Below are 111,019 nucleotides of genomic sequence, written 5' to 3' on the forward strand. Positions count from 1 at the left end.
ACTGCGCGCCGTCGACGGCATCGGCCTGACCGACCTCGAGATGGACGCCGTCGTCACCCTCGTCACCGGCTACGTGCACGGCGCGGTACGCGGCGCCGTCGAGGCCGCCCAGGCCGCCGCACGCACCGGCATGACCGACGAACAGTGGTGGCAGGCCCACGCCCCCTACCTGGACACGGTCCTCGACCCGCGGCGGTTCCCCCTCGCCGCCCGGGTCGGCACCGCCGCCGGGCAGGAGTACCAGGCCGCCACCGACCCCGACCGCGCCTTCGCCTTCGGCCTCGCACGCATCCTCGACGGCGTCGAGGTGCTCCTGCGTGACCGCGACACGACGGGCGGGAACACCCGCAGCGCCTCCGACCGATAGCCTTCCGGCATGACCATGCGCCCCATCCGGATCATCGGCGACCCCGTGCTGCGCACCCCCTGCGAGCCGGTGACCAGCTTCGACGCCGACCTGCGCGCCCTGGTGACGGACCTGATGGACACGCTGCTCGGCGCGCCCGGCCGCGCCGGCGTGGCCGCCCCGCAGATCGGCGTCAACGCCCAGGTGTTCGTCTACGACGCCGACGGCCACCGCGGCCACCTGGTCAACCCGACCCTGGAGCTGTCCGAGGAACTCCAGGACGACGACGAGGGCTGCCTGTCCATCCCCGGCCTGTACTTCCCGACGTCCCGGGCCATGCACGCCACCGCCCACGGCGTCGACCAGCACGGCCAGCCGCTGACCATCTCCGGCAGCGGCTTCCTGGCCCGCGCCCTGCAGCACGAGACCGACCACCTGCACGGGCGCCTCTACGTCGACACGCTGCGCGGCGACACCCGCCGCAAGGCCCTGCGGGAGATCCGCGCCGGCCGGTTCGACTCACCCAGCCGCCACCACTGACCACCTCACCTGGCGGCTGGGCCGGGCACGCCGGGCAGCCGCGCCGGTCACGCACGGAACCGGAGCCCGCACTCCACGAAGCCCTCGACCCGGGTGAAGCCCAACCGCTCGTACAGCCGCACCGCGGCGAGGTTGTCCGCCCGCACGTTCAGGGCGACATGGTCGACGCCGTCGCGCAGCCGGCCGCACAGCGCCGCCACCGCGGCCGAGGCCAGGCCCCGCCCGCGTACCCGGGGATGGGTGGTGACGTTGCCGAGGGCGGCCACCCGCCAGGCGGGGGACCACACGTGCACCCCGGCGACCGCCACCAGCTCCCCGCCGTCGCGGACACCCACGTACTGGCCGGTGTCGAGCATCCGCGGATCGAACCAGTTACCCGGATAGGCGGCCGCGTAGAGCGCCAGCAACGCCGGCAGGTCCGCACGCCCCAGCACCTCGCCCGCCGGCGCGACCGTGGCCAGCCGCGCCGGATCGGTCAACGCCATCCGATGGTGGTCGGCCGCCTCCGTCACCACGAACCGGTCGGTCAGCGCCGCGGACAGGCCGGGGGACAGGTGCGCCCACAACCGCGCCGGCAGCACCGGCGCCAGCTCGGCCAGCAGCGCCGCCAGCTCCGCGCGGTCCGCCGGCCCGCCGAACGCCAGCAGCGTCGGCAGCTCCACCCCGTGATAGAGCAGCGCCACCTGGTCGCCGCGCCGGAACCACGACGTGTACGGCCAGAAGAAGTCGTCCAGGTCACCCAGCTGATAGGCGTGGCGTACCGGATCCCGGGCCAGCAGCGCGGCCAGGACGGTGCGGTCGTGTTCGGCGCGTACCGGCATCGCGGTCAGCAGCCGCCGCGCGGCCCGGCAGCGGGCAGGTTCTCCTGCGCCCAGTGGGCGAGCGCGTCCAACGCCGGCAGCAGCGCCCCGCCCCGCTCGGTCAGCTGGTAGGTGACCCCCAGCGGGGGACCCTCCCGCACCGTACGCGACACCAGCCCCACCCGGCACAGCTCACCGAGCCGGTCGGACAGCACCGACTCGCTGATGCCCGGCAGCGCGCGGGTCAGCTCGGCGAACCCGGCGGGACCGTGGGCCAGGGTGCCCAGCAGGATCCCGTTCCACCGCTTGCCGAGGAACGCGAAGGCCCGGGCGAGACCCGCGTCGCACGCCCGCGGCGTTCCCCCCACTTCCGGCCCGACCGTCATGGCACCAGGATACGGGCCCCACCGACAGCGCAAGCCACTTCTAAAAAGCTAGCTGCTACCGTTCATGGAGCCATCTCTCCCACCCCTGAGGAGCCCCCCATGAACAACCCCATCACCCTGCACCCCGACGCACAGGCACAACTGTTCACCGACGCCCGCACCGCCAACACCTTCACCGACGAACCCGTCACCGACGACCAACTGCGCGCCATCTTCGACCTCGCCAAATACCCACCCACCGCCGCCAACACCCAACCCCTGCGCGTGCTCTACATCCGCGACGGCGAACCCCGCGAACGCCTCCTCACCCACATGTCCGAAGGCAACCGCGCCAAGACCGCCGCCGCCCCCGTCGTCGCCGTCCTCGCCGCCGACACCAACTTCCACGACCACATCCCACACGTCTTCCCGATCCGCCCCCAGATGCGCGACAGCCTCGCCGACGACCCCGCCGGCCGCGAACAGATGGCCCGCTTCAACGCCACCCTGCAGATCGGCTACTGGCTCCTCGCCGTCCGCGCCGCCGGCCTCGCCGCCGGACCCATGGCCGGCTTCGACACCCACGGCGTCGACAAGGACTTCTTCGCCGACAACGGCTGGAAATCCCTCCTCGTGGTCAACCTCGGCAAGCCCGGCCCCGACGCCTGGTACCCCCGACTGCCCCGCCTCGACTACGACGACGTCGTCCGACACGCCTGACCCGGCGACCCACTCAACCGGCCAACCACTGGTCATGACCCAGCTTGGCCACCAACGCCAACACCACCACCAACAACACCACCCGCACGAAGCCGGAGCCGCGCCGCAACGCCATCCGCGCCCCCAGCGCGGCTCCGGCGACGTTGCACACCGCCATCCCCGCACCCAGCAACCACCACACGTGCCCCGTCGCGCCGAACACCACCAACGCACCCAAATTCGTGCCGGCGTTCACCACCTTCGCCATCGCCGACCCGTGCACGAAATCCGCCCCCACCAACCCGGTGAACGCCAACACCAGGAACGTCCCCGTCCCCGGCCCGATCAACCCGTCGTACAGGGCCACACCCAACCCCGCCACCGCCACCGCCACGACCACCCGCCCCCGGGTCCGCCGCGCCGGCTGCGCCACCACCCCCAACCGCGGCCGACACAACACCAACACCGCCACCGCCACCAACACCACCAACACCACCGGCCGGTACGCCCCCGCCGGCACCGCCCCCGCCAACGCCGCACCCAACCCCGCCGTCACCACCGCCAACCCCGCCGACGGCCCCGCCACCACCCAGTCCACCTTCGTCCGCCGCGCATACGTCACCGCCGCCGTCGACGTACCGAAGATCGCCGCCAACTTGTTCGTGCCCAACGCCGTCGCCACCGGCAACCCCGGCGCCGCCACCAACAACGCCGGCAACAACAACAACCCACCACCACCCACCACGGCGTCCACCCAACCCGCCATGGCGGCCGCAGCCAACAGAGTGCCCAGCGACAGAGGATCCACGGGCGGCCATTCTTCCCACCACCCCACCACCCACGAGAACCCCTGTGGCCAGCCTCACCGACCCCGCCGCCGCCGCAACCACACCCCCAACCAACCCACCGCCACGAACACCAGCACCGAACACAGCAACGCCCTCACCATCCAGCAACCCTCCCACGCCGACGTAGGGTGAACAGGTGCGCCTGGCCACCTTCAACCTGCTGCACGGACGATCCCTCACCGACGGACTCGTCAACCCCGACCGGCTCGCCGCCGCCGTCACCGCCCTCGACGCCGACGTCCTCGCCCTCCAGGAAGTCGACCGCGACCAGACCCGCAGCGGCAACCTCGACCTCACCGCCATCGCCGCCCACGCCCTCGACGCCCCCGAACACCGCTTCGCCGCCGCCGTCGTCGGCACCCCCGGCGAACAGTTCCGCCCCCTCACCCACGACGACGACGGCCACGGCGAACCCCTCTACGGCGTCGGCCTCGTCAGCCGCCACCCCGTACGCACCTGGCAGGTCACCCGCCTCCGCCCCGCCCCCGTCCGCTCACCCGTCTACATCCCCGGACCCGACGGCGGACTCATCCTCCTGCGCGACGAACCCCGCGTCGTCCTCGCCGCCGTCCTCGACACCCCACACGGCCCCCTCACCGTCGCCGCCACCCACCTGTCCTTCGTCCCCGGCTGGAACCTCCTCCAACTCCGCCGCGTCGTCCGGGCCCTGCGCACCCTGCCCGCCCCCCGGATCCTCCTCGGCGACCTCAACCTCCCCGCCGCACCCGCCGCGCTGCTCACCCGCTGGCAACCCCTCGGCCGACGCCCCACCTACCCGGCCGGACAACCCCGCGTGCAACTCGACCACATCCTCGCCGACCGCCACGGCCTCGACCGGCTCCCACCCGTCACCGCCGTCGACACCCCACCCTCCACCATCTCCGACCACCGGCCCCTCGTCGTCGACCTCGGCTGAACCACCGACCACCCGCCCCAGCTCAACCGCACAGCTGCCGCAGCCCGACAGGCAGCTCGACGCCCGCCCCGGAGCAGCCCCGGAAGGCACAAGAGCCCCCCAGGGCTGCCCCGAGAACCGGTCACCTCCGCCAGAACAGATGGTGCGTCACCCCGCTCGGACTGGGCACCACCTCCAGGTGAAACCGATCGAGCAACTCATCGGGTGACTCCCACAGACGCACCCCGGACCCGAGCCGCACCGGCGAAACCGCCACATGCAGGGTGTCGACAAGATCGGCGTCGAGGAACTGCCGGATGGTGGTGACCCCACCGCCGAGCCGGACGTCCTTGCCCTGCGCCGCCTCCCGGGCCTGTCCGAGGACCGAGGCAGGATCGCCGCCGACGAAATGGAACGTCGTGTCGGACAGCGTGAACGAAGGGCGCCCGTAGTGGGTCATCACGAACACCGGAGTGCGGAACGGCGGCTCGTCACCCCACCAGCCGCGCCACTCATGGTCCTGCCACGGCCCGCGCTGCGGACCGAACTTGTTGCGGCCCATGATCTCGGCACCGATGTCACGGGCGTAGTCCCGCGTCAGGTAGTCATCGAGACCCCGGCTGCCCCCGGGATCGGTGCGCATGGGCCAACTCGCCGTGGCACCGGCCCAGGCGAACAGCCGCTCGGGCTCCACATGACCGAACGGCCGCTCAAGGGTCTGGTCCTCACCGGCACCGATTCCGTCACTCGAGACATTGAAGTTCTGGACTCTCAACAACTGCACCATATGTTCCTCCTTGACGGTGACAACCGTGGTGAGACGTGGATCGTCACCGTGAGGTCGGAGCCGACCGACCGATCCCGACCCCGCACCGGCAGAATCACCTGATCCGCGCCCGCGCGGCTCCTCCACCAGGGCCCACCCGACGCACCCCGCGGCCACTCACCCCGACCGCTCCACCACCAGACCCGCCAACGCCCGATTCGTGCGGTTGGACGCCACCGCCGCCCGCTGCTGACCCGCCGTCACCTCGATGTACGTCTGCGACGACGCCAACGACGCATGACCCAGCAACCGCATGATCTCCGCCGCACCCGCCCCGTCCTCCGCCAACCGCGTGGCGAACGTGTGCCGCAACGCGTGCAACCGCGCACCACGCGGCACCCGGTCACCGATGCCCGCCCGCCGGTAACACGACTCCACCAGGTACTGCAGACCACCCCGGCGCAGCGGCTCACCCCGCCGATCCACCAGCAACGCCGAATCCGGCCGGACGCTGCGCGACCCGAACCGACGCGCCCGACTGTCCAGATAGTCCCGCACCGCCCGGTCCAGGCCCGCCTCGATCGGCACCACCCGCGGACGACCGCCCTTGCCGGCCACCTCGACCCGCCGCTCGCCCTCCCGCCCGCCCAGCGACGACACCCGCAACGCCAGCAGCTCGGACAGGCGCAGCCCGGCGCAGAGCGCCAGCGCCAGCACCGCCACATCCCGCTCGGGCCACGGGTCGCGCTGCCGACCGTCCTCGCGGGCCACCGCGGCGAGCAGCTGCTCGGGGGTGTCCTCACCGCGCAGCGGCTTCGGGCGGGGGAGTGGCGTACGAGGGCGGCCCACCGCCGGCATCGGATTTCCCGGCACGACCCCCTCGGCGACCAGGAAGGTGAAGAAGCTGTTCCAGGTCGACCAGGCGCGGTGCACGGAGGCTGCGGCGCGGGGAGTGGCGAACGAGGCGAACGCCGACCGCATGACGCGGGGGGAGAGGGCGGTGACCGGCACGGCGTCGAGGGGGAGTGCGCGGTCCTCGGCGACCAGCCGTGCGACGGCGACGAGGTCCCGCCGGTAGGCGGCCAGGGTGTGGGGGGAGGGCTTGCGGGTGGCCCGGGCCGTCAGGAACTCCTCGATCAGCGTTCCGAGCATTTCGCCCGTTTTGTCATGCATAAGGGATATTATGCATGATTTTCGCGTCCGGGCAACGGTGGGGAAGGGGAGCGGCCTACCGTGAGCGGGGTGCGGGTGCAGCGGTACGTCCTGACGGGAGCGCCCGGGGCGGGCAAGACGACCATCCTGGCGCAGTTGCGGCGGCGCGGCCGGCAGGTCGTCGCGGAGGCCGCCACGGACGTGATCGCCGACCGCCAGGCCGCGGGTTGCGACGAGCCGTGGCGACGGGACGACTTCCTGGACCTGGTGGTCGCGGAGCAGGCCCGCCGGCAGCGGGCGCAGCCGCCGGGCAGCCCGCAGGTGTACGACCGTTCGCCGCTGTGCACCCTGGCCCTGGCGCGTCATCAGGGTCGCGCGGTCACGCCGGCGCTCGCCGCCGAGGTGGCGCGGATCCGTCGTGACGGCATCTACCAGCGGCAGGTCTTTCTCGTCCAGCCGTTGGGCTTCGTCACCCGCACGGCGGCCCGGCGGATCGGTGTGGCCGAGGCGCTGGCCTTCGGCCGGCTGCACGAGCAGGTCTACCGGGAGCACGGCCACGAGCTGGTCGTGGTGCCGCCGGGTCCGGTGGGTGAGCGGGTGGACCTGATCGAGGAGCACCTGCGCCGCTGGGCGGCCCCACCCGTCCCGGGAGAGGGCCCCGACCAGGTTCACTTTACATAATGTGCATTATCGAATCTCGGGTTGGATGCTTGATGGGCTGCCGGAACGCGCGATGCGACGGGATCGGTGTCGCTCCCAGGCTTCCTCACAGAGTCAGATCGGGCCGCACCGTTCCGGTGCGGTTTCAGTCCGCGTGGCTCGGCCACTGCACCCCAGTTGGTGGACACAGCCTTCGGTTGACTGGCTGGCCGCGGCGTGCCATTTTCTTGTCGCTGCCGCCGTGGCCGCCGTGGCCGGGCGATCGGTTCCCGTTGGCGCACTGGTGAGCAGCCGGGCCTCTCCCCTGGATCGCGCCTGCCGCATCGACCGGCAGGGATGGCAGGCAGCCGCCGACGGGCCGAGCGGTCCGGTCGGCACAGGCGGTGGCCCGTCAGCCCGCTCGCGGCATCGACCTCGGCGCGGGTGGTCCCCGGCGGGTGCTAGAGGCCGAGGTGGAGCGGCTGGGCCGGCGTGCCCGTGGTGAGCAGCGCGGTCAGCGGTGTGGCGAGGTCGCGGGGCGAGAACAGGTCGGGGCCGCCGTAGTTGACGATCTCCGGGAGGTGCCACCAGCGGAACGCGGCCAGGTTCTCGGCGGCGAGTTGGTCGTCGGTCAGTTCACCGCGGGGCTGGAAGTGGTGCACCCGGATGAGGAAGTAGTCGTTGATGATGCCGTCGAAGCCCGGCGCGTGGTCGGCGGCGATGACTTCCTGGTGCCAGACGTGCGGTGGGTCGGCGGTGGTCGTCAGGCCGGTCTCCTCGCGGAGTTCGCGGCGCAGGGCGGTGAGCGGGTCCTCGCCGGGTTCGATGCCGCCGCCCGGCGCCGCCCACACGCCGGTCGCCTGGCCCGGCACGACGGGGTGCGGGAAGACGAACCGGCACAGCAGGATGCGGTCGTCCTCGTCGAGCAGGATCGCCCGGACCGAGCGACGCAGGTTCGGCGTCACCGCATGTCAGCCGTGGCGGCGGCCGGAACATTGATCGACATGTCCCGAGGCTACCAACCCCCCGGTGCAGAACGAGATCATCGTAACCCTTGGATCTGATGACGCCGGCGCGCATCGGATCGCTCGCCACTGCGAGGAAACCGGCTCCGCAGTGGATACCCGGACTGGCGGATAGCGCAACCATTGGTTGCGCGCTCCCCCTCGGGCCCGCTAGCCTGACCTGCAACCAAACGTTGCGAAAGGTGGCGCCATGGAATTCGGCACGATCGAGCGGGAGATCCACATCGACGCCTCACCCGAGGTCGTCTTCGACGTGGTGAGCAGCCCGGAGCACCTGCGCCAGTGGTGGCCGGACGAGGCGGAGTTCCCGGCGGAGCCGGGTGGTGCGGGCCGGATCGGGTTCGGCGACTGTGCCCACGGTGGCACGTGGGTGCAGTTCACCGTGGTCGACGCGATTCCCCCGCAGCTGTTCTCCTTCCGCTGGACCCATGACGAGGGCGTGGCCGCCGCACCGGGCAACTCGCTGCTGGTGGTCTTCGAGCTGCGGCCGGACGGGGCGGGGACGCTGCTGCGGATGACCGAGAGCGGCTTCCGGGAGCGTGGCTGGGAGGAGGCGAAGGTCGCCGCCGAGTACGCCGAGCACGTCACCGGTTGGGACTACTTCCTCCCCCGGCTGCCGGCGTACGCGGCGACGGTGGCGGCGGGCGCGTCCGCGTGACGGTGGTGGACGACGACCTGTGGGCGGCGGTCGGCGACCCGACCCGGCGGCGGCTGCTCGACCTGCTGCTGAGCGACGGCAGTGGGACGGCGACGAGCCTGAGTGACCGGCTGCCGGTGACCCGTCAGGCGGTGGCGAAGCACCTGGTCGTCCTGGACCGGGTGGGTCTGGTGCACGCGACCACCAGTGGACGGGAGCGGCAGTTCCGCGTCGACGAGGCGCAGCTGGCCCGCGCCGTCGCGCAGCTGGCGGACGTGGGTGCGGCGTGGAACGCCCGGCTGCGGCGGATCCGGCGGATCGCGGAGTCGATCGAGCGGGGCAGGCACGCGGGGACCGAGCAGGATCAGTAGGAGGGGGTTCGGGAGATGGCAGACATCTTGCATCGCATCGGCGTCGCGCGCTCGTCGCCGCAGCGGGTGTACGAGGCGCTCACCACGGTGGACGGTTTGTCGGGTTGGTGGACGGAGAAGACGTCCGGGGTGACCGAGCTGGGCGGTGTGCTGGAGTTCCGGTTCGCGGCGGGCGGGTTCGACATGAAGGTCGTGGAGCTGGTGCCGGGGCGGCGGGTGCGTTGGGAGGTGGTGGACGGGCCGCCGGAGTGGGTCGGCACCGGTGTGCGGTGGGACCTGCGGCAGGACGGTGACTTCACGATCGTGGTGTTCGCGCACGAGGGTTGGCGTGAGCCGGTGGAGTTCATGTACCACTGCAGCACCAAGTGGGCGGTCTTCCTGCTGAGTCTCAAGCGGTTGCTGGAGACCGGGGAGGGTGCTCCGGAGCCGCGGGACGTGCGGATCAGCGACTGGCACTGACTGGCCGTCCTGCGCGTGGTCGGGGTGCTCTCCCCCGCCGGGGTCAGAGGCCGCCGGCGACGCGCAGGACGGCGCCGGTGGTGTAGGAGGCGTCGGGGCCGAGCAGCCAGGTGACGGCGGCGGCGACCTCGTCGGGTTCTCCGGCGCGGCCGAGGGGGATGCGGGCGGCGGCGGTGTCGGCGCGGTCGGGTGTGCCGGAGAGGGTGTGGATGTCGGTGCGGATGATGCCGGGGGCGACGGCGTTGACCCGGATGCCGTGTGGGGCGAGTTCCTTGGCCAGGCCGAGGGTGAGCGTGTCGGTGGCGGCCTTGACGGCGGCGTAGTGGATGTATTCGCCGGGGCTGCCGAGGGTGGCGGCGGCGGAGGAGATGTTGACGATGGCGCCGCCGTGGGTCATCCGGCGGGCGGCTTGTTGGGCGCAGAGGACGTACCCGATGAGGTTGACGTCGACGACCTGGCGCAGGTCGTCGTGGCGCAGGTCGGTGAAGGGTCCGATGGGGCTGGTGATGCCGGCGTTGTTGACCAGGCCGGTGAGGGGGCCGAGGTCGGCGGCGGCGTCGAAGAGGTGGCGGACCTGGTCGGGGTCGCTGGTGTCGGCGGGTACGGCGATGCCGTGGTTGCCGGTGGCGTCCAGGTCGGCGAGGACGGCCTGGGCGGCGGTGTGGTCGTGGCGGTAGCCGATGGCGACGTGGTGGCCGGCGGCGGCGAGCCGGCGGGCGGTGGCGGCGCCGATGCCGCGGCTGCCGCCGGTGACGATGGTGACGTTGGTCAATGTCCTCTCCCCTGCCCTGGTGGTGCGGGTGACGTTACCGTGACCGGCACGGGTGCGATCGTGGGAAGGGTGGCTCGGGGATGACGCGGGCGTTGGTGTTGGGCGGTGGCGGGGTGACCGGGGTGGCCTGGGAGTTGGGGCTGCTGGCGGGTCTGGTGGAGCGGGGGGTGGACCTGGTCGGGGCGGATCTGGTGGTGGGGACGTCGGCGGGTTCGGTGGTGGGTGCGCAGGTGTGTTCGGGGGTGCCGGTGGAGCGGTTGTACGCGGCGCAGTTGCGTCCGGCGGGGGGTGAGGTGGCGGCGCGGTTGGGGGTGGGGGTGCTGGCGCGGTGGGTGTGGGCGGGTGGGCGTGGGCGGGATGCGGTGCGGGCGCGGGCCCGGGTGGGGGCGATGGCGTGTGCGGCGCGGACGCCGTCGGAGGCGTCGCGGCGGGCGGTGATCGAGGGGCGGTTGCCGGTGCGGGAGTGGCCGGCGCGGTTGCGGGTGACGGCGGTGGACGCGGTGTCGGGTGAGTTCGTGGTGTTCGACGCGGGCAGTGGGGTGTCGTTGGTGGATGCGGTGGGGGCGAGTTGCGCGGTGCCGGGGGTGTGGCCGCCGGTGACGATCGCGGGTCGTCGGTTCGTCGACGGTGGGGTGCGGTCGGCGGTGAATGCGGATCTGGCCGAGGGGGCGGAGGCGGTGGTGGTGTTGGCGCCGGTGTCGTCGGCGTTCGGGCCGATGCCGCGGCTGGCGGCGCAGGTGGCCGGGTTGCGGCGGTCGGCGCGGGTGGCGGTGGTGACGCCGGACGGGGCGGCGCGGCGGGCGATCGGTCGTAACGTGTTGGATCCGGCGCGTCGGGCGGGTGCTGCGCGGGCCGGTCGGGCGCAGGCGGCGGTGGTGGCCGACGAGGTGGCGGCGGTGTGGGGTCGGTTGGCCTAGGTCTCGGGGGTCGGGTCGCTTAGGCTCCGCGCGTCGGGTCCGAGTGGTGGAGGTGCGCGGTGGGTGTGGGCGTCGGGGATGTGGTGGCGGATTTCGCGTTGCCGGACGAGACGGGGGCGGTGCGCCGGTTGTCGGAGTTCCTGGCGGCGGGGCCGGTGGTGGTGTTCTTCTATCCGGCGGCGTTGACGCGGGGGTGCACGGCGGAGAGTTGTCATTTCCGGGATCTGGCGGCGGAGTTCGCGGCGGTGGGTGCGCAGCGGGTGGGGATCAGTCGGGATCCGGTGGAGCGGCAGGCGGAGTTCTCGCGGCGGCACGGGTTCGACTATCCGTTGTTGTCGGATGTCGACGGTGCGGTGGCGGAGGCGTTCGGGGTGCGGCGGCGGTTGCCGTTGGGGGCGTTGAGCACGCGGCGGATGACGTTCGTGATCGGCGTGGATCGGCGGGTGTTGGCGGTGGTGCACAGCGAGTTGAGCATGAACGAGCACGCGGACGCGGCGTTGCGCGCGCTGGGTGGTTGATCTTCCGCTTGTCGCAGTTGCCTGGTATCAAGGCTGCAATCAAACACGTGTACGGAAGAGGGCTGTGATGGCGGGCCAGGGTTTGTCCAGTGACGAGGTGCAGGGTATTCGGGAGGCGTTGGCGGCGGGCCGCAAGCCGAGGGTGGTGTTCACGGCGGCGGCTGGTCAGATGGCCGGGCAGGTCGGTCAGGTGGTGGAGTTGACCGATCCGGAGCAGTCCGAGGAGTTCGTGGTGGTGCGGTTCGGTCGGGACGAGTTGCCCTTCTCCCCCGCCGACGTGGCGATCGTGCCGAAGGGGGCGGGGCGGCGCGCGGCGGAGCCGAGGCCGGAGCCGGCGGTGCCTGCGCAGGTGTCGCCGGAGCCGGAGTTCGTGTTGGACACGCCTCGGGTGCCCGAGCCGCGCCGGGAGGAGCCGAAGGTGGAGCAGCAGGTGGAGCCGAGGCCGGCGAAGCGGGCGGTGAAGGCGGCGAAGCCGAAGACCCCGGCGGGGCTGACGGTGACGTTGGCGTACGCGGATGGTGAGTGGACGGTGGCGGCGCAGCAGGGGGCGAAGGCGCTGGCGAAGCCGTATGTGGTGAAGCCGGCGGAGGCGTTGCGGATGGTGGCGCTGGTGGATGTGCCGGGTGTGCAGGAGGCGGTGGAGCAGATCCTGGGTGCGGAGCGGGCGGAGGCGGAGCAGCAGGCGGAGAAGTTGCGGGCGGAGTTGGCGGAGATCGAGGCGCGGTTGGCGGAGTTGCGCGAGGCGCGGTGACGCCGGTGGGGTCCATTGATTCTTGTCGGTGAGTGCTGGCAGGCTGCGGGCATGGTCGAGGGTGGTGTCGGTCCGCGGGACGTGGATGTGCTGTGGCGGCGGTCGGTGGAGTGCGTGGACCGTCTGGATCGGGCCGGGGCGCGGTTGATGCGTCGGGCGATCGAGCTGGAGTTCCCGTCGTCGGTGGGTCTGCGGGTGGATCCGGCGGCCTTCGGTCTGGTGGTGGACGCGTACGGCTATCTGGGGCACCAGGACTTTTCGGTGCAGGTGGCGACGGCGGAGGGGGTGGCCGCGGCGGCGGCGCTCTCCGTGGCCGCGACGCGTTTCCTGTCGGTCGGGTGGGACGGTCAGGAATACCTGACCGATGAGGAGGGGCGGGCCGCGGAGAGCGCCGACACGGAGAGCAGGTTCTACACCCCGAACTTCGTGTCGGCGGTGCAGCCGCATCCGGATGGGCCGTGGTTGTGGCTGGACTGCAAGGACGGCGCGATGCCGTTGATGGCGCGGACGATGATCCGGATTCTGCTGCAGGAGTTGCGTCGGGCCGGGGTGGCCGAGGGGGTGATTCGGCCCGCTCCGCGTGGCTCCGGCCGGTGGGGCGCGTAGCGGGCCGCTCCCCCGGGGTCTAGCCGTGCGTGCGTGGTCCGGGGTCAGTGGTCGGTGCGGCGTCTGCCGGTGATGGCGAGGGTGGTGAGCACTGTGGTGGGGATGGCCAGCAGCAGTGCCCAGCCGAGGGTTCGGCCGCGCAGTTGTTGGCAGGCGGCGGTGGTGCGGACCGCGGAGTCGTGGTCGACGCGGGTGCCGCCGTCGGTGGCGTATTCGTGCCTGTCGTCGGGCCAGGTGTCGGCGCTGCCGTGCGGGGCGGCCAGGACGGGGGCGCAGGTGAGGGTGGGTGCGCCGGGGCGGTCGCCGTCGAGGTCGTAGTAGGGGCGGGTGGTGCCGGTGGCGAGCAGCCAGCCGATGGTGAGCAGGCCGAGGGTGGCGAGGGTGGCGTGGACGAGTGCGGCGCGGTGGTGTCGCATCGGTCGGCTCCCTGGCGCGGGTGGCGGGCGGGCGCGGGTCATCGTGTCACGGGGCCGCCACGGTGGTGGTCGAGCAGGGTGGTGAGCAGCCGGGTCAGGGTGGCGCGGTCGGCGGCGGACAGTGGGGCGAGCAGGGTGTCCTGGACCCGGTCGAGGGTCTCCCCCATCCGGTGCAGTTCGCGGCGGCCGGTGTCGGTGAGGGTGATGACGTTGCGGCGGCGGTCGGCGGGGTCGGGGTCGCGGCGCACGTGGTTCCTGGCGGTGAGGTCGTTGAGGACGGCGACGACGTCGCTGCGGTCGATGCCGCAGCGACGGCCGAGGTCGGCCTGGCTGGCGGGGCCGTGCTCGTCGAGGGCGGCGAGGAGTCGGTAGTGGTAGCCGCGGGCGTCGAGGGCGCTGAGGCCGTCGGCGACGAGGCGGGCGGCGTGGGCGGCGGTCTGGGTGAGCAGCCAGCTGGGGGTGGTGCGGAGGCGGGTGGGGGTGCCGGGTTCCATGGTGGCACCCTACCAGGATTCGTTGGTCGGACCCACGATTCCTGCTATGTTGGTCCGGCCAACATTGGTTGCGCCAACACAGGAGGACTCCATGTCGACCACGCTGTCCGGCCAGGTCATCGGCCAGGCCCACCACGCGACCCGGGCGCTCCTCGAACGCGAACTGACCGGCATCGGGCTGACCTTCGCCCAGAGCCTCGCGCTCAACGCCGTCGCCGCCGAGGGCGGGGCCGCCGTCCGGTCCGCGCTCGTACGGCGACTGACCGGCGTCCTGAAGGTCGACGAGTCGACGGTCGCCACGACCCTCGCCGAGCTGATCGACGCCGGCCTGCTGCGAGCGCTGCCCGCCGACGGGCCGGGTCTGGCCTTCACCGACCTCGGGCGGGAGCGGCACCGCCTGATCGCCGACGCGACCGGCGCCATCGTCGCCCGGCTCTATGCGGACATCCCCGCCGAGGACGCGGCGGCCACGGCCCGGGTGCTGACCCTGCTCACCCGGCGCGCCGACGCCGAGCTGGCGCAGGGCTGAACACCCCGCGGGGCCGGTGCGACCCCCTCGCACCGGCCCCGCGTTTCCCGCGCCCGCAGGCTCATCAGTGTTGCGGGATGTTCAATACCCCGATCCGCTTGCGGAACACCCAGTACGTCCAACCTTGATAGGCGAGCACGATCGGGGTGAACACCACCGCCACCCAGGTCATGATCTTCAGGGTGTAGGGGGTGGAGGCGGCGTTCGTCGCGGTGAGCGTGCCGGCGGCGTCGAGGGTGGACGGCATGACGTTCGGGAAGAGCGCGGCGAACAGGGTCGCCACGGCCAGGGCGATGGCCACCGCGGTGCCGGTGAACGCCCAGCCCTCCCGGCGTACCCGGGCGGCGGCCAGGCCACCGACCAGGGCGAGGGCCGCGCCGACCGCGAGCACGACGGCGGCCGTGCTGGAGCGGATGGTCAGCGTCCAGGCCAGGAACGCCACCGCCACCACGGCGGTGCCGACACCGAGGCGCACGGCGAGGGCGCCGGCCCGTTCCCTGATGTCGCCGGTGGTCTTGAGGGCGATGAACACCGCGCCGTGGGTGAGGAAGAGCGCGGCCGTGGTCACGCCACCGAGCAGGGCGTACGGGTGGAGCAGGTCGGCGAGGCCGCCGGCGTACTCGTGGTCGGCCGTCAGCGGCACGCCGCGCAGGATGTTGGCGAAGGCGACGCCCCAGAGGATGGCCGGCAGCAGCGAGCCGACGAAGATCGCCGTGTCCCAGCGGCGCTTCCAGGACGCCTCGGGGCGCTTGTGCCGGTATTCGAAGGCGACGCCGCGGGCGATGAGCGCGAGCAGGATCAGCAGCAGCGGCAGGTAGAAGCCGGAGAAGAGGGTGGCGTACCACTCGGGGAAGGCGGCGAACATCGCACCGCCGGCGGTGATGAGCCAGACCTCGTTGCCGTCCCAGACCGGGCCGATGGTGTTGATCAGGACGCGGCGTTCCCGGTCGTCGCGGCCGAGCACGGGCAGCAGCATGCCGACGCCGAAGTCGAAGCCTTCGAGGATGAAGTAGCCGGTGAAGAGCACGGCGACGAGGAGAAACCAGACGGTGGTCAGTTCCACGATGGGCTCCGGGGATCAGTAGGCGAAGGCGAGCGGGCGGTCGGCGTCGTCGCGGTCGTCGTCGGTGGGCGCGGGGTCGACGTCGGGGACGCCGGCGCGGGCGTAGCGGACCAGCAGTTTGAACTCGACGACGGCGAGGGCGGCGTAGATCAGGGTGAAGGCGGTGAAGGAGGTGAGCACCTCGGTCAGCGACACCGAGCGGGACACGCCGTTGCGGGTGAGCATCTCGCCGAAGACGATCCACGGTTGGCGGCCCATCTCGGTGAAGATCCAGCCGAAGGAGTTCGCGAGCAGCGGCAGGGCCGGCAGGACCAGGCCGGCGCGCAGCAGCCACCTGCTGGTGGGGGTGCGGCCCTTGCGCTGGGTCCAGAGCACCAGCAGGGCGATCGCGGCGGCGGCCAACCCGAAGCCGATCATGAAGCGGAAGCTCCAGTAGGTGACCGGGATGATCGGGGTGTAGCTGCCGGCGCCGTACTGGCTGGCGTACTGGGCCTGCAGGTCGTTGATGCCCTGCACGGTGCCGTTCGGGTCGCCGGTGCCGAGGAACGACAGCAGGTACGGGATCTTGAGGGCGAAGACCTCGCGGCTGCCGTCGAGGCTGCCGACGGTGAGCACGGAGAACGAGGCGGGGCTCTCGGTGGTGTAGAGGCCCTCGGCGGCGGCCATCTTCATCGGCTGCACCTCGGTCATGATCTTGCCTTGGATGTCGCCGGTTAGCAGCACCAGCGCCGAGGAGACCAGCACCACCCAGGAGCCGAACTTCGTGGCGAAGCGGTAGGCGTCGGTGTCGGCGCTGTCGCGGTTGCGGATGACGTGCCACAGGCCGACGGCGACGATCAGCGAGCCGGCGACGAGGAACGCGCCGGCGAGGGTGTGCGGGAAGGTGACCAGGGCGACCTTGTTGGTGAGCACGGCCGGGAAGTCGGTGAGTTCGGCGCGCCCGCTGTCGGGGTTGATCCGGTAGCCGACGGGGTTCTGCATGAACGAGTTCGCGGCGAGGATGAAGTACGCGGACAGGTTGGTGCCGATGGCGGCGGCCCAGATGCTGGCCAGGTGGGCCCGCTTGGGCAGCCGGTCCCAGCCGAAGATCCACAGGCCGATGAAGGTGGATTCGAGGAAGAACGCGACCAGGGCCTCGATGGCCAGGGGGGCGCCGAAGATGTCGCCGACGAAGCGGGAGTAGTCGCTCCAGTTCATGCCGAACTGGAACTCCTGCACGATGCCGGTGACCACGCCCATCGCGAAGTTGATCAGGAAGAGCTTGCCGTAGAACTTGGTGAGTTTCAGGTAGCGCTCGTTGCCGGTGCGGTGCCACATCGTCTGGAGGATGGCCACCAGGATCGACAGGCCGATCGTCAGCGGCACGAAGAGAAAGTGGTAGACGGTGGTGACACCGAACTGCCAGCGGGCGACGTCCAACGCGTCCACCTGTGAACCCCCAGCCATGCGTACTACGAGACGTAGTAAATACTACTGCTCGTCGTAGAGAAATCGGCAGGGCCGCAGGGCCCGACCCGACCCGGGACCAATGACCCTGATCACCTCGGCCACCCGACCCGGGATCGGGTCACCGGGCCGCGCGCCCGCGTGCGACCATCCAGCACTGATGGACACCACCGGATGGCGGGCGCCGCTGCTGTGGCGCGCCGCGCAACTGCTGGCCCGGGCCGCCGTCGGCGCGCTCGGCCACCTCGAGGTCACCGGCGACGTGCCGGCCGAGCTGCGCCGCGGCCCGCTCGTGCTGGCGGCCAACCACATCAGCCTGTTCGACCCGGTGGTGCTCGCCGCCGCCTGCCGGGCCCGCGGGATCGCCCCCAGGATCATGGCCACCGGCGGCCTGTTCCGGACCCCGGTGCTCGGCGCACTGATGCGCCGGGCCGGGCACATCCGCGTCGACCGGGGCACCACGTCGGTGCACCAGGCCCTCGACACCGCCGCCGCGGCCGTCGCCCGCGGCTCGGTGGTCCTGGTCTACCCGGAGGGGCGCATCGGCCTCGCCCCGGGCATGTGGCCCGAACGCGGCAAGACCGGCGCCGCCCGGCTCGCCTTCGCCAGCGGCGCCCCGGTCGTCCCCGTCGCCCAGTGGGGCTCCCACGAGGTGCTCCCCTACCGGGCACCCCAGGGCATGCTGCGCGGCATCGCCCACGCGGTGCGGCGACGCCCGGTGATCCGGGTGCACTTCGGCGCCCCGGTCGCCCTGGCCGACGTGCCACCCGGCTCCCCCGGCGCGGCCCGACGGGCCACCGACCGGATCATCGACGCGATCACCGACTGCCTGGTGCCGCTGCGCCCTGACGAGCCGGACGGCCCCCGCCACGTCGACCCGGGCCGCCCGGTGGACGTCAGCCGGATCCACCGCCGACACCTGGCCGGCTGACCCGATTTGCCTTCGCGTGCGCTCGAAGGATGAGACTCTGCGAGTCATCCGGCGACGAGAGCGGGAAACACCATGAGCGCACCGACCGTACTGATCACCGGCACGTCCACCGGCATCGGCCTGGAGACCGCCGTGGGCGCGGCCCGCGCCGGCTGGCGGACTGTGGCCACCATGCGCGACGTGTCGCGCGCCGACGCGCTAGCGCCGCGCCGCCGACGCCGCCGGGCCGCCGACCTGCTGGAGGTACGCCGGCTCGACGTCACCGACCAGGCGTCGGTCACCGCCTGCGTGGCCGACGTGGTCGACGCGCACGGCCGGCTCGACGCGGTGGTCAACAACGCCGGCGACCGGGCACGTCGGCACCCTGGAACAGGAGACCATCGACGACGTACGGGCCGTCATGGAGGTCAACTTCTTCGGGGTGCTGCACGTCAGCCGGGCCGCGCTGCCGCACCTGCGGGCCGCCCGGGGCCGGTTGGTCACCGTCTCCAGCGTCGGCGGCGTGGTCGGGCAGCCGTTCAACGAGGCGGTACTGCGCGGCGAAGTTCGCCGTCGAGGGGTTCATGGAGTCCCTCGCGCCCCTGGCCGCCACCGTCGGGGTCACCGTCACCGTGGTCGAGCCGGGCGCGGTGGCCAGCGAGTTCGTCACCAACGTCGGCGTCGACCGGGACGCCGCCGTCGACGCCGCCGGGTACGGGCCGGCGCTGCGGGCGTACCTGCAGCGCAGCGCCGGGGCGTTCGCGGCGGCGCAGTCCCCGGCGGACGCCGCCGCGGCGGTGGTCGCCACCCTGACCGACCTGGACCCGGCGCCTGGTGCAGACCTCGACCACCGCCCGGCAGTTCGTCGGCATGAAGCTCGCCGACCTCGACGGCCGGACGGTCACCGCGACCACCGCCGGGTGGCTGGCCTGACCGCTCAGCGGGTGCCGGCCGCGCCCGCCGGCCGGCCGGCGCGCAGCCGGGCGTCGAGGGCGTCGAGGTCCGGCACGAACCAAACGTGGTCGGCGCGGTTCGACTCGTGCACCAGGGCGCGCAGGGCCGCGCTCTCCGCCAGGTGCCCGGAGATGTCACCGACCACGACCAGCCGCAACCGGTAGTTGACGAACTTCTGCATGACGTCCCCCGCGAACCGGGTGCCGAGGGCGAAGAAGTCCGGACCCAGCCGGCTCGCCGGCACGGCCACCACCTCCGCGCCGGCGAACGCCGCGCCGATCAGGTCGAGGGCGTCGGCCTCGGTGACCAGCGGCGGGCCGGCCGGGTCGCACACCAGCACCGGCACGCCGGCCCGGTCCTGCACCAGGTCAGGCATCGTCGGCCTCCCCGGCGAACAGGGCGTTGTCGCCGGTCAGCACGCCGTCGAGCAGGTGCAGCAGCGCGGCGGTGGCGGCCGCGCCGCCCAGGACCACGATCTTCATGCGGTGCCTCTCGTCGTCGTACACGGTCTGGATGCGCAGCGGGGCCTGGTCACGGCCGGTGTTCGCGGCGGCCAGGACGAGGGTGGCGAGCCGGTCCGCGGCGACCCGGTCGACCCCGTCGACGCCGACGATGCTCGACACCTCCACGGCCGGGCCGGTGGGCCGGGCCGGTGCCGGGCGGCCGGTGAACGCGTCGAGGTCGGCGCGGGCGATCCGGTACTGCTTGCCGATCCGCACCGCCGGCAGGCGGCCGGCGCGGATGTAGCCGCGCACCGTGCGCGGATGCAGACTCAACAGCTCCGCCACTTGCTCCACGGAATACACATCGTTACTCATCGTGCGCCATCATAGGCATGAAAAGGAGCGATAGGGAATGCCATGCGATGGCGTGGTCGCCAGCCGGTCACCCGAACGACACCCGGGGCGGGCATACTGCCGGGCGTGCAGCCCCGCTTCGGCTACCTCGACGCCCCCGCGCCCCTCGCGTTCGCCCACCGCGGCGGCGCCGCCGACGGCGACGAGAACACCGCCGCCGCGTTCGCCCGCGCCATCGCGCTGGGCTACCGGTACGTCGAGACCGACGTGCACGCCACCGCCGACGGCGTCGCCGTGATCTTCCACGACCCCACCCTGGGCCGGGTCACCGGCGAACCCGGGCGCATCGCCGACCTGCGCTGGGCCGACCTGGCCTCGGTACGCGTCGGCGGCGCCGCCGTCGTCCCCCGCCTCGACGAGGTCCTCGGCGCCTGGCCCGAGGTCCGGTTCAACATCGACGTCAAGGCCGACAGCGGCGTCGTACCCACCGTCGACACCGTCACCCGGGTCGGCGCCGCCGAACGGGTGCTGCTCGCCTCCTTCAGCGACGCCCGGCTGACCCGGCTGCGCGCCCTGGCCGGGCCGAAGGTCGCCAGCAGCCTCGGCATGCGCGGCGTCGCCCGACTGCGGATGGCCTCCCTGCACGGCCGGCCGCTGCGGCTGCCGCCGTCCGTGGTCGCCGCCCAGGTCCCCGTCCGCTACGGGCGCATCCCCGTGGTCGACCGGCGGTTCCTGGCGTACTGCCACCGGATCGGGTTGCAGGTGCACGTGTGGACGATCGACGAACCTGCCGACATGCACGACTTACTTGATCTCGGTGTGGATGGCATCATGACCGATCACGTCGGCGTGCTGCGCGACGTCTACCGCAGCCGCGGCCACTGGGCCGCCTGAACCCCGAGGACCGCGATGGCCGAGACGGTCACCCCCGCCGTTGCCGACACCCCGCAACCGGCGAGCACTCGCCGCGAGCGGCGCGGCTGGTACCTGTACGACTGGGCGAACTCGGCGTTCCAGACCACCGTCATCACGGTCTTCCTCGGCCCGTTCCTCACCACCGTCACCGAACTGGCCGCCGGGTGCACGCTCGGCGCGGACAGCTGCGACGGGTACGTGCACCCGCTGGGCATCCGGGTCGCCGCCGGCTCCTACTACCCGTACCTAATCTCGCTGTCGGTGTTCCTGACCGTGTTCGTGCTGCCCGTGGTCGGCGCGGTCGCCGACCGGTCGACGCACAAGAAGCGGCTGCTCGCCGCCGCCGCGTTCACCGGCGCCGGCGCCACCGTCGCGTTCGCCTTCGTCACCGGCGAGCGCTACCTGCTCGGCGGGGCGCTGTTCCTGGTCGCGAACATCTCCTTCGGTGCGGCCGTGGTGGTCTACAACTCGTTCCTGCCGCAGCTCGCCGGCCCCGACGAACGCGACGCGGTCTCCAGCCGCGGCTGGGCCATCGGCTACCTCGGCGGCGGGCTGCTGCTGGCGCTCAACCTGGTCGCGGTCACCATGCTCAGCGAGGAGGGCAACCCGCAGCGCACCCTGGACCTGGCCCGCTGGTCGATCGTCTCGGCCGGGGTGTGGTGGGCGGCGTTCACCCTGCTGCCGCTGCGCTGGCTGCGCGAACACCCCACCGCCGAGGCGCAGCACGGCGGCGGGAACGTGCTCACCGACGGGTTCCGGCAACTCGGCCGCACCCTGCGGGAGGTCAAGGCGTACCCGCTGACGCTGTTCTTCCTGCTCGCCTTCCTGGTCTACAACGACGGCATCCAGACCGTCATCACCCTGGCCAGTCAGTACGGCACCGAGGAGCTGCGGCTGCCGCAGAGCACCCTGATCGTGACGATCCTGCTGGTGCAGTTCCTCGCCTTCGGCGGCGCCCTCGCGCTCGGCGCCCTGGCCCGGCGCATCGGCGCGTGGAAGACGGTGCTGCTGTCCCTGGTGCTGTGGACCGGTGTGATCATCGCCGCGTTCCGGCTGCCCGCCGAGGCGCCGGTGCCGTTCATGATCCTCGGCGGGGCGATCGGCCTGGTCCTGGGCGGCAGCCAGGCGCTGAGCCGATCGCTGTTCAGCCAGCTCATCCCCGCCGGCAGGGAGGGCGAGTACTACGGCTTCTACGAGATCAGCGACAAGGGCACCAGCTGGCTGGGGCCGCTCGCCTTCGGCCTGGTGTTCCAGCTCACCGCCTCCTACCGGGTGGGCCTGGTCTCCCTGCTGATCTTCTTCGTGGTCGGGTTCGCGCTGCTGGCCGCCGTGCCGATGCGGCGGGCCATCCTCGCCGCCGGCAACACCCCACCCCGGGTGCTCTAGCGGCGGACCCGCACGGGCCGGATCCAGCGGGGTCGATCGGCTAGGCTGCCCCGACGTGACCGACGACGCCGCTGCCGCCCCGATCTGTCTGGCCCGGCCCCTGCTGCCCGGCCCGGACGACACCCGCACCGGCTGCGCCGCCGCCCGTGGCCTCGACGGCCGGCCGCTGCACGCCGCCGCGCTGAAGTTCTTCTGGGGGCCGATGGACTGCGGCAAGTCCACGATGGCCCTGCAGATGAACCACAACCACGCCCGGCAGGGCCGCCGCGGGCTGGTCACCACCCGCATCGACCGGTCGCTGGGCCCGCAGGTCACCACCCGCATCGGCCTGGCCCACGCCGCGATCGAGGTCACCGACGGCCTGGATCTGCGCGACCTGGTCCGCGACGCGTGGGCCGACGGGGTACGCGTCGACTACCTCATCTGCGACGAGGCCTCCTTCTACGAGCTGGAACACGTCGAGCAGATGGCCGAGCTCGTCGACCACTACGACGTCGACGTGTACGCGTTCGGCCTGGCCACCGACTTCCGCTCCAGCCTCTTCCCGGCCGCCCGGCGGCTGTTCGAACTCGCCGACTCGGTGGCCCGCATCCAGGTCGAGGTGCTCTGCTGGTGCGGCCGGGAAGGGCTGCTCAACGCCCGGGTCGTCGACGGGCACGTCGTCCGCGAGGGCGCGCAGGTCGTCATCGGCGACACCGCCGACAGCACCGACGTGCGCTACCAGGTGCTGTGCCGCCGGCACTACCGCGCCGGCGACCTCGGCCCCCGCGACTGAACGGCGGCGACACTCACCCGCCCGCGGTGAAACGGGCCGCCGCGCCGCCGGTGAGGCGGCCCGGCGGCAGCCGGCGTCCACACACCACGAGCAGCAGGTCCTGGGCGAGCCCCGTCAGCGGCGTGCCGTCGCCCAGGCTCCAGTCGACGTCCGTGGCCCGCAGCCGCACCCCGGTGAGATCCACCCCGAAGTAGGCGATGTTGCGGGGCCGCATCCCGGTCAGCACCAGCGCCAACCGCTCCGGCGGCACCCGGCGGTCCACACCGAGACCGACGGTGATGTCGAGCCCGTGGATGACGTCGTGGGCCAACGCCCCGGCCACCCCGCCGCCCGGCGGCGTCCACGGATGGGTGGCCGTGTCGCGCCGCACCGCGACCAGCTGCTCCGGCGACATCCGGGCCGCGTCGCGGCGCGCGCACCGGTCCGCCATCCGGTCGAACCGGCCACCCGAGCGCACCAGTTCCGCCACGGTCCGCGGCAGGGACATCCGGAACGGCATGGTCACGTGGGCCACCACCTCGCGTACCCGCCACCCGACGCAGAGCGTCGGCGCGTCCCACTGCTCGCGGTCGAGCGTCGCCAGCAGCTCCGCCTGCTCCCGACGCTCCGCGACCACCGCCGCCCGCACCGGATCGTTCCCGTCCACCACGTCGTACCGCCCCTCGTCACCGCGCACGCCCGCCGCACGCTCCGACCGGGATACGGATCGGGGACGCGAAACTCATCGGTGGCTGCGTATGGTGGTGCGGTGCCGCAGACGCCGACCGACGGTGCTGCCCGGCTCGAGGCGTACCGCAGCGAGCTGACCGGCTACTGCTACCGGATGCTGGGCTCCGGTTTCGAGGCCGAGGACGCGGTCCAGGAGACGCTGACCCGGGCCTGGCGGTCCCTCGACCGCTACGACCAGCGGCGCGGATCCCTGCGCACGTGGCTCTACACCATCGCCACCAACATCTGCCTCGACATGCTGCGCAGCGCGCAACGGCGGGCGCTGGCCGTCGACCTCGGGCCGGCCGGGGGCGGCATCGGCGCGACCGAACCCGAACACACCTGGATCCTGCCGGCCCCCGACAGCCGGCTCCTGCCGGCCGACGCGTCCCCGGAACACCTGGTGGTGCAGCGGGAGACCCTGCGGCTGGCGTTCGTCGCCGCCCTGCAGCACCTGCCGCCCCGACAACGCGCCGTGCTGATCCTGCGCGACGTGCTGTGCTGGCGCGCGGAGGAGGTGGCGGGACTGCTGGACAGCAGCGTCGCCTCGGTGACCAGCGCCCTGCAACGGGCGAGGTCGACGCTGCGGACGGTCGCGCCGACACCCGGGGAGCCGCTGCGACCGCTGGACGACACCCAGCGCACCCTGCTCACCCGCTACTGCGACGCGTTCGAGCGGCACGACATCGACACCCTCGTCACCCTGCTGCACGAGGACGCCACGATGTCGATGCCGCCGCTGCGGTGGTGGCTGCACGGCCGCGAGCACATCCGCGTGGCGCTGCTCGACCCCGCCGGCTCCTGCGCCGGCGCCCGCCTCGTGCCCACCGCCGCGAACGGCACCCCGGCGTACTGGCAGACCCGGCCGGGCCCCGACGGCACCCACCTGCCGTTCGCGCTGGTCCTGCTCGACGTGGTCCGCGACCGGGTCACCGGCATCACCACGTACCTCGACGTCGACCGGCTGCTGCCGCTGTTCGGGCCGCCCGCCGCCGTAAGCCGGTGAGCGGGCTCAGAACGGGTCGCCGCAGACCCGCCACTGGCCGTTCTCCTGCACCACCGGCACCGGACGGGTCTCGGCGGCGCCCCCGTCGCGGACCACCCGCACCGTCACCGTGGCGCGCGGCCGACCACCCCGGGTCTGGATCGACACGTCGGTGATGTCATAGCCGCTGACCAGCGGCGGGGTACGCAGCCAACTGTCGAAGCCGACCGCGCTCCAGCGGCGGCGGGTGTCGGCGCAGAGCCGCTCGTACGCCTTGTCGACCTCGCCGACGGAGACCTCCCGGAAGAACCCGTCGGCGGTGTCCCGTACCGGGCCGCTGGCCTGCATCACCACCTGCACGTTCCACAACGCCAGGCCGGCGACCCCGACCAGGCACACGCCCATGCCGAGGCCACCGAAGAGCAGGCCGGTCCGCACCGGCCGGCCCCGCCGGGCGGGTCTGCGCCAGGACTGACCGCTGCCCATCACCACCGACGGTAGAGAACCGGGACGCCCCCGCGCAGGAACTTCCGGCCCTGTCGCCGTCGGGGTCCGATCGTCTACGGTCGGCGGCAGACCCGCGAAGGAGCAACGGATGACCCGTTACGTGCAGCCGGTGCCCGGCCCCGACGACCCGTACACCGGTGACCCGCTGCTGCGGTCGTGGCTGGAGCGGCAGCTCGGACCGGCCGGCCACGCCGCGGCGAAGGGCCGCCTGGCCGACCTGGCCGCCGACGTGGTCGGCCGCTGCGGGCCGCGCACGCCGACGCCGAGGCGCACCCGCCCACCCTGGTCCGCTACGACCCTGGGGCGCCCGCGTCGACCGGGTCGCCACCTCCGCCGGCTGGCAGGCCCAACGGCCGCCGCCGCCCGGCACGCCGTGGTCGCGCTGCCCTGGCTGGACGCCGCCCGCGGCACCTGGGGGCCGGCGCCGGGTCGTCCAGCACGCCCTGCTGCACCTGTACGCCCCCGAGTCGGCGACGTTCTCCTGCCCGGTGGCGATGGCCGACGGCGCCGCCGCGCTGCTCAGCCTCCCCGACGTCGACCCGGGAATCCGGGACGCCTGGCTGCCCCGCCTGATCTCCACCGACCCGGACACCGCGATCGTCAGCGGGCAGTGGATGACCGAGTCGCAGGGCGGCTCCGACCTGTCCCGCTCCAGCACCATCGGCCGGCCCGCCGCCGACGGCTCGTGGCGGCTCACCGGCGAGAAGTGGTTCTGCTCCGCCGCCGACGCACCGATGGCCGTCGCCCTCGCCCGACCCGACGGCGCCGGCCGGGGCAGCCGGGTGCTCGCGCCGTTCCTGGTGCCCCGGTACGCCGCCGACTCGCCGCTGACCGGGGTGAGCGTCGCACCGGACGCCCCCGCCCCCGGGGTGACCGTGCACCGGCTCAAGGACAAGCTCGGCACCTGGGCGCTGCCCACCGCCGAGATCGGGCTGCACGACGCGTACGCGCTGCCGCTCGGCGACCCGGCCGTGCCGGGGCTGGGCCGGGCGATGACCCTGGTCGTGGTGACCCGGGTGCACAACGCCTCCGCCGCGGCGTCCGGGATGCGCCGGGGACTGGCCCACGCGCTGGCGTACGCCCAGGCCCGGCAGGTCGCCGGGGGCCGGCTCGCCGAGTCGCCGCTGCACCGGGGCACCCTCGGCGGCCTGGCGGTCGACGCGGCCGGCGCGTTCGTCCTCGCCGGGCACGCGTTCGCCCTGCTCGGCCGGGTGGAGGTGGACGCCGACCCGGCCGCGGCGGCCGAGCTGCGGGTGGTCGCGCCGCTGGCGAAGCTCGCCACCGGCCGGCTCGCCGTGGCCTCCGCGAGTGAGTACGTGGAGGCGTTCGGCGGCGCCGGCTACGTCGAGGACACCGGCGTGCCCTGGCTGCTGCGCGACGCCCAGGTGCTGCCGATCTGGGAGGGCACCACGAACGTGCTGGCCTTGGACGTGCTGCGGGCGGTCACCCGCGAGGACGCCGGCGCGCCGCTGCTGCACCGGCTGGCCGCCGCCGTGGACCTGGCCCGCCCGCTGTCGGCCGCGCTCGCCGACACCCTCGCCGAGGTCACCGCCGAGCTGCGCGCCACCCTCACCACGGTGACGGCCGACCCGACCGGCGTCGACGTGGTGGCGGGCGCCCGGGGACTCGCCCTGCGGCTGGCGTACGCGCTGACCACCGCGCTGCTGGTGGAACACGCCGCGTGGGGCGACGAGCAGGCCGAGGTGGCCGCCCGGCTCTGGGCGCGCCGCCGGCTGCGGCACGAGGACGTGGCCGCCGAGGCACACCGGCACCTGGAGCTGCTCTGCTGAACAGTTTCCCGCGTACCTGCCAGAAGGTGTCAGGATCTGCCGACAGGATGACCGGCATGACAGTCACCGCCGACCTCGCGATGGTCAACCTCGACAGCTCCGACCCGGTCGCCCACGCCGGTTTCTATGCCCGTGTCCTCGGTTGGGAGATCACCCACAGCCAGGCCGAGTACGCCATGATCAGCAAGGATGGGACCTCGATCGGGTTCGGTCTGGTCCCCGGATACGCGCCGCCGGCCTGGCCGGACGAGACCGCCGGCAAGCGCTACCACCTCGACCTCTACGTCGACGACCTCGGCGTGGCCGAGAAGGAGTTCGTGGCGGCCGGGGCCACCCGGCCCGAGGCGCAGCCCGGCGGCGAGCGGTGGGTGGTGCTGATCGACCCGATCGGCCAGCCGTTCTGCATCTGCCCCCGCCCGCAGGGCTGACGACGCACCCGGCGCGTCGGGCGGGATCCACCCGCCCGACGCGCCGATGTTCTCAGCGCAGCGGGCCCCGGGCGACCGCCGCCCGCATCTCCTCCGGGTCGCCGGCCTTGACGAACTCCAACCACCAGGTCGCCCCCGCCGCCGCCAACTCGCCCACGTACGCCCGCTCGGCGCGCTCGTCCGCCCGGCGTCGCCGGCCCCCGATCGCCACGTCGAACGGCTCGCCGTCGGCCCGCGTCGCCGGTAGCGCCGCCACCAGTTCGTGCACCTCGTCCGGGGTGAAGTCCGACCACCCGTCGGTGTCGGTCAGCTTGTAGGGCACGATCCCGTCGGCGCGGGCGGCGCGCCGCCGCACCGCCCCGGCCTGGGTGCTGCCGCCCACCCAGACCGGCACCCGAGGGGTCTGCACCGGCGCCGGCCGCAGGGTGACCCCGTCGGCCCGGTAGTGGACACCCTCGTGCGCGACCCGGACGCCGCCGAGCAGCCCGACCAGCAGGTCCAGGCCCTCGTCCAGCATGGCCGCCCGGGTCTTCAGGTCGGTCTGCTCACCGAACGCCGCGACGCCCCGGTCGCCCGGGTCACCGACGCCGACCGCCACGGTGGCCCGACCGGCGGAGAGGTGGTCCAGGGTGAGGACCTCCCGCGCGAGCTTCGCCGGCCGTCGACGCGGAAGTGACGTCACCGTCGTGCCCAACCGGATGTGCCCGGTGTGCCCGGCGATCGCGGCGAGCAGCAGCCACGGGTCGTAGGTGGGCGGATCATCGCCGTCGTAGTGGATCAGGTAGTCCTCGAGGAACACGCCGTCCCAGCCGGCCCGCTCGGCCAGCTCCCCCAACTCGACCAGCAGGGACGCCGTCACCGCCGGCCCACCGCAGCAGATCTCCAGTCCGTGTCGCATCCCGCGACCGTAGGACCGGGGTCGGACACTCGCGCGGGCGGGACGACGTCGTCGGGTCGTCGGAAGCCCGACGATCTTCCCCGTCGTGCTCGGTAGACGCGGTGCTCAGGGCGCGGGGCGCACCTCGGGGTAGCGGGGATCCGGCCGAGGCTCGGGCTGACCGCGCAGCACATGGTCCACGAACGCGTGGACACAGGCGGACACGACGGCCAGGGCTCTGCTCCCGTTCAGCTCGCCGAGCTGCACCAGTCCGTGCAGTGGTGCGGGGATGTAATAGGCGCCGTAGTCGGTGAAGTTGAAGTGTTTCGCCCCGACGATCTCGTACCGGAGCACGGGGCCGGTACTGGCCGCGCGCACACTCCGGCTGGCGGCGTCGATGTCGTCCTCGACGGCGTCCCTGGGGTGACAGGCCCCGGCGACGCAGTCACCGGGCGTGCCGAGCAGCATCACGGGCACGGCCAGCCCCTGGTGCACCACCGTGCCGTAGGGGGTGCCGTCCAGGTCGACCGCGCCCGCACAGCGCGGGTCGTCGTGGCAGGCCTGCAAAGACGCGGCGCCGCCGAAGGAGTGCCCGACGTACGCGACTCGCGAGGCGTCGACATGGTCGGTCAGCGGGCCACCGGCAGCGGCCGTCCGACCGGCCACGAAGCGGGCGTCGGCGGCCCAGACCGGCACCAGCCGATCCCCGCCGGCACGATCGAAGTCCTGCGGGTTGCCCGCCGGCGTACGTCCCACCGCGTGTCCCTCCAGGACGGTGACGTTGGCGCTGTAGGTCGGGGTGAGGCCGGCGACCACGTAGCCGTGGCTGGCCAGGTCCTCGGCCAACGCAGCGAACTGCGGCGCGGCCAGCCCCATCCCGGGTTCGAACACGACCAGGGGGAACCGGCCGGCGGCCACCGGCGATTCGGCGACCGCATGGGTGCGTACGGCGTCGAGGCGGTTGGCCAGGATCCCGAAGCGCAGCATCCGCGCCCAGTGACCGGGCGCATACGGTGCCGGCCGTCCGGAGATGCCGGCCGGCGCGGGGTACCACACCCACACCGACAGCTCACGGTGCTGCCCGGGTTCGGGTGCGAGCGGATCGATGCGGTCGGTGTCGGTCCAGTCGAAGGCGGTCCGGCCCACCCGGTACGGCCCCGTCGGCGCCGGTAGGCTCCGCGGCAGCACGTGTCGTACGCCCAGGTAGCCCACCGTGCCGACGAGGGCCAGCACGAGCGCCAGCGGCACCGCGACCAAGGCCCTGGTCAGCCGGCGTCGACGCCGTCGGACCGCCTGCACCAGCAGGGTGATCAGCCCCGCGAGTGCCGCGAATGCCACGATTACGCCGGCCAGCCGCCCCCAACTGGTGACCGGAAAGTCGACCAGCGCGCCGATGCCGTCCCGGAACGCCACGGCGACCGGCACACTCGCGACCGCCGCGTAGCCGGCGCGCACCAGGCCGGGACGCCGCGCCGGGGCCGGGTCGGCCGGTCGTAACACGCCCAGGTAGGCGTTGAGCGGGATCAACGCCGTGACCAGGCAGGCGGTACCGATGATCAGCCGCATCGCCGCCGCCTCGACCGGGTGCGGCCCGAGGCCGTCACCGAGCGCCTCGGCCACAGTGAACCCCACGGACACGACGACGCCGGCCAGCACCACGGCGGCCAGCCGGTGCCGGCGCAACCCGTACCGACCATCGACGAGTACCCGCCGCACCCGGTCGAGCGCTTCCACCCCGGCGCGGCCGGTCCTGCCGTGTCGTCCGACCAGAGCACCCACGCCGGACACCACGTCGTCGACCCAGTCCCGATCGGGCCGGATCTGGGCGGGCTCACCGCTCCGCCGAGTGGTCCACCACATCGTTGCGGCGACCGTCAACGTGACCAGGCTGACCAGGGCCAGCGCCGCGATCAGCAGGCGGCCCGTGCCGCCCCACCCCTCCTCGTGTACGCCCAGGCCGACCGCGGCCCAGTCGGCTGCCGCGGTCGCCGTGACCATGCCCAGCAACGCCCGGCCGCCGCGCTGCAGATCCCTCGGCGCGGCGGCGGGACGCGGGAGGGCGAGCCGTATCGCCAACGCGACCGCCAGCACCGGTACCAGCAGCTGGGTGCAGGACACCACCAGGTCGTACGGGTCGTCCCGCCAGGGACTGTGCGCGCGCAGTGCCCGCACCTGCGTCGTGGCAACCGCGAACCCGGTGAACAACACCGCGCAACCCACGCACCACCAGGACACGCGGCGCACCATCGCCGGTGGGTGGTCCTCGCCCATGTCCGCTCGCCCCCGCCCGCTCGTACGTGAGACGATACTACGTGAGACGATAGTCGGGTCAATGCTGGCGCGTCATCCACAGCGCCGGGATCGTCCGCCGGGTGCTGGACAACGCGCCGGCAGCGGCGACCACCGCGATCACCGCGGCGCCGAACGCCCAGGGGTCGTCGTGACCGGCCAGCAGCACCGCCGCCGCCTGCACGACCGCGAGCACGGTCAGCGCGACCGTCACACCGGTCGCCAGGACGGCGGGCAGCCGCATGACCCCGACCGGCGGTGCGGCCCGGCGCAGAGCGACCGGCGGACCGGCCGCACTGACCGCCGCGAGGGCGACCAGCCCCGCCAGCCACCCCAGCACCGCCGCCAGGAACGCGGTGGACGGGTGCAGCCACACCGCCGGATGTCCTCGCCGCAGCAGCCACAGGCCACCGGTGACCGCCGACTCCAGCACCAGCAGCACGGCGGCGGGCATCAGCGGTCGCCACACCCGGCTGCGGCCCGACCGCAGCGCCGGCAGCAGCACGCGGCGGACCAGCGGCACCGCGCCGCCGGCCGCGAGGACACCGCCGGCCAGCAACACCAGCCAGGTGCATTCCACCAGCGTTCGCACGACGCCGTTCGCACCCTGGGCCGGCGGATCGAGCAAGGCCCGCGCCACCACCGGAACCGTCAGCATCCCGACCCACCAGGCCACCCAGATCACCGACAGCCCGGCCTGCACCCGCATCCGCACCCGCTCGCCCGGTTCGCCGGTGAACGTCGGGTACAGCCACGCCGCCGCCGCGCCGACCGCGAGATCCCCCCACGCGCGCGGCCCCGCACCGGCGTCCTCGACCAGCGCCGCCAGTTCGGCGCCGTACCGTTCACGGAACGACGGCGGGTAGCAGGCCAGCAGTACGCGGATCACGGAAGCGCCGCCGACAACCGCGCCAGGCCGGTACGCGCGAACCGCGACATGTCGGTCAACCGCTGCGACAACGCCTGCGCCCCCGCCGCGGTCAGCCGGTACGGCCGACGACGGTCGTCCCCCGGCAGCGCCTCCACCAGGCCCTGCTCCTCCAGCCGGGCGAGCGCACCGTAGAGCGTCCCGGGCCCCATCGTGATCCCCGCCTGCTCGGCGACGTCCTGCACGATCGCGTACCCGTGCTTCGGGCCACCCGCCAAGCTACCCAGGATCAGCACCGGCGGGTTTCCCCAGGTCAACTGGTCGGTACGGCGCACCACCGCAACACCCCCTCTAGTACGTCATACGATACATACCGGCCATCGGACCGCGAGGCTCCACATCGCAGGCGAGGGACCGGCGCGAAGTGGCCGTGCCGGCCGGCCGGCGGTAGCAGGGGCAGGCCCATCACGTCGGCGAAGAACCGGGCCGCCGCCCGGTGGTCGAGCGCCGGCACGATCGTGTGGTTGAGGGTGACGGTCACCGGGCCTCCCCGGTGGGCGTGAGCGCGCCGTGCAGGAACAGGTCGACCAGTTCGGCCGGGGCGGGCGGCGTGCCGAGCGCCTGCCGCCGGGGCGTCAGCAGCGTGACGAACAGGTCGGCCAGCCGGTCGGCGGGCAGCCGGAGCCGGTCCAGGTCCGGCACGAACAACGCGGCGACGGCGTCGCGTACGGCCTCGGTCGACTCGTCGCGTCCGGGTCGGCCGGTGCGCCCGGCCTCGGGTGCCGGAGCCCGTCGCGGTCCCTGGTCGTCCTCGGGCCGGCGGGCGGCGTGAACGGCGCCCAGGACCGCGCCGAGCCGGTCGAGGTGGGCCAGCAGGGCGGTGGCGGCGGCCACGAGGCGGTCCGCGAGGGGTTGCGCCACGTCGACCGCGGCCAGTTCGTCGAGCACGGTGTCGGGGCGCAGCACCTCGGCCACGCACGCCTCCAGCAGGGCGTTCTTGTCGGCGAAGGCCCGGAACACGGTGCCCTCACCGATGCCGGCGGCGCGGGCCACCTGGGCGGTGGTGACCGCCGGCCCGTACGTGGTGAGCAGCGGGAGGGCCGCTCGCACGATCATGTCGCGGCGTCTTTCGGGGCTCATGCCGGGCACTCGGCGGCGGCGTTCCTCGATGTCGGTCATGCGGACATTCGGCGGAGTGAGCACTCACTCCGGCAATGGAATATCGACGACCGTGGTGGTTACTGAGCACGATCGCACCCGGTCGCAGCCCGCCACCGGTGACACGATCGATCCATGACGGACGTGACGGACATGCTGCGCGGGGCACAGGTCAGGGCGACGTCGATGGTCGACCGACTGGCGGAGCTGGTGACCTGCGAGTCACCACCGGGAGCGGTGGACGGGTTGTCGGCCTGCGCCGACCTGCTGGACACCTGGGGCAGCACGGCAATGGGCCGGCCCGCGCAGCGGGTGACGGTGGACGGCCTGCCGCACCTGCTGTGGCCGGCCGCGCAGCAGCAGGTGCTGCTGCTCGGACACTTCGACACGGTGTGGCCGGCCGGGACGATCCAGCAATGGCCGTTCTCGGTACGCGGGACCCTCGCGACCGGGCCCGGGGTGTGCGACATGAAGGCCGGCATCGTGCAGATGCTCACCGCGCTGACGCTGCTGCCGGACACCTCGCGGGTCGGCCTGCTGCTGACCTGCGACGAGGAGAGCGGCTCGCCCGGCTCCCGGGCGCTGATCGAACAGCAGGCCGCCCGCTCCGGTGCGGTTCTCGTCGGTGAACCGTCCACCGAGGCCGGTGAGCTGAAGGTCGCCCGCAAGGGCGGATCCGCATACCGGCTGACGGTACGCGGACGCGCCGCGCACGCCGGGGTGGAACCGCACCGGGGCGTCAACGCGGGCGTCGAGGCGGCGCACCAGGTGCTGGCGGTGCAACGGTTCGCCGCCGGGGAGACCACGGTGACCCCGACCGTGCTCACCGCCGGCACCATGTCGAACGTGGTGCCCGAGTCGGCGGTGCTCTCGATCGACGTACGGGCGTGGACCCGGGAGGAGCTGCACCGCGTCGACGACCTGGTCCGCGCGCTGCGACCCCACCTGGCCGGATCCCGGTTGAGCGTCGGCGGCGGGATCAACCGGTATCCGCTGCTGGAGGAGGTGTCCGCGCCGCTGCTGCGCCTCGCCCAGGACGCCGCCGCGCGGCTGGGGCTGCCACCGGTCCGTGGCGCGTACGCGTCGGGGGCGTCGGACGCCAACTTCACCGGCGCGTTGGGAGTGCCCACCCTGGACGGTCTGGGCGGGGTCGGTGGGCTGCCGCACGCGCGCGGCGAGTGGGTCGACGTGTCCCGGATGCCCGAACGCACCGCGCTGCTGGCGGCCATGGTCGGGCAGCTGCTCACCGCCGGCCTGCCGACTCCGGCGAGCGCACCGTCAACGTGAGCTGACGCAGGGTGTTCCTGGCGTCCTGTCGCCGATACCCTGTCGCGGGGCCGTGTCGAGCGGCCGGTGGGACCGCGAGTGGGAGGCGGTTGTCGGGATGGCGCGACACGACGCGGGGCCCGGCCCGCGGCTCGGGGTGGAGGAGGAGTTCCTCGTCGTCGACGCGGCGACCCGGACGGTGGTGCCCCGCGCGGCGGCGGTGGTGGCCCGGGCGGCCGACCGTCTCGGACCGCGGGTGTCGGGTGAGATCACCGAGTTGCAGGTCGAGACCCGGACCAGTCCGGTGTGTTCGGTCAAGGAACTGGTCGACCAACTGGTCGAGGCGCGCCGGGTGGTGGCCCGGGCCGCGGCGGCCGACGGGCTGCGGGTGATCGCGTCGGGCACGTCGGTGCTGCCCGGCGCGGCCGACCCGCCGGTGACCCGGGGGCCGCGGCAGGACCGGGGCACGGCGACGTTCCGAGGGCTGCACGACGAGCTGGCGATCTGCGCCCTGCACGTGCACGTGGAGATGCCGGACCGGGAGCGGGCGCTGCTGGTCGGCAACCACCTGCGCGCGTACCTGCCGCTGCTGGTGGCGATGACCGCGAACTCGCCGTACTGGGAGGGCCGGGACTCCGGGTACGCGAGCTGGCGCACGATGATCTGGCCCCGGTGGCCGGTGGCCGGTCCCCCGCCCCGGTTCGACTCGCAGGAGCACTACGAGCGGGTGGTGGCCATGCTCCACGAGGCCGGTGCCGTCGTCGACGCCGGCACCCTGTTCTGGGACATCCGGCCGTCGGTGACCCACCCGACCGTGGAGGTGCGGGTCGCCGACGTCCCGGTGACGGCACCGGAGTCGGCGCTGGTGGCGGCGCTGGTGCGGGCGTGGGCGGCACACGCCGACGAGGCGGTGGTCGGCGGCGACACCGGCCCCGACATCCCGGCCGAGCTGCTGCGGGCGGCGTACTGGCGGGCGGCGCGCGACGGCCTCGACGGTGAGGTGCTGGACGTGACGACGGGTCGGTTGCGCCCGGCGCGGGAGGCGCTGGCCGACGCGGTCGCCGAGGCGATGCCCCGGTTGCGGTCGTACGGCGACGCGGAGCTGGTGGACGGCTGGCTACGGTCGCTGCTGGCGGCCGGCAGCGGGGCCACCCGGCAACGGGCGGCGGTGGCCCGGCGCGGCGTGCTGACCGACGCGGTGGACTTCCTGGCGGCGTCGGTCAGCGACGCCGAGGCGACCCAGGAGAGCTTTTTCGCGTAACCCGTCGGGGCCCGGTCTGGGTGATGCTGGAGGACGGGTGGGGTGAGGAGGCCAGCATGAACACGATCGGGGCCACGGCCGGCGGTGCGGTGCTGCCGGCGGCGCAGATGGTCGCGACGGCACGCGAGTTCGCCGACCGGATGGCTGGCCGGCGTTCCATCCGGCACTTCGCGCCGGATCCGGTGCCGATGGAGGTGATCGAGGAGGCGGTACGGGCGGCGTCCACGGCGCCCAGCGGCGCGAACCTGCAGCCGTGGCGGTTCGTGGTGATCACCGACCCGGACCGCAAGCGCCGGCTGCGGGAAGCGGCGGAGGCCGAGGAGAAGGAGTTCTACCAGCGGCGCGCCTCGCCGCAGTGGCTGGAGGCGATCGCGCCGATGGGCACGGACTGGCGCAAGCCGTTCCTGGAGGTCGCGCCGGTGGTGATCGTGGTGTTCGAGGTGCACCAGGGCCCGCGCACCCCGAAGCCGTACTACGTCAAGGAGTCGGTGGGCATCGCGGTGGGCCTGTTGATCACGGCGCTGCACCAGGCGGGCCTGGCGACGCTCACGCACACCCCGAGCCCGATGCGGTTCCTCAACACGGTCTGCGAGCGACCGCCGGAGGAACGGCCCTACGTGGTGATGCCGGTGGGGTTCCCCGCCCCGGACGCGTTCGTGCCGGACCTTGCGCGCAAGCCCCTGCGGGAAGTACTGGTACGGCGGTGACCGCCGCTCAGCGCGACCGGGGCAGCTCGCGGGCGAACCAGTCCCGCAGCGGCGCGACGTGCCGGTCGGGGCGGCGCCACTCGGCGAGCAGGTCCTCCAGCAGGTGCAGCTCCTCGACGAGGGTGTCCCCCCGGTAGCGGCGTACCACCGGATGGATGAAGGCGCTCTCGGCGGCCCGGTCGGGTTGCGGGTGGCGCTCGATGGCGAAGACGTCCCCGTACTCGTCGCGCCCCCACCGCAGCCCGAACGTGTAGTAGTGCGGGTGGTCACGGAAGCGGTCGCGGAGGTGGTCCTCGGGCAGGTCGACGTAGTGGCGTACCCGGCCGTCGGGGTCGACGACGAGGGCGTCGCTGAGGAACTCGAACTGGGTCCACAGGGCGGAGCTCCAGTTGACCCGGTCGAGCACCACGGAGGTGAGGGTGTCCGGGTCGCCGTCGACCACGTCGTGCCGCAGCGGCACGTCCTCGTAGCGCTCGCGCAGCAGCGCGGTGAGGGCCCGCAGGTTGTAGCGGAAACCGTCGACGAACGCCGACGAGGCGCGCTTGAAGTCGCGGTCCTGGGCGATGGTGCCGGCGAAGTAGAGCCCGTCGACGGTGCGGGACTGCCAGTCGGGGGTGGTGACGGGCATCCGGCCGCTGGGCACCATCGCCGGCGCGCAGTCGGGGGCGAACAGCGAGGTGTCCATGGCGAAGCCGGTGCAGCGCAGGACCGACTCGTACTCCATCACCGCGGTCTCGCCGTCGGCGTGGGTGTAGGTGAGGTGCACCTCGTACCGGTTGCCGACGGGGCGGATCTCGTCGATGACGCAGTCGAGCACGGAGTGCAGGGTCTTGAACTGGTAGCTGTCGAGCACGGCGCCGTGGTGGCCGCGGACGTCACCGGGGTGCTTGGTGTTCCAGGCCAGTCGCAGCGGGCGGGGGCTGGCCAGGTGGACCATCGCGGCGTGACCGAGGATCGACGAGGCGGTCTCGAAGGCCGAGTTGCCCTTCCCGATGATCAGCACCCGCTGGCCCGCGTAGTGCGCGGGGTCCGTCGCCATGTCCTCGTAGCCGGTGGCGTGTTCGATGCCACGGATGTCGGGGACGTTGGGCCGCCCCCAGCCGGTGGCGACGATGACGCAGCGGGCGCGCAGCGTCCCCTGCGGGGTGGTCAGCAGGAAGCCGTCGCCGTCGCGCCGCACCTGCCGCACCGGGGTGTCGAAGCGCACCGCGAGCTGGTGGTAGCGCTGGAAGTCGGTCAGGTAGCGCACCATGTCGTCGGCGTGCGGGTAGTACTCGCTGCTGTACTTCGCGAACGGCAGGTCGGCCGGTTCGTGCAGCAGCGAGTTCCAGTCCCAGCGCAGCCGGATCTCCGGGTCGGTGCTGGTCGAGTGCACCTTGTTCAGGGAGATCAACCGGCGGTGCCGGGGGAACCGGCGGAAGAACCCGGCGGGCGCGGCGGCGCGTTCGAGGGTGACGTAGTCGCCGCCGGCCTGCTGCAGGTAGTAGCTCAACTGCAGGCCGGCGGGGCCCGCGCCGATGATCACGTAGCGGTGCTCCTCCACCACGTCCCGTCCGTCGTGCCGCTCTGCCCGCGCTGCGCTGTGCCCCATCACGCCAGCGACGATCGCCTATGGGTAGTGGACCTGTCAACGCTCCGTACGGGCCATTGTGGACACCGTTCAGATCATTCGTCGGATCAGACCGAGCCGGGTCGCGGTGGCCACGGCGGCGGTCCGGGAGTCGACGCCCAGCTTGGTGAAGATCCGGGCCAGGTGCGACTTGACGGTGCCCTCGGTCAGGTGCAGGCGGGCGGCGACGGCCTGGTTGGACAGCCCGCCGGCGACCAGGGCGAGCACCTCGGTCTCGCGCCGGGTCAGCGCCGTGCCGGGGTCGCGCAGCCGGCTCATGAGCCGGTCGGCGACGGCCGGGGCCAGGGTGGTACGGCCCGCCGCGGCGGTCCGGACGGCGGCGGCCAGCTCCTCGGGCGGGGCGTCCTTGAGCAGGTAGCCGGTGGCGCCGGCGGCGATGGCGGGCAGGATGTCGGCGTCGGTGTCGTACGTCGTGACGATCAGCACCCGGGGGGCGTGCGGTCCGGCGGTGATCGCGGCGGTCGCCTCGGCCCCGGTCATCCCCACCCCGAACTGCAGGTCCATGAGCACGACGTCGAGGTCGCCCGCGCCGGCCCGGGCGACGGCCTCCTCGGCGGTGGCGGCCTCCGCCACCACCTCGATGCCGGGTTCGGTCTCCAGCACCGCGCGCAGCCCGGCGCGGACCACGGGATGGTCGTCGGCCAGCAGCAGCCGGATCGGGGCGTCGGTCACGGCCGGACCTCCGTCGCCTGCGGGGCCAGGGGCAGCCGGGCGGCCAGCGCGGTGCCGCGGCCCGGCGCGGACTCGACGGTGAGCGTGCCGCCGAGGGCCAGCACGCGGGCACGCATCCCGGCCACCCCGAACCCACCGGTCTCCGGATCGGGTACGGGAAGACGGTCGGGGTCGAAGCCGAGCCCGTCGTCGACGACCTCCACCGCGACCTGGTCACCGAGATAGCGCAGGGTGACGTCGGCGGTGGTGGCGTCGGCGTGCCGGACGGTGTTCCCGAGGGCGGACTGCGCGACGCGCAGCAGGGCGACCTCCGACGCGGCCGGCAACGGCACCGGCTCGCCGGTCAGGTCGAACCGCACGGTGAGCCGGTGCCGGGCGTCGGTGGCGGCGCACAGTCGGGCCAACGCGTCACCCAGGGTGACCCCTTCGAGGGCCGGCGGGGCGAGCGCGGCGACCAGCCGGCGGGCCTCGGCGAGGTTGTCGACGGCGGCGCGGCGGGCCTGGTCGACATGGCCGGCGGCCTTCTCCGGCGTGCCGGGCAGGGCCCGCTCGGCGGCCCGCAGCAGCAGTTGGATGCTGGAGAAGCCCTGGGCGAGGGTGTCGTGGATCTCCCGGGCCAGGCGCTCCCGTTCGGCGAGCACACCGGCGGTGTGCTGCGCCTCGGCCAGGTCCGCGCGGGTCGCGGTGAGCTCCTCGATCAGCCTCCGGCGCTGTTCGCTCTCCCGGTACAGGGCCTGGTAGCCCCACACCACGGCGACCGCCACCGCCGCGCCGAGGAACGGGCCGATGGCCATCGCCGGGTGGAAGGAGCCCTGGTGCGCGGCGAAGCCGCCGACGGCCGCCGCCGCGGTGGCCGCCACGGCGGCCAGGCCGGCCCGGCGGGACAGCAGGTGCAGCTGCAGGAAGTACAGCGGGAAGGCCAGCCACACCCCGTCGGCAGACAGGGCCAGCAGCACCAACCACCCGGCGCCCAGCACGGCCAGCCACCCCGCGGCGGCCCGCCGGGAGCGGCCGACCGGGGCAGCAGCGGCCCGGCCGCGTAGACCAGACCGCACGCCACGGCCACGGCGACGACCGTCCCGGCGTACGGGCGGTCGCCGGTGACCGCCCGCCAGGCGGTCAGCGCGAGCAGCACGACGACCAGCAGGTGCAGGCACCAGGTCAGGACGCGGGTGGCGGGAGCGGTGTTCACGGTCCTTCCAGCTTAGGGGCCCTCGGCGTCCGGGCGCCTCTGTCGAACGATGCAACCCGGGTGCCGTCCTTCGGCCCGTCAGGTGCTGTCCTGTGCCGGACGCGCCGGGCGGGGCTCGGCGGCGATGGTGGAGACGTCCACGTCCCGCCGTTGAGAGGCAGTCCGCAACGTGTTCGTCGCCTGGAGAGACCTGAGGTTCGCCAGCGGACGGTTCGCCCTGATGGGAACCGTCATCGTGTTGATCACCCTGCTGGTCGGGCTGCTGTCCGGGCTGACCGCCGGACTGGGCCAGCAGAACATCTCCGCGATCACCGGCCTGCCCGCGGACCGGATCGCCTTCGCCGCGCCGGGCGAGGGCGAGGAGCTGTCGTACGCGAACTCCACCGTCACCGAGCGGCAGTGGCAGCGGTGGGCCGCAACGCCCGGCGTACGCGGCGCGGAACCGCTCGGCATCACCACCACCCGGGCCACCGCCGGCACCCGGACCGTCGCGGTCTCCGCCTTCGGGGTCCGGCCCGGTTCCACGCTCGCCCCCGCCGGCAGCCGGATCGACGACCGGACGGCGGTCCTGTCCGTCACCGCCGCCGACCATCTGGGCGTGGCCGTGGGCGACACCGTCACCCTCGCCGGGCAGCAGGTGACCGTCGCCGCGGTCCGCGGTGACGCCTCGTTCAGCCACACCCCGGTCGTCTGGACCGGTCTCGGTCGGTGGCAGCGGCTGGCGCCCCCCGCGGGCGGCACCGACGGCCCCACCGCCACCGTCATCGCCCTGGACACCACCTCCGGCGTGGACGTGCGTGGGGCCGACGTCGCCGCCGGCACCCGGACCGTCGCCCGGGACGACTCGCTGGCCGCGATCGGCTCCTACGCCTCGGAGAACGGCTCACTGCAGCTCATGCGCGGTTTCCTGTTCGCCATCTCCGCGCTGGTCATCGGTGCCTTCTTCACGGTCTGGACCATCCAGCGCAGCGGTGACGTGGCCGTGCTGAAGGCCCTCGGCGCCTCCACCACCACGCTGCTCACCGACGCGCTCGGGCAGGCCGTCGTCCTGCTGGTCGGCGGCACCCTGGTCGGCACCGGCATCGCCGCCGGTCTCGGCGCCGTCGTCGCCGGCTCGGCGGTGCCGTTCCTGCTCACGCCCGCCACCGTCGGCGTGCCGGCCGCCGTGATGGTGACCATCGGTGTGCTCGGCGCCGCCCTGTCCATCCGCCGGATCACCTCCGTCGACCCGCTGACCGCCCTGGGGAGCGCCCGATGAGCCTGGAACTGCACGACATCACCCTCAGCTATCCGGACGGCGACGCGCGCCTGACCGTGCTCGACCGGGTCACCCTGACCGTGCCCGCGGGCAGCCTGACCGCCGTCGTGGGGCCGTCCGGCTCCGGCAAGTCCAGCCTCCTCGCGGTGGCGGCCACCCTGATCACCCCGGACGCGGGCACCGTCACCGTTGCCGGCACCCGCACCACCGGCCTGAGCCGCGGCGAGCTGACGCAGCTGCGCCGCCACCGGATCGGCATCGTCTTCCAGCAGCCCAATCTGCTGCCGTCGCTCACCGCGGCCGAACAGCTCCAGGTCATGGCGCAGCTCGACGGGCGCTCCCCCGCCCGGGCCCGCGGCCGGGCCCTGGAACTGCTCGACGCGGTCGGCCTCGCCGCCCAGGCCGGGCGCCGCCCCCACCAGCTCTCCGGCGGTCAGCGCCAGCGGGTCAACATCGCCCGGGCGTTGATGAACGACCCCACCGTGCTGCTGGTCGACGAACCCACCAGCGCCCTGGACCACGAGCGGGGCGCCGCCGTGCTCGACCTGATCACCCGGTTGACCCGCGAGCAGGGCACCGCCACCGTGCTGGTCACCCACGACCCGAGCCACCTCACCGGGGTCGACCAGCTGGCCGAGATGCGCGACGGCCGGCTGACCGTGCCGGTACGGGTGCGGTAGCGGGCCGGCCGTCAGCTGCGGCGGCGGGCCCGGGCGGCCCAGATCACGTACGCCGGGTCGCGGTCCAGGTTGTGCCGGTCCCGGTCGTAGCGTCGGGTGGTGCGCGGGTCGGCGTGCCCCATCGCGTCCTGCACGTCCTCCAGCGGCACCCCCTCGGCGCGGGCGGTGGTGGCGAAGGCGTGCCGCAGCGAGTGCGGGGACAGCTTCGCCCACGCCGGGATGCCGGCGGTCTGCGCGAGGCGCCGCACCAGCCGGAACACCGAGTGCCGGTCGAGCCGGGCGCCGGTCGCGGTGACCAGCAGCGGACCCGTCAGCTCCGGCACGCTCACGCCCTGCGCGGCGGCCCGCGTCGACAAATAGGCGTCCAGCGCGTACGCGGTGCCGGGGGTCAGCGCGCGGCGGCGCACCTTGCCGCCCTTGCCGACGAACCGCACACTGCGGTGCCCCCGCTCGGCGCCCAGGTCGGCCAGGTCCAGCGAGATCAGCTCACCCACCCGCAGGCCCAGGTCGGCCAGGAGGGCGATGGCGGCCCGGTTGCGGGCGGCGGTCGGGCCGCTCTCCGCCTCGGCGGCGGTGAGCAGCGCGTCCACCTCCTCCGGGGTGAGACCGATCGTCGCGGAGTGGTCCCGGTCGATGCGGGGGCGGTCCGCGCCGGCCACCGGGTTGGCGTCGACGGCGCGCAGCTTGACCAGGAAGTCGTACCAGCTGGACAGGGCGGACAGCCGGCGGGCCACGGTGGCTGGGGTGAGCGGCCGGCCGCTGCGCACGGCCGTCGTGGACTCCAACTCCCGGCCGTAGGCGTTCACGTCGAGGAAGTTGGCGCGCAGCGGGTCCAGCTCGTGCCGGGCGCACCAGGCCAGCCACCCGGCCACGTCCCGGCGGTACGCGTCGCGGGTGTGCTCGGACAGCCGCCGGTTGCGCAGCCAGGCCTCGGTGAAGTCGGTCGGCCCGCCGCGCGGGGCGGGACGCGTCGAGGCGCGGGACAGCACCGGGACGTCGGGACGCAGCATGTGAGAAAGGCTCTCAGCCCGGGCGACGATTGGCGACGAGGCGCGCCGTCACCGGCCTCGGGGATCAATGGAACCGTGGTCATCGGTGAGGACGATCATGGTTCGATCGGCACGAGGGCGCCGACGCGGCTCTCGTACTCGCGGCGGGCCTTGCGCTGGGAAGGAACAGCTGGGAGGCCCTGGCCCGGGGTTCGGCGAGGCCAGTCACCGGCGGTCGCGCCTGGATCTGGCACCGTTGGCAGGGCGGGAAACGGGGCTCGTGACGTGCCGAACCATCCCGGTGAGACTCAGCATGTGCGCGCGGAACGCCAGTGCACCGGGCGTGGCCAGGCGCGACCGGTGGACAAGGATCCTGCGACCGCCGCAGCCGCGGTCAAGGCCGACCGAGACGAGCACCTCCCCGCAGCAGAGCACCGGACGGACGAATCACTCGCGCTTACTGCCTGACGCGGGCGGGGCGAGCATCGCTTTGAGGATGCGTTGCAGCTCAACGCGGTCGTGGGGGGTGACCCTCGCCAGCCTGCGGTCGTACTCCGCTGCGAGGGCTGCAAGTGCTCGATCGCGTGCTTTCGTGCCCTCGTCGGTCAGTACGAGCCGGTGACGCCGCAGGTCCGCCTCGTCGATCTCGCGGCGGATGAAGCCCTTGGCGACGAGGTTGCGGACGTAGACCGTCACGCTCGCCTTGGGCAGCAGCAGCGCGGTCGCGATCTCGGCCGGGTACGGCGATGCCTCCACCTCGGCCAGGACGAAGAACTCCTTCGTCTCCAACCCGAGCTCGGTCAGCCCTTCCGTGCAGGCATCCATCACGACTGCCAGCAGCCGCTGGTTCAGCGTCCACAGCTGCGCCCCGTCGACCGACATGCGGCCCCTCCATCCAGGTGGTACAGTCTCGTATTAGTTCCAGATCGTACAAGATGCATTCTTGTACTGAACTTCCATGGAACAACAATCTCACGAAGGAAGCCAGCCATGATCCAGCACCTCACGATCCCGCGCGGTCCCCTCAACCTCGCCGCGGACCTCCACCTGCCCGACAACGCCGACAGCAGCGCACCGCTGCCCGCCGTGGTGCTCTCCACCCCGGGCAGCAGCGTGAAGGAGCAGATCGGCGCCAACTACGCCTCCCGTCTCGCCGCCCGCGGCATCGCCGCGCTCGTCCTCGACCCCGCCCATCAGGGCCAGAGCGAGGGCGAGCCCCGCGACCTCGAAGACCCCTACCGCCGCGGTGAGGACATCTCCTACGCCATCGACACGCTCACCACGACCGCCGGCATCGACCCGCAGCGCGTCGGCGTCCTCGGCATCTGCGCCGGTGGCGGCTACGCCGTGCACACCGCCCGCACGGACCACCGCATCAAAGCGGTCGGCACGGTCGTCCCCGTCAACATCGGCGCCGCGTTCCGCGGCTTCTCCCCCGACGGTCCGGCCGCAGCACTCGACGCCCTCGCCGACGCACGGACCGAAGAGGCCAGCTCCGGCGAGACGACCCGCGTCAACTGGCTGCCCGACACCCTCGAGGACGCCACGGCAGCGGGCCTGACCGACATCGACACCACCCAGGCCGTCACCTACTACCGCACCGAGCGCGGCGGCAACGAACACTCCACGAACCGGCGCCTCCTGCGCAGCGACCCCCTCCTGCTGGGCTACGACGCGTTCCACCTGGCCGATCAGCTCATGACCCAGCCCCTGCAGGTCATCCTCGCCGGACGCACCGGCAACACCGGCTCCTACGACACGGGCATGCAGCTGTGGGAACTGGCCCCCAACCCCGTCGACCTCATGGTGATCGACGGCGCCGGCCACTACGAAATGTACGACGACCCCGCACACGTCGACGCCGCCGCCGGACGACTCACCAACTTCTACGCGAACAACCTGTGACTGCGGGCATGGACGACGCCGCACTGGACCGGCTCGGTGCGGGCAAGGATCTGCTGGTCACTGTCGAGCGCCGAGTGGACCTAGGCCATCGTCCTACGGTTCCATTGATCCCGAGGCCGGTCACACGGTCCGCTCGGTCAGCCGGCCGTCGGTGAGCCGCCACCGCCGGCCGACCCCCACCGCGTCGGCGAACCACGTGTCGTGGCTGACCAGCACCACCGTGCCCCGGAACTGGCGCAGCGCCGCCTCCACCACCTCGAGCGAGTCGAAGTCGAGGAAGTTGGTGGGCTCGTCGAGCAGCAGCATCCGCGCCGGGCTGTTCACCATGATCGCGAGCAGCAGCCGCCGCAGCTCCCCGTCCGACAGGGTGCGCAGCCGCGCGTCCCACTGGTCCGGGCCGAACAGGTAACCCTCCAGCAGCCGTTCGGCGTCGTCGGCGTACACCGGGACCCGGGAGCGGAAGTGGTCCAGGACGGTGACGTCGGTGCGCAGGTCGTCGTGGGTCTGCGGCAGCAGCGCGACGCCGGTCGCGGCGTCGACGGTGCCGCCGTCGGCCGCGACCTGCCCGGCGAGGACCCGCAGCAGGGTGGTCTTGCCGGCGCCGTTGGCGCCGCTGAGCAGGATCCGGTCCCCGCCGCGCACGCTCAGGTCCACCCCCGCCAGCAGCGTCCGGCCGCCGGCGGTCACGGTCAGGTCGCGGGCCCGCAGCACCTCGACGTCCGCCGGCGCGTCCGGGCCGAACGCCAGCGACAGGCGGGGTCGGGTACGCGGCTGCGCCAGCCACCGTACCGAGTCGAGCTGCCGGCGCAGTCGCCGCTCCCGGGCCTTGGCCTTCTTCGCCACCTTCTTGGCGTAGCGGCGCACCTGGTCGGAGCCGAGGCCGCTGCGCACCGACTCCTCCACCCCGCGCGCCTGCGCCTTGGTCCGGTCGATGTCGGCCAGCCAGCGCCGCAGGTCCTTCTGCTGCGCCTCGTAGTCTGTCAGCAGCCGCTGCCAGCGGCGGATCTTCTCCGCCCGGTAGTCGGTGAACCCACCGGTGTAGGTCTGCGGCTCGTCGTGGATGCCGTCCAGCTCGACGATCCGCCCGACCGTACGGTCCAGGAACGCCCGGTCGTGGCTGGCCACTAGCACCCCGCCGGGGAACCCGGCGAGCCACTCGCCCAGCCAGGCGATGCCCTCGGCGTCGAGGTGGTTCGTCGGCTCGTCGAGGACCAGCAGGTCGGGGTCGTGCAGCAGGGCCCGGGCCAGGGTGAGCCGGGCCTGTTCCCCGCCGCTGACCCGGTGCAACGCGGTGGCGTCGTCGAGGTGGTCGACGTCGAGGCGCTGGCGGACCTCGGCGAGCCGGGCCTGCGCCCGCCAGCCGTCCAGCGCCGCCCAGCGTTCCTGCGCCTGCCCGTACGCCTCCAGGGCGCCGGTGTCACCGTCGGCGAGGCGCCGTTCCAGGTCGCGCAGGTCGTCCGCGAGCGGACGCAGCTCACCGAGGCCGTCGGCGAGGAAGTCACCGACGCTCGTGTCCGGGTCGGGCACCTGCTGGGTGACGTACCCGATGGTGGTGCCCGGCGCGCGGGTGACGTGCCCGGCCGACGGGGGTTCCGCGCCGACGAGCACCCGCAGCAGGGTGGACTTGCCGACGCCGTTCGGGCCGACCAGGCCGATCCGGTCGCCGGCGTTGACGATCAGGTCGAGGTCGACGAAGAGCGGCTCGGTGTCGTAGTGCTTGCTGAGACCGACGGCTTTCAACACGGGTGGTCCTCCGCGGGACGGCAGGTGGGACCGCGCCCGGGACGGGCGGCGGTCGGGGGCCGTGGCGGCGGGCGGGGCCCGGCCGCGTCCTGCGGATCACATGTGTCGGTCGGCTCCTGCGGATCGGCGGCGCTGTCGGCTCCGACTCTGCCAGCCGGGCCGCGACCCGGCGACCGGTTTTCCGCCGACCGGCGATACGGTCGGGCGGTGCGCGCCGGTCGGCTGGTCTCCCTGCTGCTGCTCCTGCAGACCCGGGGGCGGCTGACCGCGCAGCAGCTCGCCGACGAGCTGGAGGTGTCGGTCCGCACCGTCTACCGGGACGTCGAGTCGCTCAGTGCCGCCGGGGTGCCGGTGTACGCGGACCGCGGCCCGGCCGGCGGCTACCGGCTGCTGGAGGGCTACCGCACCCGGCTGACCGGAATGACCGCGCCGGAGGCGGAGGCCCTCTTCCTGGCCGGCGCGCCGGGACCGGCCGCCGACCTGGGACTCGGGCCGGTGCTCGCGGCGGCCGAGTTGAAGCTGCTCGCCGCGCTGCCGGACGAGCTGGCCGACCGGGGTGGCCGGATGCGGCACCGGTTCCACCTGGACGCGCCGGGCTGGTTCCGCGAGCCGGAGCCCACTCCGCACCTGACCGGGCTGGCCCGGGCGGTGTGGGAGGACCGGATGGTGCAGGTGCGCTACCGGCGGTGGAAGACGCCCCGGGAGGTGACCCGGGTGCTCGCCCCGCTGGGCGTGGTGCTGAAGGCGGGACGCTGGTATCTGGTGGCCAACTGCGACGACGAGGTCCGCACCTACCGGGTCGGCGCGGTGCTCGACCTGGTGGTGCGCGACGACCGGTTCGACCGGCCGGCGGAGTTCGACCTGGCCGCGTACTGGCGCACCTGGTGCGACCGGTACGAGCGGGACGTCTACCGGGGCGAGGCCCGGATCCGGCTGACCGTGGCGGCGCTGGAGTTCATGCCGTACGTCTTCCCGCCGGCGATGAGCCGGGCCGCGCGGGCCGCCGCCGGGGAACCGGACGCGGACGGCTGGCTGGAGACCACCGTGCCGATCGAGTCGGTCAAGCACGGCCACGTCGAGCTGCTCAAGTTGGGCGCGGAGGTGGTGGTGCTCGCGCCGGACGAGTTGCGGGACCGGTTCACCGCCACCGCCCACGCCCTGGCCCGGCTCTATCCGCAGCCGCAGGCGTCCGGGTAGGCCCGGTCAGCTCCGCCCCGTCGGCCTGCCGGTGGGGCTCGGCCACCGCCGAGGCGGCGGAGGCCGACGAGCGGGGATCAGGAATCGGCTGCCCGTACGCGGGTATCGGACGGGTCCGGACGAGCGTCCCCGGTGGCGCGGAAGGTGGCGGCGATTTCGTCCAGGAAGGCCAGGTCGGCCTCCGACCGGCGCATCCCGAACAGCGCGGTGAGCAGTCGTGGGTCCGCGGGCACCGGCACCTGCCGCCCATCGGGTTGGATGCCCTTGGCGAAGAGGATCTGTCGGCAGTTCTCCCGTACCTGCTCGGCCTGCCGCCGCCAGCCGGCCAGCAGCCGCTGGGTGTGCGCGGCCGGTGCGTGGGCGGCGAAGAACAGCAGCAGCTGCTGCGGGTGCCGGGGTCGTTCGGCCAGCTCGACGCTGGTGAGCCAGTCGACGAACGCGGCTCGTCCAGCCTCGGTGGCCGCGTAGATGCGCTTGTCCGGGTAGTTCCGTTGGGACACCTCGGTCGAGCTGGCGAGGCCGCGGTCCTCCAGTCGCGGCAGCTCGGCGTACAGGGCGGACTTGGTCACGGGCCAGAAGTGCGCCACCGACCGCTCCGCGCGGTGCCACAGGTCGTACCCGCTCGCCGGCCCATCCAGGAGAAGGCCGAGGGCGAGCCAGCCCACGATGCCCCGTTCTGACGACGCCACCCGCGTGTCCTCCGTCTCACTTGCTCGTAGTCGCCACCCACCCTACTATCCAGCTCAAGACCAGTCCTGCCAGGACTAGTCCGAGGAGGAATTGAGATGGTGGACAAACGGCGGGCGACTCTGCTGGTCACGGGACTGGCGTTCTTCATGGTGCTGCTCGACACCACGATCGTGACCGTCGCGCTGCCGTCGGTGCAGCGCGACGTCGGCGCGGGGCTCGGCCCGCTGGGATGGGTGGTGACCGGATACACCCTCCCCTTCGCCGCGATGCTGCTACCCGCAGGAGTTCTCGGCGACCGGTACGGCCGACGCCGGGCGTTCCTCGGCGGACTGACCGTCTTCACGCTTGGCTCCGCGGTCTGTGCGCTCGCCGACGGGTTACCCCAACTGGTGGCCGGCAGAGCGTTGCAGGGTGTCGGCGGGGCGGCCCTGGGCCCGGCGAGCCTCGCCCTGGTGGCGACCGCGTATCCGGACGAGCGCCAGCGGGTGCGGGCATTGGGCGTGTGGTCAGCGCTGACCGGAGCCGCGCTGCCCGCCGGTCCGGTCATCGGCGGTCTGCTGCTCACCGCGACGTCGAACTGGCGGGTGATCTTCGCCGTCAACGTGCCGGTCGGTGTCATCACCCTGATCGTCGGTGCCAGAGTGGCGCGTCATGTTCCGGCCCGCACCGCCGCCCGACTCGACGTCACCGGCCTGCTCCTGAGCGTGGGCGGGCTGACGCCGCTGGTGTTCGCACTCAGCGAGGCCGGTGGCCGCGGTTGGACCGACATCCGGGTACTCGGCTGCCTGACCGCCGGAGCGGTGCTGCTGCCGGCCTTCCTGATCCGCCAGGCCCGCGCGCGGTACCCACTACTGCCGTTGCGAATGTTCCGTGACCGTCTCTTCGACACCGCCACCGCGGCTGCCTTCACGGTCGGGTTCGTACTCACCAGCCACACCTTCTTCCTGGCCCAGTTCTTCCAGGACGTGCAGGGCCTCGACCCGCTCGCCAGCGGGATACGAACGCTGCCCACCACTCTGGCGATGGCCGTGACGGCTCCCTTCGCCGGTCATCTCGCGGCCCGTTTCGGCTATCGCACGCCCGTGGCGCTGGGCTGCGCGCTGGGTGGCGCCGCCCTGCTGATGCTGCTGCGTCTGCAACCCGACACCGCGTACTCGGCGCTCTGGTGGGACCTCGGTCTCCTGGGGGTCGGCTTCGGTCTCACCCTCAGTCCCCTCATCGGCGCGGTGCTCGCTGCCGCGCCCCCGGAACTCAGCGGCGTCGCCAGCGCCGTCAACAACGTCGCCCGGCAGCTCGGCGGCACGATCGGGATCGCCGCCCTGACGACCGTGGTCACCGTTCGCACCGCTGCCGAACTGCGCGCCACACTGACTCCCGCGCTCGCCGGTCGCCTCGCCCATGCCGGTGCCGTGGCAGCCCGCACCGGCGGGCCGCAGGGTATCGCTGTCGGCCAGGCGTTCACCACCGCGATCCACGCCACGTTCGTCGTCAACGCCGTCCTTCTGCTGCTGACCGCAGCCGCCAGTGCAGGCCTGTTGGCGCGACGGCCCGCCCCCGTGCCCGAGGTGAGTCCCGCTCACGCGACGGCCTGACCCGACCATTCCGACACCGGAGGACAAGATGACCCCTTACAGCACTACCCAGCTCCTGGCCGCCCTCGACGACGCCCTGGCCGTCGCCGACCAACGCGGCGGCGCCTTCAGCGTCTGCTTCGTCGACGACGGGGGTCACGTGCTGCTGCACGTGCGGCAGCCCGCCGCCACCATCGGCGCCGCGGACAGCGCCCTCAGCAAGGCGCGTACCGCTGTCTGGCTCGGGAGTGACACCGGCGCCCTGCCGCCCACCGCGCCGGTGATCCCCGCCCTCGTCGCCGGAGTCCCCTGGCCGCTCGCGGTCTTCCCCGGCGGGCTGGTCCTGCGCCACGGCGGTGCCGTCGCGGGTGCCGTCGGAGTCGGCGGCAGCGTCGATCCGGCCGACGACGCGGCCGTCGCGGCCGCCGCGTACGCCCGGCTGGAATCTCGGTAGTCAGCGGCAGCCGACGCTCGGCGGGCTCCAGCGCGCGGAGCAGGCGGCGCTCCTCGTCGCCCAGGCCGGTCCGGTGGGGCCGTCCGCACCGGACGACCCCGCCGGGCCCGGCGTCAGGCGTTGATCTGCTTGTGGCCGTTGCCGGTGGTCGCGGTGACGCTGATCCGGCGCGGCCTGGCCCGCTCGGCGACCGGGATGCGCAGCGTCAGCACCCCGTTGTCGTAGCCGGCCTCGAGCTTGTCGGTGTCGAGGGTGTCGCCGAGGAAGAGCTGCCGGGTGAAGGTGCCCATCGGCCGCTCGGCGGCGACCAGTTCCACGTTCTCACCGGTGGGCCGGCGGCGCTCCGCGCGGACGGTCAACACGTTGCGCTCCACGGTGCAGTCGATGCTGTCCGGGTCGACGCCCGGCAGGTCGAAGGCGGCGTAGAACCAGTCGCCGTCTCGGTAGGCGTCGAGGTGCATGACGGCCGGCCGGGCGGTGGTGCCGAAGAACTGCTCGGCGAGCCGGTCGATCTCACGGAACGGGTCGGTACGCATCAGCATGGTCCTGCCTCCTCGGTTCTCCTGGCCGAAGGTGTCAAGTTGAGTCATGGTGACTCAAGTTCTTGTTTCCTGTTTTAGCGCGTCGACGCCGGGTCGTCAACCGGGCCCCGGGATCCGACCGGTCAGCGGTTCCGGGCCGGCAGCAGGGCGATGAGCACGGCGGCCACGGCCAGGTGCATCGCGCCCAGGGTCAGCTTGGTGCTGCCGTCGGCCTCCGACCCGGCCAGCGGGAGCAGCGACAGCAGCGCCACGACCACCGCCAAGGCGGTCCAGATCGCGGTGGCGCGGCTGGTGAACCGCTCCAGCGCGATCAGCGCCGCCCAGCCGACCAGGGACGCCACCAGGGAGAAGATGACCACGGACCCCACCCCGACGTCCATCGCCGGCTGCCCGGGGTTCGTCACCGTGTAGTCGACGCCGGCGATCCGGCCCAGCACCCAGATCAGGACGCACGCCAGCACGGCGGCCGCCACGCCCAGTGCGCGGCGGCGCATCAGCGACATACCGGTGGCGGGATGTGCAGTAGCGCTCATGTTGTCTCCTAACAGGACGAGGCGGACGATTCGGCGAACCTACCAACGGCACATGCCCGACCGCCGCAGCCGCGCCGAGGCGGTGGCGCACGAGACCGACCCGCCCGGTCCGTCAGGTCGGGGGGTGCTCGGCGGTGAGGGTGATCCGGCGCAGCAGGTCGGCCAGCAGCCGACGCTCCCCGGGCTCCAGCGCACCGAACAGTCGGTGCTCCTCGGTCCCCAGCACGTCCATCGCGTCCCGCCAGGCGGCCCGGCCGGTGTCGGTCAGCTCGACGTCCACCCGTCGGCGGTCCACGGTGGAGGGCACCCGGTGGACGAAGCCTCGCCGGGCGAGGGCGTCGACCCGGGCGGTGATCGAGGCGGGGGCCAGGTCCAGGTCGTCGGCGAGTTCCGACGGGGCGGCCCGGCCGTGCCGGCCGGCCAGGGCGTGCAGGGTGTCGAACTCGTGCGCCGACAGGTCGTGGTCCACCAGCATGCGGTCCTTGGCGGCGCGCAGGTGCCGGGTGATGAACAGCATCCGCACCACCGCGCCCTCCACGTCCGGGTCCAGCTCGGGCAGGACGGGCAGCCAACGCTCGACGTGCCGGTCGGTGCGGTCGCGGTCGCTCACCCCGCTACTGTACGACATCGAAATATTCGTTGTCGAAAGGTTCGACGTCGAAGTATGTTGCGGCGGTGACCCATCCTCTCCGGCTCCGCGCCTTCCGACTGCTCTTCCTCGGTCGCACCGTCTCGGCCGTCGGCGACGCCGTCGTACCCACCGCCCTGGCCCTCGCCGTGCTGCGCGCCACCGGCTCCACCGCCGCCCTCGCCCTGGTCCTCGGCTGCGCGATGATCCCCCGGCTGCTCCTGCTGCCCTTCGGTGGCGTGATCGCCGACCGGTTCGACGCCCGACGGGTCGCCGTCGCCACCGACCTGGTGCGCTGCGCGGCACAGCTCGTCGTCGGCGTCGAACTCCTCGGCGGGGCACCCGCCCTCACCCACATGGCCGTCGCCTCCGCGGTCGGGGGCGCCGCCTCGGCCTTCGCCATCCCCACCGCGTCACCCCTGGTCGCCGGCACCGTTGACGAGCCCGCACGGCAGCGCGCCAACGCCCTGATGGGCGTCACCGCCAACGCCAGCCGGCTCGCCGGACCGGCCCTCGCCGGGCTGCTGATCTGGACCGCCGGCCCCGGCTGGGCGTTCGTCCTGGACGCGCTCTCGTTCGCCCTCAGCGCCCTGCTGCTGTCGATCCTGCGGGTCCGGCACGTACCCGTGCCACGCCGGTCGATCCGCACGGACCTCGTCCTCGGCTGGCGGGAGGTCCGCTCCCGCGACTGGTACTGGAGCAGCCTGCTGGCCCACGGCGTCTGGAACGGCGCCGCGGCGGTCCTGCTCACCGTCGGACCGGTGGTCGCCGTCCAGCGCCTCGGCGGGGAAGGCGTCTGGGTCCTGCTGCAACAGGGCGGCGCGGTCGGCCTGCTCGCCGGCTCCCTGCTCGCCGGCCGGTTCCGCCCGGGCCGACCCGTGCTGGTCGGCAACCTCGGCCTGGCCGCCTACGCGGCGCCACTGCTCCTGCTCGCCGTCACCGCACCCGCCCCCGCGGTGATCGCCGCCTACTGCCTCGCCCTGACCGCGCTGGGCTTCCTCAACCCCGTCTGGGAAACCGTCGTGCAACGCGAGTTCCCACCCCAGGTGCTCGCCCGGGTCACCTCGTACGACTGGTTGATGTCGCTGGGCGCCATGCCGATCGGCTACGCCCTCGCCCCGCTCGCCGCCCGGCAGTGGGGCGCGTCGACACCACTGGCCGTCGCCGGGGTGCTGGTCGCCGTGGCCTGCGCCGGCACCGCCGCCGTGCCCGCCGTCCGGCGGCTCGGGTGGGCGGTCAGCGTCCCACCGCAACCGTCGGTGCCGGTGGGACGCTGACGGTCACAGCGGGTGCCCCGTGGTGGCGTCCACCTGAGCGGGCACGTCGTCGTGCCGGTCCCCCACGCTGGACGTGCCCGACGGCTCGAACATCAGGATCGACGCGCCACCCGCGCTGGACGGGCGGTGCGCCACGCCGCGCGGCACCACGAAGACGGCGCCGCGCGGCAGCACCACCTCCCGCTCGGCCGGCTGGTCGCGCAGCGCGATCCGCAGTTCCCCCTCCAGCACCAGGAAGAACTCGTCGGTGTGGTCATGGGTGTGCCAGACGTGCTCGCCGGCCACCTTCGCGATCCGTACGTCGTAGTCGTTGACCCGGGTGACGATCCGGGGACTCCACAGCTGGTCGAAACGCGTCAGGGCGGCGGCCAGGTCGATCGGCTCGTTCGTCATGCCACCATGCTGCCCGAGCGCGGCGGTCACAGGCGACGGTGCATCACGTGCAGCCCGACCCGGCCCAGGGTGGGATGAGCGAACGCCTCCGGCACCGTGCCGATCACCGTGAAGCCGAGCTGCCGGTACAGCCGTACCGCCGCCTCGTTGGTGTCCACCACGGCGTTGAACTGCATCGCCGCGAAGCCCCGGTCCCGGGCCCAGTCCAGGGCGTCCTCGCACAGGGCCCGGCCGACGCCGCGACCCCGGGCCGCGGCGGCCACCATGAAACTCGCCGTGGCGACGTGCGCGCCGGGACCGGGCCGGTTCGCGCCCATCTTCGCGGTGCCGACGACGATGCCGTCCTGCTCGGCCACCACCGTCCGGCCGGGCGGTCGCTCGACCCACACGTCGTGCGCCACCTCGGCGCTCCAGGCCGGGTCGTACGCGAAGGTCTCGCGCGCGACGATGACCTCCTCGACGATCGGCCAGACCTGGACCCAGTCGGCCCCGGTGAACTCTCGGATCCGCATCCGGGGCACCCTATCGACACCGCCCGGCCGCCGCCGACCGGATTTCCGACCCCGACAGCCCTTCATACTTGTCGCCATGCTCTGGGGTCTCAGCGGTCCGCTCTTCCTCCTCGACTACGTCACGGCGGTCGCCGCGGCGACCGCCGTCGCCCTGGCCGTCCGGTCGGTGACCGGCTGGCGTACCCGGGGCGCGGCACCGAACACCGTGGAGCTGGCCTACCTGACCGACCGGGCCGGGCTGGCCTGCCAGGTCGGCGTCGCCGCCCTGCACCGGACCGCGACGGTACGCGTCGGTGAACTGTCCACCCTGACGGTCGACGGCCCACCACCACCTCGGCCCGCCCCGCTGGTCCGGGCCCTGCACACCGCGCTGCGCCGCCCGCAGACCTGGGCCGCCGTCCTCGCCGACCCGGAAGTGAACCGGGCACTGCGGCGGATGGTCGGCCGGCTGGTCCGCGACGGGTGGCTGCTCACCCCCGCCCAGCGGCGCCGGACCGCGCTCGGCACCCTGCCGCTCTTCGCGGTCGCCGCCGTCGGACTGACCCGGCTGGTCGACAGCGCGGTCGAGGGCCGCGACGCCGGCGCACCGCCCTTCGTGGCCGGCCTGCTGCTGGCCTGCCTGGCCACCCTGCTCGGCGGCTGGTGGCTGGCGGAGGTGCCGGAGACCGGGGCCGCCGCCCGCCGGCTGCTGCGGCGACTGCGCCGCGCGCACGCCGACCTCGCCCCGGAACAGCGTCCCGCCTGGAGCGAACGCGGCACCGACGACCTGCTGACCGCGATGGCGCTGTTCGGGCCGCGCCCGCTGCTCGCCATCGACCCGCGACTGGCCGCGCAGCTCGGCATCGACAACGACCGCACCCGCCCCACCACGTACGCGAAGACCGCCCGACGCTGACCACGCCCGCGATCGGGCGACCCGAGCCGGGATGCGGCAGAGTGACACCGGTGACCAGCATGAGGGAGGCGGTAGCCGTGGAGGGTCCGACCGGGGTGGTGTTCCCCGAGACCGGCGCGGGACGCAGCACCACCGCGCTGGGCCGCGCGGTGGTCGCCGACGCCCTGCGCGCCGTCGACCCGGTCGGCGCGCGGTCCGCCGAACACGAGACCGACTGGCGGCACGGCTACCTCGGCCACTTCCGCCGCCTCGTCGAGGCCGGCCTGCTCTCCCGCGAGGCCGCCCTCACCATCGCCCGCGACGGCCTCGCCTCGCTGCACCGCCGGATGCGGGTGGTCCCCGAGGACGGGCCCGAGATCGGCTTGGACGAGGTCTTCGACCTCACCACCGGCCACCCGCCGCTGCACACCGCCACGGTCACCGGCGACGGTGCGGTCGAGCAGGAGCTGTCGCTGCCGTACCGGGGTCAGCGGCTGCGCGGCGACGACCTGCGCCGCCGGCTCGACGCGTGGGTCGACGCGGGCGTCATCGAACCGTCCTGCGCCGAGGCGGTCCGGGCCGTCATGGCCAACCCGGACTGGCTCGACCTGCGCGACCAGCGGGTCGTGGTGCTCGGCGCGGGCGCGGAGATGGGCCCGCTGCCGTCCGTGCTGCGCTGGGGCGGCGACGTGGTCGCCCTCGACCTGCCCCGCCCCGACATCTGGCGGAGGTGCTGCGCACCGCCCGCCGGCACGGCGACCGGCTGCACCTGCCCGTGCGGCCGGGCACCGGCGACGACGACGCCGCGCTGGCCGCCGGCGCGGGCGCCGACCTGCTGCACCGCCTCCCGCAGGCCGCGCAGTGGCTGCTCGGCGTCGACGGGCGGCTGGTGCTGGGCAACTACGTGTACGCCGACGGCGCGACCAACGTCCGGGTCGCCACCGCCGTCGACGCGCTCACCCGCCACGTCCAGGACCGCCGCGACGACGTGGCGCTGGCCTTCCTGGCCACCCCCACCGACGTGTACGCCGTCCCCGCCGACGCGGTGCGCCACGCCGAACACGGCTACGCCGCCCGGGGCCTGGCCCGGCGGTCGCTGCGGGTGCTCTCCGGCGGCCGACTGCTGCACCGCAACTATCCGCCCGACGCCGACCCCGGCATCAACGACAGTCTCGTCCCGCAGCAGGGCCCCAACTACGCGCTCGCCAAGCGGCTGCAACGCTGGCGCGCGGCGGTGGCCCGGGACGCCGGGTCGACCGTGTCGTTCACCGTGGCGCCGCCGACGCGTACCCGGTCGGTGCTGCGCAACCGGGCCCTCGCCGCCGCGTACGCCGGGGCGCACCGGTTCGGCATCGAGGTGTTCGAGCCGGCCACCAGCAACACGCTGATGGCGGCGCTGCTGGTGCACGACCTGCGCACCGGCCCGCCCGCCCAGCCGCAACCCTGGCAGGACGAGGCGTACGCGGCGGCGCACGGCGGCCTGTGGCGGGTCCCGTACGCCCCGCGCAGCGCCCTCGGCCTCGCCGTCCTGCTCGGCATCGGCGCCACCCGCGGCTAGGCTGCCGGAGTGCTCGCCCTGGTCACCGGCCTGTCCCGGCACTTCACCGAGGAGAGCCTGCGGGCGCACCTGCTGGCCCGCTGCCGGCGCCGCCCCGACGGCTGCCTCGTCGTGCGCGGCTACGGCCCCGTCCGGGGCGTCCGGCAGAAGGTCGCCGGCCGGGCGTGGGCGCACATCGCCGCCTACGCCGTCCTCGTCGGCGGCTACGACCCGACGCTCGACGTGGACCAGGTCTGCGGGGTCGGCGACTGCATCGAGCCGACGCACCTGCGCCAGGTGACCCGGGCGGAGACCGCCCGCCACCGCCGGCAGGAGCCACGCTGCCGCAACGGCCACCAGCGGGAGGTCGACGAGGCGACCGGCCGGTACCGCCGGGTGTGCCGGGAGTGCAACCGGGAGGCGCAGCGCCGCTGGCGCGAGCGGCGTACCGCAGAGGCCGTCGCCGCCCGGGCCGCGTTCGGTCGCGACCCGTCCGCCGGCCGGCCGCCCACCGAATGAGCCGTCGGCCGTTCGCCGCTGATCACCCGATCGGCCGAAGATCCGTGTCGAGGACCGCCCACCCGCTCCGTCCCACCCCCGACAGGGTTGTTCGGACGACAGTGGGAGGCCGCGCGATGCGGAAGGTGATCGCGAACGAGTGGATGACGTTGGACGGGGTGGTGCAGGCTCCCTCCTACCCCGACGAGGACCCCACCGGAGACTTCCGGCACGGCGGGTGGCACGCCCGCTACTTCGAGGACGTGTCGATGAACTGGGTGGTCGAGAACGTGCGTGGCGCCGGCGGCTACCTGCTCGGGCGCGGCACCTACGAGATCTTCGCGGCGCACTGGCCGACCGCGCCGCAGGAGCAGCAGGTGCTCGCCGAGCCGCTGAACACGTTGCCGAAGTACGTCGCCTCGACGACCCTCGACGGACCCCTCGACTGGCAGAACTCGACGCTGCTGGGCGGTGACATCGCCGCGGCGGTCCGCGAGCTCAAGGCCCAGGAGGGCGGGAACCTGCACGTCATCGGCAGCCCCGGTCTCGTGCAGACCCTGCTGGCCCTGGACCTGCTGGACGAGCTGCGGATGATGATCGACCCGGTGCTGGTGGGCGGCGGCAAGCGGCTCTTCGCCGACGACGGCGCGCACCGCCCGCTGCGACTGGCTGACAGCCGGGTGACCAGCACCGGCGCGATCATCGCGACGTACGCCGCCACCGGCGGCTGACCCGGTCGCTTCCGGGGCGCGGCGTCCGCCGTGCCGTCGGTGGCTCGACGGGGGGCTGCCGCCGGTACGGCGGGACGCCGATCTCTCGAACTGCAGTTCGCGGGGGACCGCAGACCGGCGCGTACACCAGCGTGCTCCCTTATGCACAAGAACTGTCATTATGATGTAGCGCCGATTCGCCCCCTTTGTCCGCCCGGTTTATTGAATTACCGGTAATGGCAATACGGTAAACCGGTCGGATGTCGGCGACTGCCGGGAGCGATGGGTCGGACAGCGCCAGCACCCCTGTGCGAGCATCGCTCGGGTGACGACCGCATCGGCCTACGCCGAGTTCGCCGCCCGTGAGGCCCGCGGCGTGTCGGCGACGTACGAACGGCTGGCGCTGGCGATCTCGGGCGACGCGGAGGTCCTGGCGCTGCTGGCGACCGTCCCCGAGGCGAAGCGGCAACCGAACCTGTTGCTCGGGGTGGTACGCCTGCTCGGCGGGCCGGTGGACGACCCGACCACGTTCCGTGACTTCACCACGGCGAACTGGCCGGCGATCGCGGCGAACCTCCGCACCAGGGCCACCCAGACCAACGAGGCCGGACGCTGCGCGCTGCTGCTGCCCGTGCTCGCCGCCCTGCCGCAGCCCCTCGCGCTGCTGGAGGTCGGCGCCTCCGCCGGGCTGGGCCTCTACCCCGACCGCTACCGCTACCGGTACGGCGACCACCGGATCGGAACGTCCGGCCCAGTCCTCGACTGCCGGCTGGACGGAACCGCCCCGCCCACCCGGCTACCCGAGGTGGTCTGGCGGGCCGGCCTGGACCTGAACCCGTTGCGGGTGACCGACCCCGCCGACGTCGCCTGGCTGGAGGCGCTCGTCTGGCCCGAACACCACCACCGCCGCGAACGACTACGTGCGGCGGCCGCCGTCGCCGCCGCGGACCCACCCACCCTCGTACGCGGTGACCTCGTGGACGACCTGCCGGCCCTGGCCGCGCAGGCGCCGGCCGGCGCCACCCTCGTCGTGTTCCACACCTCGGTGCTCTACCAGGTGCCGACCGCGCGTCGCGACGCCTTCGTCGACCTGGTACGGGACCTGCCCGGCCACTGGATCTCGGTCGAGACCCCGGACGTGCTGCCGCACGACGCGATTCCACCCGTACCCGACCGGACGTTGCACAACGTGCTCGCGCTCGACGGCGTGCCGCTGGCCTGGACCCGAGGCCACGGTGAGGCGATGACCTGGTTCGGCGCGCCCTAGCGGGGCCGAATTCCGCGCGGAGCCGACGGTCGGGCTCTCACCTCACGCCGGTGGCCGGGTGAGTCTGGCCGCCACGGCGTCGAGGACCCACTCCAGGCCGGTCGCGAAGGAGGTCTCGGCGTCCACGTACGTGCCGTCGTGCACGGCCCTGGCCAGCGCCGGGAAACGGCCCGTGGCCAACATCCGCGTCACGTGCGGGCCGGCGGCGCGCTGCCAGTCGCGCTTCGACAGGCCCGAGGCGCGCTCGGCCCGCAGGTTCGCGATCTCGCGCCGGATCGCGCCGGTGACGTACGCGCCGACGGTCTCCCCGGCCCGCATGACGGTGTCGACGTCGGCCAGCCCGTCGAGGGCGGCCAGGGTCGCCTCGGTCACGGCGAGGCCGTTCGGGCCCAGGGTCGGGCGGCCGCCGAGCAGATCGGCCAGCCACCCGTGGCGCAACGCGGCTCGCCGGGTGCGGTGGGCGAGGGTGCGCAGCGCCTCCCGCCAGTCGCCGGGCTGCTCCTCGGGCAGGATCTCGGCCTGGACCTCGTCCACCATGAGGTCGAACAGTTCCTCCTTGGTGGCGATGTACGCGTAGAGCCGCATCGGGCCGGCGCTCAGCCGGGCGGCGACCTTGCGCAGCGACACCGCCTCCAGCCCGCCCTCGTCGGCGAGCGCGATCGCAGCGGCGACGATCCGCTCCCGGTCGAGCGGCACGGGACGATCCGGCGGCTCCGGCCGGTCCCACACGATCATGGTCACTCCGCGCTGTTGCCCTACGCCGTCGGCAAGAAATACAGTGTATCGCTGTGAGACACCGTATAGCGGTGGTGGGTGGCGGTCCCGGCGGCCTCACCTTCGCCCGCGTCCTGCACCGCCACGGTCACCCCGTCGCCGTCTTCGAACGCGATCCCGGCCCCGACGCCCGTCCCCAGGGCGGCACGCTGGACCTGCACGAAGGGCTGGGCCAACTCGCGCTGGACAAGGCGGGGCTGCTGGCGCAGTTCCGGGAGGTGTCCCGTCCCGAGGGGCAGGCCCTGCGCATCCTGGACCCGGCCGGGGCCGTCCTGCGTGACTGGCAACCCCGTCCCGACGACCGGGCCAATCCGGAGATCGACCGTGGGCAGCTGCGTGACCTGCTGCTCGGCCCCCTCGACGTCGCGTGGGGGCGGGGCGTGACGCAGGTGGTGCCGGAGACCGGCGACGGCGTACTGGTCCACTTCGCCGACGGGCGGCAGGAGACGTTCGACCTGGTCGTCGGTGCGGACGGCGCCTGGTCCCGGGTCCGCCCGGCGGTCTCACCGGCGACGCCGCGCTACACCGGCGTCACCTCGGTGGAGACCTTTCTGGACGACGTCGACACCCGCCACCCCGACCTCGCCCGTCTGATCGGCGACGGCGCGGTGGCGGTGTACGGCGTCAACCGCGCGCTCGTCGCCCAACGCAACAGCGGCGGCCACGTCAAGGTGTACGCCCAGTTCCGCGCGCCGTTGGACTGGCACGCGGACCTGGACCTGGCCGACGTGGCGGCCGTCCGGTCCCGCCTGTTGACCCTGTTCGACGGCTGGGCGGCGCCCGTCCTCGACCTCCTCCGCCGTGGCAGCGCCTTCGTGCACCGCCCCCTCCACGTCCTGCCGGTGGGCCACACCTGGCCGCACGTGCCCGGGGTGACGCTGCTGGGCGACGCCGCGCACCTGATGCCCCCGTTGGGGGCGGGCGCGAACCTCGCGATGCTGGAAGGCGCCGAGCTCGCCGAGTGCGTCGCCACCGACCCGGCAGACCTGGACGAGGCCGTCCGCGCCTTCGAGGAGCAGATGTGGGCACGGGCCGGCAGGTGGGCGAGGATCACCACGGCCGGTCTGGAACGCCTGGTGAGCCCGGACCCCGCCGAGGCCCTCGCCCTCTTCGACGACATCCACTCGTCCTGACCGCCACCCCACCGTCGGGCGAGCGGCAGCACCGGGCCGTCAGCGGCGCCACCAGCGCCAGGACCGGCGCCGTCCGGCCGGCAGCCCGGCCGGCTGCGGGGCCGCCCCGCCGGCCGCCGTGGCGAGCCGTTCCGCCGCCGCCCGTTCCCGGTCGGCCCGCCAGCGGCCCACGGCCTCGTCGACCTTGACCGGGCGCACCGCCACCCGCGGCCCGGTCGGGACCCGCAGCCAGGCGACGATGTCGGCGTTCAGGGCGGCGACGTACGCCCGGACCGACTCCTCCGTGGGCAGGTCCCGCACCTCGTCGGACAGCTGCTCGACCCGGCGGCGCAGTTGCAGCGGCGTGGGCAGCAGCAGGTCGCTGGGCAGGGCCTCCCGCTCCAGGAAACTCTTGATCCACCACGACTCGTCGTAGGGCTGACCGCGGCCGGGGATCGGCCTGCCCGCGCCGGGCAGGTTGTCGAACTCGCCGCGTTCCTGGGCCGAGCGGATCTGCGCCTCGACCGCCGCCTCCCAATTGGTCACCGCCGCCACCTCCCGCCTCCACCGTATCCGCTGATCCGGCGCGGTCCGGTGCCCGCCGCCGGCGAAGCGCCCCGGTCAGTGGTCCGCTCGCCGGCATCGTGGTGCGGCGCGGCCGCCCGTCACCTCGGGTCGCGGTCCCTCGGGGGATACGGGTACGCCGGGACCTTGGCGTCCACGTCGTGCTCGGGGAGCCGCTCCGGCGCCTCGCAGCCGGTGAACCGGCACGGCGGCTCCGGCTGCTGCGGCGGGCAGCACGCGTCCATCCGCGCCGCCACAGCGGTGGACCGTTCCCACTCCAGCGCGCTGCCCGGGTTGACCGTCGAGTAGAGGAAGACCAGCGCGTCCAGGTCGGCCCGCATCCGCTCGAGGGCGGGTGTCTGGAGCGCCGAGTCGTTACGCAGCGCGCAGGTGTTCCGGGCGATGCTGTCCAGCAGGCAGATCATGGTGTCGGCCTGCGCGGACAGGTGACTCAGCACCGTGTTGGTCCGGTCCTGCAGCGCGGCGAGCACCGCCTGGCCCTGGGCCAGCACGGTGAAGCCGGCGTCGAGGTGCGCCTCGGTGTCGAGCACCGCGTCGCGGACGGCCTTCGTGGCGTTGGTGCCGGCGAGCAGGTCCGTGTGGAGTTGGTCGAGTTTGCCGTTCGACGCGTTGATCGCGTTCAGGATGTCCTGTGCCGAAGCCATCGGAGCCTCCGTGGGTGCGGGTGGGTGGTCAGGGCCGGTCCGGACGGGGCTCGTCGGGCCGGGACGGGGTCACGCGGTGCACGTCGACGTGGGCCTGCTCGCGCATGTGTCGGACGCGCGCCTTCGGGTCGAGGTCGAGCGGCGGTTGGAACGGCGTCGGACTGCTCGCGATCCGCACCTGCGTCTGGTCGATCGCGGCGACCTCGACGCCCGGGCGGGCGATGCTGGACAACCCCCCGCCCCGGTTGTACTGATGGAGCGAAGCCGGGACGACGGTGCCGAGTTCGCCCTCCTCGCCGGGGGCCAGGACGATCTGGTGCGGGACGAACGGGTGCGCGGAGACCACCACGATCCCGGGCCCGGGATCGCCGTCGTGGGGCACCCCGAACTCGACCGACAGCTCCCGGCTGCCCGGGTCGTACGACAGGCCGCTCAGCTCGCCGGAGACGTGCAGTTGCGCGGACGTGTCGTTGCGGACCAGCACGCGCAGCCGGCGCGCACCCGAGGTGTCGGCGTCGTCGAGCCGGACCGCCAGCACGCTCACCTTTGCTGCCATGCCGAGCTCCCTCCGAGAAGTGTCTCCTCCACCAGGCCGACCCGGTGGCGCAGCGCGTCGGGGGTGACCGTCAGGTCCGGTGCCTGCTCCAGCCACCACGCCACGATGTTCGCGCGCAACGCGGCCGGCTCCGGCGTCCACCCGCCCAGCCGCAGTCGCCAGTACGTCCGCACCGGGCGGATGATCGCCCACTGGGTGAGCGGCAACCGGTCGTCGACGAGTCCGGCACCGACCGGGCCGTCGCGGGGGCCGCGGTCGAGCACGACGTCGACGAGCTGTGCGGCGAGCGGGTCCCGCAGTGGTCCCGCGCCGACCGCCGTGGCCAGGGCGTCGGCGAGCGCGGCGTCGACCGCGGCGACGTCCGGCCAGGCTCGCAGCGCCCGCAGCAGCACCGCGTACACGGTCAGCAGGGGTTCCACGACCGCCTCCCGGTACGCGTCGCGCAGCGCCGGGTCGAGCCACAACCGGCGGGCGATGCCCGGGCTGTAGGAGTAGTACTCGCGGTAGAGGTCCTCGAAGAGGGCGTACCCGACCGGGAGGACCCGTACCGCGAGGTCGCGGACCAGCCGCAGCGCGTCCACGGCCTTCTGCGCGTCGGCGCCCATCGCGGCGGTCACCACGAAGCAGTCGATCTGCCAGTCGCCCGAGCTGCTGCCGGGGCTGCCGCAGCCACCGTTGTGGCTGGTGGTGAGCCGCAGGTCCTCACCCTTCGCGGACCGTGCGACGTTCTCGTCGGTCTCGGCCGCCTGTTCCTCGGCGGCGCTGGTGCCCGCGACGGTGCCGGTGACGATGTGCCACGCGTGCGAGAGCTCGTGATAGAGAATGATCGCCCGGGGCATGTCGACATGGCTGCCGGACTGCCCGTCGACCCAATATCCGGAACCGTTGCAGAGCCCGACGTCGTACGCGACCCGGACGACGCTGTCGCCGGCGGACGTGGTGTCGGTGAAGGTTTCCCCGGCTACTGCGGTGATGACATTTCCGTCGGGCAGGACGAATGAACTCGGCACCCCGGACACCACGATGTCGCCGTCCACGTCGACCAATGCCTTGATACGTTGCGACACCGCGTCCGTGCCGGGCGAGGTGTACGTCAGCCGCACGATGTCGGAGAAGCCCGAGACGTTGACCTCACCGAGGTCACCCGTGCCGCCGGTCAGTGACGTGAAATCGGCGAAGACCTGATCGGAGTTGCCGAAACCGACGTCGATGTACAGTGCCACGCCCACCTCCTCGCTCCGAAATTGGTGGAGTGGGGACAGGCTATTTCCGGGTGATCCGCGTCACCGTCGGCCAGCCGACACGAATGCAGTCGGAATTCCGCCGTGAGCACAATGAAAAGAAACGACACAAAAATGTGATCGACTGCATGGAATTTGCCGACGGTCGCCATGTGCGGGGTGTTGGCGTACATTCCTGGTGGGCCGCCGTCCGGGCGGCCCGTACCCCCTGCGGGAAGGACCGGCGGAGTGCGTGACTGGCTGGTGGGCCTCGGTGTCGCGGTGGCCGGCCTGATCCTGAGCTGGGGGCTGCTGGTGCTGCTGGCCCGGCGGCTCCCGCCGGGCATCCTGCGGGACCTGGCCGCCTTCATCCCCGACTGCCTCACCGCCGTGCGGCGGCTGCGCCGCGACCCCCGGGTGCCGCGCCGCGCGAAGGTCGCCATCGTGGTCGCCGGGCTCTGGCTGGCCAGCCCGATCGACCTGATCCCCGAGTTCCTGCCGGTCATCGGCCCGCTCGACGACATCGTGGTGGTGGCCCTCGCGCTGCGCTACGCCGGCCGGCAGGTCCCCCGGGAGGTGCTGCTGGCCGCCTGGCCGGGTGAGCCGCGGCTGCTGCTGCGGCTGCTCGGCGCCGCCGACGGGCCCGCCGCCGGCAGCCGCGCGACGGTCGACGAGCCCCACCAGCGGGGGTGACCCAGGCCGGTTCGGCGGTGGGGCCCGGGCCGCTCAGCTCCGGTGCCGCACGTGCCGGTGCCCGTCGCGGGGGAACGGCGGGCGCGCAGGGAGCACCTCCTGGAAGGCGAAGCCGCTCTTCTCCGCCACCCGGCAGGAGGCCGGGTTGTCGATCTGGTGCAGCAGCTCCAGCCGGGTCAGGCCGGCGGCACCGAAGCGGGTGAACGCCCACTCGGTCACCGCCACCGTGGCGCGGGCGGCCACTCCCCGACCCCGTGCCCCGGCCACCGTCCAGTAGCCCAGCTCGGCGTGCTCCCGGCCGGGCACGAACTCCTTGAGCAGCACGTGCGCCACGAGGCGCTCCCCGTCGCCGGTCGGCTCGCAGACGGCGAAGCTGAACCGCCGCTGTGCCGCCCAGCCCTGCCGGCTGCGGCGCAGGAAACCCCGCGCGTCGGCGGTGGTGGTCAACGGGTGCCGGGTCCACTGCCGCAGCACCGGGTCCCGGTATGCGGCGAGCAACGCGGGAATGTCGCCCTCGCACCAGGGACGCAGCAGTAGAGCGGGCGCGGTGTCGGCGGACGCGGCGCGCAGCACGATCGACATTCCGCCAGTGTCGCCCGTCGGCGCGCTCCCGGCGACCCCCCGGTCAGTCGTCGGGGTCCTCGCGGAGCACGGCCACACCACCGGCGCCCTACCGGCCGGTGTCGCGGTGCCGCCGGACCATGCCGGCGGCCAGCGGCGCACCGTCGAGGTCACCGGCGGCGATCCGCCCCGCGACGGTACGCCGGACCAGGCGGTCGGCGAGGGCGGGCGCGTGCCGGGCGAGCGCCATCTCCAGCCGTCCCCGGCCGGTGGTGGCGACGTCGCGGGGTGCCCGCCGGGCGGTGGCCGCGCGCAGGATCGCCGCCACCACCCCCTCGACGGGCTCCATCCGGGACACCCCGCTCAGCGACAGCCCGGCGTCGGCGGTGCTGTCGTGGATCGGTGAGGCGACCATGCTGGGATAGACGACGCTGACCCCGACGTGGGTGCCGACCTCGTGGCGCAGCGCGTCGGCGTACGCCACCAGGGCCCGCTTGCTGACCCCGTACGCGGCGGCCAGGGGCAGCGGCAGCACGGCCATCCGGCTGGCCACGAAGACCACCCTCCCGCGCGCCGGCACCAGGGCGGGCAGCGCCGCGGCCGTGGTGCGCCAGGCGGCGAGCAGGTTCACCTCCAGTTGCCGGCGGACCACCTCGTCGGGGGCCAGTTCGGCGGGGGCGGGTCCACCCACCCCGGCGTTGTTGACCAGCAGGTCCAGCCCGCCGAGCCGCTGCACGGCGGCGGTCACCGCCGGTGGTACGGCCGCCGGGTCGGTCAGGTCGCAGCCGATGGTGTCGGCGTCGCCGTGCAGGTCCAGCCCGACCACCCGCGCGCCGACGCCGGTCAGCGCGGCGCACAGGTGCCGCCCGAAGGTGCCCCGCGCGCCGGTGACCAGCACCCGCCGGCCCGTCAGCCCGGTCACGCCGCCACCTTCGCCCGCCGCCGCCCGGCGGCCAGTTCCCGGTCCAGTTCGGCCAGGTACGCGTCGAAGTCCACCCGCATGGCGGGGCGACGCTGCCCCCACCGGGTGGTCGCGGCGCGCAGTTCGGCCCGGCAGGCGGCCCGCTGCCGGGCCGGGTCCGGTGGCGCCCAGGTGCCGGCGAGCCGCGCGGCGACCAGCCGGGCCTGCGCCTCGACCAGGGGGAACGCCGCCCCGGTGGACTGCATCAGCCCGACGAAGGCCAGTCCGGGGGCGTCCAGGTGGAACACGTGCCGGTACAGCGGCAGCCGGTCGGGGCCGTCGCCGAGCAGCGCCGGGTCGAGGAACGGGATCTCCACCCGGTAGCCGGTGCACCACACCACCAGGTCCACCTCGTCGGCGCGACCGTCGGTGAACTCGACGCGCCGCCCGTCGAAGCGGACGATGCCGGGGCGGGCCTCGATGTCGCCGTGGGTGAGCCGGGACAACAGCCCGTCGGAGAGGGTCGGGTGGTCCTGGAGGAAACCGTGGCCGGGGGCGGGCAGCCCGTAGCGGGTGGGTGGGCCGACGGTGGCGGCCAGCATGGTCTGGCTGATCCGCTGCCGCAGCCGCCAGGGCAGCCGGCGGGCCAGCGCCCCGTTGAGGGTGTCCGACGGGCGGCCGAGCAGGTACTTGGGCACCACCCAGACGCCCCGGCGCAGCGACAGCAGGGTGCGGTCGGCGGCGTACGAGGCGTCCACGGCGATGTCCATGGCGGAGTTGCCGCCGCCGACGACGAGGACCCGCCGGCCGGCGAGCTGGTCGGGTCCCCGGTAGTCGTGGCTGTGCAGCTGCGCGGCGGTGCATTCCCCCGGGTAGCCGTCGGGGAGCCTCGGTGTCCGGTTGTGGCCGTTGGCGACCACCACGGCGGCGACGGTGACCTCGACGGGCCCGTCGGGTCCGGTGGCGTGCACCGTCCAGCTGTCACCGGCGGCGCGGGTGACCCGGTCGACGGTGTGCCGCAGCCGGATGCTGTCGGGCAGGCCGAAGCGGGTGGCGTAGTCGGCGAGGTAGCCGGCGATCCGGGTGTGGTCGGGGTAGTCGGGCCAGTGCGCCGGCATCGGGTGGTCGGCGAACTCGGTACGCCCCCTGCTGGTGTTCAGGTGCAGCGTCCGGTACGCCGGCGAGCCGGCCGACCCGTACACCCAGAGGCCGCCGACGGTGTCGGTCGCCTCGAAGCAGACGGCGGGTACGCCCGCGTCGGCGAGGGCCTTGAGCGTGGCCAGTCCGGCTGCCCCGGCCCCGACGACCGCCACGGTCGGCGCTGTCGCCATCCCACCCTCCCCCGTTAATCCAACGTCCGATGGATAATGCCGAGCGGTCGGCGGCCCCGTCAAGAGGCGTACAGGCCGTCGAGGAGGCGGTGCACGAACGCGCGGAACTCGCGCCGTTCCCGGGCTTCCGAGCCGGCCCCGGCGGCGAGCGCCACCACGTGCCCGTGCACCGCCCACACCAGGCTGCGCACGGTGATGTGCGGGGTGGGCTCCACCAGCGCCCCGTCGGCCGCCGCAGCGGTGAGCAGCTGCTCGACCAGCGCGTACAGCGGGGCCGCGTACCGCTGGTCCAGCTCGGCGTGCCGCTGCGGCTCCAGCCAGCGGCGCAGCCACAGCGCGGTGGTCTCCGGCCGGTCCTCCAGGAAGTCGACGAAGACGTCGACCAGGTCGTGCAGCGCCCCCAGCGCGGCGCCCGGCCCGGCGGCGAGGGCGTCCCGGGCCCGCCCGGCCGCCGCGTCGAGGACCTGCCGTTCGGCGGCGAACACCCGGGCGAAGCAGGCGTCGTAGAGCTGCGCCTTCGTACCTGTGTGGTGGGCGACGGTGGCCACGTCGACGCCGGCGGCGGCGGCGACGTCGCGCAGTGCGACGGCGTCGAAGCCGCGCGCGGCGAAGAGCGCGGTGGCCGCGCCGAGCACCAGCTCGCGGGTGGGTCGCGTCTCGTCCCGCCGGGGTCGGCCCGGCCGTCGTCGGGGCATGGTCATGGCCGCCATTCTGCCCCTACAATCCATCATCCGTTGGATTGGCGGGCCGGTGGGCCCGGACAGGAGGCCGACATGACCGGGCTGGACCGGCCCGCGACCGGGGCGCTGCCCCGCGGCCCGCTGCTCGGCTTCGCCGCCGGCTCGCTCGGCATGGGCGTCTGGGTCACCGTGCCCGGCCTGCTCCTGCTGTACTTCCTCACCGACGTCCTCGCCGTCAGCCCGTGGCTGGCCGGCCTGACACTGCTGCTGCCGAAGGTCGCCGACGTGCTGCTGCACCCGTGGGTGGGGCACCGCTGTGACGTGGAGCAGGCCCGCCGCGGCGACCGGCGGCGGCTGCTGCTGGCCGGTTGTGCCCTGCCGGTGGCGTTCGCCGCGCTCTTCGCCGTGCCCGGCGGGGCCACCGGCGTCGCGGCGGCCGGCTGGGTGGCGCTCTGCTTCGTCGCCGGCAACCTGCTGTTCGCCGCCTACCAGGTGCCCTACCTGGCCACCCCGGCGGACCTGCGGATCGGCTACCACGAACGCACCCGGCTGATGGCCTTCCGGATGGTGGTGCTGACCCTCGGCATCCTGGTCGCCGGGCTGCTGGTAGCCGCTGCTGACCGGCAGGGACACCGCCACCCGCGCCGGCTACCTGCGGATGGCGGTGGTGCTGTGCTCGGGATGGCGCTCGCCGCGATGCTGGTCGGCGTCACCGGCATCGCCCGGCTGCGCGGTGCGGCCCCGGCGACCGTGACGCCGCACGCGACCGGCGGCTGGCAGGCGCTGACCGCCAGCCTGCGCGACCGGCAGTTCCGCCGGCTGGTCGCCGCCTACCTGGCCATGTCCACCACCACGCACCTGGTGCTGGCCGGCGTGCCCTACTACGCGCAGTACGAGCTGGGCCGCGCGGAAGCTCACCACCGTGCTGGTGGCCGCGTTCGTCTCCCCGGCGCTGCTGGTCACGCCCGGCTGGCTGGCGGTGGCCCGCCGGGTCGGCAAGCAGCGGGCCCTGCTGACCGCCCAGGTCGCCTTCGCCGCCGGCGCGCTGGTGCTGGCGCTCGGCCAAGCCCGCCGGCCTGGTCGTGCTGGTGGCGGCGGTGGCGGTGCTCGGGGTGGCGTTCGCCGGCATGCAGCTGCTGCCGTTCTCGATGCTGCCCGACGTGATCCGCGCGGCCGGTGCCGGCCGGGCCGGCACCTACACCGGGGTGTGGACCGCCACCGAGGCCACCGGCGCCGCGCTGGGCCCGTGGGCGTACGCGCTGTGCGCGCGGGCGGTTTCGTCGCCTCCAGCGCCGGGCAGACGGTCACCCAGTCACCCGCCGCGCTGGCCGCGATCCGGTACGGCTTCGGGCTGCTGCCGGCCGTGGTGATGGTGGCCGCCGTGCTGGTGCAGCGCCGCTACACCCTCGACGGCACGGCCCGCGCCGACGACTGACCCGCTGCGGCGCGCCACTAGACTTCGCCCTCGATGGACGCCGAGCCCACCCCCGCCGCCGACACCCGCCCCTGCGCCCACTGCGGGCGGGAGGTGCCGCAACGCGCCGGCGCGGGCCGGCCGTTCCGCTACTGCCGGGACAACGACGGCGCCTGCCAGCGGGCGTCGCGGAACTCCCGGATGCGCCACCGCAACGCCCCCGGCCTGCCCGGCCAGGTGGCGCGCACGTAGGAGGCGGTGGAGCACCTCGACCAGATCGTCGACACCCTCACCGAGGCGTTGCACGCCAGGCCGGCTCACCGCCGGGGTGGAACGGCAGTTGGCGCAGCTGCGCGGAGGCCGCCGCCCAGGTGGCCGCCGCGCACACCGAACGCGACGACGCCCGTCGGGACGCCGAGGACGCGGCGGCGACCGTGGCGCAGGCCCGGCAGGAGACCCGAGGAGGCCACCGCCGACCGGGACGCCGCCCGCGACCGCGCGGACCGCGCCGACGCCGAGGCCACCTCGCCGGGCAGCGCGCCGAACAGGCCGCCACGGCCCAGGACGAGGCCCGCCGAAGCCAGCGCCGCGCAGGCGCTGCGGGTGCAGGCGGAACAGGACCGCGACGCCGCCCGGCACGAGCTGCGTACCCTCCGCGCGGAACTGGACGGCGAGCGCCGCCAGGCGGCGGACCTGACCGCGGAACAGGACGCCGCCCGCAGCCCGACGGAACGGGCGCTGCGCGCGCGGCCGGCGAGGCCGGGCAGCGCGCCGAGAAGGCCCGCGACCAGGCCCGGCGGGCCGGTGCCGACGCCGCGCAGGCCCGCGACCAGGCCCGGCAGGCGCAGGCGGACGCCCAGCAGGCCCGGGACGACGCCGCGGCGGCGCAGCTGCGGGCCGCCGAGGCCGAACGGACGCGCCGCGACGCGGGGCGGCCCGCGACCACGCCGACACCACCGCCCGGCAGGCCGCCGAGGCGAGCCGAGGCGGCAGCTCACCGCGCTGACCGGCGAGCGGGACGCCCTGGCCGCCGACCTGACGGCCGCACGGCAGGCCGCCGCGTCCGCCGAGGCCCGGCTGGCCGAACTGACGGTACGACTGCACACCGCCGACACCGACCGCGACGTCGCCCAACGCCGCGCCACCCAGCTGGCCGACCAGGTCAGCGACCTGGCCAGCGCCCTGGCGAGGCTCGGCGGCGCCCGCCCACCGGCCTGAGCCGAAGGGTGGGAACGGGGCAGCGCGACGCACCCGCCGGCGGCGATGATGCCGCCATGGGGAAGACGTATGAACGCATCGACGGCCGACTGCGGACCTTCATCGCCGAACAGCCGGTCTTCTTCACCGCGACCGCGCCGCTGTCCGGCGACGGCACCATCAACCTGTCCCCGAAGGGGCTGCGTGGTTCCTTCGTGGTGGTCGACGACCTGACCGTCGCCTACCTGGACTTCGCCGGCAGCAACGCCGAGACGATCGCCCACCTGCGGGAGAACGGCCGGATCACGCTGATGTGGTGCGCGTTCACCGGCCCGCCGAACATCGTTCGGGTGCACGGCCGCGGGGAGCCGGTGTTCCGCGACGACCCCCGCTGGCCGGAGCTGGTGGCGCTCTTCCCGGACATCGACATCTCCGTGCACGGCCTGCGGGCGATCATCGTGGTGCGCGCCGAGCTGATCCGGGACACCTGCGGCTACGCGGTGCCGCTGATGACCTACGACGCCGACCGGGACCTGCACGGTCGCCGGTTCGCCCGGGAGGACGACGCGTCGCTGAGCGCCTACTTCGCGGGCAAGGAACACGTGGCCACCAGCATCGACGGGCTGCCCGGCCTGCCGTTGCCGCTGCCGCCGAGCCCGGCGGGGTGAGGCCGGGTCAGTGGATGCCGGCCATCAGCCGCCGGATGTGCCGGGCGAACATCACCGCGCCGAGGCCCAGCAGCACCGACGCGCACCCGAAGGTGAGAAAGTACGTCGGTTCGGGCCAGCTGGCGGCGAGCCGGGCCACCTGCCCACCGATGGCGTCGCCGACGGCGGTGGCGAGGAACCACAGGCCCAGCATCTGGCTGGCGTACTTCACCGGGGCGAGCTTGGTGGTGGCCGACAGGCCGACCGGGCTCAGTGACAGCTCACCGGCGACCTGGATGGCGTACACGGCGACCAGCCACCACGGGGAGACCCGGTCACCGCCGACGGCGGCCTGTGCGGCGGCGGCCATCAGCACGAACGACAGGCCGTTGAGGACCAGGCCGACGGCGAACTTCATCGGCGTGGACACCCGGTGGCCCAGCCTGACCCAGAGCAGCGCGGCCAGCGGCGCGCCGATGATGATGAGGATCGGGTTGACCGACTGGAGCCACGACGCCGGGAAGGTGAAGCCGAACACGGTCCGGTCGGTGCGGTCGGCGGCGAAGATGTTCAGCACCGACCCGGCCTGGTCGTAGATCAGCCAGAACGCCGCCGCGAAGACGAACAGCCACAGGTACGCCTTTATCCGGAGACGTTCGGTGCCGCTGATCTCCCGGTCGGTGAGGATCCGGGCGAAGTAGCCGACGGTGACCAGCACGGTGACGGCGGTGAGCAGGTTGACCACGGTGTTGACGGTGAACAGCCCGGCCACGGCGAGCGCGGCCAGCACCAGCACCGCCACCAGCACGGTCACGCCGATGCGCCGCAACGCCCGACGCCGGTCGGCGCCGAGCAGCGGGTCGGCCGGCAGTGCCCCGGCGTCGCCGAGGTTGCGCCGGCCCAGGACGTACTGCAGCACGCCGAAGGTCATCCCGACCGCGGCGGCGCCGAACCCCAGATGCCAGTTGATCTTTTCGCCGAGGAAGCCGGTGACCAGCGGGGCGATGAACGCGCCCAGGTTGATGCCCATGTAGAAGATCGAGAAGCCGGCGTCCCGGCGCGGGGAGTCCCGGTCGTACAGGGCGCCGACCATGGTGGAGATGTTGGGTTTGAGCAGGCCGGTGCCGAGCACGATGAGCGCCATGCCGGCGAACACGCTCCACCGGGCCGGCACCGCCATCACGTAGTGGCCGGCGGCGATGACCACACCACCCCACAGCACGCTGCGCCGGGCGCCGATGAGCCGGTCGGCGACCCACCCGCCGGGCAGCGCCATCAGGTACACCATCGCGTTGTACGTGCCGTAGACGGCGTTCGCGGAGGACTCGCCCACGGCCAGGCCGCCGTCGGCGACGGACGCGGTGAGGTACAGCACCAGGATCGCGCGCATGCCGTAGAAGCTGAACCGTTCCCACATCTCGGTGAGGAACAGGGTCGACAGGGCCCGCGGGTGACCGAAGAAGGTCTTCCCGCCGGGCGGTCGGGCATCGACCGGCGCGTCACTGGTCATCGTCACCTCCGGCACACGTGCGGCGACTACCGTTACCCGAGGGTCGGCGGCCGACGTCGGCCGCCTTCCCCGGGCTAACATCCCCCGTAACACGCGAAACACTCCACCGTTTCGACCCGGCCGGGGACGACCCCGCCGGGCGGCTGTCCTGGGCGGCTACCCTTGCAGGGATCCGCCCGTGCGCCGGCCCGCCGGCGTGCGCGGGAATGCCCCGGCGGGGACGGACCGTTACACGAGTAGACCAGCACCACGGACGAGGGGAAGTCGATCATGGGCGAGCGTATGCTGCGCGGAAGCCGCCTGGGCGCGGTGAGCTACGAATCCGACCGCAACACCGAGCTCGCGCCGCGGCAGACCCGCGAGTACCTGTGCGCCAAGGGACACCAGTTCGAGGTGCCGTTCGCCGTCGACGCCGAGGTCCCCACGACCTGGGAGTGCAAGTTCGACGGCAGCGTCGCCCGGCTGGTCGACGGCAGCGAGCCGGAGCAGAAGAAGGCCAAGCCGCCGCGTACCCACTGGGACATGCTGCTGGAGCGGCGCTCCATCGCCGAGCTGGAGGACATCCTGGCCGAGCGGCTGCAGGAGGTCCGCACCCGACGCGGTCGCGCCTGACCAGTGACACACGCAAGCGCCCCCGGGATCTCGTCCCGGGGGCGCTTCCGTGTGGTCGTGGGTCAGGGGCGGCCGGGCTCGACGATCTCCCCCTCGATGGCGCGGCCCGGGTCGGTGACCGGCGCGGCCGTCGGGGCGGTCGTCGGTTGCGGGTCACCGCGACGCACCCGCACCCGACGGGGCCCGAACAGGTCCCCGGCGGTCATCGACGACACCCGGCGCTCGGCGGCACGTTGCACGCCGGAGCGGGCCAGCCGGCGCACCGGCGGCACCAGCAGCAACAGCCCCACCAGCCCGCTGACCAGGCCCGGCAACGCCAGCAGCAGGGCACCCAGCAGGCCCACCAGGCCGTCGGTCACCTGCCGTCCCGGTGGTTGCCGCGATTCCAGCGCGGCCCGGAAGCCCCGCCACGCGCGCAACCCTTCCCGGCGCACCAGCACCAACCCCAGCAGCGACGCCGCGAACATCAACAGCACCGCCGCGCCGTAGCCGATCCCCCGCCCCACCAGGACGAACACCGCCAGCTCCAGCACCGCGAGCAGCAGCAGGGCCGGCGGCACGAACCTCAGTACTCGGCGCATCTCACCTCATCTGCCGTGGGAGTCAACCCGCTCCTCCAGCATGACACGTCCCCGCTCAGGGCCACCGGCCCGACCGTCGGGGCCGCCGCACCGCCGCCCGCCTGTCCTGCACCGCCCACGTGGTGATCCGCCACAGCGCCTCCGCGACGATCAGCGGGCTCATCTTGCTGTCGCCGCGTTCCCGCTCGGCGAAGGTGATCGGCACCTCCACGATCCGCACCCCGGCGCGGTGCGCCAGCCGGGACAGCTCCACCTGGAACGAGTAGCCCTGCGACCGGACCGACGTCAGGTCGATCGCGTCCAGCACCGTCGACCGGTACACCCGGTAGCCGCCGGTGGCGTCGGAGACCGGCATGCCCAGCGCCAGCCGCGCGTACAGGTTCCCGCCGCGTGACAGCAGCAGCCGCCGCAGGGGCCAGTTCAGCACCCGCGCGCCGGCCGTCCACCGGGACCCGATGACCACGTCGGCGTCGCGGGCGGCGGCCAGCAGCGCCGGCAGGTCCTCCGGGGCGTGCGACCCGTCGGCGTCCATCTCCACCACCGCGTCGTAGCCGCGCTGCCGCGCCCACGCGAACCCGGCCAGGTAGGCCGCGCCGAGGCCTTCCTTGCCGGGCCGGTGCAGCACGTGCACCCGCTCGTCGGTGCGGGCGAGGGCGTCGGCGACCGCGCCGGTGCCGTCGGGGCTGTTGTCGTCGGCGATCAGGACGTCCACCGCCGGCGCGGCGGCGCGGACCCGCGCCACGATCCCGCTGACGTTGTCGGCCTCGTTGTAGGTGGGCACGACCACGACGACGCGTCCCACCCCGCCGACGGTGTCGGCTGCCTGGCTCACCACTGTCCCGCCTTCCGCCGGCGTCGCTGCTCAGCCGGGGGTGACCTCCCGGCGGCGGCGCAGCACCGCCGCGCCGGCCAGGGCCGCGACGGCCAACACCGTCAGCGCCACCTCCGGCCACACCCCGGCCCGGGTGGCGGGGGTACGCCCGTCCCCGAGCCGCATCTGCCGGACCACCACCTCGGCGGTGTTGAATCCGGTGGCACCGGATACCCGCCCGTCGGGGGCAACGAACCCGGACACCCCGACCGTGGAGGCCATCAACGCGGCGCGGCCGTGCTCCACGGCGCGCAGCCGCACCATGGCCAACTGCTGGCGGGCCTCGGCAACGTCGAAGGTCGCGTTGTTGGTCTGCACCACCAGCAGCTGCGCCCCGCCGGTGACGGTGTCGCGGACGAGGCCGTCGTAGGCGACCTCGAAGCAGATGACGTCGCCGAGGGTGGCCGGCCCGGCGGCCAGCACGCCCGGGGTGGTGCCGGGCACGAAGTCGGAGCGCACCCGGTCCACCTCGGCGCTGACCTTGCGGGCGATGTCCCGCAGCGGCACGTACTCGGCGAACGGGACGGGATGCCGTTTGGTGTACAACTGCCCCAGGTCGGGGCCGCTGCCGGGCCGCCACAGCAGGCCGGCGTTGCGGACCTGCCCCTTGCCGGGGCCCAGCAGCACCGCGCCGACCAGGATGGGCGCGCCGATCGCGTCGGCGGCCTGGGAGATCCGGTAGCCGGCGCCCGGGTTGCGCAGCGGGTCGATGTCGCTGGAGTTCTCCGGCCACACCACCAGGTCGGGGCGGGCCTGCGCGCCGGCGGTGACCTGCGCCGCGAGTGCCAGGGTGGCGTCGACGTGGTTGTTGAGCACGGCCTGCCGCTGGGCGTTGAAGTCCAGCCCGAGACGGGGCACGTTGCCCTGCACGATCGCGACGGTGACGGTGTCGCCGCCGCCGCGGCTACCCGGCCGGCACGGCCAGGCCGACGGCGAGGACGGCGACGAGCGCGGCGGCGGCCTGCTCGGCCGCCACGGCGAAGCCGGACGCCAGCGCCGCCAGCCGAGGGTGACCAGCAGTCCGCCGATCAGCGCCACCCCGCGAACGTGACCAGCGGCGCGCCGCCGAGCGCGGCGAGCCGCAGCAGCGGCGAGGAGTCCTGGCTGAACGCCAGCCGACCCCACGGGAACCCGCCGAACGGGGTGCGGTCCCGCAGCGCCTCCTGCCCGACCCACAGCACCCCGGTCACCGCCGGCCACGCCGCCCGGTACCGGTCGACCAGCGGCGACACCCAGGCGCCGGCCGCGCCCAGCAGCGCCAGGTAGCCGGCCTGCAGCAGCGACAGCAGCACCCACGGCAGGTAGCCGGTGTGCAGGTTGGTCCACTCCAGCAGCGGCGCGAACAGGGTCACCCCGGCCAGGAAGCCCGGCCAGCCGACGCCGCGGCGCACCGCCGGTGCACGGCGGCGGCGAGCTGCGCCACCCCGACCGGCGCGAGCGGCGCCACACCCCGTAAGGGGGGAACGCGGCCAGCAGCGCCAGCCCGGCCACCACGGCCAGCGGCACGGCCACCGTCAACCTCAGGGGACGGGGCTTCCCGGCGTCTCGGGCCCCGTCCGTGGCCCGCGTCTCTTCCCGGTCGAGCGTCGTCACCGGCACCTCACCACGATCACGCGCCGAAGGCTACCCGTCCCGGCCCGCCCGGCGTCGCTCCGGTGGCGGCCTAGTCGGGCAGGTGGATCACCGGCAGGTCCCCGTCGCCGTAGCGCGGTTCCCCGGTCAGGATCGGGGCGTCGTGCTCCAGGCAGGCCAGCACGGTGGTCGCCAGGTCCACCCGGCCGGTGAAGCCCCGCCAGTACGCCAACTCCTGCCACGACGCCGCGGCCGTCGGGAGCACGGCGCACGCGTCCAGACCGAGCAGCCGGCCCAGCGCCGCCCGGTCCTTCGGGTCGTCCACGACGGCGAGGGTCTCCGCGGCGGTCACGGCGGTCACCCCGAACCGGACCCCGTCGGCGATCACCTCGTGCAGCGGCTCGCCCACGTGTACCGATCCGGCCAGGTACGCCAGCAGCGCGGAGCGGTCCAGCACCAGCCGTACCGGCGGCGCGTCGGGCGTCGTCCGCGGCCGGCGCCCGCGCGGCACCGGTGGCCTCGGTGTCGATCGCGGCCTGCACCCGCTCACGGACCGCCTGGTAGCGCTCCGACGGCCAGGCGGCGTCCACGGCGGCGCGGGCCGCCCGCGCCCGCGTCACCCCCTCCTCGGTCACCGGGATGCCCTGGTGCGCCAGCTCGGCGCTCAGCGCCTCGCGGCGCATCAGCGCCCGCGCCGCCTCCACCAGGTAGGCACTGGCGTTGGGTTCGCGTTCCAGCCGCTCGGCGACGTCCGGCGGAACGGAGATCGACAGCTTCCGCACCGGTCTGGTCATACCGGGAAGCCTAGCCCGGTAGCACCGTCGGTGGTGGTCGCCGCGCCGATCAGCCGCGGCGGCGGGGTACCAGGACCGTGACGTCGTCGTGGTCCGCCGCCCCACCGGCCGCTGACCACCACCCGGACTGTCGTACCCGGCTGGCAGGGTGGCGGGCATGGCGACGACCTACGTGCTGATCCCGGGGGCCGGCGGCGAAGCCGCGTTCTGGCAGCCCCTGACGACCGAACTGCGCCGCCGCGGCCACGACGTGGTGCCGGTGGACCTACCCGCCGCCGACGAGCGGGCCGCCCTGCCGGAATACGCCGCCGTCGTCCGCGCCGCCGTCGACGGCCACGACGACGTGGTGCTGGTCGCCCAGTCGCTCGGCGCGTTCACCGCGCCGCTGGTGGCCGACCACCCGGCGGTGCGGCTGCTGGTGCTGCTCAACCCGATGATCCCCGCCCCCGGGGAGACCCCCGGCGAGTGGGGGGACGCGACCGGCCACGGCCCGGCCCGCGCCGCGTACGCCGCCGCGCAGGGCCGCGACCCGGACGCCCCGGTGGACCTGGTGGTGGACTTCCTGCACGACGTGCCCGACGAGGTGGCCGCGTCGCTGCTGGCCGGTGACCGGGCGTCGGAGTCCGAATCGGTGTTCACCCGACCCAACCCGCTGCGCCGGTGGCCGGACGTGCCGACCCGGGTGGTCTCCGGCCGCGACGACCGGCTCTTCCCGCTGGAGTTCCAGCGCCGCCTGGCCCGCGAACGGTTGGGCATCGAGCCCGCCGTGCTGCCCGGCGGGCACCTGCTCGCCATGAGCCAGCCGGTGCTCCTGGCCGACCTGCTGGAGTCCTGGCACCCCTGACCCGGGCGTGGACGGCAACGAAATCGGGGCGCGGCTCACGCCGCGCCCCGATGCTCCCAGGCCCTTCCCGGCCGGTGGGGCGAGAGTGAACGGCGCCGACCTTCGGACCGACCCGACGTGGACTGGCTGCCCCCGCCTGGCCGTTGTCTACTGGCCGTGCCTTTCACCCTGCCCGTACACCGGTAACCGCGGCCGGTTCGCGCCGCCCCGCCGACCCCCGCCCGCTGGACCTGGCCGCCGCGACTATGAAGGTCGCTCGGCCAGCGGACGAAGGGACGAAGCGAACAACAGCCGCTTCCCGTGGTAGGACTCAAAGACGGTACGTGCTGCCCCCCGCCCGTTGTCAACCCACCCCGGCCTGTCGTGTGTTGCGCCACGGCGTGTCGCGTCGGCGCGTCTCGATGGGCTGACCGTCGGTGCGCTCACCGGTCCAGGTGCCGGCGCAGCAACGCCCGCGCCGCCCCCGGATGGTCGTCGGCGAGCAGCCCACCGGCGGCCAGCACGTAGTCCACGTCGACGACGGGCCGCGCCGCCCGCGGCAACGGCCAACCGCCGCATAGTCGGTCAGCACCGCACCAGCACCCCGGCCGCGTCCGCCTGCGCGTGCCGCAACACCCCGCGGAACCCACCAGCAGCCGCACGGTCCAGGTCGACCAGCCCGTTCCCGGCGATCGCCTTGCCCCGCGCGTGCCGCCGCAACGCCACCGTCGCGGCCAGCGCCGCGATCCGCGCGTCGACCGCCCGGTCGGTGTCGTCGCCGGGCAGGAAACCCGGATCCAGCGGCCCGCACCGCGCCGCCGCGGCCAGGTCGTCCTGTTCGCCGGCGACCAGCAGACGTTCCTCGGCGGCGGCGCCGTTGCCACGCCGGGCGCGCTCCACCGCATGCCCAGGTCGCCCTCGACGGTCCGGGCCCGCCACAGGGTGCCGGCGACCTCCCGGCCCGGGCCGGTGGCCCGCTCGTCGGGGGTGAGCACCGAGTACACGTCGGTGGTCGCGCCCCCCACGTCCACCACGGCCAGGTCCCCACCGACGGCGTCGGCGAGGACCTCCACCCCGGTCAGCACCGCGTCGGGGGTCGCGGCCCGCACCAGCCGCGCGAACCGGCCACCCCGCGACAGCCGCTTCCCGCCGATGACGTGCCGCAGGAACACCTCCCGGATCGCCGCCCGCGCCGACGCCGGCGCCAGCACCCCGATCCGGGGCAACACGTTGTCGGCCACCGTCACCGGCACCCCCGCCCCGGCCAACAGGTCACCCAGGTCGTCGCGGACGTCGACGTTGCCCGCCAGGACCACCGGCACCCGCCAGCGGGCCTTCGCCAGCCGCGTCGCGTTGTGCGTCAACGTCTCCGCGTCACCGCCGTCGGTGCCGCCGACCAGCAGCACCACATCGGGGCGGGCACCGCGCAGCGCCGTCAGGTCCGCCGCACCGAGCCGCCCGGCCGCCACGTGCACCACGTTCGCCCCGGCCGACAAGCCCACCCGCCGGCCGGCCTGCGCGGTGACGAGGGGCTCGTAGCCGATCACGGCCAGCCGCAGCCCCCCACCCGCCGACGAACACACGTACCACGGCACGTCGCGGACCCCGAGGCCCGCGGTCGCCGCGCCCACGGCCGCGTCCAAGCCGTGCAGCACGTCCGAGCCGACCGTGGTCGGCGCGGACGCCGCCGCGACCAGCGCGCCCGCGTCGAGGTCCACCACCGCCGCCTTCGTGTACGTGGAACCGACGTCGGCGCAGACCGCGACGTTCACGCCGCCGGTGGCACGACCACCGTGCCCGTCGCGGTCACCGCCACGATCGGCTCGGCCAACACCTCCGCCGCCGACTCGCCCTTGTCCGGGCGGCCCCGGCACACCACCCGCGCCGTGAAGTCGATGGTGCGGCTGCGGGTACCCACCCGCGTGACGGTCGCCGTCACCTCCAGCACGTCACCCGCCTTCATCGGCGCCCGGAACTGCACATCCGCGTACGACGCGAACAACCCCTCGTCACCGTCGGTACGGATGCACACCTCCGTCGCCACGTCCCCGAACAACCCCAACGCGTACGCCCCGTCCACCAGGTTCCCCGCGTAGTGCGCGTGCGAATACGGCACATACCGGCGGTGGGTGACGGTCAACCCGACCCGGGGGTCGCTCATCGCTTGGCCTTCCTGTCGGTGATCAACGCGTGGACCAGGTAACTGGCGACCTCACCGGGCGTGGTGCCCCGCCCGAAGATCCGGTCCACGCCCAACTCGTCGGTCATCGTCTCGTCGAACCGCGGCCCACCCACGATCAGCAGCGGCCGCTTCCCCGCCGGCATCGCCTCCCGGAACGCCGCCGACATCTCCCGCGTGTTGTGCAGATGCGCGTCCCGCTGCGTCACCACCTGCGACACCAGCACCGCGTCGGCCTTCGCCACCCGGGCCGCCTCCACCAACTCCGGGACGCTGACCTGCGCACCCAGGTTCGTCACCGTCAACTCCCGGTAGTACTCCAGGCCCTTCTCCCCCGCGATGCCCTTCACGTTCAGGATCGCGTCGATGCCCACGGTGTGCGCGTCCGTGCCGATGCACGCCCCCACCACCGACAGCTTCCGCCGCAACTTCTGCTTCACCACCGCGTTGACCTCCTTGGCCGACAGCAGCGGAAAGTCCCGCTCCACCACCTGCACCTGGGAGAGGTCCACCAGATGGTTCACCCGCCCGTACACCACGAAGAAGGTGAACCCGTCACTCATCGGCTTCGCGTGCACCAACATCGCCGGGTCGATGCCCATCTTGTTCGCCAACTGCACCGCCGCGCCCTCGGCCCGCTTGTCGTGCGGCACCGGCAACGTGAACGACACCTGCACCATGCCGTCACCCGTGGTGTCCCCGTACGGCCGCACGATCGACTTGTCGCTCACGCCGCCCGCTCCAGGATCTCCGTCGCCGGGTTGTAGTAGCCCGCCTCGTGCTTCGCGACCCCGTCCAGGCCCTTACCCCGGTCCGCCGGCCGCTTCATGATCCCGAACGTGCCCTCGGCGATCGCCGTCAACAACGACTGCTCCCCGATCCGCTCCAGCAGATCCAACGCCTCACCGAGGACCCGGTTCGCGCGCTGCTGGATGAACCCACCCGGCGCCGGCACGAAATCCTCGTGCAACCCACCCGCCGCGCTCAACACGTACCGCACGTTCTGCAGGGCGATGTCCCGGTCCGACAACCACGGCGTCACCACCGCCTCCGTCATCATCCCCACCAGCAGGATGCCCTGCCCCGTCATCGTGCCCACCAAATTGAAGAACCCGTCCAGCAGGTTCCCCCGGAACACGTCACCCGTCATGTGCTTCGTCGGCGGCATCCACTTCAACGGCGCGTCCGGGAACAACTCCCGCGCCAACAACGCGTGCGCCAACTCCAACCGGAACGACTCCGGCACATCCGGGTTGATCTCGAACGCGTGCCCCAACCCCAACTGCCAGTCCGCCAACCCCGCCTCGTGCGCGAAATATTCGTTCAGCAGCTGCGACACCGTCACCGTGTGCGCCTCGTCCACCGCGTCCGCAGTGGTCAGATAGTTGTCCTCACCGGTGTTGATGATGATCCCCGCCCGCGCGTGCACCTGCCGCGAGAACCGCTGGTCCACGAACGTCCGGATCGGGTTGATGTCCCGGAACAGGATCCCGTACATCGAATCGTTCAACATCATGTCCAGCCGCTCCAGGCCGGCCAGGGTCGCCATCTCCGGCATGCACAAACCCGACGCGTAGTTCGTCAGCCGCACGTACCGACCCAACTCCCGCGACGAGGAGTCCAACGCCGCCCGCATCAGCCGGAAGTTCTCCTGCGTCGCGTACGTGCCGGCGAACCCCTCCCGCGTCGCGCCCTCCGGCACGTAGTCCAACAGCGACTGACCCGTCGACCGGATCACCGCGATCACGTCCGCACCCGCCCGCGCCGCCGCCTGCGCCTGCGGAATGTCCTCGTAGATGTCACCCGTCGCCACGATCAGATAGATCCACGGCCGCTGCTTCGGATCCCCGTACCGCTTCACCAGGCGGTCCCGCTCGACCCGCCGCCGGTCCACCTGCCGGACCCCGGCGCCCACCGCCTTGCGGGCCGCCCGCCGCGCCGCCGTGGCCGCCTTACCGGTGGGCTGGCTGAACCGCACCGACCCGGCCGCGGCCTTCTGCGCCAGCAACGTCACATCCGAGATGTCCTCCCGGAGCAGGGCGTCGAACACCGGCGCCGCCACCCCGTACCCCAGGCCCACATCCGCGACCACCGCGTCCACCAGGCGGTTCACCCACGGAATGCCATCCGGATCCGCGCCCGTCACCCCCGCCAACCGCAGCACCGCCCGCTCCACCGACACCGTCGTGTGGCTGCGCGCCAGATCCACCACCGGCTGCCCCGCCCGCCGCGCCAACTCCCGCGCCCGCGCCACCAGCACCGGATCCAGGTCAAGCTTCCCTGTCACGAAACGCCTTCCTCATAGATGACCTCACCGCGCAGCACCGTGCGCCGACACACCGGCAACGGCGTCGGATCGTCCGCACCCCGCACCTCCGGATCAGCCGCCTGCACCACCGGCAAACCCCGATCCACCCCCGCCGGCGTCGACCACACCGCGAACGTCGCCGGCGCCCCCAACGCCAACACACCCTCGTTGTCCAGGTGCACCGCCCGCCACCCGCCCCGGGTGTGCGCCGCGAACGCCGCCCGCACACTCATCCGCTGCGACGGATTGTGATGCGCCGCCGCCGCCCGCACCGAACCCCACGGATCCAACGGCGTCACCGGCGAATCCGACCCGAACGCCAACGCCACCCCGACCCCGTGCATCGCCCCCATCGGGTTCGACTCCAACGACCGGGACAACCCCAACCGCGACTCGTACATCCGGCCCGCGCCACCCCACAACCGGTCGAACGCCGGCTGCATGCTCGCCACGATCCCGAACTCCACGAACCCCGCGATCATCCGCTTGTTCATGATCTCCGCGTGCTCCACCCGATGCCGGGCCGCCCGCAGCCGATCCACCCCCACCTTCTCCGCCGCCCCCGCGAAACCCTCGAGCACCGTCGAGATCGCCGCGTCACCGATCGCGTGGAAACCACCCTGCATACCGTGCGCCGCACAGTCCAACAGATGATCACGCACCTGCTCCGCCGACAGGTAACCGTGCCCACAGGAATCCCCGTCCAGGTACGCCGCCGACACGTGCGCCGTCCGCGACCCCAACGCCCCGTCCGCGAACAGATCCCCACCCGCGCCCACCGCACCCAACTCCCGGGCCCGCGCCGCACCCGACAACTCACCCCAGTAGCCGTACACCTCCGGCACACCCGCCCCGGACATGCCCAGCAACCCCGTGAAGTCCTCCTCGTCGGAGATCTCCGGCCCACCGCACTCGTGCACCGCCGCGATCCCCAACGACGCCGCGTGCGCCAACGCCGCCCGCTGCGCCGCCACCCGCTGCGCCCGGGTCACCGACCCCTGCGCCGCCGCCCGCACCACATGGTGCGCGTCGCGCCGCAACCAGCCCGACTCGTCGTACCCCGGCGTCGCCGCCGCCTCCGGACACGCCGCCAGCAACGCCCGCGACACCAACGCCGAATGGATCGACGCCTGCGACAGGTACACCCGCCGACCCCCGGCCGCCCGGTCCAGCTCCGCCGCGTCCGGCAACCGGCCGTCCACCCAGCTCGACTCGTCCCAGCCGTGCCCCAGCACCACCGCGTCACCCGGCAGCCCCGCCGCGAACGCCGACACCGCGTCCAACAACTCCACCGCCGAACGCACCCGGGACAGATCCAGCCCCGACAGCACCAGCCCCGTGTCGGTGGCGTGCACGTGCGCGTCCACGAACGCCGGCGTCACCAACGCACCACCCAGGTCCACCACCCGGTCCGCGGCCGGCGCCTCCGCGTCCGCACCCAACCAGGAGATCCGGCCACCGGAAACCAGCAGCGCCGTCGCGGTGGGGTCGGCCGGACAGTGCAGCACGCCGCCGCGGTACAACGTCGAGGGGTTCGTCATGACCTCAGTCTGCCGCCAACCGGGACTCGAAGAGACCACGCACCCCCGGCTCGGACCGCAACAACTCCAACGCCAACTCCGCGTGCCCCGGCACGTACCCGTTGCCCACCAGCATCGTCACGTCCGCCGCCAGGCCCTCCGCACCCAACGCCGCCGCCGCGAAACTCGTCGCCATCGAGAAGAAGATCACCGTGCCGCCGTCCGCCGTGGCAAGCACCGCCCCGTGCTCACAACCCGGCACGTCCACGCACACCACCGTCACGTCCGCCGGCGTCCCCAGCGCCGTCGTCACCGCCGTGGAGAGCGCCACCGGATCCCGGGCGTCCGCCAACGCGACGCCCGTGGCCAGACCGGCCCGCTCCAGCGCGTCCCGCTCCGCCGCCACCGGCACCACCCCGACCGTACGACCCGCGCCCGCCCGCCGCGCCGCCGCGAGGGACAACGACCCGCTCTTGCCGGCCCCACCGATCACCGCCACCGACACCGGCCGCGGATCATCCTCCCGCTGCCGCCGCGCCACGTGCTCGGCCACCACCCGCGCCGTCAACGCCGGCGCACCGCACACGTCCAGCACGGCGAGGGACAACTCCGGGTGCAGGTCCGCCGGCAGCACCGCGGCGATCGACCGCGCGAACAGGATCGCGTACCCGTCGCACGGCACCTGCTCGCTGCGCCCGTCCCAGCGGGCCAACCCGTCGAGGATCGTCAGCGGCGTCAGCGTCAGCGACACCAGCGTCGCCACCCGGTCGCCGACCCGCAGCCCCAACGGGGACCGCCGGCCCGCCTCCTCCACCGTGCCGATCAGCATGCCGCCCGACCCGGTCACCGGGTTCTGCATCTTGCCCCGGGTGGAGACGATGTCCAGCACCTCGGCGCGGACCTTCTCACCGTCCCCGCCGTGCTTCTCCGACAGCTGCCGGAAACTCGCCGCGTCCAGGTTCAGCCGCTCCACCCGGATCCGCACCTCGTTCGCGGCGATCTCCGGGCGCGCGTCCAGCCGCCAGGCCGCCTGCGGCAGCACCCCCGCCGGTTCCACGACGCGGTGCAGACCCACCGGTGACGTCACGCCGACCTCCCCTGTCCAGCCGCTCGAAGCCCCGGCCTGGGCTCGCGTAACGGGAAAACTTCCGGCAGACTAATTTCTTCGCCGGATATTTTCCAGTAGCCTTCGGGGCCGCTGATCAACCGCACCACCCGAGGAGGGGCCGTGACCCAGACCCAACCCGTGGAGACCATCCCCGCGCCCCGCTCCACGCCGGTCGCAGTCCCCACCGCCGGACAGCCCTACGAATACCGCCGCAGCCCCCTGGTCGAACCCGACTGGACCCGCTTCCCCGGCTGGCGACACGTCACCCGCGAACAGTGGGAGAACGCCCAGTGGCAGCGCGTCAACTGCGTCAAGAACATCAAGCAGCTGCGCACCGTCCTCGGCGACCTCGTCGACGAGACCTTCTACGCCGACCTCGAGGCCGACCAGAAGGCCCTGGCCACCATGTCGATGCTGGTGCCGCCGCAGATGGTCAACACGATGGTGCCGCATCAGCCGATGACCACCGAGGCGTTCCTCGCCGACCCGATCCGGCGCTACATGATCCCCGTCGCCTCCGACCGGCGCACCGACTGGCCCTCCCACCCCTACGCCAGCCGTGACTCGCTCCACGAGCACGACATGTGGGTCGCCGAAGGCCTCACCCACCGCTACCCCACCAAGGTCCTCGCCGAGCTGCTCTCCACCTGCCCGCAGTACTGCGGCCACTGCACCCGGATGGACCTCGTCGGCAACTCCACCCCCGCCGTCGACAAGCTCAAGCTCACCCTCAAGCCCGTCGACCGCTACGACGCCCACATCGCCTACCTCAAGGCCCACCCCGGCGTTCGCGACGTGGTCGTCTCCGGCGGTGACGTGGCCAACGTGCCGTGGAAGAACCTCGAGTCGTACCTGATGCGGCTGCTCGAACTGGAGACCGTCCGCGACATCCGGCTCGCCACCAAGGCCCTCATGGGCCTGCCCCAGCACTGGCTCCAGCACGACGTGGTCGAGGGCCTGGAGCGGGTCGCCCGCACCGCCGCCCGACGCGGCGTCAACCTGGCCATCCACACCCACGTCAACCACGCCCAGTCGATCACCCCACTGGTCGCCAAGGCCGCCCAGACCGCCCTCGACGTCGGCGTACGCGACGTCCGCAACCAGGGCGTCCTCATGCGCGGCGTCAACGCCACCGCACCCGACCTGCTCGACCTGTGCTTCGCCCTCCAGGGCGAGGCGGGCATCCTGCCGTACTACTTCTACATGTGCGACATGATCCCCAACGCCGAGCACTGGCGGGTCCCCGTCTGGCACGCCCAGCAGCTCCAGCACGACATCATGGGCTACCTGCCCGGCTACGCCACCCCGCGGATCGTCTGCGACGTACCCTTCGTCGGCAAGCGCTGGGTGCACATGCTCACCGAGTACGACCGCGAGCGCGGCATCTCGTACTGGACCAAGAACTACCGCACCTCCATCGAGTCGGCCGACCTCGAAGCACTCAACAAGCGCTACGCCTACTACGACCCGATCGACACCCTGCCCGAGACCGGCCAGCAGTGGTGGACCACGCACCGCGACGACTGACCATCGAGCGCTGAGGCCCACCACCAGGGCCCCTTCGCTGCCAGCCCCAGCGGCCCTCCGCCCCGACCAGGGACGGAGGGCCGCTGCTGCACTCGAAGCACGACCGTCACGCTGCGCCCGGTGCTCCCGACGCGGACCGGCGACATCCTTCTTCGTCCTGTCTCCACCTTCCTGTCCTGGAACTGGTGACTGCCGTGCTGCCCGGCTTCCTCTCGGCGTGCTCGCCGGCGCGCTGGTCCTGACATACGTCCACAGCGCCACGGGCCGGGGTCTCGTCGCCGCAGCCTGCCGGATCCGATGTCTTCAGGCATCGACCGGGCCGCCGCTCTGATCGGTGCTGTGTCGGCCCGTAGGGCCGAGGCGTCTTTCTTGCTCCTGTACCCCGGTGACCCGGTGCACTACCGCTAATGCGTCCTAGGACACTAGGTGCGGTGGTGCAGCGGGCATGGTGCCGGCCGTCCCACCTCTCGCCCCACCAGCGCCTGCCGCTGTGGCCGCAGCACGGGTGCGGACCGGTCACGTCCTTGCCCGCCCGGCGGCAGGCGGCACTGGCATCAGGTCGTGTGGCGGATGATCGAGCCGGCGATCCGCTCGGTGAGCCCGGGTGAGAAGAACGGGTGGTGACCCATTCCCGGCACGATCTCCAGGTGCGCCCCCGGGATCTGCGCCGCGAGGGCCTCCCCGTGGGCCGGAGGAAACAGCGGGTCAGCGCTGCCGTGCAGGACCAGGGTCGACGCCGTGACAGCGGAGAGGGAGGCTCGCCGGTCGTCGTCCCAGCGCTGACCCGCGAGGTTGTGGTTCGCCGCGGCGGCGATGTCGGTGGCCCGGGCGTAGCAGCGCTCGACGAACCGCCGCGCGGCGGCCTCGTCGAAGGGCAGGACCTCACCGTTGAGCACCCGCCAGGTCTGCACGTCGGCCTCCATCCGCTCGGCCACCGTGGTGCGGGGCGCGTGCGCCGAGGCGACCAGATGGTGGAGGAACCGGGCCGTCGGGGGCGGCAGCTCGTCCACCGCGGCCGGTTGCCCGGCCATCGCCCGCGCCCATGCCGGGCCGGGGTTGTTCCCCATCGGAGAGGACGCCATGGCCGTCAGGGTGCGGACCCGGGCCGGCCGATGCACGGCGAGCCACTGCCCGATCGCCGCGCCCAGCGACGACCCGACGAGGTGCGCGGCCGCGACGCCGTGGCCGTCCAGCACCGCGGTCGCGTCGGCTGCCAGGTCGGCGAGCGCGTACGGATGCGTCGTGAAGTCGACGCAGTCGGACCGGCCGGTGTCCCGGTGGTCGAACCGGATCACCTGCCGACCGCTGTCCACCAGAGCTTCCACCAGCTCGTCGGGCCAGCCGATGCCCGGTGTCGAGGTACCCATGATCAGCAGCACGCTCGGGTCACCAGGATGACCGAACCGCTCGGTCCACAACCGAACCTGTCCGGAACGAACGAACTTCTTCTCGCCAGTCAGCATGCCGGGCACCGTAGCGCTCACCGGACGAGCGGGAAGCAACTACCCGTCGTAGTCGAAAGTGACGGTCATGAGATAATTGGGTGGGAGCGGGGGCCTTGTGCGTACGCCGGCGGACCCCCGGGCACTTCCGGGGTCCGCCGGCGTACGGGTCACTTCTCGAAGGCGTCCTTGACGTCCCGGCCGGCCTCCTTGACGTGCTCCCCCGCCTGCCGGGCCCGCGCGGTGCTCCGCTCGCTGGCCCCCTCGCCCCGCATCCGCTCGTTGTCGGTCATGTCGCCGATGCGTTCCTTGGCGGCGCCGGTCAGCTCCTGGGCCTTGTTCTTTGCCTTGTCGGTGAAGCTCATCTCGCCTCCTCGCCCGCTTCGGGTCGGCGCGGGCCTCGGGGCCGCTTGCCCCCTGCCGATCCGGGCAAACGTGGGTGCGGACGGCCACCACCGCTAGAGCGTCCTAGGAAGACAGGATTGAGCAGGGTGCCACTCGTCCGGCAGCGCGCCGACCCAGGTGGTTGACTGGGCGGGTGAGCGAGATCCTGCTGATCCGGCACGGCGAGACCACCTGGAGCGCCAGCCACCGGCACACGTCGTACACCGATCTGGAGCTCACCGCGGACGGCGAGCGGCAGGCGCGCGCGCTCGCCGCGGTGCTCGGTGGCCGCCGGTTCGTCGGCGTGCTGGCCAGCCCTCGCAAGCGGGCGCTGCGCACCGCCCACCTCGCCGGCCTCGACGTCACCGCCGTGGAACCCGACCTCGCCGAGTGGAACTACGGCGAGTACGAGGGCCGCACCGGCGCGGAGATCCAGGAGGAACGCCCGAACTGGAACATCTGGACGGACGGTGGCCTCGGCGGGGAGTCACCGGCCCAGGTCGGCGCGCGGCTCGACCGGGTCCTCGATCGGGTCGCTCCCCTGCTGGAGCGGGGCAGCGTCGCGCTGGTCGGTCACGGGCACAGCCTGCGGGTGCTCGGCGCCCGCTGGATCGGCCTGCCGCCGTCGGCCGGCGCGCTGCTGCGGCTCGACACCGCCACCGTCAGCGCGCTCGGTCACGAGCACGGGCGGCGGGTCATCCTGCGGTGGAACCAGCCGGCCCCGCCCGGTGACCCCGACGGGACAGCCCGGCAGTGATCCCCCGGCGGTCGCGCGGCGACGGCGCCGGCGGACCCGACCGACCTGGTCGGCTCCGGTGGGCGATGCCCGACCGGACCCGACCGACCTGGCCGGCTCCGGTGGGCGATGCCCGACCGGAGCCGACCGTGGGCGGCGAGGCCGCGCCGTCAGAGGTAGCGCGACGCCTCGTCGAGGAAGCGCTGCGCGTACCGGTCCGAGGGAATGTCCCCGAGGTAGTACTTCTTGAGGTCGCGGCGGGTGGCGGCGAGCGGGTCAGCACCGAGCAGGTCGTCCAGGGCGGTGTCGAGCCCCGGCAACCGGCCGCCGTGCGCGTCGATCACATAGGCGGCCCGCGCCAGCGGGAACTCCTCCGGGAACCGGGCCGCCGGCACCGAGACGGCGACCATCGCGAAGGGCTTCTCCGAGAACAGGTAGTCCGCCACCACGCTCGACACGTCCGACACCATCGCGTCCGAGGCGTTGAAGCAGTCCGCGACCGTCATCGCCACCTCGGCCTCGGCCCCGAAGACGTGCGGCCGGCCGTTCGCGCGGCGGTCGTCGGCCAGCAGCGTCCGGATCCGCGCGCACTCGCGGGTCAGCTCCGCCGACCGCTGGCTGTACGGGTGCGGCCGGAAGACGACGCTGCACCCGCGCGCCACCAGCGCCTTGACGATGTCGTAGCCCACCAGCAGCGACGAGTAGTTGGAGTCGGCATAGAAGCCGGCCCAGGTCGGGGCGTACAGGACCCGGGGGTTGGCGATCGAGGCGATCGGTGCGGCGGCGATCGCCACGTTCTCCACCTGGGGACGCCCGACGATGGTGAACATCTCCGCGGGCATCCGCACCCCGTTGGCCGCGAACCGGTCGATCGCGGCCTGGCCGGCGACGAAGTTCTTGTCGTACAGCCGGAAGACCGGGTTGTGACTCGGCACCTTGTCGCTGTCGCCGTGGTTGAGCTGGATGTGCGTCAGGTTGGTGTACCGGACGACGTGGTTGTTCACCGTCGCGGTGTTGACGTAGAAGGCGGCCCGCAGCGACGGAGCGATGACGTCGTCGAGCTGGTTCAGGCCCATCCGCATCACCACCGGGGCCGTGGTGAGGCCCGCCACCTCGGTGAAGTTGGTCTGGTTACGCACCAGCACGAAGAACTTCCGGCCGAGGCGTTCCAGGTAGGGCAACCACATCGCGAGCTGGTAGGCGGTGCCGGCCGGCGCGTTCCAGTGCACGAGGAAGACCGGCTCGTAGGCGGTCAGCGTGGCGAGCAGCTTCGCCTCGCTGCGGCGCCGCGCGCGGAACTCCCGCAGCCCCTGCCACCCGGTGACGAGCGTCAACCCGAGCGCCGCGACCGCCACCACCAGCGCGACCACGCCGGAGACGCCGGTGAACGCGCAGACCAGGGCCACCAGCACGGCGACGGCGTTGGCCAGCGCCACCCGGCTCAGGTCGGGGCCACGGCGTCGCGGCGAACCGAGTCCGGGCAGGTTCGCCGCGACCGGGTAGACCGCCTCGAACACGGACGTCAGCAGCGGCTCGGCGAGCACCGCCACGCCCGCGACGGCGACACCGACCGCCAGGGCGGGAGCGAGGCCGCCGTGCACCACGCCGAGCAGGTAGGCGCAGGCGAGCAGGAGGACACGGGCCACGACCGAGGTTCCGGCCGCCGCCCGACGACCACCCCGCCACGTCCAGGCGAGCAGCCCGAGCGCGAGCAGGGCCGCCGGGAGCGCCCAGAGACGGGAACCGCCCACCGCCGCCAGCAACAGGGCGGCGAGGGCCGCCACGTCGACCGCCGCGGCGGGCAGACGCGAGCCGACGGCGGAGGTCCGCGCCTCCGTCAGCCGTCCGCGCAACCGGGACCGACCCGGCGTCGACGCCGTCATCGTGCGATCCCGACCGACGACGGGCCGCCCCACGGCAGCCGCCCCGCCCGACTCCGGCAGATGGCCCGGAAGTTCTGTTGCAACGCCAACTCCTTTTCCCACTGGCTACCTGTTCCCGCAGCCGTGACGGCTCGGGGAACGGTGGTTCATCGTGCGGGCGCGGACCGCCCACGGCTCGCGGTCGCCGCCCGCGTACGCGCCGCGCCGCGGGCCGCCGCCCGACGGCCTACCGGCGGTGGTCCGTGCCGGGCGGCGTCACCCTCGCCTGCGACCCCGCTGACTCGGCCGGGCCGCCCCGCAGCCGGTGCGGGTGCACCGGTTCCGGGCCGACCTTCGGGGCGCGGTGCTCGTACGGGGTGGAGAGCACCACCGTCGTGCGGGTGGTGACGTTCGCGGCCGTGCGGATCTCCTGCAGCACCCGCTCCAGGTCCGCCGGGCTGGCCACCCGCACCAGCAGCAGGTAGAAGTCCTCCCCGGCCACCGAGTAGCACGAGTCGATCTCCGGCAGGCCGGCCAGCCGCTCGGGGGCGTCGTCCGGCTGCGAGGGGTCGAACGGTCGGATCGCCACGAACGCGGTCAGCGGCAGGTCCAGCGCCTCGAACGAGACCCGGGCCGCGTAACCCTTGATGACGCCGCGCTGCTCCAGCCGGCGGACCCGCTGGTGCACGGCGGACACCGACAGGCCCACCCGCTCGGCCAGGTCCGTGTACGACAGCCGACCGTCTCCGGTCAGTGCGGCGACGATGGCGCGGTCGATCTCCTCCACGCGCTGCAACCTACCTGGAATCGACCGCACCGTCGCACCCGGTCCGGCGGGTGCGACGGTCAGCGCGCCGTCCGGTCCCGGACCGCGTCGGCCGCGTAGTTCAACACCTCCGCCATGTCCTCCTCGTCGAGGAAGGGCAGATCGGTGAGGATGTCGGTGACCGACATGCCCTCGGCGAGCATCGCCAGCAGGGTGGCGACGGGGATCCGCGACTGCCGGACGCAGGGCGCACCCCCCATGACCTCGGGGTCGACGGTGATGCGGGGGAACGTCACGGCGACAGGTTAGCCCTTGGCCAGCGCGCGCGAGATGACCAGCCGCTGGATCTGGTTGGTGCCCTCCACGATCTGGAGCACCTTCGCCTCCCGCATGTACCGCTCGACCGGGTGGTCGGCGACGTAGCCGGCGCCGCCGAGCACCTGCACCGCGTCGGTGGTCACCCGCATCGCCACGTCGGTGGCGAAGAGCTTCGCCTTCGCCGCCTCGATGGAGTACGGCCGGCCCGCGTCGCGCAGCCGCGCGGCGGACAGCATCAGCGCCCGGGCCGCGGAGATCTGGGTGGCCGCGTCGGCGAGCAGGAAGCCCAGCCCCTGGAAGTCGATGATGGACCGGCCGAACTGCTGCCGCTCCCTGGCATAGCCGACGGCGTAGTCCAGCGCGGCCTGGGCGAGGCCCACCGCGCAGGCGGCGATACCGAGCCGGCCGGAGTCCAGGGCGGACATGGCGATGGTGAAGCCCATCCCCTCGCCGCCGATCAGCCGGTCGGCCGGCACCCGGGCGTCCTCGAAGACGATCTGCGCCACCGGAGAGGCGTGCAGGCCCATCGTGCGCTCGGCGGCCTGCGGCTGGATGCCCGGGGTGCCGCGGTCGGCCAGCAGGCAGGACACGCCCTTCGGGCCGGGGCCGCCGGTGCGGCAGAAGATGTTGTAGAAGTCGGCGACCCGGGCGTGGGTGATCCACGCCTTGGTGCCGGAGACCACGTACGCGTCGCCGTCGCGGACGGCCTTCGTGGTCAGCGCCGCCGCGTCGGAGCCGCCCTGCGGCTCGGAGAGGCAGTACGCCCCCAGCAGTTCCCCGCCGATCAGGTCGGGCAGCAGCTTGCGCTGCTCGTCGCTGCCGAACTGGGCGACCGGGTAGCAGGACAGGGTGTGCACGCTGACCGCCTCGGCGACCGCGAGCCAGCGGCTGGCCAGGATCTCCAGCACCTGGAGATAGACCTCGTACGGCTGGGCCGCGCCGCCGTGCTCCTCGGCGTACGGCAGGCCGAGCAGGCCGGCCCGGCCCAGGGTGCGCAGCACCTCGCGGGGGAACTCGGCGCGCTGCTCGAAGCCGGCGGCCTTCGGGGCGAGCTCGCGGTCGGCGAGTTCGGTGGCGAGGTCCAGCAGGTCGTGGGCCTCGTCGGTGGGGAGGATCCGGTCGACAGTCATAGCGCGATGAGCTCCGTGGGGGTGGTGTTGAGCCGTCGTACGCCGTCAGTGGTGCAGACGACGATGTCCTCGATCCGGGCGCCGTGCCGCCCGGCCAGGTAGATGCCGGGCTCGACGGAGAAGGCCATGCCGTCCTCCAGGGGCCGGGAGTTGCCGGCGACGACGTACGGCTCCTCGTGGGTCTCCAGGCCGATGCCGTGTCCGGTGCGGTGCAGGAAGGCGTCGCCGTGGCCGGCGGCGGTGATGAGGTCCCGGGCCACCGCGTCGACCGCCTCGGCGGTGACCCCGGGGCGGACCGCGTCGACCGCGGCGCGCTGTGCCGCGTGCAGCACCGCGTAGTAGTCGGTGAACTCGGCCGGGGCGGGGCCGCCGGCGGTGTAGGTGCGGGTGCAGTCGGAGCGGTAGCCGGACGGCATGGTGCCGCCGATGTCCACCACGACCGGCTCGCCGGCGCCGATCGGCCGGTCCGAGGTGCCGTGGTGCGGGCTGGCGCCGTGCGGGCCGGCGGCGACGATGACGAAGTCGACACTGACGTGGCCGGCGGCGCGGATGGCCGCGGCGATGTCGGCGCCGACCTCGTTCTCGGTCCGGCCGGGGCGCAGCCACTCCCCCATCCGCCGGTGCACCGCGTCGATCGCCGCGCCGGCCTCCGCGAGGGCCGCCACCTCGGCCGGGGACTTGCGGATCCGCAGCTCGCGCAGCACCTCGCCGGCCAGCCGCTGGGTGGCATCGGGCAGCGTGGCACGCAGCGCGAGGACCTGCTCGGCCCACATCCGGTCGGCCAGTCCGACGGCCCGCACCGGCCCGGGCAGCGCCGCCCGCAGCAGCGGGTACGGGTCGGTGCCGTCGGCGTGGTCGACGATCCGCAGCCCGGTGGCCGGGGCGGGGGACGCCTCCGCGCCGGGCCGCTCCAGGACCGGCACGATCAGCGTCGGCTCGCCCTCGGCGGGCAGCACCAGGCAGGTGAGCCGCTCCCCCTCGTGGGCGTCGTAGCCGGTCAGGTAGCGCAGGTCGGCGCCGGGGGTGAGCAGCAGCGCGTCGAGGCCGGCGGCGGCGGTGGCGCGCTGCGCGGCGGCCAGCCGGGCGGCCGGGTACAGCTCGTCGGTTCCCACCCACTCAGCTTAACGGTCGTTTGGGCATTCGCGGGACCCGGTCGGGCCGGTGGACGGGTGGGCGGCCGGGGCGTACCGGGCGATCGGGTTGGTCAGCTCGCCGACCAGTTGCAGGGCGCCGGCCGGGTCCGCCAGGTCGACCATCTGCTGGTTGTCGCGCAGCTGGAGGCGGTTGAGGCAGGAGCGGGCGAAACGCGGCGCGAACAGGTCGTACCGGCGGAACCGGTCCGCCAGGTGCGGCACGGCCGCCCGGTAGTCGGCGGCGCACCCGGCCACCGTCCGCCAGAAGGTCTCCTCGTCGAGGACGCCGGCACCGGCGAGCAGCGCCGCGAGGTGCCGCAGGAAACCGTCGAAGACGTCGGTGAAGATCGACAGCAGTCGCAGTTCGGTCGGCACGTCGACGCGGATCCGTTCGACCGCCGGCGGCAACGGCACGTCCGGGTCGAGCACCGCGATCTCCTCGGCGATGTCCTTGAGCACGACCCGCTCCACCGCGCCGTCGCGGAGCACCAGCAGGACGTTCTCGCCGTGCGGCAGGAAGACCAGGCCGTGGGCGTAGAAGGCATGCAGCAGCGGCACCAGGTAGGCGTCGAGGTAGCCGCGCAGCCACACCGCGGGCGCCCGACCCGAGCGGGCGAAGAGCGCCGCGGCGAGCGGCCGGCCGGTGGCGTCGATGTGCAGCAGGCACGCCATGGTGGCGAGCCGCCGGCCCGGCTCCAGCGCCCCCACCGGGCTCTCCCGCCAGAGTGCGGCCAGCATCTTCCGGTACGGCGAGTGCCGGTCGGTGGCCGCCTCGTACTGCCGGTGCCGGTAGCCCACGGCGGCCCGTTCCCGCAGGATCGACACCCCGGTCCGGGCGAACACCTCGTCGCCCGCGATCAGGCCGGCGACCCAGTCGTTGATCGCCGGGGTGGCCGCCATGTACGCCGCCGACAGCCCGCGCATGAACCCCATGTTCAGCACGGACAGCGCCGTCTTGACGTAGTGCCGGTGCGGCGCGCTGACGTTGAAGAAGGTCCGCACCGACTGCTGGGCCCGGTACGCGTCCGGGCCCTCGCCGAGGCAGACCAGCCGGCGGGCGGCGAGTTCACCGGCGAAGGTGACCGACAGCTTGTTCCACCACTGCCACGGGTGCACCGGGATCAGGTGGTGGTCGGCGAGGTCGAGGCCGAGCGCGGCCAGGGTGGCGGCGAACCGGGCCCGGGTGGCCTCGTCCAGCTCGGCGTTCAGCAGGGTGTCCCGGTCCAGGTCGGCGGCGGCGCTGAACGTCGTGTGGTCGCGGTGCGCGGCAAGCCAGACCAGCCGGACCTCGGCGGCGGCCTCCGGGGCGTACCGGTGGTGGTCGTCGACGCCGAAGCCGAGCCGGCCGCCGTTGGCCACGAAGCACGGGTGCCCCTCGGTCATCGCGGCCTCGACGGTCTGGAAGTCGGCGTCGACCAGGTCGTCGGCCGACGACCGCGATCGGCGCAGCCGGTCGGCGAGGCCGGCCAGGGTCGCGGTGACCTCCTCCAGATAGACCGCCAGGATCCGGTCGTCGAGGCCGAGCGACCGCCGCAGCTCCAGGCAGAGGTCGACGGCGTCGAGCGGGACGACCCGTCCGTTCCGGGTACGGCGGATGCTGTCCGGGTCGACCTGCCAATGGTCGAGTTCCCGGCGGCAGGCGGTGAAGTGGTAGGTGACGGTGTCGTCGTCGCCGTGCACGACGTATTCGCCGCCGGCCGGGGCAGGGGTGATCAGGCGTTCGTGGGCGAACTCGGCGAGCGCCTTGCGGACGAGCAGCCGGTTGGCCCGCGCCCAGAGTTCCGGGGTGAGGTGGGTGACGGCGGCACGGGGGTTCATCTGAGGGCTCCTTCGGTGGCGGCGCGGAACCGCTCCCGGGTGCAGGTGCTGAGCAGGGCGGTCTTGGTGGGCAGGGCGACCGGTCCGAGGACGGTGAAGCCGACGGCGGCGTTGAGCGCGTGCACGGCGGTGTTGCGCACGTCCGGTTCCACCACCACCCGGCGCACCGAGGGGTCGGCGAAGAGCCAGTCGAGCACGGTGGTGAGCACGGCCCGGCTGAAGCCGTGGACCGGGTTGTCGGTGGGGGCGCACAGGAAGTGCATGCCGACGTCGCCGGGGCGGTGGCCGTACGCGCCGACCAGTTCGACGTGGGCCGGGTCGTAGCGTTCGGCGAGGAAGGCGGGCACCCCGCGCCACAGCCCCAGGCAGGCGTCGTGGTGCGGGTGGGCGGCGATCCGCCGGTACTCGGCGACGACCGCGGCCACGTCGGCGTCGCCCATCAGCCAGAACGCCGCTGCGGGGTGGGTCACCCAGCGGTGCAGCAGCGCGGCGTCGCCGTCCGGGTCGACGGCGCGCAGCGCGAACCGCCCGAGCCGGCGGTCGTCGCGGGCGTGGACGGTCCCGGTCACGACGCCGGCACCCCGAACTCCTGGAAGGCGATCCGCCGCTCGATCGGGTAGTGCTCGCGGCCCAGCAGCTCCCGGATGATGCACGAGTTCCGGTACGCCCCCATGCCCAGGTCCGGGGAGGTGATGCTGTGCGCGTGGGTGGCGCCGTTCTGCAGGAAGATGCCCCGCCCGGTGTGGTCGATGCTGTAGTTGCGGGCGACCGCGAAGCGGCCCCGGCCGTCCCGGCGGATCCGGTCGCGCACCGGCGCGAGGAAGTCCGGCGGGCGGTACCGGTAGCCGGTGGCGAGCACCAGCCCCTCGGTGTGCAGGGTCAGGTCCCGCCCCTGTTCGAGGTGGCGCAGGGTGAGCAGGTGGCCGCCGGTCGCGGGATCGGGTCGGACGCCGGTCAGCTCGGTGTTGGTCAGCAGCCGGGTACGGACACTGCCGGTGACGCTGTGGGCGTAGAGCTGGTCGAAGATCGTGTCGATCAGGTCGGCGTCGATGCCCTTGAACAGCCCGCGCTGGGCAGCCTCCAGCTCGTAGCGGGTGTCCTCGGGCAGCGCGTGGAAGTAGTCCACGTAGTCCGGTGAGGTCAGCTCCAGCGTGAGCTTGGTGTATTCGAGGGGGAGGAACCGCGGCGAGCGGGTGACCCAGGTGAGCTGGTAGCCGTGCTCGTCCAGGTCGCCGAGCAGGTCGTGGTAGACCTCGGCCGCGCTCTGTCCGCTGCCCACCACGGTGATGCTGCGGCGGGTGCGCAGCGCCGCCCGGTGCGCCAGGTAACGCGAGGTGTGCACCGCCCCGGGCAGCCCGGCGCAGGCGTCCGGGACGTACGGCGGGGTGCCGGTGCCGAGCACCAGGTGCCGGGCCCGGTGGGTGACGACCCCGCCGGCCGTGGCGGCGTGCACCACGTAGTGCTCGTCGGCCGGGTCGTACCGCACGGCGGTCACCTCGTGGCCGAAGCGCACGCTGTCGAGCCTGCTCGCCGCCCAGCGGCAGTAGGCGTCGTACTCGACACGCAGCGGGAAGAAGCTCTCCCGGATGTAGAACGGGTAGAGCCGGCCGGTCTCCTTGAGGAAGGCCAGGAAGGAGTACGGCGAGGTCGGGTCGGCCAGGGTGACCAGGTCGGCCAGGAACGGGGTCTGCAACCGGGCGGACGGCAGCAGCATGCCCGGGTGCCAGGCGACGTCGGGCCGGGCCTCCAGGAAGAGGCCGTCGAGGTCGTCGATCGGCGCGGTCAGGCAGGCGAGCCCGAGGTTGTACGGGCCCAGCCCGATCGCGATGAAGTCGTGGGTGGACAATCCGGCCTCCGGTCGGCGGGTGCGGGGACGCTCCGGTCAGCGGGCGACCACGGCGGGCCGGTGGTCGTCCGCGTACCGGCCGGCGTGGGCGGCGATCAGGTCCAGGACGTGCCTGACGTCGGCACGACTGGTCGCCGGGTTGAGCAGGGTGAACTTGAGGAACTGGCGGCCGTCCACGACGGTGGCGGCGACCATGGCCGCCCCGGCGGTGACCGCCCGGCGGTGCCGGTTCGCGGCGTCGGCCAGCTCCGGCGGCCCGCCCGCCGGCCGGTAGCGGAAGACCACGGTGCTCAGCGGTGAGCGGGCCAGCACCTCGAAGCGCGGGTCCGCGTCGACCAGCGCCCACGCGTCGGCCGCCCGGTCCAGTACCTCGTCGAAGAGCGCGCCGACGGCGTCCGGGCCGAGGATCCGCAGGGTCAGCCACAGCTTGAGGGCGTCGAAGCGGCGGGTGGTCTGCAGGCTCTTGTCGACCTGGTTGGGCAGGGTGTCGCCGGCCGGGTTGAGGTAGTCCGCGTGGTGGGTGACGTGCCGCAGCGTGCGGCCGTCGCGGACCAGCAGGGCGCTCGCGGAGACCGGCTGGAAGAACGACTTGTGGAAGTCCACGGTCACCGAGTCGGCCCGCTCGACGCCGGCGAGCAGGCGCCGCCGGGTCGGCGAGACCAGCAGCCCGCAGCCGTACGCGGCGTCGACGTGCAGCCACACCCCGGCGGTGGCGCAGCATTCCGCCAGCTCCGGCAGCGGGTCGATGCTGCCGAAGTCGGTGGTGCCGGCGGTGGCGACGACGGCCATCACCACCAGCCCGGCGGCCCGGCACCGGGCCAGCTCCCGGCGTACCCGGTCGGGCCGCAGCCGCCGGTCCGGCCCGGTCGGCAGGGCCAGCACCGCGTCGGCGGCCAGGCCGAGCAGGTCGGCGGAGGTCTGCACACTGAAGTGCCCGGCGGTGGAGGTGATGATCCGCAGCCGGGGCAGCAGGTCCCGGCCGAGGCCGTGCCGGGCGCACGCCTCCTCCCGGGCCAGCAGCAACGCCTGCAGGTTGGACTGGCTGCCGCCGCTGGTGAAGACGCCGTCGGCGGCCGGGCCCAGCCCGAGCCGACCGGCGGTCCAGGCCACCAGCCGCCGCTCGATCAGGGTGGCCCCGGCGCTCTGGTCCCAGGTGTCCAGGGACGAGTTGACGGCGCTGAGCACCGCCTCGCCGAGCAGCGCGGGCAGCACCACCGGGCAGTTGAGGTGGGCCAGGTAGCGCGGGTGGTGGAACCAGACGGCGTCGCGCAGGTAGACGTCCTCCAGTTCGTCGAGGGCGGCGTCGGTGTCGCCGAGCGGCCGGTCCAGGTCGACCGCGTCGATGCGGGGCGCCAGCCCGGCCGGGCTTATCCCGGTGCACGGCCTGGTCGACGCCGGCCACCCGCCGGGCCACCCGGTCGACGCCGGCGGCGACGATCCGGCGGTAGCGCCCCACCGAGCCGGCGTGCAGCAGGTGGGACCGGGCGGCGGCGGGCTCCTGCCGGCGTACTCATCTCGGGTCCTCCCGACCGGTGCGGAGGGTGTCCTCGCAGATGCCACGGCGCCAGTAGCCGGCGAAGGCGACGCCGGCGGTCCAGGCCGCGCACGTCGACCAGGTGCCGGCGGACTGGCGCGCGGACCGCCGCCGATCTTCGCCGGCGACCCAGGCGGGCTGGGCGGCGGTGCGCCGCGCGCGCAAGCCGCCGCGACCAGCAGCTCACCGGGGGCGGCACCGCCCCGGACCAGCCAGCGCACCTCGACGCGGGCGGCGGTGGGCAGCGGCTGGATGTCGGCGGAGTGCGGCACCGACCAGCACGTGCGTGCGCCGGCCGGCAGCCAGGCCAGGATGCCGGCGACGGCGGGCAGCGCGGTCTCGTCGGCGACCAGCAGCACCTCGTCGGTGCCGGCGGGCGGCCGAAGCAGACGCTGCGGTTGTCGGGCACGGCGGGCCGAGCAGCGCCACCCGGTCGCCCGGTCGGGCCCGGCCGGCTTCCAGCGGGTCGCCGGGCCGGTGTCGCCGTGCTGGACCAGGTCGATGTCCACCTCGGCCCGCTGCGGCCGTTGCTCCCGGATCGTGTACGAGCGCATCACCGCGCGCACCTGCGGGTCCATCGCCCGCCAGGCGGCGTACCAGTCGTCGCCGGTGGGCAGCACCGGCGCCGGCTGGCCGGGGCGCGGCAGGAAGAGCGAGACGCTCTGGTCCCGGCCGCCGCCGGCGAAGTCGGCCAGCTCCGGACCGCCGAGGGTGATCCGGACGAGCGAGGCGCCGACCGGTCGGGTGGCGACGACCCGGGCGGCGTAGAAGCGGTAGCGCAGGGCGACGGCGGTGCTCACGGGGCGACCCGCTTCGCGGCGCGGATGGCGGTGGCCAGGTTCTCCAGCAGCGGCGCGGCACCCGCGTACGAGAAGCGGGGCACCGCGTCCCAGCCGGTGACCTGGCCGGCGCGGACCGCCGGGAGCCCGGCCCAGGTGGGCTTCCCGGCGAGGTCCTTCGGCTGCAGGGCGGTGCCGCGGTTGTCCAGCAGGATCAGGTCGGCGGGGAAGCGGTCGGCGTTCTCCCAGCTCAACGCCTCGAAATAGTCGCCCTGCGCCAGCTTCGTCGGCACCACGAGGTCGACGCCCAACTCGGCGAAGTACATCAGGTCGGTGCTGACCTTCGGGTTGGAGACGTAGCACAGGTCGGGGCTGCCGGAGGCGGCCAGCACCCGGATGCCGGGGTTGGCCCGGACGGCCTGCCGGACGGCCCCGGCGGCGGCGGCGAACCGGGTCCGGGCCTCGGTGACCTTCCGCGCCGCCGGGTCGGCGCCGAGCGCGGCGGCGAGTCGGGCGTACTGCTCGATGGGGCGGGTCATCGGCACCCGGGCGGTGGTCACCGCGACCGTCGGCGCGAGCGGGAGGATCTTCGCCCGGCTCTCGTCCGGGACGTACCAGAGCGCGCCCGGGTCGTACCTGTGGGTGACCAGGAGATCGGGGCGGAGCGCGGCGTACTTCTCCAGGTCGAACTGGCCCCAGGCGTTGCCGAGCAGCTCGACCGCCTCGACGTCGAGGTCGCCGGCCTGCGGTTCGGCGCTGCCGTCGGCGCGCCGGGTCTCCCCGAACACGCCGACGATCTGCGCGTCCAGTCCGAAATCGATCAGTGCGGCGGCGACCCCGGTGAAGGCGACGATCCGGTTCGGCCGGCGCGCGGCGGTCACCTTCTCGCCGCGGTCGTCCACGAACTCCCACGACCCTGCCGCCGCTCTTTCGGTGGGCCCACGTCGGGAACAGCCGGCGAGCAGCGCGGCGACGGTGCTGGCCCCGCCGGCCGCGAGCAGGCCGCGGCGGGAGAGACGGCGGGCGGGAACGGGTACGGGCATGGGCGTCGACTTTCGATCAGGGGCCGGAAATGACCATGGACGGCGAGGTTAGGTTAACCTAACCTAACTTGCTGTCAAGCCCGCGCGTCCCACCACATCGGAGCCCACCCTGAAACCCCGTACCGTCCCGGCACCCGTACCGCGACACCGCGCCGCCGTCCGCGTCGGTGGCTTCGCCGCGTCCCTGCTGCTGCTCGCCACCGTCGCGGCGCTCAGCATCGCGGTCGGCGCCCGGCAGCTCACCCTCACCGAGGTCTGGCAACGCCGTGTTCACCCCCGCGTACCCGATCAGCACCGGTGATGCGGCTGCTCCGACGTTGCTCGGCCTGGTCATGCCGGCTCGCCCTCGGCGGTGCTGCCGGCGCGGCCATGCAGGCGCTCACCCGCAATCCGCTCGCCACCTGGCCTGCTCGGCATCAACGCCGGCTATCGCCGCGGTGGCCACCGCTACTCGCCTTGCTCGGCGTCACCGATGTCGCCGACCACCTGTGGTTCGCGCCGCTGGGCGCCGCCGTGGTCACCGTCGTCGGCTACCTGGTCGGCGGCGGACCGGCAGCCACCCCGACCCGGCTCGCCCTGGCCGGCGCGGCCCTGAACGCCACCCTCTTCTCGTACGTCAACGCGGTGCTCCTGCTCGACGCCGCCACGCTGGAGCGGCTGCGGTTCTGGACGGTCGGCTCGCTGGCCGACGCGCGCACCGGCACCGTGGCCCGGATCCTCCCGTTCGTCGGTGCGGGCCTGCTGCTCGCCCTGCTGGTCGTCCGCCCGCTCGGGGCCCTCACCCTCGGCGACGACGCCGCGCGCGGGCTGGGCGCCCGACCGGCGACCATCCGGGCGGTCGTGATCGTCGCGGTCACGCTGCTCTGCGGCGCGGCCACCGCCGCCTGCGGCCCGATCGTCTTCGTGGGGCTCCTCGTGCCGCACCTGGTCCGGGCGCTCACCGGACCGGATCCGCGCTGGCTGCTGCCCGGCTGCGCGTTGCTCGCGCCGGGCGCGAGGTGCTGTTGCTCGGCGGTGACGTGCTCGGCTGGCTGCTGGCCGGCCCGGTGAACTCCAGGTGGGCCTGGTCACCGCGGTGCTCGGCGGTCCGCCTCGCACCTGGCGTCGGCCACGGGTGGCCGGCCGCGATCGTGCTGCGCCTGCGTGGGCTGTCGGCACGGCCGCGTCCCCGCGCGCTCGCCGTCGGCGTCGCCGGCACGCTGTTCGCCCCGCGCTTGGCGTGCTCGCCGTCGGTGCCGGGGAACACCCGATCGGCCCCGCTGCCGTGCTGCGCGCGTTGGCCGGCGGCGGCCCCGCGGCCGACCGGTTCATCGTCACCGAGCGCGGCTGCCCTGGCTCGCCACCGCGCTCGCGGTCGGGGCGGCCCTCGGGCCTGCCGGGGCGGTGTTCCAGGCCCTGACCCGCAACCCGCTCGGCAGTCCCGACGTCCTCGGCGTCCGCCCAGGGCGCGGCGACCGGCGCGGGTCGTGGTGGTGGCCGGCGGCGGCAGCGGCGCCGGCGCGGCGTAGGCGTCACCGGCTCGCCGCCGGGGTGCGGGGTGCACCTGTTCGGCGGGCGGCATGGCACGCACGGCGACCGGCTGGCGCTGGTCGGCATCGGCTTTCGGCGCGATCCTCACGGGCATCAACTGGTCACCTGCTGACCCGGGCGCCGCCGACCGACGCCGCCTGCGCCGCGCTCTGGTCACCGGGGCAGCCTTCGACGGGCGTGGCCACGGCGGCGCCGCCGCTGCTGGCCACGCTGGTGCTGCTCACCCCGACGGTGTTCGCCGGTGCCGCACCCGCGCTGCGGCTGCTGGGGCTGGGCGACGACCCGGCGGCCACGCTGGGCGTCCCGGCGCCGGCGATCCGGCTGCTGCTCGGCGCGGCCGTGCTGCTGACCTCCTCGGCGGCGGCCGCCGCCGGGCCGGTCTCCTCGTCGCGCTGACCGCGCCACCTGGCCCGTCGACTCACCCGCGCGGCCGGGGCGAACCTGCTGCCGTCCGCCGCGCTGGGTGCCGCGCTCCTGGTCGCCGCCGACCAGCTCGCGCAGCGCGCCGCCGCAGGCCAGCAACTGCCGGTGGGTGTGGTGACCGGCGTACTGGGCGGCGGCTACCTGGTGTGGCTGCTCGCCACCCGACGGGGGGCCGGCCGATGACCGGCCCGGAATCGAGGAGAACCATGCCGCGACTGGTCGCCGAGGCGCTGACCCTGGGCTACGAGGGGCGCACCGTCGCCGAGAACCTCACGCTGGCCGTCCCCGACCACTCCTTCACGGTGATCGTCGGCCCCAACGCCTGCGGCAAGTCCACCCTGCTGCGGGCGCTGGCCCGACTGCGGCGGCCCACCGCCGGGGCGGTGCTCCTCGACGGCGCCGACATCCACCGCCGCTCCGCCCGGGACGTCGCCCGTACGCTCGGCATGCTGCCCCAGTCGTCGGTCGCGCCGGACGGCATCCGGGTCGCGGAGCTGGTGTCGTACGGCCGCCACCCGCACCAGGGGTTGCTGCGGCAGTGGTCCCGACAGGACGAGCGGGTGGTGGCCGAGGCGATGGCCGCGACGGGGGTGACGGGGCTCGCCGACCGGCCGGTCGACGAGCTCTCCGGCGGCCAGCGCCAACGGGTCTGGATCGCCATGGCGCTGGCCCAGCAGACCCCGTTGCTGCTGCTCGACGAGCCGACGACCTGGCTCGACATCGCCCACCAGGTCGAGGTGCTGGACCTCTGCGCCCGGCTGCACGAGGAGCAGGGCCGGACCCTGGTGGCCGTGCTGCACGACCTCAACCAGGCGGCCCGCTACGCCACCCACCTGGTGGCGCTGCGCGACGGCCGGGTGGTCGCCGCCGGCGAGCCGCGCCGGGTGGTCACCGCCGAGCTGGTCGGGGAGGTGTTCGGCCTGCGGTGCCGGGTGATCGACGACCCGGAGACCGGCACCCCGCTGGTCGTCCCCGCCGCCCGGGTACGGCGGGTGGCACCGACCGGGCGGACCTCGCCGGCCGGGCGCTGACCGGCTGGTCAGTCCTCGGTGGCGGGACCGAGCAGCCGGAGTTCCTCGATGTCCAGGGCGGCCTGCACCTCCCGCAGCACCGCGTCGTCGATCTCGTTGCGGTTCCGCAGCCGGGTCACCTCGCGGCGCTTGTGGTCCAGCACCGCCAGCCGCAGCCGCCGGTCCTCGTCACGCGCCCGGACGGTCGCCGGATCGTCAGTCGCGCGGACGTCGTCGAGGTGCTGCTGGTAGTCCGCCCGGAGCCGGTCGACCACGTCCGGGGAGACAGCCAGTTCGGCCGCCACCCGGGGCAGGGCTGCGAGCCCGGCCTCCGTGGCACGCAGGCGGGCCAGGTCGAGTTCGTCCGCCCGGGCCCGTTCGCCCGTCAGGCCGGCCCAGCCGACCACGGCGGGCATGGTGGTGCCCTGGATCAGCATGGTCAGCACGATGACGGTCACCGTGACGAAGATGATCAGGTCCCGGTCCGGCACCGGGGTGCCGGCGGAGGTGGTCAGCGGCACCGCCAGGGCGGCGGCGAGGGAGACCGCGCCCCGGAAGCCCGCCCAGCCGGCGGCGGTGCGTACCCGGAAGTCGAACCGGCGCTCGCGGCGCGACGCGCGCCGGTCGACCGCCTGGACCGCGGACGTGGAGAGCTGCACCCACAGCATCCGGGTGACCATCACGACGGCGGTGACCACGACGGCGACGAGCATCGCCCGCATCGCCGAGGTGCTGGACACCCCACGCAGTGCGCGGGGCACCTGCAGGCCGAGCAGGACGAAGAGCCCGCCGTTGATCATGAAGGTGGACAGGTCCCAGAAGGCGTACGCGGTGACCCGGGAGCGGGCCCGGATGACGCGCGGCCCGGCGAAGGAGAGCAGCAGGCCCGCCACCACCACCGCGAGCACCCCGCTGGCGTGCACGCTCTCGGCCAGCAGGAACGCCACGAAGGGGGTGAGGATGCTCAGCCCACCCTCGCGCAGCGGGTCGTCGAGGCGTCGGCGGACCAGGATCACCACGGTCCCGGTGAGCAGCCCGGCGGCCAGCCCACCGGCGACCGAGACGGCGAAGCGTTGGAGCAACCCGAGCGGGTGCGGTCCCGCGCCACCGACGATGACCGCCACGGCGACCGAGAAGAGCACCAACGCCGTGCCGTCGTTGATCAGGCTCTCCGCGCGCAGCGTGGTCAGCAGGGCGCGCGGCATCCGCTTGGCCAGCCCGGCGACCGCCGCCGCGTCGGTCGGTGCGAGCACGGCGCCGAGCACCCAGGCGGCGGCCGGCCGGACGCCGAGCGCCTGCGCGGCGGCGGAGACCGCGACCATGGTCAACCCGACCAGGACCACCGCCAGCAGGGTGATGACCAGCAGGTTGGCCCGGATCTCCCGGATGCTGACCACCAGGCTCTCCCGGTAGAGGATCGCCGGCAGGAAGAGCAGCAGCACCACCTCGGGCGGGAGCGTGACGTCGGCCAGCGGCGGGGCCAGGCCCAGCAGGGCACCCATCGCGATGAGCAGCACCGGGGGCGCCACGCTGTAGCGACCGCCGAGCGTGGTCCCGACCAGCACCGTCACGCCGAGGACCGCGATCAGCTCGAGGCCCTCCACGCGGCGCTCCCCTCGTCCGGTCGTCGGCGGCCGGCACCGACGGGACCGGCCCCCCACATCGTGGTACGAGGGGCCGGTGGCGCAGGGTCGAACGACCGAACCGGTACGCGGCCCCGGCTGCGGGGTGCCGTCGTTACTCGAACCGGGACGGATCGCCGGCGCCGCGCCGCAGGATCTCCGGCTCGCCGTCCGACAGGTCGACGACGGTGGTCGGCTCGGTGCCGCACTCGCCCGCGTCGAGCACCGCGTCGAGGGCGTGGTCGAGGAGTTCCTTGATCTCCCAGCCCTGGGTCATCGGCTCGTCCTGGCCGGGCAGCAGCAGGGTGCTGGAGACCAGCGGCTCGCCGAGCTCGGCCAGCAGCGCCTGGGTGACGGTGTGCGCGGGGACCCGGACCCCGACCGTGCGCTTGCGCGGGTGCAGCATCCGGCGCGGCACCTCCCGGGTCGCCGGCAGGATGAAGGTGTAGCTGCCCGGGGTGCAGGCCTTGACCAGCCGGAAGACCGAGTTGCTGATCTGGACGAACTGGCCGAGCTGCGCGAAGTCGCGGCAGACCAGGGTGAAGTGGTGCCGGTCGTCGAGCCGGCGGATCTCCCGGATCCGGTCGAGCCCGGTCCGGTCGCCCAGCCGGCAGCCGAGGGCATAGCAGGAGTCGGTCGGATAGGCGATGAGCCCACCGTCCCGGATCAGGCCGGCGACCTGGCCGAGGATCCGGGGCTGCGGGTTGTCGGGGTGGATGTCGTAGTACCGCGCCACGGTGCCGAGCCTACGTCGCTGCTCGGTACCGGTTTTCGCCGCCAGGTTTGAACGGCGGGCCGGCTGGAAAATGGGAGGGCCCTTTCCCGAGGAGGAGACACGCATGCCCGAGTCCGAGCGGTTCGACGCGTCCGACGAGCGTCCCGACGAGGCGACCGACCCGCTGCTGTGGAAGCTCGCCCTGGCCGTGGCGGACGCCCACGGGCCCGACGGCGAGGGGTGCACGAACCTCGCCTGCGCCGGCCAGGGCTGGCCCTGTGCCGCCTGGAACAGCGCGCAGCACGCCCTGCGGGTCGCCCGGTCGATCCCCGCCGAGACCTCGCCGACCGCGGACACGACCGGGTCCGGGCGTCCGGCCGAGCCGATCGTGGGCTGGTCCACCGCGCTCGTGCCGACCGCCACCGCCGCCTGACCCGCGGGCTCGTCCCCGCGCTGGTTGTCGGTGGGTCGGTCTACGGTGCCGATGACACCGCAGACCAGCGTGACCAGGGGAGACCATGACCACACTCGAGAACCGGCCGCACACCGCGCTGCTCGTCATCGACGTGCAGAACGACGTCGTCGCGGGCGCCCACGACCGCGACACCGTCGTCGCCAACATCGACGGCCTGGTCGCCCGGGCCCGGCGGGAGAGTGTCCCGGTCGTCTGGGTGCAGCACTCCGACGAGCAGCTCGCGAAGGACAGCGACGGCTGGCGGATCGTCCCCGAGCTGAGCCGGGACGACGCCGAGCCGCTGGTGCAGAAGAACTACGGCGACTCCTTCGAGGCCACCGACCTCGAGGCGGTGCTGGCGGGACTGGGCGTCGGGCGGCTGGTGGTCGTCGGGGCCCAGACCGACGCGTGCATCCGCTCGACGCTGCACGGCGCCCTCGTGCGGGGTTACGACACGACGCTGGTCAGCGACGCGCACACGACCGAGGACCTGTCGGCCTGGGGTGCTCCCCCGCCGGCCCAGGTCATCGCGCACACCAACCTGTACTGGTCGCACCAGGCCGCGCCGGGCCGGACGGCCGGCACGGTGGAGACGAAGGACGTCGACTTCGGCACCGCCTCCTGACCGCCGGTCGTCCCGGCGGCCACGCACGTCCCGCCCCTGACGCGTCGGATTCGGACCGACGGGTCGGGGGCATCGTCGTGCCCGGCCCGTTTCCGCTCCCACGAGGCATCGACGCTGGTCAGCACGGCTAACCCCACACCGGTGAAGGGCGGGACCGATCGGCCGCTTCTTTCATAGCTTGAAATTAGGGATGGTTCGTTACCTGGCCGTTATTGACGCGGCCGTGAGCACTCGGATTGACTGCGACGGAACCGCTTCCGCAACCGGTTCCACCCCATCGATCCGAACCCGCCGACCGGGGAGCGCCACGTGCCGATCACCATCGCCGACGTCGCCGTCCGGGCCGGCGTGAGCAAGACGACGGTCTCCCGGGTGCTCAACGGCAAGGACGAGGTCGACCGGCGTACCGCCGACCGGGTGCGCGCCGTCATCGACGACCTCGGGTACGTGCCCAGCGCCCGGGCCGTCGGTCTGGCCCGGGGGCGTGCCCGGGTGGTCGGCGTGCTGGTGCCGGCGCTCACCTGGCCGTGGATGGGCGAGGTCCTCCAGGGCGCCGTCGACGTCGTCGAGGCCGAGGGGTACGGCCTGCTCCTGTTCACCTGCAACCAGGGCGACGAGTCGATGCGGCGGTTCGCCTCCCAGGTGTCGGCCCGGTCCTTCGACGGGCTGCTGGTGGTCGAGCCGGAGGGCACCCTGGACTACATCACCGAGCTGCACCGGCGCGGCCTGCCGGTGATCCTCGTCGACGACCGGGGCCACCAGCCGGGCTTCCCCTCGGTGCGGACCACCAACGCCGACGGCGCCCGGGCCGCCGCCGCGCACCTGCTGGCCCTCGGCCGACGGCGTCCCCTGGTCGTCACCGGCCTGCGCCGCTTCGGCTGCACCCGGGAACGGCTGGCCGGCTTCGCCCGGGGCTACGCCGACGCCGGCGTGCCGATCGACCCGGCGCTGACCGTGGAGGGCGACTTCACCTTCGAGTGCGGACGCGAGGCGGTCCGTCGGCTGCTCGCCGCCGGGGTGGCCTTCGACGCCGTCTTCGCCCACAACGACCTCTCCGCCGCGGGGGCGCTGCAGGCGCTGCGCGACGCCGGCCACCGGGTGCCGCAGGACGTGGCCGTGGTCGGTTTCGACGACCTGCCCCTGGCCGGCCACACCCATCCGCCGCTGACCTCCGTACGCCAGCCGCTGCGGCAGATGGGGGCGGTGGCGGCCCGCACCCTGATCTCCCACTTCGGCGGGGCACCGCTGCCCGACCGACCGACCGTCATCCCGACCACCTTCACCGTGCGCGCCTCGACCACCGGCACCTGACCCACCTCCGCACCCCCCACCGCCGTTCGGGCCCGCCCGAGCGGTGGCGGTCCCGCACACCCTCCACCCACCACCGAACCGCTCCCGAGCCGGGAGCACCCGAGGGAGACCACCATGAGAAGACGGCAGCTCCTCGCCATCGCGCTGGCCGGCGCGGTGACCCTCGCCGGCTGCGGCGAGACCGCGAACACCAGGGCCCGCGACGGCAAGGGCGGCGCGACGGTGCTCAACGTCGGCATGCCCAACGGGCCGCAGACCGAGAACCACAACCCGTTCCTCACCACCTCCTCGGCCGCGTCGCTCGGCTACCGCTGGCAGATCTACGAGCCGCTGATGATGTGGAACCCGGTCAAGCCGGCCGACCCGCTCAAGCCATGGCTGGCCACCAGGGCCGAATGGTCCCCGGACTACCGGTCGGTCACGGTCACCGTCCGGGACAACGCCACCTGGTCCGACGGCAAGCCGGTCACCGCCGCCGACGTCGCGTTCACCTACGACCTGGTCAGGAAGAACGACGCGCTGAACAGCTCGGCCACGCCGTACCAGTCGGTCACGACCAGCGGGAACCAGGTCACGCTGACCTTCGCCTCACCGCAGTTCGTCAACCAGCAGAAGATCCTGGCCCAGGTGCCGATCGTGCCGGAGCACGTCTGGTCGGCGGTCAAGGACCCGACCACCGACATCAACGCCAAGCCGGTCGGCAGCGGGGCGTACACGCTGAAGTCGTTCACCCCGCAGACCACGACGCTGACGGTCCGTACCAACGGGTACTGGCAGGAGCTGCCGAAGGTCAAGGAGCTGCGCTACACGTCGTACACCGACAACAACGCGCAGACCACCGCCCTGGCCAACGGCGAGTCGGAGTGGAGCTTCGTCTTCATCCCCAACGTCAAGACCGTCTTCGTGGCCAAGGACGAGCAGCACCACAAGGTGTGGGCGCCGCCGGTGCTCGGCATCCACGGCCTCTACGTCAACACCGCGAAGAAGCCGTTCGACAACCCGGCGCTGCGCCGGGCGATGAACATGGTGATCAACCGCGAGGACATCTTCAACCAGGCCGAGTCCGGCTACTTCCACCCGCTCGTACGCAGCGTCACCGGCCTGCCCAGCCCGGCCGGGGACAGCTACATCTCCGCCGACTTCACCGGCAAGGAGCAGAAGGTCGACGTCGAGGGGGCGAAGAAGACCCTCACCGACGCGGGCTTCAGCTATGCCGGCAGCACCCTGCGCGACCCGTCCGGCAAACCGGTCACGCTCACCCTCACCGACCCGGCCGGCTGGTCGGACTACCAGACCAGCCTGGAGATCGTGAAGGACAACCTGTCGACGATCGGCATCACCGCCACCGTCGACAAGGCCAACCAGGACGCCTGGTTCCGCAACGTCGAGGAGGGCCGCTTCGACGCGACCTTCCGGTGGACCAACGGCGGCGCCACCCCGTACGACATCTACCAGACGGTCATGGACGGGCGGCTGCTCAAGCCGGTCGGCAAGGCCTCCCCCGCCGGCAACTTCGGCCGGTTCGACAGCCCGGAGGCCACCGCGGCGCTGGCCGCGTACGCCAACGCCACCGACGACGCCGCGCGCACCGCGGCGCTGGCCACGCTGCAGAAGGTCTTCGTCGAGCAGGCCCCGATGATCCCGGTCGGCGCGGACAACGTCGGCGCCGCCTACAGCACGAAGAACTGGACGGGCTGGCCGGACGACAGCAACGCCTACGGGGCGGCGCAGCCCACCCAGCCGAACGCCGGGGACGTGGTGCTGCACCTGAGGCCGGCGGGTTCCTGACCGGACGGGTCCGGGCGGCGGCACCCCCGCCGCCCGGACCACCGACCACGACAAGACAGGAATCGCCCATGGCATCGCCCACCACCGACGCCCCGGCCGCCGGCGAGGACGTGCTGGAGGCGGTCGGCCTCACCAAGCACTTCCCCGTCCGCCGCCGGCTGCGCGGCCTGCTCTCCCGCACCCGGCTGACCGTGCACGCGGTCGACGACGTCCACCTCACCCTGCGCCGCGGCCGGGTCACCGCCCTGGTCGGCGAGTCCGGCTCCGGCAAGTCGACCGTCGCCCGGCTGCTCGCGCAGCTCCAGCCGCTGACCGCCGGCACCGTCCGGCTGCACGGCACGCCGGTCACCGTCCGCGGCGGTCGGCCCTTCCGGGCGTACGTCCGGCGGGTGCAACTGATCTTCCAGGACCCGTTCGCGTCGCTGAACCCGGTGCACACGGTCCGCTACCACCTGACCCGGGCGCTGCGCATCCACGGCAACGCCGGACGGACCCCGGCCGAGCTGGAGGCGGCCCTGGCCGGGCTGCTCGACCGGGTGTCGCTCACCCCGGCCGGGCGCTACCTGGACGCGTTCCCGCACGAGCTCTCCGGCGGGCAGCGGCAGCGGGTGGCCATCGCCCGGGCGCTCGGCGCCGACCCCGA

General features: G+C 73.6%; 115 protein-coding genes and 8 pseudogenes (2 of these 123 running past the window's edge). 56 read left to right on the forward strand and 67 right to left on the reverse strand.

What is annotated here, in order from left to right:
• Together MRQ36_RS30165 and def are read left to right on the forward strand one after the other, a co-directional pair.
• On the forward strand, positions 1–367 hold the 3' end of the coding sequence (locus MRQ36_RS30165; protein WP_242800124.1) for a TetR/AcrR family transcriptional regulator. Its footprint begins 428 nt before the window's first position; 367 of the gene's 795 nt are visible here — the last part of the coding sequence; its start codon lies off the left edge, out of view; it ends in the stop codon at positions 365–367.
• Between the two features lie 9 nt (positions 368–376).
• Positions 377–886 (forward strand): peptide deformylase, encoded by a 510-nt coding sequence (gene def, locus MRQ36_RS30170; protein WP_242800125.1) that lies wholly within the window; start codon positions 377–379, stop codon positions 884–886.
• Positions 887–933: 47 nt separating this feature from the next.
• Here the strand turns inward: def and MRQ36_RS30175 are convergent, their stop codons facing one another.
• Together MRQ36_RS30175 and MRQ36_RS30180 are read right to left on the reverse strand one after the other, a co-directional pair.
• Positions 934–1,707, reverse strand: a complete 774-nt coding sequence (locus MRQ36_RS30175; protein WP_242800126.1) for a GNAT family N-acetyltransferase — start codon at positions 1,705–1,707, stop codon at positions 934–936.
• Positions 1,708–1,712: 5 nt separating this feature from the next.
• Positions 1,713–2,072 carry a helix-turn-helix domain-containing protein gene (locus MRQ36_RS30180; protein ID WP_242800127.1) on the reverse strand — a complete coding sequence of 120 codons (360 nt, stop codon included), beginning with the start codon at positions 2,070–2,072 and terminating at the stop codon, positions 1,713–1,715.
• 99 nt (positions 2,073–2,171) lie between these two features.
• Between MRQ36_RS30180 and MRQ36_RS30185 the strand changes: the two genes are divergently transcribed.
• Positions 2,172–2,771 (forward strand): malonic semialdehyde reductase, encoded by a 600-nt coding sequence (locus MRQ36_RS30185; protein WP_242800128.1) that lies wholly within the window; start codon positions 2,172–2,174, stop codon positions 2,769–2,771.
• 13 nt (positions 2,772–2,784) lie between these two features.
• Here MRQ36_RS30185 and MRQ36_RS30190 read toward each other — a convergent pair whose 3' ends face one another.
• The gene (locus MRQ36_RS30190) at positions 2,785–3,558 is read right to left on the reverse strand and encodes a TSUP family transporter (RefSeq protein ID WP_308194941.1); all 774 of its coding nucleotides are present in this window, start codon (positions 3,556–3,558) and stop codon (positions 2,785–2,787) included.
• A 176-nt stretch (positions 3,559–3,734) separates the two neighbouring features.
• Between MRQ36_RS30190 and MRQ36_RS30195 the strand changes: the two genes are divergently transcribed.
• Positions 3,735–4,514 (forward strand): endonuclease/exonuclease/phosphatase family protein, encoded by a 780-nt coding sequence (locus tag MRQ36_RS30195; RefSeq protein ID WP_242800129.1) that lies wholly within the window; start codon positions 3,735–3,737, stop codon positions 4,512–4,514.
• A gap of 121 nt (positions 4,515–4,635) precedes the next feature.
• On the opposite strand, the gene MRQ36_RS30200 is transcribed toward MRQ36_RS30195, so the two are convergent.
• Positions 4,636–5,280, reverse strand: a complete 645-nt coding sequence (locus tag MRQ36_RS30200; protein WP_242800130.1) for a dihydrofolate reductase family protein — start codon at positions 5,278–5,280, stop codon at positions 4,636–4,638.
• Positions 5,281–5,436: 156 nt separating this feature from the next.
• The gene (locus MRQ36_RS30205) at positions 5,437–6,432 is read right to left on the reverse strand and encodes a tyrosine-type recombinase/integrase (RefSeq protein ID WP_242800131.1); all 996 of its coding nucleotides are present in this window, start codon (positions 6,430–6,432) and stop codon (positions 5,437–5,439) included.
• Between the two features lie 60 nt (positions 6,433–6,492).
• Here MRQ36_RS30205 and MRQ36_RS30210 point away from each other — a divergent pair, with 60 nt between their 5' ends.
• On the forward strand, positions 6,493–7,092 hold the full coding sequence (locus MRQ36_RS30210) for an AAA family ATPase (protein ID WP_242800132.1): 600 nt from the start codon (positions 6,493–6,495) through the stop codon (positions 7,090–7,092).
• Positions 7,093–7,511: 419 nt separating this feature from the next.
• Here MRQ36_RS30210 and MRQ36_RS30215 read toward each other — a convergent pair whose 3' ends face one another.
• Positions 7,512–8,015, reverse strand: coding sequence for an NUDIX hydrolase (locus MRQ36_RS30215; RefSeq protein ID WP_242800133.1), 504 nt, complete (start codon positions 8,013–8,015; stop codon positions 7,512–7,514).
• 250 nt (positions 8,016–8,265) lie between these two features.
• Between MRQ36_RS30215 and MRQ36_RS30220 the strand changes: the two genes are divergently transcribed.
• The 3 genes from MRQ36_RS30220 to MRQ36_RS30230 are packed head-to-tail and all read left to right on the forward strand — an operon-like array spanning position 8,266 to position 9,542.
• Positions 8,266–8,733: an SRPBCC domain-containing protein gene (locus MRQ36_RS30220; protein ID WP_242800134.1), complete on the forward strand. Its 468-nt coding sequence runs from the start codon at positions 8,266–8,268 to the stop codon at positions 8,731–8,733.
• Positions 8,730–9,083 carry an ArsR/SmtB family transcription factor gene (locus MRQ36_RS30225; RefSeq protein WP_374250938.1) on the forward strand — a complete coding sequence of 118 codons (354 nt, stop codon included), beginning with the start codon at positions 8,730–8,732 and terminating at the stop codon, positions 9,081–9,083. The genes MRQ36_RS30220 and MRQ36_RS30225 overlap by 4 nt, the downstream gene beginning before the upstream one ends.
• A 15-nt stretch (positions 9,084–9,098) precedes the next feature.
• Positions 9,099–9,542: an SRPBCC domain-containing protein gene (locus MRQ36_RS30230; RefSeq protein WP_242800136.1), complete on the forward strand. Its 444-nt coding sequence runs from the start codon at positions 9,099–9,101 to the stop codon at positions 9,540–9,542.
• Positions 9,543–9,585: 43 nt separating this feature from the next.
• Here MRQ36_RS30230 and MRQ36_RS30235 read toward each other — a convergent pair whose 3' ends face one another.
• The gene (locus MRQ36_RS30235; protein WP_242800137.1) at positions 9,586–10,314 is read right to left on the reverse strand and encodes an SDR family oxidoreductase; all 729 of its coding nucleotides are present in this window, start codon (positions 10,312–10,314) and stop codon (positions 9,586–9,588) included.
• A gap of 80 nt (positions 10,315–10,394) precedes the next feature.
• Here MRQ36_RS30235 and MRQ36_RS30240 point away from each other — a divergent pair, with 80 nt between their 5' ends.
• The 4 genes from MRQ36_RS30240 to MRQ36_RS30255 all read left to right on the forward strand — a co-directional run bounded on the left by MRQ36_RS30240 (position 10,395) and on the right by MRQ36_RS30255 (position 13,106).
• A complete protein-coding gene (locus MRQ36_RS30240; RefSeq protein WP_242800138.1) occupies positions 10,395–11,231 on the forward strand; it encodes a patatin-like phospholipase family protein in 837 nt (278 codons plus the stop codon).
• Between the two features lie 59 nt (positions 11,232–11,290).
• Positions 11,291–11,749, forward strand: a complete 459-nt coding sequence (locus MRQ36_RS30245) for a peroxiredoxin (RefSeq protein ID WP_308194942.1) — start codon at positions 11,291–11,293, stop codon at positions 11,747–11,749.
• A 67-nt stretch (positions 11,750–11,816) separates the two neighbouring features.
• The gene (locus MRQ36_RS30250; protein WP_242800139.1) at positions 11,817–12,500 is read left to right on the forward strand and encodes a hypothetical protein; all 684 of its coding nucleotides are present in this window, start codon (positions 11,817–11,819) and stop codon (positions 12,498–12,500) included.
• 51 nt (positions 12,501–12,551) lie between these two features.
• The gene (locus tag MRQ36_RS30255) at positions 12,552–13,106 is read left to right on the forward strand and encodes a hypothetical protein (protein ID WP_242800140.1); all 555 of its coding nucleotides are present in this window, start codon (positions 12,552–12,554) and stop codon (positions 13,104–13,106) included.
• Positions 13,107–13,150: 44 nt separating this feature from the next.
• On the opposite strand, the gene MRQ36_RS30260 is transcribed toward MRQ36_RS30255, so the two are convergent.
• Both MRQ36_RS30260 and MRQ36_RS30265 read right to left on the reverse strand, forming a co-directional pair.
• Entirely contained in the window at positions 13,151–13,522 is a 372-nt protein-coding gene (locus MRQ36_RS30260) for a hypothetical protein (RefSeq protein WP_242800141.1), read from the reverse strand.
• A 38-nt stretch (positions 13,523–13,560) separates the two neighbouring features.
• Positions 13,561–14,016: a MarR family winged helix-turn-helix transcriptional regulator gene (locus tag MRQ36_RS30265; protein ID WP_242800142.1), complete on the reverse strand. Its 456-nt coding sequence runs from the start codon at positions 14,014–14,016 to the stop codon at positions 13,561–13,563.
• A 91-nt stretch (positions 14,017–14,107) separates the two neighbouring features.
• Between MRQ36_RS30265 and MRQ36_RS30270 the strand changes: the two genes are divergently transcribed.
• Positions 14,108–14,545, forward strand: a complete 438-nt coding sequence (locus tag MRQ36_RS30270; protein WP_242800143.1) for a hypothetical protein — start codon at positions 14,108–14,110, stop codon at positions 14,543–14,545.
• Between the two features lie 64 nt (positions 14,546–14,609).
• On the opposite strand, the gene cydB is transcribed toward MRQ36_RS30270, so the two are convergent.
• Together cydB and MRQ36_RS30280 are read right to left on the reverse strand one after the other, a co-directional pair.
• Positions 14,610–15,608 carry a cytochrome d ubiquinol oxidase subunit II gene (gene cydB, locus MRQ36_RS30275; protein WP_242800144.1) on the reverse strand — a complete coding sequence of 333 codons (999 nt, stop codon included), beginning with the start codon at positions 15,606–15,608 and terminating at the stop codon, positions 14,610–14,612.
• Between the two features lie 15 nt (positions 15,609–15,623).
• Positions 15,624–17,036, reverse strand: a complete 1,413-nt coding sequence (locus tag MRQ36_RS30280) for a cytochrome ubiquinol oxidase subunit I (protein WP_242801467.1) — start codon at positions 17,034–17,036, stop codon at positions 15,624–15,626.
• A gap of 178 nt (positions 17,037–17,214) precedes the next feature.
• On the opposite strand from MRQ36_RS30280, the gene MRQ36_RS30285 reads away from it, so the two are divergent.
• Both MRQ36_RS30285 and MRQ36_RS30290 read left to right on the forward strand, forming a co-directional pair.
• Entirely contained in the window at positions 17,215–17,985 is a 771-nt protein-coding gene (locus tag MRQ36_RS30285; protein ID WP_242800145.1) for a 1-acyl-sn-glycerol-3-phosphate acyltransferase, read from the forward strand.
• Positions 17,986–18,057: 72 nt separating this feature from the next.
• Positions 18,058–18,897 (forward strand): annotated as a pseudogene (locus MRQ36_RS30290) (SDR family NAD(P)-dependent oxidoreductase).
• A gap of 4 nt (positions 18,898–18,901) precedes the next feature.
• Here MRQ36_RS30290 and MRQ36_RS30295 read toward each other — a convergent pair.
• Both MRQ36_RS30295 and MRQ36_RS30300 read right to left on the reverse strand, forming a co-directional pair.
• Positions 18,902–19,294 (reverse strand): DUF4180 domain-containing protein, encoded by a 393-nt coding sequence (locus MRQ36_RS30295; protein WP_242800146.1) that lies wholly within the window; start codon positions 19,292–19,294, stop codon positions 18,902–18,904.
• Complete coding sequence (locus MRQ36_RS30300) at positions 19,287–19,736, reverse strand: helix-turn-helix domain-containing protein (RefSeq protein WP_242800147.1); 450 nt, start codon at positions 19,734–19,736, stop codon at positions 19,287–19,289. Before MRQ36_RS30300 ends, MRQ36_RS30295 begins: the two co-directional genes overlap by 8 nt.
• Before the next feature lie 105 nt (positions 19,737–19,841).
• Here MRQ36_RS30300 and MRQ36_RS30305 point away from each other — a divergent pair, with 105 nt between their 5' ends.
• The 3 genes from MRQ36_RS30305 to MRQ36_RS30315 are packed head-to-tail and all read left to right on the forward strand — an operon-like array spanning position 19,842 to position 22,791.
• Complete coding sequence (locus MRQ36_RS30305; protein ID WP_242800148.1) at positions 19,842–20,609, forward strand: glycerophosphodiester phosphodiesterase family protein; 768 nt, start codon at positions 19,842–19,844, stop codon at positions 20,607–20,609.
• Positions 20,610–20,624: 15 nt separating this feature from the next.
• Positions 20,625–22,016 carry an MFS transporter gene (locus tag MRQ36_RS30310; RefSeq protein ID WP_242800149.1) on the forward strand — a complete coding sequence of 464 codons (1,392 nt, stop codon included), beginning with the start codon at positions 20,625–20,627 and terminating at the stop codon, positions 22,014–22,016.
• A gap of 55 nt (positions 22,017–22,071) precedes the next feature.
• Entirely contained in the window at positions 22,072–22,791 is a 720-nt protein-coding gene (locus MRQ36_RS30315) for a thymidine kinase (protein ID WP_374250944.1), read from the forward strand.
• A 13-nt stretch (positions 22,792–22,804) separates the two neighbouring features.
• On the opposite strand, the gene MRQ36_RS30320 is transcribed toward MRQ36_RS30315, so the two are convergent.
• Positions 22,805–23,467 carry a maleylpyruvate isomerase family mycothiol-dependent enzyme gene (locus tag MRQ36_RS30320; protein WP_242800150.1) on the reverse strand — a complete coding sequence of 221 codons (663 nt, stop codon included), beginning with the start codon at positions 23,465–23,467 and terminating at the stop codon, positions 22,805–22,807.
• Positions 23,468–23,539: 72 nt separating this feature from the next.
• Between MRQ36_RS30320 and MRQ36_RS30325 the strand changes: the two genes are divergently transcribed.
• Positions 23,540–24,505, forward strand: a complete 966-nt coding sequence (locus MRQ36_RS30325) for a sigma-70 family RNA polymerase sigma factor (RefSeq protein WP_242800151.1) — start codon at positions 23,540–23,542, stop codon at positions 24,503–24,505.
• A gap of 6 nt (positions 24,506–24,511) precedes the next feature.
• Here the strand turns inward: MRQ36_RS30325 and MRQ36_RS30330 are convergent, their stop codons facing one another.
• Positions 24,512–24,970, reverse strand: a complete 459-nt coding sequence (locus MRQ36_RS30330; protein ID WP_242800152.1) for a DUF4878 domain-containing protein — start codon at positions 24,968–24,970, stop codon at positions 24,512–24,514.
• A 515-nt stretch (positions 24,971–25,485) separates the two neighbouring features.
• Here MRQ36_RS30330 and MRQ36_RS30335 point away from each other — a divergent pair.
• Entirely contained in the window at positions 25,486–26,781 is a 1,296-nt protein-coding gene (locus MRQ36_RS30335; RefSeq protein ID WP_374250947.1) for an acyl-CoA dehydrogenase family protein, read from the forward strand.
• A 56-nt stretch (positions 26,782–26,837) separates the two neighbouring features.
• Complete coding sequence (locus MRQ36_RS30340) at positions 26,838–27,209, forward strand: VOC family protein (RefSeq protein ID WP_242800154.1); 372 nt, start codon at positions 26,838–26,840, stop codon at positions 27,207–27,209.
• Between the two features lie 52 nt (positions 27,210–27,261).
• Here the strand turns inward: MRQ36_RS30340 and MRQ36_RS30345 are convergent, their stop codons facing one another.
• From MRQ36_RS30345 to MRQ36_RS30365, 5 genes are all read right to left on the reverse strand, one after another.
• A complete protein-coding gene (locus MRQ36_RS30345; protein WP_242800155.1) occupies positions 27,262–28,107 on the reverse strand; it encodes an LLM class flavin-dependent oxidoreductase in 846 nt (281 codons plus the stop codon).
• A gap of 105 nt (positions 28,108–28,212) precedes the next feature.
• Entirely contained in the window at positions 28,213–30,357 is a 2,145-nt protein-coding gene (locus tag MRQ36_RS30350; RefSeq protein WP_242800156.1) for a hypothetical protein, read from the reverse strand.
• Positions 30,358–30,415: 58 nt separating this feature from the next.
• A complete protein-coding gene (locus MRQ36_RS30355; RefSeq protein WP_242800157.1) occupies positions 30,416–31,264 on the reverse strand; it encodes a hypothetical protein in 849 nt (282 codons plus the stop codon).
• Positions 31,261–31,581 (reverse strand): PadR family transcriptional regulator, encoded by a 321-nt coding sequence (locus tag MRQ36_RS30360; RefSeq protein ID WP_242800158.1) that lies wholly within the window; start codon positions 31,579–31,581, stop codon positions 31,261–31,263. The genes MRQ36_RS30355 and MRQ36_RS30360 overlap by 4 nt, the downstream gene beginning before the upstream one ends.
• 199 nt (positions 31,582–31,780) lie before the next feature.
• On the reverse strand, positions 31,781–32,422 hold the full coding sequence (locus MRQ36_RS30365) for a TetR/AcrR family transcriptional regulator (protein ID WP_242800159.1): 642 nt from the start codon (positions 32,420–32,422) through the stop codon (positions 31,781–31,783).
• A gap of 114 nt (positions 32,423–32,536) precedes the next feature.
• Here MRQ36_RS30365 and MRQ36_RS30370 point away from each other — a divergent pair, with 114 nt between their 5' ends.
• The 3 genes from MRQ36_RS30370 (at position 32,537) to MRQ36_RS30380 (ending at position 35,635) form a co-directional block, all read left to right on the forward strand.
• Positions 32,537–33,688 (forward strand): M20/M25/M40 family metallo-hydrolase, encoded by a 1,152-nt coding sequence (locus MRQ36_RS30370; RefSeq protein ID WP_242800160.1) that lies wholly within the window; start codon positions 32,537–32,539, stop codon positions 33,686–33,688.
• A gap of 97 nt (positions 33,689–33,785) precedes the next feature.
• Positions 33,786–34,928, forward strand: coding sequence for a glutamate--cysteine ligase (locus MRQ36_RS30375; RefSeq protein ID WP_242800161.1), 1,143 nt, complete (start codon positions 33,786–33,788; stop codon positions 34,926–34,928).
• A 107-nt stretch (positions 34,929–35,035) separates the two neighbouring features.
• On the forward strand, positions 35,036–35,635 hold the full coding sequence (locus MRQ36_RS30380) for a nitroreductase family protein (RefSeq protein ID WP_242801473.1): 600 nt from the start codon (positions 35,036–35,038) through the stop codon (positions 35,633–35,635).
• 7 nt (positions 35,636–35,642) lie between these two features.
• On the opposite strand, the gene MRQ36_RS30385 is transcribed toward MRQ36_RS30380, so the two are convergent.
• The 3 genes from MRQ36_RS30385 to MRQ36_RS30395 all read right to left on the reverse strand — a co-directional run bounded on the left by MRQ36_RS30385 (position 35,643) and on the right by MRQ36_RS30395 (position 38,914).
• Entirely contained in the window at positions 35,643–37,226 is a 1,584-nt protein-coding gene (locus MRQ36_RS30385; protein WP_242801476.1) for an NAD(P)-binding domain-containing protein, read from the reverse strand.
• Between the two features lie 69 nt (positions 37,227–37,295).
• Positions 37,296–37,937 carry a response regulator transcription factor gene (locus MRQ36_RS30390; protein WP_242800162.1) on the reverse strand — a complete coding sequence of 214 codons (642 nt, stop codon included), beginning with the start codon at positions 37,935–37,937 and terminating at the stop codon, positions 37,296–37,298.
• Positions 37,934–38,914 (reverse strand): sensor histidine kinase, encoded by a 981-nt coding sequence (locus MRQ36_RS30395; protein ID WP_242800163.1) that lies wholly within the window; start codon positions 38,912–38,914, stop codon positions 37,934–37,936. Before MRQ36_RS30395 ends, MRQ36_RS30390 begins: the two co-directional genes overlap by 4 nt.
• Positions 38,915–39,349: 435 nt before the next feature.
• Here MRQ36_RS30395 and MRQ36_RS30400 point away from each other — a divergent pair, with 435 nt between their 5' ends.
• Positions 39,350–40,387 (forward strand): ABC transporter permease, encoded by a 1,038-nt coding sequence (locus tag MRQ36_RS30400; RefSeq protein WP_242800164.1) that lies wholly within the window; start codon positions 39,350–39,352, stop codon positions 40,385–40,387.
• Positions 40,384–41,067, forward strand: coding sequence for an ABC transporter ATP-binding protein (locus MRQ36_RS30405; protein WP_242800165.1), 684 nt, complete (start codon positions 40,384–40,386; stop codon positions 41,065–41,067). Before MRQ36_RS30400 ends, MRQ36_RS30405 begins: the two co-directional genes overlap by 4 nt.
• An 11-nt stretch (positions 41,068–41,078) precedes the next feature.
• On the opposite strand, the gene MRQ36_RS30410 is transcribed toward MRQ36_RS30405, so the two are convergent.
• Together MRQ36_RS30410 and MRQ36_RS30415 are read right to left on the reverse strand one after the other, a co-directional pair.
• On the reverse strand, positions 41,079–42,077 hold the full coding sequence (locus tag MRQ36_RS30410) for a tyrosine-type recombinase/integrase (RefSeq protein WP_242800166.1): 999 nt from the start codon (positions 42,075–42,077) through the stop codon (positions 41,079–41,081).
• 426 nt (positions 42,078–42,503) lie between these two features.
• On the reverse strand, positions 42,504–42,938 hold the full coding sequence (locus tag MRQ36_RS30415) for a MarR family winged helix-turn-helix transcriptional regulator (protein ID WP_242800167.1): 435 nt from the start codon (positions 42,936–42,938) through the stop codon (positions 42,504–42,506).
• Between the two features lie 108 nt (positions 42,939–43,046).
• Here MRQ36_RS30415 and MRQ36_RS30420 point away from each other — a divergent pair, with 108 nt between their 5' ends.
• Positions 43,047–43,961 (forward strand): alpha/beta hydrolase, encoded by a 915-nt coding sequence (locus MRQ36_RS30420; RefSeq protein ID WP_242800168.1) that lies wholly within the window; start codon positions 43,047–43,049, stop codon positions 43,959–43,961.
• A gap of 120 nt (positions 43,962–44,081) precedes the next feature.
• Here MRQ36_RS30420 and MRQ36_RS30425 read toward each other — a convergent pair whose 3' ends face one another.
• On the reverse strand, positions 44,082–45,704 hold the full coding sequence (locus MRQ36_RS30425; protein ID WP_242800169.1) for an ABC-F family ATP-binding cassette domain-containing protein: 1,623 nt from the start codon (positions 45,702–45,704) through the stop codon (positions 44,082–44,084).
• A gap of 207 nt (positions 45,705–45,911) precedes the next feature.
• On the opposite strand from MRQ36_RS30425, the gene MRQ36_RS30430 reads away from it, so the two are divergent.
• Positions 45,912–46,901, forward strand: coding sequence for a YafY family protein (locus tag MRQ36_RS30430; protein WP_242800170.1), 990 nt, complete (start codon positions 45,912–45,914; stop codon positions 46,899–46,901).
• A gap of 77 nt (positions 46,902–46,978) precedes the next feature.
• Here the strand turns inward: MRQ36_RS30430 and MRQ36_RS30435 are convergent, their stop codons facing one another.
• Positions 46,979–47,590, reverse strand: a complete 612-nt coding sequence (locus tag MRQ36_RS30435) for a PadR family transcriptional regulator (protein ID WP_242800171.1) — start codon at positions 47,588–47,590, stop codon at positions 46,979–46,981.
• A gap of 96 nt (positions 47,591–47,686) precedes the next feature.
• Here MRQ36_RS30435 and MRQ36_RS30440 point away from each other — a divergent pair, with 96 nt between their 5' ends.
• Both MRQ36_RS30440 and MRQ36_RS30445 read left to right on the forward strand, forming a co-directional pair.
• Positions 47,687–49,183: an MFS transporter gene (locus MRQ36_RS30440; RefSeq protein ID WP_242800172.1), complete on the forward strand. Its 1,497-nt coding sequence runs from the start codon at positions 47,687–47,689 to the stop codon at positions 49,181–49,183.
• 28 nt (positions 49,184–49,211) lie between these two features.
• A complete protein-coding gene (locus MRQ36_RS30445) occupies positions 49,212–49,616 on the forward strand; it encodes a heme-binding protein (protein ID WP_242800173.1) in 405 nt (134 codons plus the stop codon).
• Positions 49,617–49,729: 113 nt separating this feature from the next.
• Here the strand turns inward: MRQ36_RS30445 and MRQ36_RS30450 are convergent, their stop codons facing one another.
• The 3 genes from MRQ36_RS30450 to MRQ36_RS30460 form a co-directional block, all read right to left on the reverse strand.
• Entirely contained in the window at positions 49,730–50,158 is a 429-nt protein-coding gene (locus tag MRQ36_RS30450) for an Hsp20/alpha crystallin family protein (protein ID WP_242800174.1), read from the reverse strand.
• Positions 50,159–50,280: 122 nt separating this feature from the next.
• Positions 50,281–50,691 (reverse strand): DUF6069 family protein, encoded by a 411-nt coding sequence (locus MRQ36_RS30455; protein ID WP_242800175.1) that lies wholly within the window; start codon positions 50,689–50,691, stop codon positions 50,281–50,283.
• 112 nt (positions 50,692–50,803) lie between these two features.
• On the reverse strand, positions 50,804–51,301 hold the full coding sequence (locus MRQ36_RS30460; RefSeq protein WP_242800176.1) for a MarR family winged helix-turn-helix transcriptional regulator: 498 nt from the start codon (positions 51,299–51,301) through the stop codon (positions 50,804–50,806).
• 65 nt (positions 51,302–51,366) lie between these two features.
• On the opposite strand from MRQ36_RS30460, the gene MRQ36_RS30465 reads away from it, so the two are divergent.
• Positions 51,367–52,596, forward strand: a complete 1,230-nt coding sequence (locus MRQ36_RS30465; RefSeq protein ID WP_242800177.1) for an MFS transporter — start codon at positions 51,367–51,369, stop codon at positions 52,594–52,596.
• Between the two features lie 3 nt (positions 52,597–52,599).
• Here MRQ36_RS30465 and MRQ36_RS30470 read toward each other — a convergent pair whose 3' ends face one another.
• Positions 52,600–52,989 carry a cupin domain-containing protein gene (locus MRQ36_RS30470; protein WP_242800178.1) on the reverse strand — a complete coding sequence of 130 codons (390 nt, stop codon included), beginning with the start codon at positions 52,987–52,989 and terminating at the stop codon, positions 52,600–52,602.
• 26 nt (positions 52,990–53,015) lie between these two features.
• Positions 53,016–53,501, reverse strand: coding sequence for a GNAT family N-acetyltransferase (locus MRQ36_RS30475; protein ID WP_242800179.1), 486 nt, complete (start codon positions 53,499–53,501; stop codon positions 53,016–53,018).
• A 76-nt stretch (positions 53,502–53,577) separates the two neighbouring features.
• Between MRQ36_RS30475 and MRQ36_RS30480 the strand changes: the two genes are divergently transcribed.
• The 5 genes from MRQ36_RS30480 (at position 53,578) to MRQ36_RS30500 (ending at position 58,387) form a co-directional block, all read left to right on the forward strand.
• Positions 53,578–54,396, forward strand: a complete 819-nt coding sequence (locus MRQ36_RS30480; RefSeq protein WP_242800180.1) for a TIGR04222 domain-containing membrane protein — start codon at positions 53,578–53,580, stop codon at positions 54,394–54,396.
• Positions 54,397–55,105: 709 nt separating this feature from the next.
• Positions 55,106–55,933: a hypothetical protein gene (locus MRQ36_RS30485; protein WP_242800181.1), complete on the forward strand. Its 828-nt coding sequence runs from the start codon at positions 55,106–55,108 to the stop codon at positions 55,931–55,933.
• 9 nt (positions 55,934–55,942) lie between these two features.
• Positions 55,943–56,431: an HNH endonuclease gene (locus MRQ36_RS30490; RefSeq protein WP_242800182.1), complete on the forward strand. Its 489-nt coding sequence runs from the start codon at positions 55,943–55,945 to the stop codon at positions 56,429–56,431.
• A 116-nt stretch (positions 56,432–56,547) separates the two neighbouring features.
• A complete protein-coding gene (locus MRQ36_RS30495; RefSeq protein WP_242800183.1) occupies positions 56,548–57,141 on the forward strand; it encodes a dihydrofolate reductase family protein in 594 nt (197 codons plus the stop codon).
• Positions 57,142–57,445: 304 nt separating this feature from the next.
• On the forward strand, positions 57,446–58,387 hold the full coding sequence (locus tag MRQ36_RS30500; protein WP_242800184.1) for a DUF2332 domain-containing protein: 942 nt from the start codon (positions 57,446–57,448) through the stop codon (positions 58,385–58,387).
• A gap of 42 nt (positions 58,388–58,429) precedes the next feature.
• Here the strand turns inward: MRQ36_RS30500 and MRQ36_RS30505 are convergent, their stop codons facing one another.
• A complete protein-coding gene (locus MRQ36_RS30505; protein ID WP_242800185.1) occupies positions 58,430–59,122 on the reverse strand; it encodes a TetR/AcrR family transcriptional regulator in 693 nt (230 codons plus the stop codon).
• Positions 59,123–59,175: 53 nt separating this feature from the next.
• Between MRQ36_RS30505 and MRQ36_RS30510 the strand changes: the two genes are divergently transcribed.
• A complete protein-coding gene (locus tag MRQ36_RS30510) occupies positions 59,176–60,294 on the forward strand; it encodes an NAD(P)/FAD-dependent oxidoreductase (protein ID WP_242800186.1) in 1,119 nt (372 codons plus the stop codon).
• Between the two features lie 39 nt (positions 60,295–60,333).
• Here the strand turns inward: MRQ36_RS30510 and MRQ36_RS30515 are convergent, their stop codons facing one another.
• The 4 genes from MRQ36_RS30515 to MRQ36_RS30530 all read right to left on the reverse strand — a co-directional run bounded on the left by MRQ36_RS30515 (position 60,334) and on the right by MRQ36_RS30530 (position 63,281).
• Positions 60,334–60,819 carry a DUF1992 domain-containing protein gene (locus tag MRQ36_RS30515; RefSeq protein WP_242800187.1) on the reverse strand — a complete coding sequence of 162 codons (486 nt, stop codon included), beginning with the start codon at positions 60,817–60,819 and terminating at the stop codon, positions 60,334–60,336.
• A gap of 119 nt (positions 60,820–60,938) precedes the next feature.
• Positions 60,939–61,502: a hypothetical protein gene (locus tag MRQ36_RS30520; protein WP_242800188.1), complete on the reverse strand. Its 564-nt coding sequence runs from the start codon at positions 61,500–61,502 to the stop codon at positions 60,939–60,941.
• A 28-nt stretch (positions 61,503–61,530) separates the two neighbouring features.
• Entirely contained in the window at positions 61,531–62,058 is a 528-nt protein-coding gene (locus MRQ36_RS30525) for a hypothetical protein (RefSeq protein ID WP_242800189.1), read from the reverse strand.
• The gene (locus MRQ36_RS30530; RefSeq protein WP_242800190.1) at positions 62,043–63,281 is read right to left on the reverse strand and encodes a hypothetical protein; all 1,239 of its coding nucleotides are present in this window, start codon (positions 63,279–63,281) and stop codon (positions 62,043–62,045) included. The genes MRQ36_RS30525 and MRQ36_RS30530 overlap by 16 nt, the downstream gene beginning before the upstream one ends.
• A 246-nt stretch (positions 63,282–63,527) precedes the next feature.
• Here MRQ36_RS30530 and MRQ36_RS30535 point away from each other — a divergent pair, with 246 nt between their 5' ends.
• Entirely contained in the window at positions 63,528–63,971 is a 444-nt protein-coding gene (locus tag MRQ36_RS30535) for a DUF1232 domain-containing protein (protein WP_242800191.1), read from the forward strand.
• A 33-nt stretch (positions 63,972–64,004) separates the two neighbouring features.
• On the opposite strand, the gene MRQ36_RS30540 is transcribed toward MRQ36_RS30535, so the two are convergent.
• The 4 genes from MRQ36_RS30540 to MRQ36_RS30555 form a co-directional block, all read right to left on the reverse strand.
• Complete coding sequence (locus MRQ36_RS30540) at positions 64,005–64,553, reverse strand: GNAT family N-acetyltransferase (RefSeq protein ID WP_242800192.1); 549 nt, start codon at positions 64,551–64,553, stop codon at positions 64,005–64,007.
• An 88-nt stretch (positions 64,554–64,641) separates the two neighbouring features.
• A complete protein-coding gene (locus MRQ36_RS30545) occupies positions 64,642–65,454 on the reverse strand; it encodes an SDR family oxidoreductase (protein ID WP_242800193.1) in 813 nt (270 codons plus the stop codon).
• The gene (locus tag MRQ36_RS30550) at positions 65,451–66,764 is read right to left on the reverse strand and encodes an NAD(P)/FAD-dependent oxidoreductase (protein WP_242800194.1); all 1,314 of its coding nucleotides are present in this window, start codon (positions 66,762–66,764) and stop codon (positions 65,451–65,453) included. The genes MRQ36_RS30545 and MRQ36_RS30550 overlap by 4 nt, the downstream gene beginning before the upstream one ends.
• A 59-nt stretch (positions 66,765–66,823) precedes the next feature.
• On the reverse strand, positions 66,824–67,459 hold the full coding sequence (locus MRQ36_RS30555; protein WP_242801479.1) for a TetR/AcrR family transcriptional regulator: 636 nt from the start codon (positions 67,457–67,459) through the stop codon (positions 66,824–66,826).
• 78 nt (positions 67,460–67,537) lie between these two features.
• Between MRQ36_RS30555 and MRQ36_RS30560 the strand changes: the two genes are divergently transcribed.
• From MRQ36_RS30560 to MRQ36_RS30580, 5 genes are all read left to right on the forward strand, one after another.
• Complete coding sequence (locus MRQ36_RS30560; protein WP_242800195.1) at positions 67,538–68,608, forward strand: MFS transporter; 1,071 nt, start codon at positions 67,538–67,540, stop codon at positions 68,606–68,608.
• Positions 68,609–68,690: 82 nt separating this feature from the next.
• Positions 68,691–68,879 (forward strand): hypothetical protein, encoded by a 189-nt coding sequence (locus MRQ36_RS30565; RefSeq protein ID WP_242800196.1) that lies wholly within the window; start codon positions 68,691–68,693, stop codon positions 68,877–68,879.
• A gap of 33 nt (positions 68,880–68,912) precedes the next feature.
• Positions 68,913–69,110: a hypothetical protein gene (locus tag MRQ36_RS30570; RefSeq protein ID WP_242800197.1), complete on the forward strand. Its 198-nt coding sequence runs from the start codon at positions 68,913–68,915 to the stop codon at positions 69,108–69,110.
• 351 nt (positions 69,111–69,461) lie between these two features.
• Entirely contained in the window at positions 69,462–70,076 is a 615-nt protein-coding gene (locus MRQ36_RS30575) for a hypothetical protein (RefSeq protein WP_242800198.1), read from the forward strand.
• A 56-nt stretch (positions 70,077–70,132) separates the two neighbouring features.
• Positions 70,133–70,723, forward strand: coding sequence for a pyridoxamine 5'-phosphate oxidase family protein (locus tag MRQ36_RS30580; protein WP_242800199.1), 591 nt, complete (start codon positions 70,133–70,135; stop codon positions 70,721–70,723).
• Between the two features lie 7 nt (positions 70,724–70,730).
• On the opposite strand, the gene MRQ36_RS30585 is transcribed toward MRQ36_RS30580, so the two are convergent.
• A complete protein-coding gene (locus tag MRQ36_RS30585; RefSeq protein ID WP_242800200.1) occupies positions 70,731–72,212 on the reverse strand; it encodes a peptide MFS transporter in 1,482 nt (493 codons plus the stop codon).
• A gap of 270 nt (positions 72,213–72,482) precedes the next feature.
• On the opposite strand from MRQ36_RS30585, the gene MRQ36_RS30590 reads away from it, so the two are divergent.
• Positions 72,483–72,824, forward strand: coding sequence for an RNA polymerase-binding protein RbpA (locus MRQ36_RS30590; protein ID WP_046564157.1), 342 nt, complete (start codon positions 72,483–72,485; stop codon positions 72,822–72,824).
• 62 nt (positions 72,825–72,886) lie between these two features.
• Here MRQ36_RS30590 and MRQ36_RS30595 read toward each other — a convergent pair whose 3' ends face one another.
• The 4 genes and pseudogenes from MRQ36_RS30595 to MRQ36_RS30610 form a co-directional block, all read right to left on the reverse strand.
• Positions 72,887–73,405, reverse strand: coding sequence for an FxsA family protein (locus tag MRQ36_RS30595; RefSeq protein WP_242800201.1), 519 nt, complete (start codon positions 73,403–73,405; stop codon positions 72,887–72,889).
• Positions 73,406–73,460: 55 nt separating this feature from the next.
• Positions 73,461–74,237 (reverse strand): polyprenol monophosphomannose synthase, encoded by a 777-nt coding sequence (locus tag MRQ36_RS30600; protein ID WP_242800202.1) that lies wholly within the window; start codon positions 74,235–74,237, stop codon positions 73,461–73,463.
• A gap of 30 nt (positions 74,238–74,267) precedes the next feature.
• Positions 74,268–75,889, reverse strand: a pseudogene (gene lnt, locus MRQ36_RS30605) (apolipoprotein N-acyltransferase).
• A gap of 50 nt (positions 75,890–75,939) precedes the next feature.
• Positions 75,940–76,305, reverse strand: coding sequence for a hypothetical protein (locus tag MRQ36_RS30610; protein ID WP_242801481.1), 366 nt, complete (start codon positions 76,303–76,305; stop codon positions 75,940–75,942).
• A 494-nt stretch (positions 76,306–76,799) separates the two neighbouring features.
• Between MRQ36_RS30610 and MRQ36_RS30615 the strand changes: the two genes are divergently transcribed.
• Positions 76,800–77,486: an alpha/beta fold hydrolase gene (locus MRQ36_RS30615; RefSeq protein ID WP_242800203.1), complete on the forward strand. Its 687-nt coding sequence runs from the start codon at positions 76,800–76,802 to the stop codon at positions 77,484–77,486.
• A gap of 422 nt (positions 77,487–77,908) precedes the next feature.
• On the opposite strand, the pseudogene MRQ36_RS30620 reads toward MRQ36_RS30615, so the two are convergent.
• The 6 genes and pseudogenes from MRQ36_RS30620 to MRQ36_RS30645 all read right to left on the reverse strand — a co-directional run bounded on the left by MRQ36_RS30620 (position 77,909) and on the right by MRQ36_RS30645 (position 84,547).
• A pseudogene (locus MRQ36_RS30620) lies at positions 77,909–79,237 on the reverse strand (glutamate mutase L).
• Entirely contained in the window at positions 79,234–79,626 is a 393-nt protein-coding gene (locus tag MRQ36_RS30625) for a hotdog domain-containing protein (protein WP_242800204.1), read from the reverse strand. Before MRQ36_RS30625 ends, MRQ36_RS30620 begins: the two are co-directional and overlap by 4 nt.
• Positions 79,623–80,375 carry an OAM dimerization domain-containing protein gene (locus MRQ36_RS30630; RefSeq protein ID WP_308194947.1) on the reverse strand — a complete coding sequence of 251 codons (753 nt, stop codon included), beginning with the start codon at positions 80,373–80,375 and terminating at the stop codon, positions 79,623–79,625. The genes MRQ36_RS30625 and MRQ36_RS30630 overlap by 4 nt, the downstream gene beginning before the upstream one ends.
• On the reverse strand, positions 80,372–81,931 hold the full coding sequence (locus MRQ36_RS30635; RefSeq protein WP_242800205.1) for a lysine 5,6-aminomutase subunit alpha: 1,560 nt from the start codon (positions 81,929–81,931) through the stop codon (positions 80,372–80,374). Before MRQ36_RS30635 ends, MRQ36_RS30630 begins: the two co-directional genes overlap by 4 nt.
• Positions 81,928–83,493, reverse strand: coding sequence for an amidohydrolase (locus tag MRQ36_RS30640; RefSeq protein WP_242800206.1), 1,566 nt, complete (start codon positions 83,491–83,493; stop codon positions 81,928–81,930). Before MRQ36_RS30640 ends, MRQ36_RS30635 begins: the two co-directional genes overlap by 4 nt.
• A gap of 4 nt (positions 83,494–83,497) precedes the next feature.
• Positions 83,498–84,547 (reverse strand): zinc-binding alcohol dehydrogenase, encoded by a 1,050-nt coding sequence (locus MRQ36_RS30645; protein ID WP_308194990.1) that lies wholly within the window; start codon positions 84,545–84,547, stop codon positions 83,498–83,500.
• A 153-nt stretch (positions 84,548–84,700) separates the two neighbouring features.
• On the opposite strand from MRQ36_RS30645, the gene MRQ36_RS30650 reads away from it, so the two are divergent.
• On the forward strand, positions 84,701–86,107 hold the full coding sequence (locus MRQ36_RS30650) for a KamA family radical SAM protein (RefSeq protein WP_242800208.1): 1,407 nt from the start codon (positions 84,701–84,703) through the stop codon (positions 86,105–86,107).
• Positions 86,108–86,661: 554 nt separating this feature from the next.
• Here the strand turns inward: MRQ36_RS30650 and MRQ36_RS30655 are convergent.
• Entirely contained in the window at positions 86,662–87,570 is a 909-nt protein-coding gene (locus MRQ36_RS30655; protein WP_242800209.1) for an alpha/beta fold hydrolase, read from the reverse strand.
• A 149-nt stretch (positions 87,571–87,719) separates the two neighbouring features.
• Positions 87,720–87,914, reverse strand: coding sequence for a CsbD family protein (locus MRQ36_RS30660; protein WP_242800210.1), 195 nt, complete (start codon positions 87,912–87,914; stop codon positions 87,720–87,722).
• A 173-nt stretch (positions 87,915–88,087) separates the two neighbouring features.
• On the opposite strand from MRQ36_RS30660, the gene MRQ36_RS30665 reads away from it, so the two are divergent.
• Positions 88,088–88,690 (forward strand): histidine phosphatase family protein, encoded by a 603-nt coding sequence (locus MRQ36_RS30665; protein ID WP_242800211.1) that lies wholly within the window; start codon positions 88,088–88,090, stop codon positions 88,688–88,690.
• 149 nt (positions 88,691–88,839) lie between these two features.
• Here the strand turns inward: MRQ36_RS30665 and MRQ36_RS30670 are convergent, their stop codons facing one another.
• The 11 genes and pseudogenes from MRQ36_RS30670 to MRQ36_RS30720 form a co-directional block, all read right to left on the reverse strand.
• Complete coding sequence (locus MRQ36_RS30670; protein WP_242800212.1) at positions 88,840–90,552, reverse strand: CDP-glycerol glycerophosphotransferase family protein; 1,713 nt, start codon at positions 90,550–90,552, stop codon at positions 88,840–88,842.
• A gap of 226 nt (positions 90,553–90,778) precedes the next feature.
• Positions 90,779–91,318: an Lrp/AsnC family transcriptional regulator gene (locus tag MRQ36_RS30675; RefSeq protein ID WP_242800213.1), complete on the reverse strand. Its 540-nt coding sequence runs from the start codon at positions 91,316–91,318 to the stop codon at positions 90,779–90,781.
• Positions 91,319–91,377: 59 nt separating this feature from the next.
• Positions 91,378–91,593, reverse strand: a complete 216-nt coding sequence (locus MRQ36_RS30680; RefSeq protein ID WP_242800214.1) for a DUF433 domain-containing protein — start codon at positions 91,591–91,593, stop codon at positions 91,378–91,380.
• 9 nt (positions 91,594–91,602) lie between these two features.
• Positions 91,603–92,745 (reverse strand): acyl-CoA dehydrogenase family protein, encoded by a 1,143-nt coding sequence (locus MRQ36_RS30685; RefSeq protein WP_242800215.1) that lies wholly within the window; start codon positions 92,743–92,745, stop codon positions 91,603–91,605.
• Complete coding sequence (locus MRQ36_RS30690) at positions 92,742–93,857, reverse strand: Xaa-Pro peptidase family protein (RefSeq protein ID WP_242800216.1); 1,116 nt, start codon at positions 93,855–93,857, stop codon at positions 92,742–92,744. The genes MRQ36_RS30685 and MRQ36_RS30690 overlap by 4 nt, the downstream gene beginning before the upstream one ends.
• Positions 93,858–93,866: 9 nt before the next feature.
• Positions 93,867–95,696, reverse strand: a complete 1,830-nt coding sequence (locus tag MRQ36_RS30695) for an IucA/IucC family siderophore biosynthesis protein (RefSeq protein WP_242800217.1) — start codon at positions 95,694–95,696, stop codon at positions 93,867–93,869.
• Positions 95,693–96,265 (reverse strand): GNAT family N-acetyltransferase, encoded by a 573-nt coding sequence (locus MRQ36_RS30700; RefSeq protein ID WP_242800218.1) that lies wholly within the window; start codon positions 96,263–96,265, stop codon positions 95,693–95,695. Before MRQ36_RS30700 ends, MRQ36_RS30695 begins: the two co-directional genes overlap by 4 nt.
• Positions 96,262–97,542, reverse strand: coding sequence for a lysine N(6)-hydroxylase/L-ornithine N(5)-oxygenase family protein (locus MRQ36_RS30705; RefSeq protein ID WP_242800219.1), 1,281 nt, complete (start codon positions 97,540–97,542; stop codon positions 96,262–96,264). The genes MRQ36_RS30700 and MRQ36_RS30705 overlap by 4 nt, the downstream gene beginning before the upstream one ends.
• A 36-nt stretch (positions 97,543–97,578) precedes the next feature.
• Positions 97,579–99,016, reverse strand: a pseudogene (locus MRQ36_RS30710) (aspartate aminotransferase family protein).
• A gap of 266 nt (positions 99,017–99,282) precedes the next feature.
• Positions 99,283–99,876: pseudogene (locus tag MRQ36_RS30715) on the reverse strand (siderophore-interacting protein); the annotation flags it as partial.
• Complete coding sequence (locus MRQ36_RS30720; protein ID WP_242800220.1) at positions 99,873–100,898, reverse strand: ABC transporter substrate-binding protein; 1,026 nt, start codon at positions 100,896–100,898, stop codon at positions 99,873–99,875. The gene MRQ36_RS30720 and the pseudogene MRQ36_RS30715, both read right to left, overlap by 4 nt.
• A gap of 109 nt (positions 100,899–101,007) precedes the next feature.
• Here MRQ36_RS30720 and MRQ36_RS30725 point away from each other — a divergent pair.
• From MRQ36_RS30725 to MRQ36_RS30740, 4 genes and pseudogenes are all read left to right on the forward strand, one after another.
• Positions 101,008–102,000 (forward strand): annotated as a pseudogene (locus tag MRQ36_RS30725) (FecCD family ABC transporter permease); the annotation flags it as partial.
• A gap of 41 nt (positions 102,001–102,041) precedes the next feature.
• Positions 102,042–102,284, forward strand: a pseudogene (locus MRQ36_RS34210) (hypothetical protein); the annotation flags it as partial.
• 300 nt (positions 102,285–102,584) lie between these two features.
• Positions 102,585–103,034: pseudogene (locus tag MRQ36_RS30735) on the forward strand (iron chelate uptake ABC transporter family permease subunit); the annotation flags it as partial.
• Between the two features lie 23 nt (positions 103,035–103,057).
• Complete coding sequence (locus MRQ36_RS30740) at positions 103,058–103,882, forward strand: ABC transporter ATP-binding protein (RefSeq protein ID WP_242800222.1); 825 nt, start codon at positions 103,058–103,060, stop codon at positions 103,880–103,882.
• A gap of 8 nt (positions 103,883–103,890) precedes the next feature.
• On the opposite strand, the gene MRQ36_RS30745 is transcribed toward MRQ36_RS30740, so the two are convergent.
• Positions 103,891–105,465, reverse strand: a complete 1,575-nt coding sequence (locus MRQ36_RS30745) for a Na+/H+ antiporter (protein WP_242800223.1) — start codon at positions 105,463–105,465, stop codon at positions 103,891–103,893.
• Between the two features lie 133 nt (positions 105,466–105,598).
• Positions 105,599–106,219 carry an L-threonylcarbamoyladenylate synthase gene (locus MRQ36_RS30750; RefSeq protein WP_242800224.1) on the reverse strand — a complete coding sequence of 207 codons (621 nt, stop codon included), beginning with the start codon at positions 106,217–106,219 and terminating at the stop codon, positions 105,599–105,601.
• Positions 106,220–106,322: 103 nt separating this feature from the next.
• Here MRQ36_RS30750 and MRQ36_RS30755 point away from each other — a divergent pair, with 103 nt between their 5' ends.
• The 5 genes from MRQ36_RS30755 to MRQ36_RS34820 all read left to right on the forward strand — a co-directional run.
• Positions 106,323–106,631: a hypothetical protein gene (locus MRQ36_RS30755; protein WP_242800225.1), complete on the forward strand. Its 309-nt coding sequence runs from the start codon at positions 106,323–106,325 to the stop codon at positions 106,629–106,631.
• A gap of 85 nt (positions 106,632–106,716) precedes the next feature.
• A complete protein-coding gene (locus MRQ36_RS30760; RefSeq protein WP_242800226.1) occupies positions 106,717–107,277 on the forward strand; it encodes an isochorismatase family protein in 561 nt (186 codons plus the stop codon).
• Between the two features lie 309 nt (positions 107,278–107,586).
• Complete coding sequence (locus MRQ36_RS30765; protein WP_242800227.1) at positions 107,587–108,588, forward strand: LacI family DNA-binding transcriptional regulator; 1,002 nt, start codon at positions 107,587–107,589, stop codon at positions 108,586–108,588.
• A 114-nt stretch (positions 108,589–108,702) separates the two neighbouring features.
• Positions 108,703–110,376 (forward strand): ABC transporter substrate-binding protein, encoded by a 1,674-nt coding sequence (locus MRQ36_RS30770; RefSeq protein ID WP_242800228.1) that lies wholly within the window; start codon positions 108,703–108,705, stop codon positions 110,374–110,376.
• 68 nt (positions 110,377–110,444) lie between these two features.
• On the forward strand, positions 110,445–111,019 hold the 5' portion of the coding sequence (locus MRQ36_RS34820; protein ID WP_374250968.1) for an ABC transporter ATP-binding protein. It continues 481 nt past the right edge of the window; 575 of the gene's 1,056 nt are visible here — the first part of the coding sequence; the start codon lies at positions 110,445–110,447; its stop codon lies off the right edge, out of view.

The sequence above is a fragment of the Micromonospora sp. R77 genome (assembly GCF_022747945.1).
Taxonomy (GTDB): domain Bacteria; phylum Actinomycetota; class Actinomycetes; order Mycobacteriales; family Micromonosporaceae; genus Micromonospora.

Coding starts and splice junctions, on each gene's coding strand:
- MRQ36_RS30550 (WP_242800194.1), bottom strand. CDS start 66,764: ATGGCGACAGCGCCGACCGTGGCGGTCGTCGGGGCCGGGGCAGCCGGA.
- MRQ36_RS30380 (WP_242801473.1), top strand. CDS start 35,036: ATGGTCGCGACGGCACGCGAGTTCGCCGACCGGATGGCTGGCCGGCGT.
- MRQ36_RS30350 (WP_242800156.1), bottom strand. CDS start 30,357: ATGGGCGAGGACCACCCACCGGCGATGGTGCGCCGCGTGTCCTGGTGG.
- MRQ36_RS30655 (WP_242800209.1), bottom strand. CDS start 87,570: ATGCTGACTGGCGAGAAGAAGTTCGTTCGTTCCGGACAGGTTCGGTTG.
- MRQ36_RS30540 (WP_242800192.1), bottom strand. CDS start 64,553: ATGTCGATCGTGCTGCGCGCCGCGTCCGCCGACACCGCGCCCGCTCTA.
- MRQ36_RS30755 (WP_242800225.1), top strand. CDS start 106,323: ATGCCCGAGTCCGAGCGGTTCGACGCGTCCGACGAGCGTCCCGACGAG.
- MRQ36_RS30595 (WP_242800201.1), bottom strand. CDS start 73,405: ATGCGCCGAGTACTGAGGTTCGTGCCGCCGGCCCTGCTGCTGCTCGCG.
- MRQ36_RS30180 (WP_242800127.1), bottom strand. CDS start 2,072: ATGACGGTCGGGCCGGAAGTGGGGGGAACGCCGCGGGCGTGCGACGCG.
- MRQ36_RS30495 (WP_242800183.1), top strand. CDS start 56,548: ATGCGGAAGGTGATCGCGAACGAGTGGATGACGTTGGACGGGGTGGTG.
- MRQ36_RS30340 (WP_242800154.1), top strand. CDS start 26,838: ATGACAGTCACCGCCGACCTCGCGATGGTCAACCTCGACAGCTCCGAC.
- MRQ36_RS30660 (WP_242800210.1), bottom strand. CDS start 87,914: ATGAGCTTCACCGACAAGGCAAAGAACAAGGCCCAGGAGCTGACCGGC.
- MRQ36_RS30410 (WP_242800166.1), bottom strand. CDS start 42,077: ATGCTGCGTCCCGACGTCCCGGTGCTGTCCCGCGCCTCGACGCGTCCC.
- MRQ36_RS30260 (WP_242800141.1), bottom strand. CDS start 13,522: ATGCGACACCACCGCGCCGCACTCGTCCACGCCACCCTCGCCACCCTC.
- MRQ36_RS30310 (WP_242800149.1), top strand. CDS start 20,625: ATGGCCGAGACGGTCACCCCCGCCGTTGCCGACACCCCGCAACCGGCG.
- MRQ36_RS30555 (WP_242801479.1), bottom strand. CDS start 67,459: ATGCCCCGACGACGGCCGGGCCGACCCCGGCGGGACGAGACGCGACCC.
- MRQ36_RS30445 (WP_242800173.1), top strand. CDS start 49,212: ATGACCCCTTACAGCACTACCCAGCTCCTGGCCGCCCTCGACGACGCC.
- MRQ36_RS30570 (WP_242800197.1), top strand. CDS start 68,913: ATGGACGCCGAGCCCACCCCCGCCGCCGACACCCGCCCCTGCGCCCAC.
- MRQ36_RS30685 (WP_242800215.1), bottom strand. CDS start 92,745: ATGACTGTCGACCGGATCCTCCCCACCGACGAGGCCCACGACCTGCTG.
- MRQ36_RS30740 (WP_242800222.1), top strand. CDS start 103,058: ATGCCGCGACTGGTCGCCGAGGCGCTGACCCTGGGCTACGAGGGGCGC.
- MRQ36_RS30720 (WP_242800220.1), bottom strand. CDS start 100,898: ATGCCCGTACCCGTTCCCGCCCGCCGTCTCTCCCGCCGCGGCCTGCTC.
- MRQ36_RS30525 (WP_242800189.1), bottom strand. CDS start 62,058: ATGGCAGCAAAGGTGAGCGTGCTGGCGGTCCGGCTCGACGACGCCGAC.
- MRQ36_RS30220 (WP_242800134.1), top strand. CDS start 8,266: ATGGAATTCGGCACGATCGAGCGGGAGATCCACATCGACGCCTCACCC.
- MRQ36_RS30475 (WP_242800179.1), bottom strand. CDS start 53,501: ATGCGGATCCGAGAGTTCACCGGGGCCGACTGGGTCCAGGTCTGGCCG.
- MRQ36_RS30330 (WP_242800152.1), bottom strand. CDS start 24,970: ATGGGCAGCGGTCAGTCCTGGCGCAGACCCGCCCGGCGGGGCCGGCCG.
- MRQ36_RS30295 (WP_242800146.1), bottom strand. CDS start 19,294: ATGCCTGACCTGGTGCAGGACCGGGCCGGCGTGCCGGTGCTGGTGTGC.
- MRQ36_RS30615 (WP_242800203.1), top strand. CDS start 76,800: ATGGCGACGACCTACGTGCTGATCCCGGGGGCCGGCGGCGAAGCCGCG.
- MRQ36_RS30415 (WP_242800167.1), bottom strand. CDS start 42,938: ATGTCGGTCGACGGGGCGCAGCTGTGGACGCTGAACCAGCGGCTGCTG.
- MRQ36_RS30240 (WP_242800138.1), top strand. CDS start 10,395: ATGACGCGGGCGTTGGTGTTGGGCGGTGGCGGGGTGACCGGGGTGGCC.
- MRQ36_RS30335 (WP_374250947.1), top strand. CDS start 25,486: ATGGCCGACGGCGCCGCCGCGCTGCTCAGCCTCCCCGACGTCGACCCG.
- MRQ36_RS30420 (WP_242800168.1), top strand. CDS start 43,047: ATGATCCAGCACCTCACGATCCCGCGCGGTCCCCTCAACCTCGCCGCG.
- MRQ36_RS30375 (WP_242800161.1), top strand. CDS start 33,786: ATGGCGCGACACGACGCGGGGCCCGGCCCGCGGCTCGGGGTGGAGGAG.
- MRQ36_RS30385 (WP_242801476.1), bottom strand. CDS start 37,226: ATGGGGCACAGCGCAGCGCGGGCAGAGCGGCACGACGGACGGGACGTG.
- MRQ36_RS30405 (WP_242800165.1), top strand. CDS start 40,384: ATGAGCCTGGAACTGCACGACATCACCCTCAGCTATCCGGACGGCGAC.
- MRQ36_RS30640 (WP_242800206.1), bottom strand. CDS start 83,493: ATGACGAACCCCTCGACGTTGTACCGCGGCGGCGTGCTGCACTGTCCG.
- MRQ36_RS30285 (WP_242800145.1), top strand. CDS start 17,215: ATGGACACCACCGGATGGCGGGCGCCGCTGCTGTGGCGCGCCGCGCAA.
- MRQ36_RS30175 (WP_242800126.1), bottom strand. CDS start 1,707: ATGCCGGTACGCGCCGAACACGACCGCACCGTCCTGGCCGCGCTGCTG.
- MRQ36_RS30760 (WP_242800226.1), top strand. CDS start 106,717: ATGACCACACTCGAGAACCGGCCGCACACCGCGCTGCTCGTCATCGAC.
- MRQ36_RS30255 (WP_242800140.1), top strand. CDS start 12,552: ATGGTCGAGGGTGGTGTCGGTCCGCGGGACGTGGATGTGCTGTGGCGG.
- MRQ36_RS30300 (WP_242800147.1), bottom strand. CDS start 19,736: ATGAGTAACGATGTGTATTCCGTGGAGCAAGTGGCGGAGCTGTTGAGT.
- def (WP_242800125.1), top strand. CDS start 377: ATGACCATGCGCCCCATCCGGATCATCGGCGACCCCGTGCTGCGCACC.
- MRQ36_RS30400 (WP_242800164.1), top strand. CDS start 39,350: ATGGGAACCGTCATCGTGTTGATCACCCTGCTGGTCGGGCTGCTGTCC.
- MRQ36_RS30580 (WP_242800199.1), top strand. CDS start 70,133: ATGGGGAAGACGTATGAACGCATCGACGGCCGACTGCGGACCTTCATC.
- MRQ36_RS30585 (WP_242800200.1), bottom strand. CDS start 72,212: ATGACCAGTGACGCGCCGGTCGATGCCCGACCGCCCGGCGGGAAGACC.
- MRQ36_RS30450 (WP_242800174.1), bottom strand. CDS start 50,158: ATGCTGATGCGTACCGACCCGTTCCGTGAGATCGACCGGCTCGCCGAG.
- MRQ36_RS30250 (WP_242800139.1), top strand. CDS start 11,817: ATGGCGGGCCAGGGTTTGTCCAGTGACGAGGTGCAGGGTATTCGGGAG.
- MRQ36_RS30185 (WP_242800128.1), top strand. CDS start 2,172: ATGAACAACCCCATCACCCTGCACCCCGACGCACAGGCACAACTGTTC.
- MRQ36_RS30455 (WP_242800175.1), bottom strand. CDS start 50,691: ATGAGCGCTACTGCACATCCCGCCACCGGTATGTCGCTGATGCGCCGC.
- MRQ36_RS30520 (WP_242800188.1), bottom strand. CDS start 61,502: ATGGCTTCGGCACAGGACATCCTGAACGCGATCAACGCGTCGAACGGC.
- MRQ36_RS30200 (WP_242800130.1), bottom strand. CDS start 5,280: ATGGTGCAGTTGTTGAGAGTCCAGAACTTCAATGTCTCGAGTGACGGA.
- MRQ36_RS30695 (WP_242800217.1), bottom strand. CDS start 95,696: ATGAACCCCCGTGCCGCCGTCACCCACCTCACCCCGGAACTCTGGGCG.
- MRQ36_RS30505 (WP_242800185.1), bottom strand. CDS start 59,122: ATGATCGTGTGGGACCGGCCGGAGCCGCCGGATCGTCCCGTGCCGCTC.
- MRQ36_RS30590 (WP_046564157.1), top strand. CDS start 72,483: ATGGGCGAGCGTATGCTGCGCGGAAGCCGCCTGGGCGCGGTGAGCTAC.
- MRQ36_RS30205 (WP_242800131.1), bottom strand. CDS start 6,432: ATGCATGACAAAACGGGCGAAATGCTCGGAACGCTGATCGAGGAGTTC.
- MRQ36_RS30560 (WP_242800195.1), top strand. CDS start 67,538: ATGACCGGGCTGGACCGGCCCGCGACCGGGGCGCTGCCCCGCGGCCCG.
- MRQ36_RS30230 (WP_242800136.1), top strand. CDS start 9,099: ATGGCAGACATCTTGCATCGCATCGGCGTCGCGCGCTCGTCGCCGCAG.
- MRQ36_RS30365 (WP_242800159.1), bottom strand. CDS start 32,422: ATGACCGACATCGAGGAACGCCGCCGCCGAGTGCCCGGCATGAGCCCC.
- MRQ36_RS30770 (WP_242800228.1), top strand. CDS start 108,703: ATGAGAAGACGGCAGCTCCTCGCCATCGCGCTGGCCGGCGCGGTGACC.
- MRQ36_RS30370 (WP_242800160.1), top strand. CDS start 32,537: ATGACGGACGTGACGGACATGCTGCGCGGGGCACAGGTCAGGGCGACG.
- MRQ36_RS30625 (WP_242800204.1), bottom strand. CDS start 79,626: ATGAGCGACCCCCGGGTCGGGTTGACCGTCACCCACCGCCGGTATGTG.
- MRQ36_RS30345 (WP_242800155.1), bottom strand. CDS start 28,107: ATGCGACACGGACTGGAGATCTGCTGCGGTGGGCCGGCGGTGACGGCG.
- MRQ36_RS30440 (WP_242800172.1), top strand. CDS start 47,687: ATGGTGGACAAACGGCGGGCGACTCTGCTGGTCACGGGACTGGCGTTC.
- MRQ36_RS30670 (WP_242800212.1), bottom strand. CDS start 90,552: ATGACGGCGTCGACGCCGGGTCGGTCCCGGTTGCGCGGACGGCTGACG.
- MRQ36_RS30480 (WP_242800180.1), top strand. CDS start 53,578: ATGCTCTGGGGTCTCAGCGGTCCGCTCTTCCTCCTCGACTACGTCACG.
- MRQ36_RS30470 (WP_242800178.1), bottom strand. CDS start 52,989: ATGACGAACGAGCCGATCGACCTGGCCGCCGCCCTGACGCGTTTCGAC.
- MRQ36_RS30270 (WP_242800143.1), top strand. CDS start 14,108: ATGTCGACCACGCTGTCCGGCCAGGTCATCGGCCAGGCCCACCACGCG.
- MRQ36_RS30265 (WP_242800142.1), bottom strand. CDS start 14,016: ATGGAACCCGGCACCCCCACCCGCCTCCGCACCACCCCCAGCTGGCTG.